Annotated in this window: 88 protein-coding genes, 1 tRNA gene and 1 pseudogene (1 of these 90 running past the window's edge); 40 read left to right on the forward strand and 50 right to left on the reverse strand. The window is 47.9% G+C overall.

What is annotated here, in order from left to right:
- Positions 1-336 precede the first annotated feature (336 nt).
- From NDI33_RS07050 to NDI33_RS07060, 3 genes are all read right to left on the reverse strand, one after another.
- Complete coding sequence (locus tag NDI33_RS07050) at positions 337-690, reverse strand: phenylpyruvate tautomerase MIF-related protein (protein ID WP_190435216.1); 354 nt, start codon at positions 688-690, stop codon at positions 337-339.
- A gap of 116 nt (positions 691-806) precedes the next feature.
- Positions 807-1,289, reverse strand: coding sequence for a flavin reductase family protein (locus NDI33_RS07055; protein WP_190677147.1), 483 nt, complete (start codon positions 1,287-1,289; stop codon positions 807-809).
- A gap of 305 nt (positions 1,290-1,594) precedes the next feature.
- Positions 1,595-2,431: a dienelactone hydrolase family protein gene (locus NDI33_RS07060; protein ID WP_190677362.1), complete on the reverse strand. Its 837-nt coding sequence runs from the start codon at positions 2,429-2,431 to the stop codon at positions 1,595-1,597.
- 453 nt (positions 2,432-2,884) lie between these two features.
- On the opposite strand from NDI33_RS07060, the gene NDI33_RS07065 reads away from it, so the two are divergent.
- Entirely contained in the window at positions 2,885-5,221 is a 2,337-nt protein-coding gene (locus tag NDI33_RS07065; protein WP_190677149.1) for a glycoside hydrolase family 31 protein, read from the forward strand.
- 726 nt (positions 5,222-5,947) lie between these two features.
- Positions 5,948-6,130, forward strand: coding sequence for a replication restart DNA helicase PriA (locus NDI33_RS07070; RefSeq protein ID WP_190677364.1), 183 nt, complete (start codon positions 5,948-5,950; stop codon positions 6,128-6,130).
- Between the two features lie 30 nt (positions 6,131-6,160).
- Here NDI33_RS07070 and rlmN read toward each other — a convergent pair whose 3' ends face one another.
- Both rlmN and NDI33_RS07080 read right to left on the reverse strand, forming a co-directional pair.
- Positions 6,161-7,288 (reverse strand): 23S rRNA (adenine(2503)-C(2))-methyltransferase RlmN, encoded by a 1,128-nt coding sequence (gene rlmN, locus NDI33_RS07075; protein ID WP_190677151.1) that lies wholly within the window; start codon positions 7,286-7,288, stop codon positions 6,161-6,163.
- A 28-nt stretch (positions 7,289-7,316) separates the two neighbouring features.
- A complete protein-coding gene (locus NDI33_RS07080; protein ID WP_190677153.1) occupies positions 7,317-10,226 on the reverse strand; it encodes an ATP-binding protein in 2,910 nt (969 codons plus the stop codon).
- Between the two features lie 402 nt (positions 10,227-10,628).
- On the opposite strand from NDI33_RS07080, the gene lgt reads away from it, so the two are divergent.
- The 3 genes from lgt (at position 10,629) to NDI33_RS07095 (ending at position 13,529) form a co-directional block, all read left to right on the forward strand.
- The gene (lgt, locus tag NDI33_RS07085; RefSeq protein ID WP_190677155.1) at positions 10,629-11,513 is read left to right on the forward strand and encodes a prolipoprotein diacylglyceryl transferase; all 885 of its coding nucleotides are present in this window, start codon (positions 10,629-10,631) and stop codon (positions 11,511-11,513) included.
- A gap of 386 nt (positions 11,514-11,899) precedes the next feature.
- Entirely contained in the window at positions 11,900-12,754 is an 855-nt protein-coding gene (gene cobM / locus NDI33_RS07090) for a precorrin-4 C(11)-methyltransferase (RefSeq protein ID WP_242033210.1), read from the forward strand.
- A 166-nt stretch (positions 12,755-12,920) separates the two neighbouring features.
- On the forward strand, positions 12,921-13,529 hold the full coding sequence (locus tag NDI33_RS07095; RefSeq protein WP_190677157.1) for a hypothetical protein: 609 nt from the start codon (positions 12,921-12,923) through the stop codon (positions 13,527-13,529).
- A 13-nt stretch (positions 13,530-13,542) separates the two neighbouring features.
- Here the strand turns inward: NDI33_RS07095 and NDI33_RS07100 are convergent, their stop codons facing one another.
- Positions 13,543-14,550 carry a zinc-dependent alcohol dehydrogenase family protein gene (locus tag NDI33_RS07100; protein WP_190677159.1) on the reverse strand — a complete coding sequence of 336 codons (1,008 nt, stop codon included), beginning with the start codon at positions 14,548-14,550 and terminating at the stop codon, positions 13,543-13,545.
- Between the two features lie 186 nt (positions 14,551-14,736).
- Between NDI33_RS07100 and NDI33_RS07105 the strand changes: the two genes are divergently transcribed.
- Together NDI33_RS07105 and NDI33_RS07110 are read left to right on the forward strand one after the other, a co-directional pair.
- Positions 14,737-16,095 carry an efflux RND transporter periplasmic adaptor subunit gene (locus NDI33_RS07105; RefSeq protein WP_190677161.1) on the forward strand — a complete coding sequence of 453 codons (1,359 nt, stop codon included), beginning with the start codon at positions 14,737-14,739 and terminating at the stop codon, positions 16,093-16,095.
- A 78-nt stretch (positions 16,096-16,173) separates the two neighbouring features.
- On the forward strand, positions 16,174-19,356 hold the full coding sequence (locus NDI33_RS07110) for an efflux RND transporter permease subunit (RefSeq protein WP_190677163.1): 3,183 nt from the start codon (positions 16,174-16,176) through the stop codon (positions 19,354-19,356).
- Positions 19,357-19,551: 195 nt separating this feature from the next.
- Here NDI33_RS07110 and NDI33_RS07115 read toward each other — a convergent pair whose 3' ends face one another.
- Together NDI33_RS07115 and NDI33_RS07120 are read right to left on the reverse strand one after the other, a co-directional pair.
- Positions 19,552-21,264, reverse strand: coding sequence for a DUF262 domain-containing protein (locus tag NDI33_RS07115; protein WP_190677165.1), 1,713 nt, complete (start codon positions 21,262-21,264; stop codon positions 19,552-19,554).
- A gap of 261 nt (positions 21,265-21,525) precedes the next feature.
- On the reverse strand, positions 21,526-21,765 hold the full coding sequence (locus tag NDI33_RS07120) for a helix-turn-helix transcriptional regulator (RefSeq protein ID WP_190414591.1): 240 nt from the start codon (positions 21,763-21,765) through the stop codon (positions 21,526-21,528).
- A gap of 277 nt (positions 21,766-22,042) precedes the next feature.
- On the opposite strand from NDI33_RS07120, the gene NDI33_RS07125 reads away from it, so the two are divergent.
- Both NDI33_RS07125 and NDI33_RS07130 read left to right on the forward strand, forming a co-directional pair.
- Positions 22,043-22,252 (forward strand): hypothetical protein, encoded by a 210-nt coding sequence (locus NDI33_RS07125; RefSeq protein WP_190527702.1) that lies wholly within the window; start codon positions 22,043-22,045, stop codon positions 22,250-22,252.
- A 2-nt stretch (positions 22,253-22,254) separates the two neighbouring features.
- Positions 22,255-22,632 (forward strand): hypothetical protein, encoded by a 378-nt coding sequence (locus NDI33_RS07130; protein ID WP_190677167.1) that lies wholly within the window; start codon positions 22,255-22,257, stop codon positions 22,630-22,632.
- Between the two features lie 72 nt (positions 22,633-22,704).
- Here NDI33_RS07130 and NDI33_RS07135 read toward each other — a convergent pair whose 3' ends face one another.
- The 3 genes from NDI33_RS07135 to NDI33_RS07145 are packed head-to-tail and all read right to left on the reverse strand — an operon-like array spanning position 22,705 to position 25,506.
- Positions 22,705-24,387, reverse strand: a complete 1,683-nt coding sequence (locus tag NDI33_RS07135; protein ID WP_190677169.1) for a GspE/PulE family protein — start codon at positions 24,385-24,387, stop codon at positions 22,705-22,707.
- A 48-nt stretch (positions 24,388-24,435) separates the two neighbouring features.
- Positions 24,436-24,582, reverse strand: a complete 147-nt coding sequence (locus NDI33_RS07140; RefSeq protein WP_190677171.1) for a hypothetical protein — start codon at positions 24,580-24,582, stop codon at positions 24,436-24,438.
- Complete coding sequence (locus NDI33_RS07145; RefSeq protein WP_190677173.1) at positions 24,583-25,506, reverse strand: M23 family metallopeptidase; 924 nt, start codon at positions 25,504-25,506, stop codon at positions 24,583-24,585. It lies immediately after the preceding gene.
- 132 nt (positions 25,507-25,638) lie between these two features.
- On the opposite strand from NDI33_RS07145, the gene NDI33_RS07150 reads away from it, so the two are divergent.
- Positions 25,639-28,011 carry an NB-ARC domain-containing protein gene (locus tag NDI33_RS07150; RefSeq protein WP_347275927.1) on the forward strand — a complete coding sequence of 791 codons (2,373 nt, stop codon included), beginning with the start codon at positions 25,639-25,641 and terminating at the stop codon, positions 28,009-28,011.
- Positions 28,012-28,055: 44 nt separating this feature from the next.
- The gene (locus NDI33_RS07155; RefSeq protein ID WP_190677175.1) at positions 28,056-28,619 is read left to right on the forward strand and encodes a Uma2 family endonuclease; all 564 of its coding nucleotides are present in this window, start codon (positions 28,056-28,058) and stop codon (positions 28,617-28,619) included.
- Between the two features lie 75 nt (positions 28,620-28,694).
- Here the strand turns inward: NDI33_RS07155 and NDI33_RS07160 are convergent, their stop codons facing one another.
- A complete protein-coding gene (locus NDI33_RS07160) occupies positions 28,695-30,032 on the reverse strand; it encodes a dihydrolipoamide acetyltransferase family protein (protein WP_190536076.1) in 1,338 nt (445 codons plus the stop codon).
- Between the two features lie 198 nt (positions 30,033-30,230).
- Here NDI33_RS07160 and NDI33_RS07165 point away from each other — a divergent pair, with 198 nt between their 5' ends.
- Positions 30,231-30,746, forward strand: coding sequence for a hypothetical protein (locus NDI33_RS07165; protein WP_190424989.1), 516 nt, complete (start codon positions 30,231-30,233; stop codon positions 30,744-30,746).
- Positions 30,747-30,820: 74 nt separating this feature from the next.
- On the opposite strand, the gene NDI33_RS07170 is transcribed toward NDI33_RS07165, so the two are convergent.
- Positions 30,821-31,270 (reverse strand): YlqD family protein, encoded by a 450-nt coding sequence (locus tag NDI33_RS07170; RefSeq protein ID WP_190414598.1) that lies wholly within the window; start codon positions 31,268-31,270, stop codon positions 30,821-30,823.
- A 137-nt stretch (positions 31,271-31,407) separates the two neighbouring features.
- Positions 31,408-33,387, reverse strand: a complete 1,980-nt coding sequence (locus NDI33_RS07175) for a long-chain fatty acid--CoA ligase (RefSeq protein ID WP_190677178.1) — start codon at positions 33,385-33,387, stop codon at positions 31,408-31,410.
- 756 nt (positions 33,388-34,143) lie between these two features.
- Between NDI33_RS07175 and NDI33_RS07180 the strand changes: the two genes are divergently transcribed.
- The gene (locus NDI33_RS07180; RefSeq protein ID WP_190677182.1) at positions 34,144-34,533 is read left to right on the forward strand and encodes a hypothetical protein; all 390 of its coding nucleotides are present in this window, start codon (positions 34,144-34,146) and stop codon (positions 34,531-34,533) included.
- A 336-nt stretch (positions 34,534-34,869) separates the two neighbouring features.
- Here NDI33_RS07180 and NDI33_RS07185 read toward each other — a convergent pair whose 3' ends face one another.
- The 3 genes from NDI33_RS07185 to recQ all read right to left on the reverse strand — a co-directional run bounded on the left by NDI33_RS07185 (position 34,870) and on the right by recQ (position 38,411).
- Complete coding sequence (locus tag NDI33_RS07185; protein ID WP_190677184.1) at positions 34,870-35,682, reverse strand: hypothetical protein; 813 nt, start codon at positions 35,680-35,682, stop codon at positions 34,870-34,872.
- A 190-nt stretch (positions 35,683-35,872) separates the two neighbouring features.
- Positions 35,873-36,013 carry a hypothetical protein gene (locus tag NDI33_RS07190; RefSeq protein ID WP_190536071.1) on the reverse strand — a complete coding sequence of 47 codons (141 nt, stop codon included), beginning with the start codon at positions 36,011-36,013 and terminating at the stop codon, positions 35,873-35,875.
- A 244-nt stretch (positions 36,014-36,257) separates the two neighbouring features.
- Positions 36,258-38,411 carry a DNA helicase RecQ gene (gene recQ, locus NDI33_RS07195; protein ID WP_190677186.1) on the reverse strand — a complete coding sequence of 718 codons (2,154 nt, stop codon included), beginning with the start codon at positions 38,409-38,411 and terminating at the stop codon, positions 36,258-36,260.
- A 200-nt stretch (positions 38,412-38,611) separates the two neighbouring features.
- Here recQ and NDI33_RS07200 point away from each other — a divergent pair, with 200 nt between their 5' ends.
- The 3 genes from NDI33_RS07200 to NDI33_RS07210 all read left to right on the forward strand — a co-directional run bounded on the left by NDI33_RS07200 (position 38,612) and on the right by NDI33_RS07210 (position 40,008).
- Positions 38,612-38,896, forward strand: coding sequence for a DUF427 domain-containing protein (locus NDI33_RS07200; RefSeq protein ID WP_190410277.1), 285 nt, complete (start codon positions 38,612-38,614; stop codon positions 38,894-38,896).
- Positions 38,897-39,050: 154 nt separating this feature from the next.
- Positions 39,051-39,833, forward strand: a complete 783-nt coding sequence (locus NDI33_RS07205) for an SDR family NAD(P)-dependent oxidoreductase (protein WP_190677188.1) — start codon at positions 39,051-39,053, stop codon at positions 39,831-39,833.
- Positions 39,834-39,926: 93 nt separating this feature from the next.
- Positions 39,927-40,008, forward strand: a tRNA-Leu gene (locus NDI33_RS07210).
- Positions 40,009-40,152: 144 nt separating this feature from the next.
- Here the strand turns inward: NDI33_RS07210 and NDI33_RS07215 are convergent.
- From NDI33_RS07215 to hetZ, 3 genes are all read right to left on the reverse strand, one after another.
- Entirely contained in the window at positions 40,153-42,453 is a 2,301-nt protein-coding gene (locus NDI33_RS07215; RefSeq protein ID WP_199302527.1) for a DUF3488 and DUF4129 domain-containing transglutaminase family protein, read from the reverse strand.
- Between the two features lie 73 nt (positions 42,454-42,526).
- Positions 42,527-43,546: a hypothetical protein gene (locus tag NDI33_RS07220; RefSeq protein ID WP_190677190.1), complete on the reverse strand. Its 1,020-nt coding sequence runs from the start codon at positions 43,544-43,546 to the stop codon at positions 42,527-42,529.
- The gene (hetZ, locus tag NDI33_RS07225) at positions 43,539-44,681 is read right to left on the reverse strand and encodes a heterocyst differentiation protein HetZ (RefSeq protein WP_190677192.1); all 1,143 of its coding nucleotides are present in this window, start codon (positions 44,679-44,681) and stop codon (positions 43,539-43,541) included. The genes NDI33_RS07220 and hetZ overlap by 8 nt, the downstream gene beginning before the upstream one ends.
- 98 nt (positions 44,682-44,779) lie before the next feature.
- On the opposite strand from hetZ, the gene NDI33_RS07230 reads away from it, so the two are divergent.
- The gene (locus NDI33_RS07230; protein ID WP_190536067.1) at positions 44,780-45,265 is read left to right on the forward strand and encodes a hypothetical protein; all 486 of its coding nucleotides are present in this window, start codon (positions 44,780-44,782) and stop codon (positions 45,263-45,265) included.
- A gap of 132 nt (positions 45,266-45,397) precedes the next feature.
- Here NDI33_RS07230 and NDI33_RS07235 read toward each other — a convergent pair whose 3' ends face one another.
- The 4 genes from NDI33_RS07235 to NDI33_RS07250 all read right to left on the reverse strand — a co-directional run bounded on the left by NDI33_RS07235 (position 45,398) and on the right by NDI33_RS07250 (position 48,925).
- A complete protein-coding gene (locus NDI33_RS07235) occupies positions 45,398-45,823 on the reverse strand; it encodes a hypothetical protein (protein ID WP_190429611.1) in 426 nt (141 codons plus the stop codon).
- Between the two features lie 26 nt (positions 45,824-45,849).
- Positions 45,850-46,158, reverse strand: a complete 309-nt coding sequence (locus NDI33_RS07240; RefSeq protein WP_190677194.1) for a hypothetical protein — start codon at positions 46,156-46,158, stop codon at positions 45,850-45,852.
- 199 nt (positions 46,159-46,357) lie between these two features.
- The gene (locus tag NDI33_RS07245) at positions 46,358-48,367 is read right to left on the reverse strand and encodes an FHA domain-containing protein (RefSeq protein WP_199302529.1); all 2,010 of its coding nucleotides are present in this window, start codon (positions 48,365-48,367) and stop codon (positions 46,358-46,360) included.
- A 6-nt stretch (positions 48,368-48,373) separates the two neighbouring features.
- Positions 48,374-48,925: an FHA domain-containing protein gene (locus NDI33_RS07250; RefSeq protein WP_190429610.1), complete on the reverse strand. Its 552-nt coding sequence runs from the start codon at positions 48,923-48,925 to the stop codon at positions 48,374-48,376.
- A 588-nt stretch (positions 48,926-49,513) separates the two neighbouring features.
- Between NDI33_RS07250 and NDI33_RS07255 the strand changes: the two genes are divergently transcribed.
- Positions 49,514-50,134 (forward strand): serine acetyltransferase, encoded by a 621-nt coding sequence (locus NDI33_RS07255; RefSeq protein ID WP_190677196.1) that lies wholly within the window; start codon positions 49,514-49,516, stop codon positions 50,132-50,134.
- 98 nt (positions 50,135-50,232) lie between these two features.
- Here the strand turns inward: NDI33_RS07255 and nfi are convergent, their stop codons facing one another.
- Together nfi and NDI33_RS07265 are read right to left on the reverse strand one after the other, a co-directional pair.
- Entirely contained in the window at positions 50,233-50,895 is a 663-nt protein-coding gene (gene nfi, locus NDI33_RS07260; RefSeq protein WP_190677198.1) for a deoxyribonuclease V, read from the reverse strand.
- A complete protein-coding gene (locus NDI33_RS07265) occupies positions 50,892-51,872 on the reverse strand; it encodes a glycosyltransferase (RefSeq protein WP_242033211.1) in 981 nt (326 codons plus the stop codon). The genes nfi and NDI33_RS07265 overlap by 4 nt, the downstream gene beginning before the upstream one ends.
- Positions 51,873-52,362: 490 nt before the next feature.
- Here NDI33_RS07265 and NDI33_RS07270 point away from each other — a divergent pair, with 490 nt between their 5' ends.
- Both NDI33_RS07270 and NDI33_RS07275 read left to right on the forward strand, forming a co-directional pair.
- The gene (locus tag NDI33_RS07270) at positions 52,363-53,157 is read left to right on the forward strand and encodes a glycoside hydrolase family 16 protein (RefSeq protein WP_190410294.1); all 795 of its coding nucleotides are present in this window, start codon (positions 52,363-52,365) and stop codon (positions 53,155-53,157) included.
- A 313-nt stretch (positions 53,158-53,470) separates the two neighbouring features.
- The gene (locus tag NDI33_RS07275) at positions 53,471-53,914 is read left to right on the forward strand and encodes a hypothetical protein (RefSeq protein ID WP_190677202.1); all 444 of its coding nucleotides are present in this window, start codon (positions 53,471-53,473) and stop codon (positions 53,912-53,914) included.
- Here the strand turns inward: NDI33_RS07275 and ispD are convergent.
- Positions 53,911-54,603 carry a 2-C-methyl-D-erythritol 4-phosphate cytidylyltransferase gene (gene ispD / locus NDI33_RS07280; protein ID WP_190677204.1) on the reverse strand — a complete coding sequence of 231 codons (693 nt, stop codon included), beginning with the start codon at positions 54,601-54,603 and terminating at the stop codon, positions 53,911-53,913. The two genes, NDI33_RS07275 and ispD, sit on opposite strands and share 4 nt — an antisense overlap.
- Before the next feature lie 95 nt (positions 54,604-54,698).
- Between ispD and NDI33_RS07285 the strand changes: the two genes are divergently transcribed.
- Positions 54,699-55,658, forward strand: a complete 960-nt coding sequence (locus NDI33_RS07285) for a glycosyltransferase family 9 protein (protein WP_190677206.1) — start codon at positions 54,699-54,701, stop codon at positions 55,656-55,658.
- 94 nt (positions 55,659-55,752) lie between these two features.
- A complete protein-coding gene (locus tag NDI33_RS07290; RefSeq protein ID WP_190677209.1) occupies positions 55,753-56,346 on the forward strand; it encodes an HAD family hydrolase in 594 nt (197 codons plus the stop codon).
- Positions 56,347-56,367: 21 nt separating this feature from the next.
- Here NDI33_RS07290 and NDI33_RS07295 read toward each other — a convergent pair whose 3' ends face one another.
- Positions 56,368-57,273 (reverse strand): ABC transporter permease subunit, encoded by a 906-nt coding sequence (locus NDI33_RS07295; RefSeq protein ID WP_190677210.1) that lies wholly within the window; start codon positions 57,271-57,273, stop codon positions 56,368-56,370.
- 196 nt (positions 57,274-57,469) lie between these two features.
- Between NDI33_RS07295 and NDI33_RS07300 the strand changes: the two genes are divergently transcribed.
- On the forward strand, positions 57,470-60,037 hold the full coding sequence (locus NDI33_RS07300; protein WP_190677219.1) for a PAS domain-containing protein: 2,568 nt from the start codon (positions 57,470-57,472) through the stop codon (positions 60,035-60,037).
- A gap of 386 nt (positions 60,038-60,423) precedes the next feature.
- Entirely contained in the window at positions 60,424-63,093 is a 2,670-nt protein-coding gene (locus NDI33_RS07305; protein ID WP_190677221.1) for an EAL domain-containing protein, read from the forward strand.
- A gap of 102 nt (positions 63,094-63,195) precedes the next feature.
- Here the strand turns inward: NDI33_RS07305 and murQ are convergent, their stop codons facing one another.
- From murQ to yidD, 9 genes are all read right to left on the reverse strand, one after another.
- The gene (gene murQ, locus NDI33_RS07310; protein WP_190410302.1) at positions 63,196-64,125 is read right to left on the reverse strand and encodes an N-acetylmuramic acid 6-phosphate etherase; all 930 of its coding nucleotides are present in this window, start codon (positions 64,123-64,125) and stop codon (positions 63,196-63,198) included.
- An 83-nt stretch (positions 64,126-64,208) separates the two neighbouring features.
- Positions 64,209-64,601, reverse strand: a complete 393-nt coding sequence (locus NDI33_RS07315) for a DUF3110 domain-containing protein (protein ID WP_190410303.1) — start codon at positions 64,599-64,601, stop codon at positions 64,209-64,211.
- A gap of 226 nt (positions 64,602-64,827) precedes the next feature.
- Positions 64,828-65,535 (reverse strand): M15 family metallopeptidase, encoded by a 708-nt coding sequence (locus NDI33_RS07320; RefSeq protein ID WP_190677222.1) that lies wholly within the window; start codon positions 65,533-65,535, stop codon positions 64,828-64,830.
- Positions 65,536-65,882: 347 nt separating this feature from the next.
- Positions 65,883-66,218 (reverse strand): DUF6176 family protein, encoded by a 336-nt coding sequence (locus NDI33_RS07325; protein WP_190410305.1) that lies wholly within the window; start codon positions 66,216-66,218, stop codon positions 65,883-65,885.
- 35 nt (positions 66,219-66,253) lie between these two features.
- Positions 66,254-66,499: a hypothetical protein gene (locus NDI33_RS07330; RefSeq protein WP_190435322.1), complete on the reverse strand. Its 246-nt coding sequence runs from the start codon at positions 66,497-66,499 to the stop codon at positions 66,254-66,256.
- A gap of 356 nt (positions 66,500-66,855) precedes the next feature.
- On the reverse strand, positions 66,856-67,368 hold the full coding sequence (locus NDI33_RS07335) for a GNAT family N-acetyltransferase (protein ID WP_190677224.1): 513 nt from the start codon (positions 67,366-67,368) through the stop codon (positions 66,856-66,858).
- Positions 67,369-67,515: 147 nt separating this feature from the next.
- Complete coding sequence (locus NDI33_RS07340; protein ID WP_190677226.1) at positions 67,516-68,883, reverse strand: serine hydrolase domain-containing protein; 1,368 nt, start codon at positions 68,881-68,883, stop codon at positions 67,516-67,518.
- Positions 68,884-69,061: 178 nt separating this feature from the next.
- The gene (locus tag NDI33_RS07345) at positions 69,062-71,185 is read right to left on the reverse strand and encodes an AAA family ATPase (protein WP_190677228.1); all 2,124 of its coding nucleotides are present in this window, start codon (positions 71,183-71,185) and stop codon (positions 69,062-69,064) included.
- Positions 71,186-71,431 (reverse strand): membrane protein insertion efficiency factor YidD, encoded by a 246-nt coding sequence (yidD, locus tag NDI33_RS07350; protein ID WP_190410310.1) that lies wholly within the window; start codon positions 71,429-71,431, stop codon positions 71,186-71,188.
- A 57-nt stretch (positions 71,432-71,488) separates the two neighbouring features.
- On the opposite strand from yidD, the gene NDI33_RS07355 reads away from it, so the two are divergent.
- Positions 71,489-72,196, forward strand: coding sequence for a diacylglycerol/polyprenol kinase family protein (locus NDI33_RS07355; protein ID WP_190677230.1), 708 nt, complete (start codon positions 71,489-71,491; stop codon positions 72,194-72,196).
- A 149-nt stretch (positions 72,197-72,345) separates the two neighbouring features.
- The gene (locus NDI33_RS07360) at positions 72,346-73,038 is read left to right on the forward strand and encodes a hypothetical protein (RefSeq protein WP_190677232.1); all 693 of its coding nucleotides are present in this window, start codon (positions 72,346-72,348) and stop codon (positions 73,036-73,038) included.
- A gap of 61 nt (positions 73,039-73,099) precedes the next feature.
- On the opposite strand, the gene NDI33_RS07365 is transcribed toward NDI33_RS07360, so the two are convergent.
- A complete protein-coding gene (locus NDI33_RS07365) occupies positions 73,100-73,234 on the reverse strand; it encodes a hypothetical protein (RefSeq protein WP_277878915.1) in 135 nt (44 codons plus the stop codon).
- A 301-nt stretch (positions 73,235-73,535) separates the two neighbouring features.
- A complete protein-coding gene (locus NDI33_RS07370) occupies positions 73,536-73,688 on the reverse strand; it encodes a hypothetical protein (protein WP_190410313.1) in 153 nt (50 codons plus the stop codon).
- 474 nt (positions 73,689-74,162) lie between these two features.
- On the opposite strand from NDI33_RS07370, the gene NDI33_RS07375 reads away from it, so the two are divergent.
- From NDI33_RS07375 to NDI33_RS07395, 5 genes are all read left to right on the forward strand, one after another.
- A complete protein-coding gene (locus NDI33_RS07375) occupies positions 74,163-75,572 on the forward strand; it encodes a nicotinate phosphoribosyltransferase (protein WP_190677234.1) in 1,410 nt (469 codons plus the stop codon).
- 108 nt (positions 75,573-75,680) lie between these two features.
- Positions 75,681-76,268, forward strand: a complete 588-nt coding sequence (locus NDI33_RS07380; RefSeq protein ID WP_190437826.1) for a nicotinate-nucleotide adenylyltransferase — start codon at positions 75,681-75,683, stop codon at positions 76,266-76,268.
- Positions 76,241-76,987 carry an NUDIX domain-containing protein gene (locus tag NDI33_RS07385; protein WP_190677236.1) on the forward strand — a complete coding sequence of 249 codons (747 nt, stop codon included), beginning with the start codon at positions 76,241-76,243 and terminating at the stop codon, positions 76,985-76,987. The genes NDI33_RS07380 and NDI33_RS07385 overlap by 28 nt, the downstream gene beginning before the upstream one ends.
- A gap of 163 nt (positions 76,988-77,150) precedes the next feature.
- On the forward strand, positions 77,151-77,447 hold the full coding sequence (locus NDI33_RS07390; protein ID WP_190536051.1) for an isochorismate lyase: 297 nt from the start codon (positions 77,151-77,153) through the stop codon (positions 77,445-77,447).
- A 57-nt stretch (positions 77,448-77,504) separates the two neighbouring features.
- Positions 77,505-79,196, forward strand: a complete 1,692-nt coding sequence (locus tag NDI33_RS07395) for an NAD+ synthase (RefSeq protein ID WP_190677238.1) — start codon at positions 77,505-77,507, stop codon at positions 79,194-79,196.
- 39 nt (positions 79,197-79,235) lie between these two features.
- Here the strand turns inward: NDI33_RS07395 and NDI33_RS07400 are convergent, their stop codons facing one another.
- On the reverse strand, positions 79,236-80,462 hold the full coding sequence (locus NDI33_RS07400) for a WG repeat-containing protein (protein WP_190437814.1): 1,227 nt from the start codon (positions 80,460-80,462) through the stop codon (positions 79,236-79,238).
- 259 nt (positions 80,463-80,721) lie between these two features.
- Between NDI33_RS07400 and NDI33_RS07405 the strand changes: the two genes are divergently transcribed.
- A complete protein-coding gene (locus tag NDI33_RS07405) occupies positions 80,722-82,248 on the forward strand; it encodes a site-2 protease family protein (protein WP_190677373.1) in 1,527 nt (508 codons plus the stop codon).
- A 226-nt stretch (positions 82,249-82,474) separates the two neighbouring features.
- A complete protein-coding gene (locus NDI33_RS07410) occupies positions 82,475-82,687 on the forward strand; it encodes a hypothetical protein (protein ID WP_190410320.1) in 213 nt (70 codons plus the stop codon).
- A gap of 214 nt (positions 82,688-82,901) precedes the next feature.
- Here NDI33_RS07410 and NDI33_RS07415 read toward each other — a convergent pair whose 3' ends face one another.
- Entirely contained in the window at positions 82,902-84,041 is a 1,140-nt protein-coding gene (locus tag NDI33_RS07415; protein WP_190677240.1) for a GDSL-type esterase/lipase family protein, read from the reverse strand.
- A 1-nt stretch (position 84,042) separates the two neighbouring features.
- Here NDI33_RS07415 and NDI33_RS07420 point away from each other — a divergent pair, with 1 nt between their 5' ends.
- Positions 84,043-84,174, forward strand: a complete 132-nt coding sequence (locus NDI33_RS07420; protein WP_277878916.1) for a hypothetical protein — start codon at positions 84,043-84,045, stop codon at positions 84,172-84,174.
- A 146-nt stretch (positions 84,175-84,320) separates the two neighbouring features.
- Here NDI33_RS07420 and NDI33_RS07425 read toward each other — a convergent pair whose 3' ends face one another.
- Positions 84,321-85,508, reverse strand: coding sequence for an acyl-CoA dehydrogenase family protein (locus NDI33_RS07425; RefSeq protein ID WP_190677242.1), 1,188 nt, complete (start codon positions 85,506-85,508; stop codon positions 84,321-84,323).
- Between the two features lie 316 nt (positions 85,509-85,824).
- Entirely contained in the window at positions 85,825-86,898 is a 1,074-nt protein-coding gene (locus NDI33_RS07430; protein WP_190677244.1) for a class I SAM-dependent methyltransferase, read from the reverse strand.
- A gap of 728 nt (positions 86,899-87,626) precedes the next feature.
- Here NDI33_RS07430 and NDI33_RS07435 point away from each other — a divergent pair.
- The 4 genes from NDI33_RS07435 to NDI33_RS07450 all read left to right on the forward strand — a co-directional run bounded on the left by NDI33_RS07435 (position 87,627) and on the right by NDI33_RS07450 (position 97,362).
- Positions 87,627-88,136, forward strand: coding sequence for a hypothetical protein (locus NDI33_RS07435; RefSeq protein ID WP_348245625.1), 510 nt, complete (start codon positions 87,627-87,629; stop codon positions 88,134-88,136).
- Positions 88,137-88,574: 438 nt separating this feature from the next.
- Complete coding sequence (locus NDI33_RS07440) at positions 88,575-89,027, forward strand: FxLYD domain-containing protein (RefSeq protein WP_190677248.1); 453 nt, start codon at positions 88,575-88,577, stop codon at positions 89,025-89,027.
- 655 nt (positions 89,028-89,682) lie between these two features.
- On the forward strand, positions 89,683-89,817 hold the full coding sequence (locus tag NDI33_RS07445; RefSeq protein ID WP_277878917.1) for a hypothetical protein: 135 nt from the start codon (positions 89,683-89,685) through the stop codon (positions 89,815-89,817).
- A 60-nt stretch (positions 89,818-89,877) separates the two neighbouring features.
- A complete protein-coding gene (locus tag NDI33_RS07450; RefSeq protein ID WP_199302531.1) occupies positions 89,878-97,362 on the forward strand; it encodes an AAA family ATPase in 7,485 nt (2,494 codons plus the stop codon).
- Here NDI33_RS07450 and NDI33_RS07455 read toward each other — a convergent pair whose 3' ends face one another.
- The 4 genes and pseudogenes from NDI33_RS07455 to NDI33_RS07470 all read right to left on the reverse strand — a co-directional run bounded on the left by NDI33_RS07455 (position 97,363) and on the right by NDI33_RS07470 (position 106,753).
- On the reverse strand, positions 97,363-97,653 hold the full coding sequence (locus tag NDI33_RS07455; RefSeq protein ID WP_190410329.1) for a DUF4242 domain-containing protein: 291 nt from the start codon (positions 97,651-97,653) through the stop codon (positions 97,363-97,365).
- Positions 97,654-97,732: 79 nt separating this feature from the next.
- On the reverse strand, positions 97,733-104,197 hold the full coding sequence (locus NDI33_RS07460) for an AAA family ATPase (RefSeq protein WP_190677250.1): 6,465 nt from the start codon (positions 104,195-104,197) through the stop codon (positions 97,733-97,735).
- Between the two features lie 431 nt (positions 104,198-104,628).
- A pseudogene (locus NDI33_RS07465) lies at positions 104,629-105,417 on the reverse strand (2-isopropylmalate synthase).
- A gap of 85 nt (positions 105,418-105,502) precedes the next feature.
- Complete coding sequence (locus tag NDI33_RS07470) at positions 105,503-106,753, reverse strand: GNAT family N-acetyltransferase (RefSeq protein ID WP_199302533.1); 1,251 nt, start codon at positions 106,751-106,753, stop codon at positions 105,503-105,505.
- A 150-nt stretch (positions 106,754-106,903) separates the two neighbouring features.
- Here NDI33_RS07470 and NDI33_RS07475 point away from each other — a divergent pair, with 150 nt between their 5' ends.
- Positions 106,904-108,499 (forward strand): BamA/TamA family outer membrane protein, encoded by a 1,596-nt coding sequence (locus tag NDI33_RS07475; RefSeq protein ID WP_199302534.1) that lies wholly within the window; start codon positions 106,904-106,906, stop codon positions 108,497-108,499.
- An 85-nt stretch (positions 108,500-108,584) separates the two neighbouring features.
- On the opposite strand, the gene NDI33_RS07480 is transcribed toward NDI33_RS07475, so the two are convergent.
- From NDI33_RS07480 to psaA, 3 genes are all read right to left on the reverse strand, one after another.
- Positions 108,585-109,379, reverse strand: a complete 795-nt coding sequence (locus NDI33_RS07480; RefSeq protein ID WP_190410331.1) for a class I SAM-dependent methyltransferase — start codon at positions 109,377-109,379, stop codon at positions 108,585-108,587.
- 144 nt (positions 109,380-109,523) lie between these two features.
- Positions 109,524-111,737, reverse strand: coding sequence for a photosystem I core protein PsaB (gene psaB, locus NDI33_RS07485; RefSeq protein WP_190410332.1), 2,214 nt, complete (start codon positions 111,735-111,737; stop codon positions 109,524-109,526).
- An 81-nt stretch (positions 111,738-111,818) separates the two neighbouring features.
- Entirely contained in the window at positions 111,819-114,077 is a 2,259-nt protein-coding gene (psaA, locus tag NDI33_RS07490) for a photosystem I core protein PsaA (protein ID WP_190410333.1), read from the reverse strand.
- 471 nt (positions 114,078-114,548) lie between these two features.
- On the opposite strand from psaA, the gene NDI33_RS07495 reads away from it, so the two are divergent.
- On the forward strand, positions 114,549-115,343 hold the start of the coding sequence (locus tag NDI33_RS07495) for a hypothetical protein (RefSeq protein ID WP_190410334.1). Its footprint extends 1,008 nt past the window's final position; the window shows 795 of its 1,803 coding nt (coding positions 1-795); its start codon is at positions 114,549-114,551; its stop codon lies beyond the right edge, outside the window.

A 115,343-nucleotide genomic window follows, 5' to 3' on the forward strand; every position in this document is an offset into this window, starting at 1 on the left:
AAATGGTTGATACTTTGCTTGCTACTGCACTTGATTTAGTCAATCCAAAACACCTACGCAACTGGTTCACAAACTGCTGCTACTGTACTTCATGAACTTGCAATCTGCTGTATAATGCTTGTTATTTGAATCAAATATAGAACCTAACCCCCTACCCCCTTCCCTTGAAGGTAAGGGGAAAAGCCCCTCTCCTACGAGGAGAGGGGTTGGGGAGAGGTCACAATGTACTGCACCCAATTGCAAACCCCAATATTTCCACCTTCTTAGCCCACGCAGCCGGACTTTATTTGTGTAGCCCCAGCCTTCTAGGTGTGGGCGTTATCAAGTAGGATTTAATCAACCAAATGTTGACCCATCCCAGCCCCACATTGAACCTTTCGCATCAGCAAACTCAATGTAAATCCGGTTTGTAGATACACCAAGTTTCTCATTAATTTGCTGACAAAAATCTTGGCTCATTGCCTTTGTTTGCGACGGACTCATGCTACCGACACTTTTAATTTCGACGTAGCAGACGGGATCGAGAGTCCCCCCAAATGTCATCGCCACACTCGGCTCAAAAGCTGTCATCACATAAGATTCCGGTTTGCCTGTATGCTTGGCTAATTTAGCAGAAAGACTTTTCAGCAATCCCTCGACAGCACCCCGATCGGGAGAATCAACAGAAGTTTGAACTTTGATTAGCGGCATAATCTTTTACTCTAATTCCTTTTAAAAGGGATTAGGTAATGGGTAATCGTTATTAGTCATTCGTTATTAGTCCTTTGCTACTAACCAATTACCAATTACCGATTACCAATTACCGATTACCCACCATATTGCCAAGGGGTATTTTCGAGTAAAAGCGGTTTACCCTCGCGGTGGACGCCAGCAGCGATCGCTTCCCCGACATAAACCGTATGATCGCCGTGTTCCACAGCACCGACAACCTTACACTCCACATAACCAAGGGAGTCGGCGATGATGGGACAGCCGGTTTCTTGTCCTAGATAAAATTCCACATCTTCAAATTTATTACCGACGCGGCGCTGCGGCTTGAAGAATTTTTCCGCTAAGTCTTGCTGTCCCTCATCCAGGAAACTAAGCGCAAAAACGCCACTGGCTTTGATCATGGCGTGGGATTTAGAATCCTGCTTAACGCAATTCACAACCAGCGGTGGCTTAAACGAGCCTTGCATCACCCAGCTGGATGTGAAGCCGTTAACTTCTTCGCCATCTTTGACACCGCAGATATAGAGTCCGTGAGGAATCTTACGCAGAATAGTTTTTTTGGCTTGTTCGTCTAGCAAAGTTTTACCTGACAGCTACTGATACATCGCTTAGTTTATCAATGTCTTGGGAAGAAACATCAATCTGGAGATAGTTCCATAGGGGCATGACATTGCACAGCGGTTTCAAATTAAGATTTGGTGGTTGAAACCGCAGCTATACAGACAAAACCTGCCTAGCCTTCGGCACGCTTCGCTAACACAGGTTCAAGAATGATTTTTCCTTAGTCCGCGAAGGCGGACTTCGTTTGTATAGCCGCGATTTCCAATCGCCAGGGCTTAAGTAGACTTAAAAGCAACCGAAGCGCAGAATGAGCGATCGCTTCTTAAGCAACCCCGTACTTTTTAAACCAAGCTTGCAGGCGTTTCCAGCCGTCTTCTGCTTCCTCTTTGCGGTAGCTGGGGCGGTAGTCGGCAAAAAAACCGTGGGGCGTGTCTGGATAAAGGATAATTTCCGAAGCATTGTCTGCTGCTTTCAGCGCCGCCTGCATCTTCTCGACTGTTTCGTTCGGAATGCCGGTATCGCTGCCGCCATAGAGTCCCAGTACGGGCGCTTTCAGCTGATCAACTAGATCGAGAGGATATTTGGGAATGAGGGGCAAAGACTCGCCTACTAGGCGTCCGTACCAGGCAACGCCAGCGTTTAGCGTGGGATTATGTGCCGCATACAGCCAAACGATTCGCCCACCCCAGCAAAAGCCTGTAATTCCCAGTTTATCAGTGTTGCCCTTACTGGACTTGGCTGCCCAAGCAACCGTTGCATCCAAATCTGACATAACTTGAGCATCGGGGACTTTAGAAACTACTTTGGTGATAATTTCTTGAATATCGCTCATCCGGGAAACATCGCCTTGACGCGCATAGAGTTCCGGCGCGATCGCTAAATAACCCAGTTTTGCAAAACGGCGACAGATATCTTGCAAATGTTCGTGGACGCCAAAGATTTCCTGCACAACTAGCACGACGGGGAAATTCTTACCCCTGGCAGGCATCGCCCGATAAGCGGGGATGGCCCCATCTTCTACGGGTATCTTCACTTCACCCGCCACCAAGCCTTTCTTATCGGTAGTGATGACTTGGGCAGAAATGGGGCGAACTGCTACGGCAAACCCTGCCGCCAGCGTAGAGACCATGATAAATTCGCGGCGCGTGAATTTCATCAGCAGTTTTCTCCAAAAAACTTCTTCAAGTCTAGATTGTGCATCAGTTGGGCGGGGATAACCGCCGATGTTCTCGGCAGCAGCCTTCAGCGCTAGGCTAACGCCTCGCTTCGCTAACGCGATCGCGCAATCATATCCCATACGCTTTGAATTGATGCTGACACCTATGAGGACTTACGCAATAACTCTCTAAAACTACTTATTCCTTCGCGTCCTTGGCGTCCTTGGCGGTTCGTTTTTCCATAACGAGAGCGTAAGTCCTGATCTATGTTAAACGGACTTCTCAAAGCCCTGCTTCTCCGGAGCAAAACCTTCCCCCTGGAAGAAGCCGCAGCCGATCAACTGTTACAAGCTGGATCGAGGTGAGTAAAAGCATTTTGCTCATTAGCGATCGCTAGCTGTAGGGGCAACTTATCAATCGCTTCTACTCAAATTCACAGTTTACCGGGAGGGGTGATGCCGCAATATTTTGGAAAACTGCCTACGACAGGGACATCTTGGTCAACAATTGGAACCCTAAAAACCATAGAACGCCACGATCGAGGAATCTACGGCGATTGTGAGAATTCGCGCCTTGCCATTAGCATCCTGGCACCAAACTTAGTCCGAGTACGCTGGGCACCCAGCGGCGATTTGATGCCACGTCGTTCTTGGGCAGTCACCTTGGACGATCCAGAATGGTCAGTCGTACCCTTCCAACTTCGGGAAACTGACGCAGCGGTAGAAATCGAAACCGAGCAGATGCGGGTGTACATCCACCGCCAAGGGTGCCGGATCGAGTGTTTTGATAAAACTGGGCGACCCTTCGCGCAAGATACCGGGATGGGAATGGCTGAACGCATAGGCGCGATCGCTGCCTGGAAGCGCATCGAAGCCGATGAACATTTCTACGGTTTTGGCGAACGCACCAAGCTACTCGACAAACTCAGCGAAGTCCAAACAAACTGGACAGTTGACGCCCTCGATTACAGCTCCTTTACCGATGAAATGTACCAGGCGATTCCATTTTTTATGGCGCTGCGTCCAGAACTCGCCTACGGTATCTTCTTCAACACCACTTTTTGGAGCCAGTTCGACATCGGTGCGGAACAACCGGGCGTCTGGCGGATGGAAACACGGGGCGATGAACTGGATTATTACATCATTTATGGCCCGGAACCGGCGCAAATTCTTAGCACCTACACCCAGCTAACAGGTCGAATGCAACTTCCGCCGAAATGGTCGCTTGGTTATCACCAATGCCGTTGGAGTTACGAATCTGAAGAGGTGGTGCGAGAACTTGCTCAGGAATTCCGCAACCGTCGCATCCCTTGCGATGTAATTCATCTCGATATTGACTACATGAAGGGCTACCGGGTGTTTACCTGGAGTCCCAAACGGTTCCCCGATCCTGCCCAATTGGTCAATGACTTGGCGCAGGATGGCTTCAAGACGGTGACAATTATCGATCCGGGCGTCAAGTACGAGCCGGAAGCCGATTACCACGTTTTCGACCAAGGCATCGAAAATGACTATTTTATCCGTAAGGCAGAGGGCGAGCTATTCCACGGCTACGTTTGGCCCGATAAAGCGGTCTTTCCCGATTTCCTGCGTCCGGAAGTGCGCCAGTGGTGGGGCGACTTGCACAAAAGTCTGACTGAAGTCGGCGTTGCAGGTATCTGGAACGATATGAACGAACCGGCGATAGACGATCGCCCGTTTGGAGATCCGGGGAATAAAATATATTTCCCCCTAGATGCGCCCCAGGGTGCCCAGGAAGAACGCACCACCCATGCTGAAACTCACAACCTGTACGGGCAATCAATGGCTCAATCGGCTTGCGAAGGGCTGAAGCGGCTGCGTCCTACAGAGCGATCGTTTGTGCTGACACGCTCCGGTTTTGCCGGAATTCAGCGCTGGTCGTCGGTGTGGATGGGCGATAATCAATCGCTGTGGGAGTATCTGGAGATGTCGCTGCCGATGCTCTGCAATATGGGACTATCGGGTGTGGCGTTTGTCGGTTCGGATATTGGCGGTTTTGCTGGCAATGCCACGGCGGAATTATTTGCCCGGTGGATGCAAGTGGGAATGCTTTACCCGTTGATGCGCGGTCACTCGGCAATGAGTACGGCAAGACACGAACCTTGGGTTTTTGGCGATCGCGTTGAAGCTATCTGCCGCGAATATATTAATCTCCGCTACCAGCTATTGCCCTACATTTATACGCTTTTCTGGGAAGCCGCAACCACTGGCGCACCGATTTTACGTCCCTTACTCTATCATTTCCCCAACGACCCGAAAACCTATAAACTCTACGACCAAGTATTGCTCGGTTCTTCCCTCATGGCAGCACCCATCTATCGACCAGGGGTGGAATATCGGGCCGTGTATCTTCCTGAAGGCACTTGGTACGACTGGTGGACAGGAGAACGTTACGAAGGCGCGACGCATATCTTAGCTCATGCACCGTTAGAGCGAATGCCGCTATATGCGCGTGCGGGAGCGATTATCCCCATGCAGCCGGTGATGCAATACATGGATGAGCGTCCCCTTGACGAACTGACTCTCCGCATCTGGCCTGGAAATGGCGAGTTTAGACTCTACGAAGATGATGGGCATACGTTTGAATATCAAACGGGTGCCTTTGCAACTACAACCTACCGCGTTGATTCCCAAGGGCAACAAACGAGGGTTGCAATTACAGCGCGAGAGGGCAATTGGACGCCACCCAGCCGCGAAACCATTGTGCAGCTAGTGGGCGTTGGCGAACAGCGTTTCGTTGACGATAGTACGGCGCGTCAACTGACTTTTTAAATTGCCCGGTTCTTGGGTTTGAACCTCACCCCCAGCCCCTCCGTGAAAAAAATTTATTCCTTATCTTCCCCCTGCTTGCGGGGGGATAGAGGGGAGCCGGAGTGAGGAGGTGCTTCTAATGGGAGGCGCGATCAACCAGATTTAATTTCAATCCTTTACGGTTAGCGATTTGCTCTTGAGGGCAAATCGCTTCTTTTGGCATTCTTTACTTTCTATCAGAGCGATCGCAGATCCCAGATTCTCGCTCAAGCCATCTTGCGAAAACTAAAATATATCTAAAGACTGATGCAAAAAATTTAATTAAATATTAAAGCAAAATAAAATTTGCTTAGAAAATTTTATTTTAGCTGTAGATTTGATTTGGGCAGGTGTTGATAACTTCTATAAATCTTTGTTAGAGAGCTACCAAACTTTACACAATCAGCATATCAGAAATATCCAAATGATGTTAAGACCCTGTGCGAACATCCCTGATTTGCATAAGTTCACAATGGGGATCAAAGCTAGATAGACCCATATTCCCAAAGAATGATTCATTGTAATCATCCAATTGATTATGGATAATTATCAAAAAGGTTGCCATAATAGTCTAGAAAGGTAAATTGATTTTTTCCGCATTGCGTAAAGCTAAATTGTTAATTTAGCTACACTTTCACCGGATAGTATTGGTGTTAAACCTAGCAATTCTCTGGTTTTAAAAAACTGATTGACATGAAAACTTTAACAATGCAGCTCGTCCAAGCAATTAGGTGTCCTAACTGTGGCAGTCCGGGTGAACGACATTTCATTTCTAGCAGCCAGCTAACGCGGACACAATGCCGCACTTGTGACTACTTGATGGTGACTTGTTCTCGAACCGGGAGAGTAATCGAAGCATACGCACCCGGTCTGGATGCAAGTCGTCTGTAAAAGCAATCCTCAAAGAATTGCTTTTACAGATTATTTAGAAGCTCGAAGTTGTCCGCAGGCAGCATTCGCTTCTAAACCACGAGAGTAGCGAACGCTAACAGCAATATGCTGTTTTTTCAAAGCTGCCACAAAAGCTTGAATTCGACCGGAATCTGGACGCTGATAGTCAGCATCGTGGATAGGATTGTAGGGAATTAAATTGACGTGAGTTTGGAATCCCCGCAGACGAGACGCAAGTTCATTCGCGTGTTGGGGGAGGTCATTCACACCCGCAAGCAGAACGTATTCAAACGTCAATCTGCGACCTGTTAATTGAACATATTCCCGACATTCAGCTAACAAATCTTCCAGGGGATATCGCTGCGCCGTGGGGATAAGTTTTTCCCGAAGTGCCTGATTGGGTGCGTGGAGGCTAACTGCGAGGGTGATTTGCAAGTGATGTTTCGCTAAATCGAGGATGCGATCGCGTACTCCCACAGTGGAGAGCGTCATCGAACGCTGTCCAATTCCCACATCTTTATTTAGTATCTCTAGCGCTCCCAGAACATTTACCGTATTCAGTAAAGGTTCGCCCATTCCCATAAATACAATATGGCTGACTCGTCGCTTAAAGTCTTCCTGAACCGTTAACACCTGATCGACGATTTCATGGCGTGCGAGATTGCGGGTAAAACCACCCTTCCCCGTAGCGCAGAAGTCGCAAGCCATCGGACAACCCACCTGGGAAGATACGCACACCGTGAGGCGCTTTTCTGTGGGAATACCGACTGTTTCGATAATTTGACCATCTGCCAACCGCAGCAGATACTTCACCGTGTCATCTGGAGCAACAGAACGATGATGTATCGTAGAGCGTCCAATCGGGACATCTGCTACTTGGTCGCGCCACTGCTTAGAAAATACAGTAATGTCAGAAAGCGATCGCGCTCCTTTTTCATAAATCCACTGATGCAGTTGCTGTCCTCGGTAAGCCGGTTGTCCTTGAGCAAGCACCCATTGGGTTAATTCAGCTAAATTTGCCCCTAAAAGGGGAGGAATTGTTCTGGCTGGGTTTTTATTCGTTACCCGCTGTTTATCAACGGGAGCAGTTTCATCAAATTGATTTTGATGCTGACTGCCTGTAGAAGACTGAACCTGAGAGCGGGGCGTAGCAGACATAAATAATCAAAAGTTTTGGCTAGGATCTCTATCCTAGAACCTCTCGATCGACGCTGGGGTTTACTTTATAAGTTTGCCCAATGGGAATCTCAATTTGAAACTCTGCGCCTTCCCCAGGTCGAGATAGACATTTCATCTTTCCCCCATGCTTATCGACAACAATTTGATAGCTAATCGATAGCCCTAGTCCGGTGCCTTGACCAACTGGTTTGGTTGTAAAAAACGGGTCAAACAGTTGCCCCCGGACACTTGCACTCATTCCCGGCCCATTATCTTTAATTCCAATTCTCACCCAATTCTTGTCTAAAAGTTGAGTAGAAATTGTTAAAGTGCTGGGTTTCTTTTTAATTTCTTCTGAGCTTCGCGCTTTATCTTGCTCCTGTAAAGCATCAATCGAATTATTCAAGATATTCATAAATACCTGATTCATTTGTCCGGCATAACATTCCACCAGCGGCAAGTTGCCATATTGCTTGATGACCTGAATAGGCGGAAAGTCTGGTTTATGCTTCAGACGATTGTGCAAAATCACGAGGGTACTATCGATTCCCTCATGAATGTTGACAGGTTTCATCTCGGCTTCATCCAGCCGAGAGAAGTTACGCAAAGTCAGCACAATCTCCCGAATCCGGTTTGCTCCTACTTTCATCGAAGACAAAGTTTTCGGCAAATCCTCAATTAGAAAATCAAGATCGATCTCTTCAACCAAGCCTTGAATGTTTGGATCAGTGTAGGAATAACCCTGCTGGTAAAAGTTAACTAAACCGAGAAGATCCTGAGTGTAGTTACCCACATGGGTCAGGTTTCCGTAGATGAAGTTGACAGGGTTATTAATCTCATGGGCAACACCCGCAACGAGTTGACCGAGGCTAGACATTTTCTCAGTTTGAATTAATTGAGCTTGGGTTTGCCGGAGGTCTCGCAGGGTTTGTTCTAGAGCGATCGCTTGCTTTCTAGCAGTCTCTTCCGATTGTTGCAATGTTTCTTCGGAGAGCTTGCGCTCCGTGATGTCCCGTAGGATGACAATATACTCTTGAAGCTGGCGATTCGAGCGGTGGGAGAGTGTCACCTCGATCGTGCGTAAGCTCGTTTCATCCTGCCGGAATGTCTGTTCGCTGCGACTTTGCCAAATCTCAGGCGACCCAGCTAACCCAGAGAGGAAATCGTTGAGGCGACGCCCAATCAGCTGATGAGCGTCCATCTCGAAAAGGGCAACAGCGGCTGGGTTGGCTTGACGAATCGCGCCGCTCTCATCCAAAACGAGAATGGTATCCGGAACCGTGTCTAGGGCAGTGATAAAAAGATTTTCCGCGTGTTCCCGTGCTTCAGCGATCGCAGCCACTTGAGGCAAGCTAGTCCAGCAGGCAACTGCGATCGCTACAAAAGCGAGCGTCATCAGCAAAATGACTAAAAGATTGTTACTGGCATTCCCAGAAATCTGCCCAATCCCGTTCCGAAGCACCCAGGCGATCGCCGTCGCGCTACAAACCAATAGAATCAGGACGATCACCTGAAAGGCAACAAAATCTTTGACCTGAAAGCTTTTCACCCGGTAACGCTCAATCCACCAGGCTGGGTGGAAAGGCTCAAATGCGATCCGACGAATCGCTGCATCACAAGCCAAAACAGCGATCGGAGACAGCAGCCCAACTAGCACATCTTGCCAGCTCCAACTTAAACCCCCCACTACCAGAACAACCGCCTCGAGGGCGAAGAAGCCCAGCGACCACCAAGGCCAGCGCACTTCGGGTTTGCCTCGCTGCAACCACAAGCCCAGCTGGATTGACATAATGGCGACAAGATAGCCAGTACCCGTTACTACCACAATTCGAGAAATATCTCCCCAAAGCAAATAGATCAAGCTGATGCCAAGGGAAAATATTAGGGCAGGTTGCAGAACGCCTTGCCGGGAGACGACCGCGAAGACGGGTGAAAGGTGTCCGTCTAGGGCAAGTTGGTACAAAATGCGGGGAGAATTAGAAACCGCAGTCGCGCAAGCGAGAAGGCAGCTAGAGACGATCAGGAGGGTCACGATTAAGGAAGCTGACTCGCCCCAGAAGGGCTTTGCTGCTGTGAAAAAGTTCAAGAACGTGTCTTCGCCCAAGTCTGGTACAGTTGCCAAGCGCATGAGTACCCAAGAACCGCCCAGAATGACCGGCGGCATTAGCCAAGCTGCCAAGCTGAGAAATCGCAGCGTTTCTCCAGGGCGTCGGCTGTCGGCGACAAATGCGGAGGCTGTCTCGCAGGCGTAGGCAATGTAGATTGCGAAAAAAGACCACTTTGCCCAATCCACAAAGTTTAAGGTTGACCAGGTGCTAGGAAAAAATCCGGGACTCGCGGGCGAGAAGGCTAACCATCCTAGACCTTGAAGACAAAACACCAATAAGAATCCGACTGCTGGAAGAATGAAAAACGTGTGCAAGATTGCTAAAGCTCGCGTGCCGCTGAACGCGACAATATAAGCAATCAGCGTGAATCCTATTTTCAGAGCCGTTTCCGGACAATCAATCCCTAAAGGTTCTAGATTAGTCTTGATGAGATTCGTGAGGATAATTGGGTTGATTGGCAGATATCCTGCCCAGCCGATGAAGTACGCGATCGCCGCATAACGAGCTAGACCGGGATAGTTTTTGAGTAACTTAGTCGTGTAATTTGGAGTTCCTCCCGATATTTCAGGCCAGTGTTCTCCTAAGCGTTTCACTTGCAGATTCAGCAGCATGCCCACAATCGCTGCGGGCAACCACACAAAGATGGCAGATGATCCTAATGCTGCATGAATTAGCGGGGCTGTGCCAATCCAGGCTAGATGACCTGTGAACCCAAAACCCCAAGTTTCTAAGGCACTCAGGCTGCGCGGCAGGTGCATAGATGAACGCTGATTTAGGCGCAGATTACGATTTTCAACGATAGGATTTTGAGTAATTCGGTCTTCAGTCATCTCTGTTCGATCTCAGCGTGATGGTTCCGCGAATGCTGCCATCACGGTCGTATATAAGTACAGTTGCAATATCAATATCTATCTATCGGATCGGTACTCGCTACCGCTATTTGTCTTAATCTTGCTGCTTGCGATCGTGAAACTTGTTTATTTGCACAATTTGACAGTTTTCGCAAGGGTCAGCAGTAATTTGATTGATTGAATGTTGATTGCCCTTTGAAAGGGGTGTCAGCGTGTCCAGATTTCCACGGAACTGAGACCAGGGGACTGAGAATTGGCTAGAGGCGTGTGAGCGATCGCGATCTAGCTGCTGCTATGCAAGACTTGAATCAAGCATTCGATAAACTATGAAGTGCTAGCAGCGAGTCTTGTCCGGGCTACGCTGGAACTCAATCAAAGCCGATGCTTCTTGATATTTCCTCTCTGCCTTTGGCATTTGAATTTACCTCTCCAGGCCCAATCCTCATTGAGCTGGGACCGTTTACCATTCGCTGGTACGGTCTATTAATTGCCTCAGCCGTATTAATTGGCGTCACCCTTTCTCGATATCTGGCGTCCCGCCGTCACATCAACCCAGATATACCGGGCGATTTCGCACTCTGGCTAGTTGTAGCGGCGATTCCCAGTGCCCGACTTTACTATGTTTTATTTGAGTGGGAACAATACGCCCAAAGACCGGGTGACATCATTGCCATCTGGAAAGGAGGCATTGCCATTCATGGGGCGATCATCGGTGGCACTTTGGCAGCTTTGATTTTTGCCCGAATCCAAAAAATCTCTTTTTGGCAACTTGCCGATTTAGTCGCGCCCTCTGTCATTTTGGGTCAAGCCATCGGGCGTTGGGGCAATTTCTTCAATTCTGAAGCCTTCGGGGCACCTACCGATTTGCCTTGGAAACTGTTGATTCCGGTCGAGAACCGTCCGCCCGATTACCAAAATTTTGCCTACTTCCATCCCACCTTTCTCTATGAATCTCTTTGGAATTTAATAGTGTTTGGGTTGCTGATGACCTTGTTTTTTCGGGATTTGAAGAGACCACGTCTCAAGGCAGGTACGCTGTTTTTGGTTTACATGGTGGCTTATAGCGCCGGTCGCGTTTGGATTGAGGGGTTACGCACCGATAGCTTGATGCTGGGGCCGTTGCGAATGGCACAAGCAATCAGTTTACTGGGAATGGCGCTGGGATTGGCGGGTCTGGCTTGGGTTTATTTGTTGCGTCGTTCTCTGCCAGATGTCGTGTCAGCTTCTAGTGATAACAATGCTACCAGCGAGAACACCCAACGATGAATCCTCCCATTTCACGGGGGCGAGATTAAACCTCAGATGCCTCAACCGTCTTTATAATCGGGCTTTGAGAGTTGAAGTGTCGCGTTAATCAAGTGAATTGGTAGAAAAAGCTAGGTTTCAGGAGAAATTATTCCCAAAAAAATCCCAAAAAAAATGCTCTAGAGTCAAACTCTAGAGCAAAACCAGGGTGCATCTACCATTCCTTAATTACCGGGGAAGTGGAACGAATCCGGAAAGTGTCCGTAATCAATTTAATTTTTTTGACTCGGTAGGCGCAGATAGCTACCGCTGTACGGGAATCAGAAGCAATCTGCAATTTTGTCAAAATTGCAGAACGATCAACAGATGACTGATAAGTTACACACTCTAAAAGAGGTTTGTCTGAATTGGCGACTAAATTTATTGGCGAATCATTGTCTCCTCTGGCACCAGCCGTTTACATTGTCGGTGCAGGGCCGGGAGATCCAGATTTATTGACGGTTAAGGCGCAGAAACTACTCGCGGTTGCGGATGTAATCTTATTTGCCGATTCTCTGGTGCCGGTGCAAATTTTGCAGGGGGTGCGTGCGGATGCAGAGATTATTCGCACCGGGAATAAAACCCTCGAAGAAATTCTGCCAGTGATGATTGAACGAGTGCGATCGCATAAATCTGTGATCCGCCTCCACTCTGGCGACCCCAGCCTCTACGGTGCTGTCTTCGAGCAAATGCAAGCCTTAGCAGAGGCTGACATTCCTTTTGAAATTGTCCCCGGCATCAGTGCTTTCCAGGCAGCCGCCGCCAAGCTCAAAGTTGAGCTAACGGTGCCAGGACTGGTGCAGACGATTATCCTCACCCGGATTAGCGGACGCGCCTCAGCGGTGCCGGAACGAGAAGAATTAGCCTCCCTAGCAGCGCATCAGGCAAGTTTATGCCTTTATCTAGCGGCGCGTCACGTCGAAGACGCGCAAGCGAAACTGATGCAGCACTACCCCGCCGATACACCTGTGGCGATTTGCTTTCGAGTCGGTTGGCCTGATGAGAAAATCTTCCTGGTTCCTTTGGATCAAATGGCAACTGTGACGCAGCAGGAAAATTTGATTCGGACGACGCTTTATGTGATTAGTCCCGCCTTGGGGACGGTGGAAAATACACCAGGGTCTTTGGCGACAGCGAAACGTCGTTCGCGTCTGTACGATCCTGAACATACTCATCTGTTTCGCCAGAAATCCGCGAACCTCTCCCCCAACTCCTCCTTATAAGGGTAAGTTTTGAATATTTAACGCTCCCAAATCGTCAAAAACCTACACCTGTAGGGAAGAAGTTTCCCGGTGCAAAATGTAAGGTGAGAAAAGTCTGATTGGTAACAGCACCCAATGCAGATGAAGCGTTAATAAGCAGATAACCATCCAGGCAATTTTGTAAACTATGCTTTCGCAAATCGTGCGCCCAATGGTTCGCACTCAAATCCGGTTACTCGCTAGCTGTCAGGCAACTCGTTCCACACTGATTGGGACGATTGCCCAGTGGCTGGGCTTTCTCGGTGTACGTGCCCAAGTCACGCACCTCAACGCCGGTTCAGACCAAAAAATTAGCATTTCGCTGACGGTAGACCAACCAGAAGGGTGCGACAAACAAGACTGGCAGCAAATTGTCAGCAACCTTAACCAAGAAACCGATGCAAAGCCAGCGGAGGATTCCCAGCCTCAGCTAACGCCCCAGCAACAAAGTAAGCTACAGCGGTTGCTGGCTTATTTGATTCAGGCGGCGGAACCGGAAGTCAGGATCAGCTGGGAGGTTTGGTCTCGTCAGCTTCAGGCACTCGGTTTAGAAGAACCCATGCTGCTGGGTGTCAGATCGGCATTGAAAGTGCCCCAGTCGCTTGAGCAATTGCTGGAAGGACTCGATCCAGATATTGCAGCGATCGCACTTCCCAAAGCGGTCAGCATTGCCTTGCTCGATCGCCGGGTCAATGCCTCGGAAGACAAGGCTTTGACAGCACTTTTGCAGCTAATGAAGCCACGCAATGAGGGTTGATCGCTGGTTAGTTTTATTCACCCTCGATCAGCAAGGCGATTTTACCTGTAATCGATCCGGCTTCTAACAGTTGGTGGGCGGCGGCGGCGGCTTCTAGAGGGAAAGTTTTAGCCAGGTGAATTTTCAGCGAACCTTCATCAATCCAGGTTGCACACTGTTCTAAAATTTCTGCGTGATGCTGTTGAGCTTCCAGAAGTCCTTGCAATGCAGGGGTTAGCATCAATTCAAAGCTAATCCGGAGATTGCGCGATCGCGCAATCTTCCAATTAGAGTAAGCGGGGTCTGGCTCCAGAATCGTCACCAGATCGCTATAAACTCGCACGGCGGGGAACGTTTTATAGAAGGTTTCTCCGCCCACCGTATCAAAGGCTAAGTCTACGCCCTCTCCTCCAGTCCAATCTAGAACCGCCTGTACAAAGTCAGTTTGCTGATAAAAAATTACCTCATCGGCACCTAATTCGCGGACAAAATCAGCCTTGTCCTGAGAACTAACGGTGGTACAAACTTCCGCACCTTTCAGCTTCGCCAGTTGAATGGCGACGTGACCGACACCGCCAGCACCCGCGTGAATCAGCACCCGTTCCTTGGGTTCTAGCCGCCCCCGTTCAAATAAGGCTTCCCAAGCGGTAATCAGAACTAGAGGGGCAGCGGCGGCTTCTGCAAAGCTTATAGAGGCGGGTTTCTTGGCAACAAATCGCTCATCGACAACCGCCATTTGAGCATAATTTCCCAGCTTTGCCCCCAGTCCACCCGCGCAGAAATACACTTCGTCGCCAACCTTAAACCGCTGGACGCCAGAACCGACTGCTTCCACGACTCCCGACCCATCACAGCCTAAAATAGCGGGCATTTGGTCTGGGTAGAAGGTGCCCCGCTGCCGCAATTTAGTGTCAATCGGGTTGATTCCCGCCGCCCGAAGACGGACTAGGATTTCTGTGTCTTGTTCAATCGTCGGGTTTGGGACTTCCTGAAGTTGCAAGACTTCCGGTGCGCCAGATGCTGTCATCAAAACTGCTTTCATCAGGTCGTTCTTGTTGCTAAGCCAAGGGTCTTTTATTGAGAACTCTACCGCAAGTCTGGGTTCCTAGCGTCACATTGCGATCGCATCTTTTTCCGGAAATTTTGCATCATAGTAAAAGTAGCCCTTGCAACATTTCTTTGCACAAGGTTGCCGCCAGTAAGGTGAAAGCGTGGAGGGAGCGCGGTGATGGACGAAGCCCCAAAAAAGATAGAAGTTAATGAATTAGATGAATTAGATGAAACCTGGGACGGTGACGAAGAATCCTCCGACGACGGCTGGAAGCGGAGCCGCAAAAAAAGAGGTCTGTCTGGTTGGAAGGGTGTGGCGCTTGGCTTAGGGCTAGGCATCGCCCTCACCGCAGGCGGAATGAAACTGCTTTCACAGCCTAAGACTGCGAAGAAGCCAGATGCCACGCAACAGGCAGCACCACCCAGCCAAAGTGTCACCGCAACTGTCGCCCAATCCGCCGTGGTTGCCCGCACTCTGACAACCAGCGGCACAGTAGAAGCCCGCGAACTCATCCCCGTTTTGTCCCAGACAACCGGCTTACAAATCCAGAGAGTTTTGGTGGACGAGGGGCAAACCGTAGAAGCCGGACAGGTAATGGCAGTTCTGGATAATTCCGTCCTACAAGCGCAACTCGATCGGGGGAAGGCACAGTTAGAATCAAGCCAAGCCGCTGTCCGGCAAAGACAAGCTGCCTTAGCGCAAAGCCGCGCCACCCTGGCAGAAGCCCAACGGAACCTCCAGCGTTATCAGCAACTGGCTCAGGCAGGGGCGATTAGTCGTCAAGAGCTAGATGCTCGCGCCACCACTGCCGCAACCGCTAGAGAAGAGGTTCGCCTTGCCCAAGCGAATATCAATAGTGCCGAAGCCGAGGTCAGGAGCAGTGCGGCAAATCTGCAACAACTGCAAACTCAGCTAGGGCAAACCCAGGTTCGCGCTCCGGCTAGCGGCATTGTTACCAGACCAAAAGTAGATGATGAAATTCAGCAAATAGCCCGGATTGGGGATGTCACTTCTGGCAGTAAACCGCTCTTTTCGATCATCCGCAACGGACAACTGGAACTGGAGGCACAACTTCCTGCTATCCAACTGCCGCAAGTAAAAATTGGGGCACCCGCCACGATCACCTCGGATAACGATAGCCGCATTCGCTTGCAGGGGCGAGTCAGAGAAATCGCGCCCCTCGTGAACGCACAAAGGCGGGAAGCAACCGTCACGATCGACCTGCCGCAACCTTCAAGTGGGGAAAGCTTGTCTTTACGACCGGGGATGTTTGCCCGTGCCGCAATTACGACTACTACGACAACTGGGGTAACGGTGCCTGCCAAGGCGATACTCCCTCAGCCGGATGGTAGTGCAATTGTATTCCTGCTATCGGGTGAAGACACGGTTCAAGCTCGGAAGGTAGAACTAGGAGAAGTGGCGAGCGGTGACACCAGGGAGATTAAGAGCGGGTTAAAACCAGGCGATCGCGTCGTCGTCGCGGGTGCCGGATATCTCAAAGAAGGCGACAAAGTTCGAGTCGTCGAGAGTCAATAGCCAATGGCTAATCGCGAAGGATAATCAGCGATTAGCCACGAGCAATCAGCAATCTTTTAATCTTTCAATTCGCCTTTTATGAACATTTCCGGCTGGTCAATTCGCAAACCCGTCCCTACCCTGGTCTTATTTTTGATTTTGACCGTGGTAGGTTGGTTTTCTTTTACAGGTTTGGGCATTGATATCAACCCAAATATCGATCTACCAACGGTTTCGATTACCGTCACCCAGGCAGGGGCGGGACCAGCGGAACTGGAATCTCAGGTGACGAAACCGATTGAAGATGCTGTAGCGGGTCTGGGAAATATAGACCAATTAAATTCAACAGTTAACGACGGCGTCTCTACCACCGTCGTTAATTTTGTATTGGGGACAGATAGCGATCGCGCCACGAATGATGTTCGCAATGCGGTCGCCCAAATTCGCCAAAGTTTACCCGCAGACATCAACGAACCGATCGTGCAACGGCTGGAGTTCTCCGGTGGGCCGATTATGAACTACGCCGTCATTTCTAAGCAAAAATCGGTAGAAGAATTAAGTAATCTGGTTGACGAAACGATTAGCCGCGCCCTGCTGTCGGTGGAGGGAGTCGCTCAAATCAAGCGGGTTGGCGGTGTTGACCGCGAAATTCGCGTCAATCTCGATCCAGATCGTCTGAAAGCTCTAGGCATTACAGCGACTCAAGTCAACGACCAAATCCGCGCCCTCAACGTCAATTTACCCGGCGGACGAGCGGAGTTAGGCGGGAGCGAACAAAGCATTCGTACCTTAGGCAGTGCGCCGAATGTCCAGGCGTTGCAAAACTATGAGATTATCCTTCCGGGCGGGGGTTCGGTGCCCTTATCCGCTTTGGGAGAAATCCGCGATGGCTCTTCTGACCCCCGGCAGGCGGCACTGCTGAATAATCAACCCGTGGTGTCTTTTTCCGTCTTGCGTAGCACTGGCAGCACTCTGGTGACGGTGGAAGAAGGGGTACGCCAGAAAGTAGAAGAACTGCAAAAAACCCTGGGGACGGATGTCCAGCTAAAACTCATCTTTACTCGCGCTGACTTTATCCGCGAATCCTACGATGGCACCATTGATGACTTGATCCAAGCGTCTCTGCTTGCAGTGCTGACGATTCTAATCTTTTTGCGGAACTGGCGTGCCACGTTGATTACTGCCGTGGCACTGCCGTTATCCATGCTGCCTACCTTTGCCGTGCAATATTTGCTGGGTTACACCCTCAACAACATGACTTTGCTGGCATTGGCGCTGGCGGTGGGGAACTTGGTGGATGATGCGGTTGTTGAAATTGAGAATATGGATCGCCACATGGATATGGGCAAAACGCCCTTCCAAGCGGCTTTGGATTCTTCAGCGGAAGTGGGTTTGGCAGTGCTGGCTAGCGCCGCGACGATTATCGCGGTGTTTTTGCCAGTGGCGTTTATGGGTGGGATTCCGGGACAGTTTTTCCAGCCGTTTGGGGTGACGGTTGCTGTCTCGACGATCTTCTCTACTCTGGTGGCGCGGACGATTACCCCGATGATGGGCGCTTATTTGCTCAAACCGAAGAAGACTTCACCCGCCAATCATGCACCCGGAAATGGGAACGGGAACGGTGCTAACAGCCGGAAAAAAAATCGATTTCAACCGTATCGCTTTGTGCTGAAGTGGGCTTTGCGGCATCGCCTGACAACGATGGCGATCGCTCTGGCATTTTTCCTGGGCAGTTTGGCGCTAGTCCCGTTTATTCCTAAAGGTTTATTTGATAACGGTGACATTGGTTTCTCGGAAGTTGCGGTGCAACTCCCTCCCGGTTCGACGCTGGAAGATACTAAAAAAGTTGTACAGCAGACAACTCGGTTAATTCAGCAAAGCCCAGCCGTTGACAGTGTCTTGGCAACGACAGAAGTCAATACTGCCAATCTTTTTGTCAACCTGAAGCCGAAGGAACAACGAGAGGATCTTCCTCAGAAGGAGTTTGAGAAACAAATGCGCCAAGCGTTCTCCCAAGTGCCAGGAGCGCGGATTAGTTTCCAAAGCCAGGGAGCCGGAGGAACGAGCAAGGATTTATCAATTGTCCTCAAAAGTGAAAACCCTGAAGCTTTGAACCTGGCAGCGGATGCTCTGGAAAAGGAGATGAGAGGCGTACCGGGTTTAGTAGAAGCAACCTCTACTGCCAGTTTGGTGAAGCCAGAAATTCTGATTATTCCCGATGCGGCACGAGCTGCGGATTTGGGAGTGACAGTGCAAGCGATCGCGCGTACTGCATCCCTTGCCACCATTGGCGACAATGAAGCGAATCTGGCTAAGTTTAACCTCCCCGATCGGCAAATTCCGATTCGAGTACAGATAAATCCCGACGCGCGGCAGGATATTGACACGCTCAAAAATCTTCAGGTGCCTAGCCAAAACGGCAATCTTGTCCCCTTACTGTCGGTGGCAGATATCCGCTTTGGCAGCGGTCCAGCGCAAATCGATCGGTTTAATCGCGCTCGTCAGGTCTCGGTACAAGCGAACTTACAGGGTCTTGCTCTAGGAGATGCGGTGCAAGCGGTGCAACAGCTACCTGCCCTCAAAAATCTGCCTCCCGGAGTCGTGCAGGAATCCGCTGGGGATGCCGAGATTATGCAGGAGATTTTCGGTCGCTTTGGTTCGGCAATCGGACTGGCAATTATGTGTATCTATGCCATCCTAGTGCTGCTATACAACAATTTCCTCCATCCCCTGACAATCATGGTGGCGTTGCCTCTTTCTTTAGGCGGCGCACTGTTGGGTTTAATGATTGCCCAAGAAGCGTTGGGGTTATATGCGCTAATTGGGATTGTCTTGCTGATGGGGATTGTGACGAAAAACTCCATCCTGCTAGTGGACTATACCTTGATTAACCAGGAGGAAGGCAAGTCGCAATATCAGGCGCTAATCGCCGCTGGGATGGATCGTCTGCGACCGATTTTGATGACTTCTCTAGCTACGATTGCGGGTACGATTCCCCTTGCATTGGGAATTGGTGCGGGGGCTGAAGTCCGCGCTCCGATGGGAATCGCGCTGATGGGCGGCTTCACGACTTCCACGCTGCTAACGCTGGTGGTGGTGCCGGTGCTATTCACCTACGTGGACAACTTGCAGCGCTGGCTTGTGCAACTGCCGAAGCGCGGATTTGGCAGAAAACGGGGGCACAAAAATGGGGAGGTTCGTAAAACAAAATCAGAGGGAAAGCGATCGCTTCCCACTACTCCCAACCCAGAACAAGATAAATTCCCAGTTGGTAAAAAGTAGTAAGAGTGCATTTCACAACTAAAACCCCGTAAGTATCAACCTACGGGGTTTTATTTTATAGAAGCGATCGCGCTGTTGTGTAGTAGATGATAAGGGCAAGGGGTGAGTGCCCTGTGATGCTTGAGGCTAGATTGAGCGAGCGCTATTTAAATGGGGTGATTATCTAGAAGATAAGGCTTACGATGAGGATTCTTCCTATCGAGGCCAAACCTTAACTGCAATATTAGCTAAGTATTCAGCGCGGCATCGAATTGCCTCGGCGTTCCATGTTTCTACATTTTTAAAGTATTGATTGTCTAAAGTTAGAGCGCTTTTCTGGAGGTATTCTAATTTTTTACTAAAGGGTGAGTTAGACATTTCTGAGTTATAAGAAGGAGGAGTCAAAGTCAGATTTCCTAATGTGTGAAGCCAGTTTTTAGATATTTCCTCCGCATTGACTCCTAGCAATGCTTTCCATGCAGGGGTCAATTTCTGAGGCATTATGTGTTCAAGAGTAAGATCCTCTGTTTTCACTTGAAACTTAGTCAACGGTTCTTGCAAGCTTGCTAACAAAAACTTCACCCTGCTGTCCTTTACATTCACAGAGTTTTCAATAATGCTCTTGCGAAACGAATTCTCATCAGGCCAAACTTGACCCTTGTTATTAGTATCGAAACTAGCTAATTCCTCGCGTAATGCAATTACAAAATTACTAGATTTTTTCTCTTCTAATCGCTTGTTGACATCTTTATATAAATTTGTAAAAATTTTGTTCATCAATTGAACAGACAAATCCCCAAACAGCCGACGTACAAAGTAGGACTCTACATAACCCAGAGCTTGTTCAAACTGCTGCAAAGAGAGTGTTTTATTTTCATAGTCTCTATAAAGGTTGAGCAGGAGAGGATGACAATTTCTAAAATTTAATTCTTTTAATCTTTCAAATGCCCGCCGTAACCCAGAATTTTTTTCATTATTTTCAGGAAAAGAAATTCGTATATAATACGTAGCAAGTTGAGCAAATTCTTTGATAACCGACAAAACCTCATGTTCGGATTTTTGATCTAGCCGTGACTTTAGTTCCTGGTAAATCTTATTTTCGCTTGTGGCTACTCCTTCTCTACGTAAGTAACACCAAAAGGCTCTAGTGAGTTCTTTTAAGTATTTTTCCTCTCCTGCATTCTTTTTAAACTCATCTTGTAGGGGCAGCCATATTTTTTTGTAAACTATTTCCTTTTGGTTTTTATCAGTAAGCCGCATAAAAAAGTAGTTACGTATTAAATCCGCCTGAGTTAAGGGTTCTCCTCTGTGATTTAAGCTTTCAAATATAATGTATGGATTGTCTCGGTCATCCAACGTAATGCTGACCAGCGTTATATTCTCCAAAACCACATTTTTTAATTTTGTAATGTCAACAGAGACAGTATCTTCTTCTGAATTGCTATTCTTCATTCGCTCCCAGAAGAACTTATAGGCTTCAGATATTATACTTTTATCTCCATTCATTTGCCCCTCAATAACTTGCTTATAAACCTCTTGATCTGCTTGCGTAGGTAAAATTTTATAGCGGGCTTCACCTTTCTTAAATCTATTAATTAAATACAGTTCATGTAGTTCCGCTGCGGAGTCAGAGTCATGTTTTTTCAAGTGATCCCGCAACGCAGCCAATAGTATAGATAGGGTAGTGAGGCGTTGCTGCCCGTCAATAAGATCAAATGGAGAAACCCCATCAGGAGTCCCAGGTACTGACTGAGTAACAATAGGCCCCAAGAAGTGGTAATCTTCCGCCTCGTTATATACTTCCAGCAGGTCTTCCCAAAGAGCATCCCATTGCTTTTTAGACCATGAATAAGGCCTTTGAAACAGCGGAATTTGGAACTGCTTACTCCCTTCAAGCAAGATACGGACACTGGTTTCCGATGCCTTCACTTCTAAAAACCTCGCTAAATCTCCTCTATCAACGTTAGCGTACTCACAAAGAAACTTATAGGAATTTATTCCCAGTTTCCTATAAAACTCTGCCTGTTCATATTTGCTGGAGCGCGTCTATCAAGTAGTACTTATAGTACTTACTAAAATTAACCAAACCAAAAATTGGTATTGAGAGATCGTTTACTACCTGGTGTTGAGCGATGAAATCCACACCTCAAAAATGCGATCGCATCCCCACACCAAAAATGCGCTCGCGCCTCACTGCGATCGCAATGAGCCAAACTCATCTGGCAGTTCTTCTAGCGTCCATTTCAGTAGACGGCAAAGCGCTTTCATTTCACGGGGGGTGAGCTTTGGTTCATACATACCTGTCTCCCAATTGCTAATTGTTTGGTCAGTCTTACCCAGAGCCAGTGCAATGTCTCTTTGAGTTAAGCCTAATTCCTCTCTCCGCTGCCTTAAAGGAGACTCTCGCTCTTGCTGTCGTTCTTCTGTCATGCTTTCCAAACAAGCTTATCCAAGCAGACTTGACAAAGTAATTACAAGCGTGTTTGGATAAGTAAGAGACTATAAATGAGCAGGTAACTTGAAAAGCTACCATCTAGCTGAATTGCCGTCTGACTTTCTTTGATGCCTGCCCTAACTTTAGTTTCTTACATAACTGTCACGCGATCGCATGATCGCTATCTTTGGCTGGGTTTGTTAGCGACAGCCTTGTAAATATCCATTCAAAACCCATAACTAAGTAACTCGCAGCTATGACTGGGAGAGTTTTATGACGTATTACTCCAAGCTACATCCGTGGTGCATCGTGCGATCGCTTCCGAATATGCGCTCTCTGATTATCGCTCGTTTTCGTCGTCGCAGCGATGCCGAAGCGCAGTTGCAAATCCTCAAAGCGAATACTCCAAACGTTCTCTACTCCATCATTTTCAACACAACCCCAGAAACCAGCGACTCAAGAGTTAAACCTGGAGTGAATTGATTATGACAACCTTGTTTTGCCGGATTCAACCGTCAAAAACATTTCGCCTCACTGTTGCACTGTTGGCGAAATACCTGAAAATACCAGAATCCTTCATTGTGCGATTCGCGTGTTGGCAAAATGTCCTTTTTGTACATCGCACAGATCGCGGCGGACAATTTGTGAGTTATCGTCAATTGCGGCTCTGGTGGGATGCGATCGCGCTTTTATTCCAAACGTGCCACACCCCTACCGCACTCCAACAACTCGGACTTCAGATTAAAGAAGAAAGCCACAAATTCTCCGACTACTACCAAGAGATGATTGAAGACCTCCGCCAACTGTGGACAAAACGCCGAGACTATATCATCAGCTTGCCCAAATCGGAAAGCGCCGCATAAAGTGAGGAAGATAGTACCTTCGGGGAAGCGCGAGAGCGAAGCTTATGTAGCCTTACCGCAAAAGCGCGATCGCTATCCCACACCCAACGGTGTAAACTGCTCCGTGCGACTTCCAGCCAGAGACTTGCGGCGGGAGAAGGCACTGCGGGGTAGCACGCGCAACACTTCCTCAACCGTTGTGATCCCATTTGTCACCTTTTCTGCGGCTGCCATCCCGAAAGAGAAAAATTTGATTTCCCGTAGGTAGCGATTCAGCTGGGTCATCGTGCCGTCATAGATAATTTCGCGCACCGTATCATCGATATCCAGCAACTCAACAATTGCCTCTCGCCCCAGATAACCAGAATTGAAACACTTGGCGCAGCCCTTACCCTTTCGCCAAGTGGTTGAATTTGCCTGAGTTGGTTCTAAACTCAGTACCTGCAAATCCTTCTCCGTCGGCTTATAGGGTGCTGCACAATGAGGACAGACTCGGCGCACCAAGCGCTGAGCCACAATTCCCAAGAGGGCATCACTAATTAAGCCAGGATCTGGGCCAATATCTTTGATTCTGGGAATTGCACCAGGCGCATCGTTCGTGTGCAGCGTGGTAAAAACTAAGTGACCCGTTAGCGCCGCCCGAACTGCGGTTTCTGCGGTTTCGTGGTCGCGGATTTCTCCCACCATGATGATATCCGGGTCTTGGCGCAAAATTGATCTCAAGCCTGCCGCAAAGGTCATCCCCGCTGCTTCATTGACCTGGGTTTGGGTGATGCGGGGCAAAATGTACTCCACCGGATCTTCTACCGTCACCACATTGACGTGTTCCCTGGCGACGGATTGCAGACTGGTGTACAGCGTACTGGTTTTACCGCTCCCTGTCGGGCCGGTGAGGATTATCATCCCTTGGGGCTGTTCCAACCAGGTTTTGTAGGTTTCGAGGGTTGTGGGAGTGAAACCTAAGTTTTGGATTTTAGAAAAGGGGTTTTTGCGCGGGAGTAAGCGAATCACCGCTTTTTCCCCACCCACGCAGGGAAGAGTACTGACGCGCATATCCATTCCCAGTTCTAATTCTTCGCCAGAAGCATATTTCTCCCCAATCCGTCCATCTTGAGGGCGGCGGCTTTCGGCGATATCGATTTCAGACATGACTTTGAGGGCGACGATCACCTTGCGGCTGACATCGACTGGCAGAGTGGTAATGTCCCGCAAGACGCCATCAATGCGATAGCGGACTCTCAAGCCTTCTGGCGCGGGTTCCATGTGGATATCGCTGGCGCGGTTCCGCAATGCCCCAGAAATTAGGGTTTTCAGCCGTCCAATCTGGTCAACTGCTTTGGAGAGGTATAGCTCAGTCGTTTCGCTGATGTTTTCTTGCTCTTGCTCGCCCGTGAGGGGATTCACTAAGGGAGTCGAGGAAATACGTTTGGGGTCGAGGTTTTGGGTGTGATACCAGGTGCGATAGCTCTTGTCCGCAATCGGGATAATTTTGATCTCGGTGAAAGTGCGATCGCTCAGTTCTCTAATCGCCTCTAGAGAAAGAGCCATCGGACTTCCCAGGTAGTAACAGTTTCGCCACAGCAGCAGCGGAACCACCGGAGGCAAAAACTTTCTATCTGGAAATTCCCGAAAAAATCGGTAACTGACTTCCCGATCCAGCAGAGCTAAGTGGAGCGTTCCTTGCTCGTCTACCAGGAGTTTTAGCGCTTCTTCACAGTTAATTTCACGATTTTTCAGCCGTTGCCAAGCGGATGAAGCAGGAGGGGAGGTTTGCATTCTTGTTTCCAGCGAAAAATCAACAGCTGGGGTTGAGACTACACCAGCCTAACTTAGGCGATCGCTCTGTGACATCAGAAGCGTAGGACAAAGTCCGAGGCGAAGCGATCGCGCTTTAATGTGGGGAATGCGATCGCACTTGTAACGTGGGGGATGCGATCGCGTCCCCCAGCCTAAAAAACTATCTGTTGTCAATCAACGACGTACAGCATCACAGAGGTACTTGCCACCTGTTGCACTCCAGCATTGGGTTCTCTTTTTAGCTGCCTCACCGTCAGGAATTGGTGTCAGCGATGCCACAGTGTAGTACCAAACGCCGGAAAAGGTCGGTCCTACGTTATCGAGATCGTCAAGATTGGTAAAGTCCACGCACGTATCTGGAGCTACCTTGCTTTGATTGCGCCATTCCTTTGCTCGGAAGCCATTGACTGCATCACGATACATTCGCACGTACACCGTTTTACCCTGAAGGTTGGAAGCACAAACACGAAGGTTAACTGATTGCTGCGTAATCGTAGCTAAGCTAGAAACACCAGGGTTCTTAAAAGTGGTGTCATTGCTAGTGGTTCTGTTTTGAGACACTATTTTGTCTTTTAAAATTATTTCTCCGCCTGGCTTTTCATCAAAAATCATTGCAATTTCACGTGAAGAGTTAGCAGTGCAATTTCCGTTAAGTTTCTGAATCACAGCAAGGTGCAGATGGTAAGCTCTTCCAAGACCAGTGTTTCCAGATTTTGCTATGACTTGACCTTGCTGCACAGTCTGACCGAATGATACATTGAAACTCTCAAGGTGTAAGTAAATTGAGCAGTAGTTATCGCCATGATCGATTAGTAGATACTTACCACCGTATTGATCCTGTGTAGCACTCCGAACTACACCACCTTTGATAGCCAGTACATCTTCCTTGTACATACCGAAATCAATAGCTCGTCTACCTTGTGCGCGGTTGTGGGTACCAGTTACCTCACGGGACTGACCAGCGCGATAGGGTAGTTTTATGCCTCTGTACTGTCCATTAACTGCTGCTGTTGTTGGCAAGTTTGAGCAAATGCTAAATGAACCGAGGAGCGTGATTGAAGCTGACCCAAGCGTTAAAATTGTGCGTTTGGTAATCATGGTAGTCAAAATCCTAGACTGTTGATTTTGACTATGACAGTACACAAGTACACAAGCTGTGGATGTGTAAGAATACTCACAGAGGGCTGAGTACACAAACTTGTGTACGGTGTTTGTTGCATCCCAAAATCAGTGAATCAGGAAAAATTTGAGCGAGTCTTAGATGGTGTAACGCTTCGGCGCAGACTGGTGTTATTGAAGTTTCTAGCTGGGGAGACTGATAAGTCGATCGCCCAATCTCTAGGCATCGAAGCGTCAACAGCCAGAAAACATATTCAAGAAATCTGCAACGCATTTGGGCTGAAAAACCAGCCTGGTGAGCGTTACTCATTGCGTTCTGAGTTGATTAAGCTGTTTCGTAGGCACAAGCCTGAGTTGGTTAGTCAGGCTACTCTGGAGCTTTCTCCGGAAGTTGAATCGCCAGAAATGGTAAGCGGACAGAATAAAACTGCTACCCTGATTTCTCATGATTATTCGTCACACCCAGATCCGAATTTTATGGGGAGGGAAGATGCGATCTCTCACCTGAACATCCGTGTCAACCAAGGGGCGAAAGTCATCGTCATACAGGCACCTGGCGGCGTGGGTAAAACAACTCTGGCGCAGCAATATCTCAAAAAAACTCAAGGGTTTGATTTGGTGCTGGAACTCCTGATGGCAAAGGAGAAGGAGAACATCACCGCTGTCGAGAGTGTGATTGAAGAATGGCTCAAACAGGACTTTCAGGAGGAACCAGGGCGTGAGTTTGGGGTAACGCTTGGGCGGTTAAAACGTCAACTCCAGACGCGCCGAGTTGGGGTGTTGATTGATAACTTGGAACCTGCACTCGATAAACAAGGTAAGTTTATTGAACCCCATCGCCGCTATGTGGAACTGTTGCGAGTTTTAGCTGACTCAACAGTGCAGTCAGTGACGCTAATTACTAGCCGCGAACCGCTGGGTGAATGCGTAGATGTAGCAAGCTATTCCTTGCCTAGATTGAATGAACAGGCATGGCAAGAGTTTTTTAGCAGTCGCAACATTGATACAGATGATACGGCTCTGCGGGAAATGCACAAAGCTTATGACGGCAATGCCCTAGCGATGAAAGTTCTGTGCGATCCAATTCACACAGATGGGGGTATGGCAGCCTATTGGCGAGAACATAAAGTCGAAGCTGATTTATTAGTGGAATTAGCTGTAGAAAACCTAATTAAGGATCAGTTCAACCGTCTTGAAGAAATTTACCCTGAAGCCTATCGACTCCTCTGCCGTTTGGGATGCTATCGCTATCAGGATGTGCCGACTATCCCGACTGAGGGACTGTTGTGTGTACTGTGGGATGTCCCAGAAGTACAGCGTAGACGCATCATTGAATCGTTGCGAAATCGGTGTTTAATAGAGTGCCAAAAGGGAAAATACTTGCTGCATCCAGTAATTCGGGCAGAGGCGATCGCACGATTGAGAAAAAGTGAAGATTGGGAGATAGCGAACTGCAAAGCAGCAGAGTTTTGGACGGAGAGTGTTAAAACAGTTGAAACTATAGAAGATGCACTAAAAGCTTTTGAGGCTTATTATCACTATCTAGAGATTCAAGACTTTGAGCAAGCTGCTACTGTATTTATCAAGAGAATAAATAATAGATGGAATTATAATCAGTTTCTTGGTCGTTCCCTTTATATGCTAGGACTTTCGCAGAAGCTAACTTTAGTAATACCAATACTCAATAATATTAAAAATTCAAAAGTTTTGGGAAAAATCTATGAATTGCTTGGAGATAGATACTGGATAGAAGGTGAAACAAAAAGAGCAATAAATTATTATATTAATTCCCAGGATTTTGCCATAAAAGCTCAAGACAAAAAGCTGGAATTAATAGCTTTGCTAAATTTAGGTTTATGTAAAATAGGCTTGTGGGAAATTGAAGAAGCATCCAGTTATTTTGCAGATGTTGAAATACAATGTAATCAATATAGTATTTATGAAGAATTAGTATGGTCTTGGTTTTGTCTAGCTTTCGTAAAATCATGTCTTGCTTTAAAACAAGAGGCATATGAGTGGGCTGATAAGGTGGACAATGAAATAACAAAGGGTAGTACCTTATGGAATCATTGCGACACATGGGTTACAGGATATAGTCACTTATTTTTAGGCTCAACATATAACAATTTAGGAGATATGAGAAAATCTTTTGAAATGTACACAAAAACCCTCCATTTTGCAGATGAAAGCGATTACCCTCAATTGCGGGCTAAAGCTCTAAATGGTTTAGCAGAAATTTACCGAGAACAGGAAGATTTTGATACAGCACTTTTAAACCATTTGGAATCAATAGAGCTGCTGGAAAAAATAGGCGCTAAATGCGATCTTGCTGAGGCTTACTATCAACTTGCCTTGACTTATCAAAAGATGGGTAAAAACGAGAAGAGTCAGGCAAATTTTGATGAGGCAATTCGACTGTTTGATAAAATGAAAGCACCAAAGCAAGTCGAGAAAGTGCGACGGGCGATAGCAAGTTATGAGTAGGAAAGGGTCAATTTATACTTAAAAATAAAGGAAGATAAACTAATATGATAAGTTCAAGCATTGAATCAACCGAGGCTAAAGTTAGTGAATGTCCCCAGATTTCTCTAGAGGAATGGATGCAAACTCCCCCTAATAATACAGAGTGGGTGAATGGGGAATTGGTGGAGAAAAACGGAGTGACACTCAAGCATAGCCGGATTCAAGGTAATGTGTACTTTTACTGGAGAAGTTACAAAGACTCCAGCGGACAAGGGGGAGAAGTTTATACAGAGGTTCCTTGTCGCACTAATCAGCAGGGACGTTCTTCTGATGTTGCTTATTTAACACCAGAACTAATTAACCAGTTTGGAGAACCTGCTGTATTTCCCAGGAGTTTCCCGCTAATTGCTGAGATTGTTTCGCCTACGGATATTGCTGAAGATGTAATTGCTAAATCTCACGAATATTTACAATCTGGTGCTGAGGAAGTTTGGCTAGTTTTTCCTGATAATCTTTGGATTATTGTAGTTACTCAAAATCAACGACTTGTATTTATTTCTGGAGAGGTTGCTAGCACTCAAGTTGTGCTACAAGGGTTCAGCGTGGCAGTTGATGAATTATTGGGGTGAGGTGTGGATTATTTAATTTTTAAAAGTCAAAAAGTAAAAAGGGTGGGCACTGCCCACCCTTTTTAGAAGGTTGAATTAGAGAGTTAAAGATTGGGCATTAGTTTCAATCAATTTTGCCAAATCTTGCAGGAAAGCAGCGGCATCGGCACCGTAGATAATTCGGTGGTCGGCGGTAAGATTGACCTGCATCTGTCGGCGCACTCCCATCATCCCGTCTTCCGTGGCGACAACTTGAGGACGCGACGCGCCAATTGCCAAGATAGCACCTGTTCCTGGCGGCAAGATAGCATCAAACTTGTCTACCCCATACATCCCCAAATTCGAGAGGGTAAAGGTGCCAGAACTGTATTCTGCGGGTTGCAGTTGCTTGCTTCTGGAGCGTTCGACTAAATCTTTCCAAGTGCGAGATAGAGAGTAAATATCCTGCTGGTCGGCATTTTGCAGAACTGGCGTAATTAAGCCGCCGCCATCCATTGCTACGGCTACGGCAACGTTAATCGCACTGTGATACTGAATTCCCTGGTCTGAGAAGCTGGCATTCACCAAAGGATGTTTTTGCAAGGTTACGGCTACTGCTTTGGCAAGTAGCCCGGTCATGGTGACACCTTTGGATTTAATCTGCTTGTAGAGCTTATCTAGATTATCCGTCGTGATGGTGTAACCGACGCGGAAGGTAGGCACTTGCAGACTGGCTACCATATTCCGCACCACGGCGTTTTGCAGCGTGTTGAGGGGGACGACACTACCGGGAACGGCAACGGCGGGTACGGGAGCTGCGGCGGCGGGTTTAACGGCGGGTGCAGGTGACGCGGGTGCGACGGGTGCTACTGGAGGGGGAGCCACGGGCGTCATTGTCGGTGTAGCAGTTGTACCGACGGGTTGTTTACCCTTATTCGCCAATGCTTCCACATCTTCTGCGACAATCCGACCGTGGGGACCACTGCCTTGCAAGGTACTCAAATCGACGCCCAGCTCTTTGGCTAACTTCCGGGCACGGGGGGAGACAATGCTGCGTCCATTGCGACGGGCGGCGGCTGGTGTCGTTTCTACAGGGACTGGGGCTGCGGTGGCTGGGGCTGCGGTAGGTTGGGCAGGAGCGGGAGCGGATTCGTTTACCGATGGCGTTGCGGGGGCAGAACCAGGAGCCTGTTGCTTGGCTGTTTCGATTTCGGCTTCGGTTTCGGCGACGAGCGCGATCGCAGCCCCGACCGGAGCTGCTTCACCGGCAGGTACGATAATGGTGGCGAGATATCCTTCGTAGAAGGACTCCACGTCCATATCAGCTTTGTCCGACTCGACAACCACCACGGTTTCGCCTTTTTCCACTTTGTCGCCGGGAGATTTGACCCAGGAGACAATTTTGCCTTCGGTCATGGTGGAACTAAGGGCGGGCATGAAAACTTCGTGAATCATGGGGTGTCTTCCGAATCGACAGTCTATATAAACAAGATTAAAGCCAGATTGAATTGTATCTTGACCGATGGTCATTACAACTATCCGACTCTACAACAGTCTATTGAGTTTGTATCCTTCAACGCCGAATTCTCCGGACGTTGGTGCTGCTGAATAGAATTGGATAGAGAAAACTAATTCAAACTCTCTATTATAACGATGTCTGGCAAGTTTAAATCCCTCGTGGTGTTAGTCGGTATGGCACTGGGCTTGAGTGCTTGCAGCATCAGCAACAGCACTCAATCAACTCCCACGCCTGCCAGCAGTCCAAGTGTTGAGCCATCCTCCCAACAGGTAAGCCAAAATGCACCTGTAGCAGAAGCTGAGCGAACAAAGTATAAACCGATACCGCTACAAGAGATTAAGTCTGCTAACTCTTTGAAAGGGACTGACCCGAAAGCGATCGCAATTGCTCACTTCGGCCAAACTGAATCCGAGGGGGGAACGCGGGAAGTTACGCTTGAGTATCCGCAACAAAATCTAGCGGTTGTAACGATTACCCAAACCGGCGTTGCAGATGATTCTGTCGGTGCTATCAGGCATCGCGTTGAATTCGTGCCGACCTCCCCATCAGCTCAAACACCCAAGGAATGGAAATTGGCATGGGCTGGTTCCCAAGTCAAGTGTCATGTGGGGCGAGGTCATCAAGATTGGTCAACTCAAAATTGTCAGTAGATGCCCCAATATCGACGAATGGCGAATGGCAATCTCCGAATTACCCATTCGCCATTCGCCATTAACCATTCGCATTAAATTTCCCCGCGAATTTCTTCTACAATTCCATCGCGCAGGAGAATTTCTACCTGCATTTTTTGAATCAGATTATCTCCCGGCTCTACTTTAAAGAAGCCTTCAATCTGACCGTGATTCACTTCGTCGTTGAGTTCTATCAGCTGCACTTGTTGCAACTGTTGCAGAAGTTGATTTTTCTGCTCAAGCAGTTCGCTTTTCTTTTGATTAACCTGGATTTGGATATTGTCAATTTGTTGCATCACTTGAGGGCCAGGGGGTTGCAGATTCTGCTTTTGAATTTCTGAGATTGCCCGCTGTCCTTGCATTTCAAGCTGTTGCAACTGAGAGTCAAGCTGGTTAATTTGCGCCTGGAGTTGTTGCTGTGCTTCCTCTTTCCAACGAGGAGTAACAACGGCCTTGATTGTAACGGGTCGCTTCAGCAGCAGGTGTGATTGAGAAACATCCATATCCGTTTTGCTTGGAAAAATTAAAGAGTAAAGGTTTGTAGGAAAGGCGCTCAGGGTGAGAGCTAAAGGATGAAGGCGGTGTGTGTAGTTCGCACTACACTTCATCCTTCAGACTTTTTTCCAACTTTCCGACCAAATCAGGCAAACATCCCGTCGATCATATCGCGGTAGCGTTCCATTACGACAGGTCGGCGGATTTTCAACGTCTGGGTCATCATGCCATTTTCAATGGAGAACGGCTCCAGAATTAGCTTAAAGAGACTTATCCGGTCATCTGGGCGATAACCAGGACGATTTTGCACCTCCCGGTTTAATTCTTTCTTGAATAATTCCTGAACAATCTTACTATTCAGGTCAATTTCTTGAGTGGATGCAGTCGGGATATTGCTAGCTGAGGAAGTTTGTTCTGGGAGACGCAAGTGCAGATTGTTGTCTGCTGCCCACTTTTGCAAAGCTTCCAGATTGGGGACAATTAAAGCACCAAGCGATCGCTCATCTTGACCCACCAGCACAATTTGGTCAATATAAGCACTCCGCAGACAGGCATCTTCAATCGGCTGGGGTTCGATGTTTTCGCCGTTGGTTAAAACTATCGTATCCTTCGCCCGACCTGTCAGCACTAAGTCATTCGCCTCTGTGAGCCAACCCAAATCGCCGCTATCAAACCAACCTTCAGCGTCAATTGCCTTGGCAGTCGCTTGGGGATTTTGATAATATCCCTGCATCACTTGCGGCCCTCGTGCTAAAACCAGACCGCGACTCCCAGCCGGAAGGGGTTTGCGGGTTTCGGGGTCAACAATTTTAATTTCCGTCCCTGGCAGAAATCGCCCAGATGAACCCCGCAAATTGCACCAAGACTGACGAGCCGTTAAGACGGGCGATGTTTCTGTAAGACCATAGCCCACCAGCACCTCAAGTCCAATAATTTCAAAGAAGTTTTCCAGGTGCATTGCCAGAGAGCCGCCGCCACTGATGACGTACTTTAATTTGCCGCCAGTGGCTTCTCGGATTTTTCCATACACTAATTTTTCGGCAAGCGCATGGATAGGAGCCAAGGTAAGCATTTGGCTTCCAGCTAATAGCCGTTCTTGCATGGAGGGAGGTTGGGGTTGTAAGCGCAAGTTGTGCCAAGTACGGCGAGCTTCAATGTAGCGCTGACTAATGCTTAGCAGATTTTTAACCAGTTTCTGCTTGTTTGCAGGCTGTTCGCGGAACTGCTTCTGGACGCCTTCGTAGATAGATTCCCACAGTCGGGGAACAGCGATTAAATAGTGGGGTTGGAATTCTTTAAAGTCTTTTTTGATGTGGCGAATGCTCGTGTAAATCTGGGTGCAACCGTGGGAGAGGAAAAAGTATTCGCCAGTGCGCCCGAAGCTGTGCCAAGTGGGGAGAATCGTCAGGACAGGTTCGCCTGGTTGCGGCTGAACGATGGTTCCCAAGTTGGTAATCTGGTGGAGCAGGTTGCCATGCGTCAGCATCACGCCTTTGGGCTTGCCTGTCGTACCAGAAGTATAAATCAGCGTCGCTAGCATTTCTCGGCTTTGCTTCACCGGCTGCAAGGATTGATTTGCCCCTGCTGCCATGACCCCAGAGAAGTTCAGCATTTTCAGGGTGGATTCTTCGGGGGATTCTTCTTCGGAGAGCAAGACGACTAGCTGAATCGGGAGGTCGTTGAGGCGTTCCCTGAGTTTTTTTAGCGTCTTCAGGTCTTCCACCACTAAAGTAGTGCTGCCGCTATCTGCAAGTATAAATAGTAACTCTTCCCGCTCTGCCTGAGAGCTACGCACGATATCAACTGCCCCAGCGGTCATCGCCCCTTGGTCGGCAATAAACCAGCGCGGGCTATTATCCGCAATCAGGGCGAGGCGAGATTCTGGCTGTACTCCTAATGCCTGCAACCCAGCGGCAAATTGTTGAATTTGCTGAGCTAGTTCGGTGTAATTTATGACTACTTCTGGTTGAGCGTGGGGGTCGTGGAGGGCAATGGTATTACCAAAGTGCGATCGCGCCAACTGCCAGATAGCCGGTAGAGATTCCACCGAACTGTAATCTACCATGCGGCTAAGGTTAGCACGGTCTCGCTCGCTGAGTTGGAAGGAACTAGAGGCTTTTGACATATTCTATTAATCGCTGCAATCGTTAATCAGCTCTTTTTCCAAAATACTCCTCTGTTGCTTCAATAACAGGTTTTAGGGACAGAATTGATTGTGTCTATGCTATCTGTGCAGAGCGATCGCATTTAATTATTCGTAATAATTGATACTTGACTATTGCTACTTGACAGTATATTCATTGAGAATGGGAATCCATGCGCCCAAGAAAAACTCAAAGAGGCACACCCATAAATTTTTTAAAACGCAATACCTCAGTATAATGAAGCGCTCGTACTTACTCTCTACTTAGATACGAGAAGCGATCGCATCTAATATACGGCTTAGCGAAAGAATGCGATCGCTCAATCTGTGAGGTGTTTCGCCGCATTCCTGTTTGGTAAAAAATGTTGAGTAGCGTAATCTCAATCAACAATTTCTCGTTGTGCTGATGATAATTGCGATCGCTATCAAAATACACCTCTATTACCTTTGTATCGTCAAAACCTGATAACGTAGCCTTTATGTAGCATAATGCCTTCTCTCTGTTAAAAATTGCTGCTCAAAACACTGTAATAATAACTTTCCAACCTATTGCTTAACACTAACTTTAAATCCAATGGCAACAATATTTTAAAACCTTTATAAAGCTATCAAGAGGTTCAGTGTAAGTACTTAATTCGGAAAAATATACTGACATTTCAGAATAAATATTTTAGGCTGTTATTACAAATTTCGCTTAATTTTTGACCTGGATTATTGTAAGATACGGCAGTGTAACTTATGGCACCTGTCAAAGACGCATTTGATGGATTGACCGATGGTTTAGATGGAAGTGACAGATCGGCAGAAAAGGCGGCTAAGGCTGGTATCCAGACTGCTGCTATTGTCGGAACGTCTGTTGCTTCTGCTGCTGCCGCAGGTGCAGGTTCCCTTGCAGGTTACGCTGGCATGGCTTCCGCAGTTTCATCAATGGGACTAGGTGGAGTCACAACTGCAATTGCTGGCGCTATGGGAACTAATGTGGCTGGAGCAGCAGCAACCGCGGTTGTTACTTCGGCTGTAGGTGGGCCAGTAGTGATGGGTGCAATCCTAGCTGGTGGAGCTGCGGCAACGGCTTATGGCGTATATCAGTCAGGAAACTGGATTGGTAAGCAGTTGAAGTTGTGGTAGGTGTTACCTGTAAGCACCGAAATTATTTTTTAAGTGCGCCTGAATGATTAACAAGGGTGGATATCGTCCACCCTTTTTGATTTCTCTTTAAGAGAGATTTCTGTATTTTGGTATCTGGTTGCCTCAGATGAGGTTGCGCTCAACATGTTTACCTCGTGGTTACAAATATAATGCTATTTGTAACGTAAGTACAACAGACGATTCTGACGAAACTCAAGAGTTAGGAAGCTTATGAATTTCGGCTCCTGGCTCCTCACTCCTATAGCTATTCCAAACTGAATACTTCAGATTTATCGTACAACTGTTGTATCTAAAAATCGCGTTGTTATTACCTTTTTAATTTTGCGCCGCCTGAAACGCTTCTATCTTTTCCTTCCCCCCAGGAATGTCAGCTCCGACGACATAAAAATCTTGTGGATAGATCCAGTGGGTGCCTAGAGGGCCGTGGATTTGAATTCCGGTCATGACGGCGTAGTTAAATACAGAGCAATCCAGAGTATTTAAGAGGGATTCGACATCGTCGGAAATAATTTTAGATGCCAACTTTGTAATCGCTATTAAATCCGGTTTGTCCCCATAGGTAAGGGATGAAAGAATTTTCTGCCGGATAATTGTTTGTTCAATATCCTGCATATCCATTTCTAGTTTCAGATGACCAGATGCCAATTCTTTGACGACTGTTTCTAATGCTCCACAAGCATGGGAAACTTTTTGAACGCCATCTCGATAAACCTTACCAATATCACCATGTCTAGAAATAGCGATATGGGGCATCGCATAGAAAGTAAAACGACGGATACCATCAACGATAGGGGTATGGTCAGTCGCAGCAGCTAACCCAGTTTTCCCCATCATGACAAACCCGGCTAAGCTGCAACAATTAAAAGTTTTCCCCCAGTATCGAATTACTTCAATGAATAGGGGTTCGGCGACTTCATCCCGACAAATTGCTATCATTCCCATCGTGTTTTCGTCACAAAAACCGTAGGCACTCAAGCTTTGAAAAGTCTTTCTCATGTACTTGCTCATGGGGACTGCCCCTGGAAAGTGAGTTTGCAGCGTTTCATGAAATGCTGGAAACACGTTAGGGTCATATCCATTAAGCGTTTGGGGGATAGTTTCGCCAAGCTGATTGACGTGATGGGTCATCTCTTAACTTCTCCTAAAGAGCTTGCAAAATCCGTCATTGCGTAGCTTAAACTTAACTTCACACCCGTCCTTGAGGATTCAGGCAATATTATTGGTTTTAACACTAGATGAGTGAAAAAGCTCCTGCCCTGCCGTTTAAAAGGTTGGCGAAGCCTCCTGACTCCCTTAGCTAAAGCGTTCACCACAAATTTTAGACGCTCAACGGTTGCATCGCCTTTTTAACCGATGCTTGACTATCAGACGAATGCTGCACCCGATTGAGCCAGCGTTCAGCTTGATAGTAGTTGCCTTTTTGTACCTGTTTGATAGCTTGATTGAAGTGCAACTGCACGCCCTAAACATTCTTAGGGAAGCGCTTTTCTTGCTTCATCTTGTCGAAGAACCCAACGGGCTTCAGGGAGGAACAGACTACCTTGTGTTATGGCGACACCAACATCCCTTTATACAGATTATTTACTATTGCACCATACGCCAAAAGTAGTATTTTTTACTTGCTAACCACTTCAGGAAACGAGAGGTAAGCCCTTACCTTGCGTACCTTTGCGCTAACCTTTGCGTACCTTTGCGTTAAAAAATTAACCTTTATTCTCTCGTTTCCACAGTCCCCGCACCAGTCGAATCTCATCAAAAGTATAGATTTCCCCTAGCGAATCTCGAATCTTTGAGAGTGAACTAGCACCCACCTCTTGAATCGCTTTTAAAATGGGTTCTTGACGTTCTAGGGGTACTAACGAGTTTAAATCGACAGGCTGGTTCATCGAAATTAGTTCTGCTAGATGATCTAAGATAGTGCCTATCCGCAAGTTACGTTTTAGAGCAATTTCTTCAATGCTCAAACCTTGCATATACAAATCCAGCGTCGCTAACTGGGTGTAGCTAGGGTGATTTTTTTGAGAAATTGGCGCAACAGAAGTTGATTTAAAAAGCCCTTGTTCTTTACAATAAGTTTGAATTTCAGTAACAAATCGCTCACCATATTGAGCTAATTTATAATCTCCAACACCGGAAATTTTGCCAAATTCCGGTAAGCTTTGAGGTTGCATCTGAGCCATCAGCTTTAGGGTAGAATCCGCAAAGACGACGTACGGAGGCACGGATTGCTCATCAGCGAGTTGTTTGCGAAGCTGGCGCAATTGTTCATACAGCATTTCTACTTCTGCTGCCATTTGCGGCGATTCATCAATTGCAGTAACAATCGGAACGGCAATCTGCACCTCACGCTGACGCCGTAAGATTTCCCAGCTTAAAGCGTTGAGCTTTAAGACAGAATAACCGTCAGTGGTTTGATCGACAAGTCCTTGATGCAAGAGCGATCGCCCTAACATCTTCCAATCTTCTACACTTTTATCAGTGCCGATGCCGTAGGTAGAAAGTTCCTGATGTCCATTCTGATAAATCTTCTGATTTTTTGAGCCGCGCAGCACATCGATAATGTAATTCATCCCGTATCTTTCTTTGCATCTAGCGACACAAGAAAGAAATTTCTGCGCTTCAATTGTCCAATCTTGCACGGGTTTAGGAAAACGGCAGTTGTCGCAGTTGCCGCAATTTCCTGCAAAACGTTCGCCAAAATAACCCAATTGAATTGTGCGGCGACAGTCTGTTCCTTCCGCATAATCAATTACCTGTCGCAATTGTTGACGGGCAATCCTTTGCTCTTGCGGGTCGGTTTTTTGGTCAATAATATACTCAATGGTCTTTAAATCGCCGTAGCCAAAAAAGACAGTACAACGCGCCGGTTCTCCATCTCTTCCTGCCCTTCCTGCTTCTTGATAATAACTTTCTAAATTGCGCGGCAAGTCGTAATGAATAACAAAGCGCACATCGGGTTTATTAATTCCCATGCCAAAGGCAATCGTTGCTACCATTACTCGCACGTCATCTCGAATAAAGCGGGTTTGATTGGAAGTCCGTTCTTCATCATCTAACCCCGCATGATAAGGTAGCGCTGAGATCCCATCTTTTTGTAATCGAAAGGCAATTTCATCCACGCGGCGACGACTGAGGCAATAAATAATCCCGGAACCTTCAGTTGTGCGAATTTGCTTTAAGAGTTGGGAGTAAGCTTGTTTCTCTTTTGGCTGAACTTCGTAGTAAAGATTCGGGCGGTTAAAGCTGGCAATGTGAATACTGGGTTGCCTGAGCGCCAGCTGTTGGATAATATCTTGACGGACGCGATCGGTAGCGGTGGCGGTAAGGGCTAAAAAGGGCACATTCGGATAGCGTTGGCGTAATTGTCGCAATTGCCGATATTCTGGGCGAAAATCATGTCCCCACTCAGAAACGCAGTGCGCTTCATCAATGGCAATCGAGTGAATTCCAATTTGGTGTTGCACCAAATCTAAAAAGGGCAAAAATTTTTCTCCCAAAAGTCTTTCTGGGGCAACGTAGAGTAGTTTGATGCGGCGATTGAGGATATCTTGTTCGCGCGATCGCACTTGTCCCCAACTGAGACTACTATTGAGAAACGTCGCGCCAATGCCGTTATCCCGTAACGCTTCCACTTGATCTTGCATCAAGGCAATCAACGGCGACACTACCACGGTTAAGCCGGATTTCAGTAGTGCAGGTAGCTGAAAGCACAAAGATTTTCCTCCGCCTGTAGGCATCACAACCAGCAAATCCTGGTTTTGTAGCGCTTCTTCAATAATCTGACGTTGCCCTAGGCGAAAGCTGTCGTAACCAAAGAAATGTTTGAGTGCCTGTTCGAGAGAATGAAACTGGGGCATCTTCCGAAGGATGAAGGATGTTAGCAAAGCGGCGCATCCGCGCAGGATCAAAAGGATGAATGAAGAAATTCCGAATTCTCCGCAAGGGAGTTTCAGAGTGCTGTGGGCATCCAAAACTGCTGCCCGAAATTGGTTGCGCTAACGAGAGCCTGCTTTACGAATCATAATGATACTTGGAAAGTCTATTAGTAAATTAACCCATGCCGAAAGCAATCTGGAATGGTACGGTTTTAGCCCAAAGCGATCGCACCGAAGTCGTGGAAGGCAACCACTACTTCCCCGCTGATGCTATCAACCAGCAATATTTCAAAGATAGCGACACTCACACCAGCTGTCCTTGGAAGGGCAAAGCCAGCTATTACTCCATCGAAGTCGATGGGCAAGTCAACAAAGATGCAGCTTGGTACTATCCCCAAGCCAAGGACGCCGCCAAGAACATTGAAGGGTACATTGCCTTCTGGAAAGGCGTCAAAGTCGAAGCATAAGCCAGTGGAGGCACGGCAATGCCGTGCCCCCAAGCCTGGAAGGAATTACCTATCACCTTGCACGATTCCAAACTACGTCTTCCAGAAGACGGATGTAGTGTCCCTTCCTTTGTTCAACCATCAATAGGAAACAGGTCAAAGTAGAGGAAGGGCAATGCAACTTGGTGACAAAGTAGCACTGATTACAGGTGCGGGTTCGGGCATCGGCAAAGCAGCAGCAGTGCTATTGGCGAAAGAAGGTGCAAAAATCGCAGCCCTAGGACGGACTGAAGACGAACTCAACGAAGTCGTTGCCCAAATCCAACAAGCCGGTGGAGAAGCCATCCCGGTACTCGCTGACATCTCCGAAACAGAGGAGATGCAACAAGCGGTGCAACAAATAATAAATCAATGGGGACGCCTCGACATTGTATTTGCGAATGCTGGAATTAATGGCGTCTGGGCACCGATAGAAGAGCTAGAGCCTGAAGAGTGGGACAAAACGATTAAAGTCAATCTAAAAGGCACGTTCCTTACCGTTAAATATGCCGTGCCTCATCTCAAGAAACAAGGTGGATCTGTCATTATCACCTCCTCCGTCAATGGCACGCGGATGTTCAGCAACAGCGGCGCAACCGCCTATTCTTGCACCAAAGCGGCTCAAGTTGCATTCACCAAAATGGTGGCGCTAGAACTAGCCAAACACCGCATCCGCGTCAATGTGATTTGTCCGGGTGCCATAGAAACCAATATTGACCAAAGCACCGAACGACGGAGCTTGGAACAAGCTCGTGAACCCGTGGAGTATCCGGCAGGAAAAATCCCGCTAACGGATGGTAAACCTGGCTCCTCTGAGCAAGTTGCCGAGCTGGTGCTATTTTTAGCCTCAGACGCCTCTAGCCTCATTAGTGGGACGGAAATGTGGATTGATGGTGCCGAATCCTTACTTGCTGGCTAAAACACCCAACCCCTTTTGAGAAGGTGGGCAAGAACAAATTTCTTAAAATGCTGATAATGGCGGGAGTTTCTGCTATGATAGTAAACGCCATGAGCGGATGTGGCGGAATTGGCAGACGCGCTAGATTTAGGTTCTAGTTTCGCAAGAAGTGAAGGTTCAAGTCCTTTCATCCGCATGAGTGACGATCGATAACTCCGTAACTAACCGAGGCTTTTAGCCTCGGTTTTGTTTTGAGTGGGTTGGGTAGGACGGAGTCCGAGGCGAAGCCATCGCGATTTCTCCACCCAACACCCAAAGCGCGATCTCAACCCGAAAAATATTATTGAGTCTTCAGCTTTAAATCTTGGCGCTGCTGCCAACGCTTCTTCAACTGAGATTTTTTCAACTCTCGCAGCCGCAGCCGCAACTGATTCACATTGGGATTCTGTTTACCATAGCGCCAACTGACATAAGCTTGGGTAATCTCGTCAATTGCCTTAGCAGATTCCGGTGGCTGGTGTTGATACGCCAAATAAGCGTACTCCAAGGGCGTCTGGGCTGGATGTTTGGCATATCCCTGAGTGCGTAGATTTGCCAACATTTCCTGATAAAGACTTTCCATCGGAGGCAGCTTCGCTAACCAGCGACGGTACAGCCATACACGCACCCCATTCCAAGCTAGCCAGCCCAAGAAACCCAGGCAAATCGCTAAGATGAGACCGGCGAACAAGCCCACCCACCCCCTGGATAATAGCGCCCACAGCCAGATGATTCCCCCAATTAGCCAGGTAGCGATCGCACCGAACACGTTATTCAGCCAACTGGTTACTGGCGAAGGCAACCAACCAGCAACCCACTTCCAGAATTGGCGCAGCACGCTAAAAGTTTGGTCTTCTTCAATTGAAGGGGGAATGAGTGGATGCGTGGGGATCGGATCGAAAGCAAACCAACCGTTACTCGGAAAATACACCTCCGTCATCATATAAGCATCAGTGTTGCGGACGATGTATAAGCCAGTAAAGGGGTTGAACTCGCCAGGAGAAAAGCCCCCCACCAGTCGCGCTGGGATACCAATCGAACGCAACATGATCGTGAGGACGCTGGAAAAGTGGTCTGGATAGCCGCCTTTGTATTTGAAAAGAAATGCTTCTACTAAGTCTTCGTTTTCATCCAAAAATGGCAAACTATTGGGATCGGGTGGAATTGTGTAGTTTTGTTTGAGATATTGAGCCAAGTAGAGGGCTTTTTCGTAAGGCGAGGTGATGGGTTTTCTGGACTTCGCTAAAATTTCTTCCGTTAGCTGCCGCACTTTGTCAGCAATTTGCGGGGGAACTTGCAGATAGTAATTTCGGATGGGTTTGGAATAGTCCGTGGACGCCTGCCCCAAGCGAGTGCGATCGCGGTAAGGGACTTCTGAAACCACCGTGTAGGTGAGTCCCTCCTGCAACAGTGCAGGCGATCGCACGCTGCCTTCTGTATCCAGTGCCACTCTTTGCGTGGGATAGTAGAGTTCCTTAGGAAACGCCAGGGCTGGCAGCAGATTCGCCATATCAGACACCACCGTGTAGGTCTGAATCACTTCCCTAGTTTTCCCAGTAATAAACTGCCTAGGGATAAAAAATCGGTATGACCAAGGTGGACGCTCTACCGTCTGCGTTTGATTGTCGCGGGAAATCTCCCAACCTTGACCCGTGTAGCGGTCAAACCCCAACACCCGCCAAAATCCCTCTGACTGGGAGCGTACCCGCATCAAAACCTTGGGCTTCATCTCTCCCCGCAGGTTCTGGTTAATCTTGCTGTTAAAGCCGTAGTAAAAGGTATCATCGACATTGCCAGGGCCAGTGTCTTGGTTTGACCCGCTACCAGAACCTCCCTTGCCTTGTTTACCAGGGTTGACAATGCCACGGTTATTGCTGGGAAAATCCTTTTGTGCGAGATTACTAGGGGCACTGACAGGAAAGGTTTGTAGCTGATAGCTAGGAAACCGAGGCATCAGGGCAAAGATGGTCAGCCCCAGTCCCACAATCCCTAAAAAATTTATAGTGAAAAATTTCCAATTAAAAATGGGGGAATTCCCCTTTTTTAATTTTTCATTTTTCATTTTTAAGTGTTCCAAACCGAGCCGCGAACGGTAATCTAGCACCAACACCGGCAGCCCGATGCCTAAGAACAACAGCAATATGGGTGCAAAAGCGAACGTCTGACTCACTGTCCCAGCAACACCCAACAAAATCAGCCCGATCACCATCGAATAGCCCAAGTCCTTGCGACGAGGTAGATCGAAGCTGTGCAGCACTTGCAGATGAATTAACAACTCTGCCAGCACCAGCCGGGTATCGTTCAATTGACCGAACAGATTTCTCAAGAAAACTGCCAGTGCCACCAACATTCCAATCGCCAGTAAGAACTTCACTGGCACATTGCGATCGCGTCGTCGATACCAACTCCACGTCGCCCCGGCAATGCTGAGCGGCACAGCCCACAAGCTAATCTGCGTCTCAGCTGCCACATCCGTCGCAATGATTCCTACCACCACGAGCGCCTGCACCAGCACCCGCAACAGAATGGATTCTTCCGTTTCGGGCATCGGCATCGCTGCTAGCCGCTGCCTAAACTGATTAAAAACTGGTAGACGCCGCATACTGGTGATTGGTCAATCGCTAATTGCTCATTGCTAATTGTTCTATCACAGTTAGCCATTCGCCATTAGCAATTTAATCGCCAACAGCGATCGCAAAAATCAGCGGTTGCCGATCCAGTTCCTGAAACTGAATTTCCAGAGGATAAGTCTGGTTGGCTTCCAAATCAAAGGATTCTACACTCAAATAGCCCGGATAAGTGCGCTGTGCCGTTGCCGAGCCTTGCGGGGTTCGTAAGGTTAACCTACCGCCGCGAGGCAAGCGCGTCTCAATCCGGCATCTGGGAACCCGCCCCTCTAACTGATATTCCGCCCTGAGAGTCATCAGTCCAACTGTCGTCTGCCACTGCCGCTCTATCGGCTGCCGATCCGGCGATACAGGCAGCGTCAGTGCGTTGATGATTTCTCTAGCCGCCAATAAGGACAGCGCCATTTGTTGGCTGTCTGTCGCCTCTTCATAACGATTTGTAAACAGTTGCTGCTCTTGAGGAGAACGGGTCGGATAGAGCAGCACCAATCCTGCTAACTGGTTCAGTGCCTGGGGTTGCCCTGGAAATAAGGCACTGGCGGCACGCACCATTTTTGCTCCCTGTTGCAGCGGCGACTGCATCGCCTCCTGGCAAGAGTTTAGCAGTTGTGTTAAAACCGTTTCGGGTAGGGTGACTGGCAGACTGAAGTTAGAGAGCTGCGGTGCCCATAGGGGAACCCAGCTGTTTACTTCGCTGTCTGAATAGTCAGGTTCATAATTACGAATTTCCGTCTCCCAGGGAAACAGGGGCGGATTCCGTTCAATTTCTGTTTGTAGTTTGCGCTTCAAAAGTGCATGGAAACGATTTTGCACAGTCGGTATTTCTCCTCCCAAGTTGAGTGGTTGACAGCCTTGGGTCGCTTCACCGAAGTGGTCGGTCACTACGCTCAAGTCTTCTGAATCCAGTGGGTCTAACGCATCCAATTCCAGCTCTGCCGCGACCAAGTCGTCTGTAGGAGCAGGCGGCTCTGGGGGTGGTGGCGCTGCTAGAGGATCGCCATCCTCTAACAGACTTGCCAGAAAGCGGTTTTCTATCGCTTCGGAATTGTTGTCTAGGTCACTATTCATCTTGAGATGCACTTGCTCCGGATACTGAACGATTGCGAATTTCCCAGGCAATCTCTAGCAGCTTGAACCACCGCTTCTCAACCTGGGAGACCGTACAACCCATAGTTTGAGCGATCGCTGTGTTTGGGAATCCCTGTTGCTTTAATCGTAGTAATTCCGCCTGCTCTTGGCTCAGCATTCCTTGAAATGTTTGCCACTGTTGCGGCGTCAAACCCAAATTCCGTTCTAAATCCGCTTCCAACCACTGATGCACCAGTTCCCAGCGCTGGGAAAGAGCAAATCGAATCAAATGATATTTGAAGCGTTGCTGCAAATAATCCCTTTGGCGCGGCGTCAAACCTAAAATTGCTTCAATTTCCCCGGCGGATAAATCTTTCAGGCGCAAAGTAAAATAATCGGCGCATTCAGTTTGCTGGCGCTCTTTCAGATAAGCCAGCAACTCCTTAATCACCGTCTGGCGCAAGCTTTTTTCTAGGGGTTCGGATTCGTGAGCGACCATCGCCTCCCGCACCTGCTGCACCGTCGCTTCATTCCAAACCGAGTCGGAATCAGTGGCAGATCCCTCTGCCGCCTGCTCCATATCTACGGAAGTTTCCGGGGGTTGCTGTTGCGAAAAAGTTTGCGCCCGCAGGATGATTAATTGCTGAGTGCGATGACCAGGCAAAGGAATACGCCGCTTGCCGTAGCGCTCGGCAAAAGCCATATACTCTGCCAGTTCTAACAAAGTATGAGGACGATACGCCGGACCCATTCCGCTTTCTCGTCGAAATGCATTTAAGGACTCAGCATAAAATCCCTGTAAGAAATCTTCTATCAAAGTCAGCCGCGCCTGGTAGCTCGTAGGCACCTGCGACGGTGTAATGTAGCGATAGATAATCGCACTCAGGGTGCTGTGTAATTCCACCCGTCCCCGGTGTGCCCCCATTTGGTAATAATGAAGACATTGCTTCAGGCGGAGACGAGCCAGTGTTATTGCCCAGGTTTCGATGTCTCCTGAGTCCTGGATTCGCTTACTCTCAGTGCAAATCCGACCGACTTCGCTAGCTATCCGCGCCGCAACCTCACGACAGTTCTGCTCCGAAGCCTTGGATGACTGTCGGAGTTCGTTAAATAGTAGTTGAAAGATTGCGTCCACCACTCCCTGGTAGATTTCCCCACAATGGCTAATTATTGTCAAGACCCTAGCATACCCAACTACGACACGTTAACGGCAGAAGACCCCATATAGTCCTTATGAACTTAGACCAACAAATTCAAGCTCTGATTGACAAAGCGTCCCTCTATCGCATCCCACCTAAGTGGATTACGGAAATTGCACCCGTTCTCGTAGACTATGCGACTGAGCTGCAACATTCCGAGTATTACATTCTCCAGAGTCAGGAAGATGGTTGGCTGTTGACGACCCTTAGCAATCGCGCTCAAGTCAATCTCGAAAAAAATGTGATACACGCCTTTTCAACTTTAGAAGACGCCAACCTTTTCTCTTCCGTGCCAGATCCGGAAATTATTGCCTTGCCCGAACCTGTAACTCACATTTTGTTTGAAATGGTTGGCAGAGATATTGTTGATAGCACGATTTTCTTTGAAACTCCCGGTAATCGTACCACCGGGGCTGAAATTTTTCGGGAAAATTTGCTGAACCGGATTAAAGAACACCGGCAACAACACTGGCCTTCCTTCAACTCTAATCCCAGAAATTTGCCCCCCGATATCGCTTGAGTCATGGGCTTTTTGTAGGGTGGTGTTGTCCGCCCTACGAATCATTATGATTCTTTGAGCGTGTAACGCCGAATAAACCCTGCTAATTTTTAGATTTTTTAATAAACCGGATTCAATCCGCTGCAACGTTCGTCAGATTAACTGACCCCCGTGGAAACGCCAACGCGGAAATAAAATTCGCATGATGGTATGCGACGCCAGATAGACGCTCAGCCACACGAGACTGTAGTGCAGCACAAACCATTGCAACGGCAGATCCCGTCCTACACCCGGTAAGCTAAATATTTTCACCAGCAACCCGATAAAAACTGCTTCCCAAATACCGGCAAGCAACTGTAAAGCTCCAGGCCAATCTCGATCCCAACGGAATTTCTGGATATAGTCATATAGGAGATCCCAGCCGAGTCCAAAGACCGCAACATACCCTAGTATCCAGAAAAAAAGCGAGTCGGCACCGGGACCAATGACGCCCAAAGCAAAGGGCAACGTTACCAACGTGCCCAGTGTTGCTAGTAGAAATAATCGGGTTTGCCAACGACCGAAGAGTGTCGGAGTCATGGTAAATTTTTAATCCACTTACCGCATCAGTTTTCAAGCTTCAGTTCGGGCAGTCCGGACGTTTCTTTCTTGCGTAAATGACCTTCATAGACTGTTCCGACTTCTAGCTTAAATGGGCATTTCACCCACACAGAATTTCCAACAATTGGCAACCCTGTCGTTTCAGACATGACATTTGCTTCTTCGGGGTCGGAAATACAGCCAAAACCCATGTAGTCAGCGATTTCCTTCATCGTTAAATCTTCTAGAAGGTAGCTGCTGCTCATCTCGGCTTCTTTACACTTGAACAGCCTGACTTCAGGTAAAACTTCGTTAAAAATTTTGAGTTTTCGCACTTTATGGCCTCCATTCCGATAAGTGCAATGGACTCGCATATTTTTGGCTCGCTCAGGGCTATGACGGCAGTTATTGATGGAGTCAACTTTCTTTCAGTATCTATCTATATTTTCTGCTTGCCCCCTTCTAGATGAATCAGCAATATTGCTGAAATCTACTCTGACAATCCGTTGAGTGCCCAGAGCAAATTTAGTAAATTTACGGTGCTTGGTTCGCGACCCATTTTATCCACTGCCCAAAAGAACTCAAAAAGTTCAATCGATGGATTCCGGGGGCACGAGCTGCCGACAGACTATCAACTGCACAAAGTGCTGCATATTGCAACCCCAAGAAGCTATCAACAGCGGCGTAAGGCCCACCGAGGGTCATGGCACCAGCAGCATACATCCGACCCTGCGGCGATCGCATTTCGACAAGTTCAAAATTGTTGGCAACAGCTATCCGCCCATTTTCATGGAGGGGGAGTTTGTAATGGGTGACAAGGTCGTTCAGGAGGGGATTCGCTTTGACTTTGGCATCGAGTCCGGTGGCGTCAATGATAAAGTCAGCTTCGAGGCGAATTTGTCCTTTTAATCCCTTTTCTTGAATATAGGTAACGGTGCGCTCAATTCCTGACGAGTGAGGGTTTCGTTCGACTCGTTCCACTTCCCCAAAGGTAATTTGATACCAGCCTTGACGGATGCCTTCTTCAACCATGCGTCGCCAATCCTGACGGTCAGCTGTGGTGGTGCCGCCCCAATCTGCGAGTAGGCGCTTTCGCTGTTCGGGTGCTGCTTTTTCAAGCATTATCCGCAATTCACCACCCCAAGTAGCTTTAGGCCAGTTAAAGGGTTGAAATTCGTAGTGATTTTCAACAGACCGTTGCGATCGCCCAAATTTGTTACCTTGGGGTTTAGGCGATCGCATCAAGTGTAGCAGGGAGATATTTGGGTTTTTTGCCCTCGCTTCATAAATTCGCTGTACGATCCGCGAAGCGACAATCCCCCGCCCCCGAATCATCACGGTACCGCCAAATTTCTCTAAATGCTCGTAGACGTGGTTATGTTCTTCGTAGGCATTGACGACGGACTTAAAATCATTGGTTTTTTCCCGGTAAGCTTGCAAATCCGGGAGAAACTGAATCGCCGGGTAGCCGGTGGCGAGTTGGACATTGCGGGCAATTAAGAAAGCATGGTCGCGCTGGTTGGCACTGGTACGAGAATAAGCGATCGCATATCGTCCATCCTCAGTTTTCCGAATCGAACGGACGCTGGCGTAACGAAATATCTGTTCCCAACCAATCCGTTTTGCTTCCCTATCAAGGGCGTCAAAGACATTACCGGCGCGAGGGGTATAAGTTTGGGCAAAAGCCGGTTCGGCAAATACCTGCCACAAATACCCGAATGCTGTTCCTATGCTTCCCTTGAGCAAATCGTGCCCAGCTTCTCGCAGGGCATAACTAGGCCAACCCCAAATATTATCGGGGCAAGAATCTGAATTTGACCGCAGGCGTTCGTGCAGAGGTATTTGCGAATTCATGCACAACCGCTTGTAACGGGCATACGGTTGGGGTTCCATTCCCAAAGCTGCAATCTGGCTGCTTTTTACCCCGTAAATTCTTAATAAATCTACCCAGACAAAGCTGCCCAAACCGCCCCCAACGGCGGCATAGTCCACTTCATCGACTCGCAACCCGGTGGCATGGAGGTCTTGTACGACGACTTGCTGCGCCTGAAAAGCCGGTGGAGGAAACGCTGCCGTTCCCCCTGGTTGCGCGGGGGAAGCAAGCGGAGGCAGGGGTGCCGGATGACTAATCCTGGGGTCAGGGAGATCCGTGTCTGGGTGAAAGAAAATCTGAGAATTGCCAGAGGGGGGCGACGCAGGTGGATTGGCAGCGAAGGTAACGCTGATGTAATAAGGGCCAATTTGCAACGAGTCGCCATTTCCTAGAACACTGCGCGTCTGACGTTGCCCATTAATCAAGGTGCCGTTGCTGCTGTTTTGGTCAATAACCACCAACCCGCCAGCGTCCATATCAATCAGGGCGTGGAAGCGGGAAACCTCTAGACTATTGAGGGTTAATCGGGAGACGCGATGCCCATTCATTTCCCCTGGCATCTGATTAAATTCCCGTCCCAGTGCGATTGGAACTGCCAGCGTCGGTTCTTTGCGTTCTCCCGTTCCTGGATCGTCCCAGCTGAGGCGAAGGCGCATGGGTGCTGGATTCATGGTTGATTAGTTGCTGCTAGGAGTGACTAAAACGCTCAATGCTGCTGCTAGGGATGTGCCACACCACGGACACCCCAAATTCATTAAGTTATACGGTGAAACGCGATGGCAACTGGAACATTCCAAACCATAGGTTACAGCCGCTGGGTTAGGTGCGGTGGGGGCGGGTTTGCCTGCTACAGGTGATGGCGGTGACAACAAAACGGTCGGAGGAACGCCCACCACTGCCAAGGAAACCTTTGTCACCTGGATTTCTATCTGTCCTAAACAGATCGTGCTACCCTGACTCAGAGGCACTTCACCTTGGATGAGGGTGTGACCATCCACTAGCGGCGGATTACTTTCTCGCAGGTTCCGCAAGTAAAAGCTTTGCTGCTGTGGGTTAAAAAATATTTCGACGTGCAGCCCAGATACCGTGGGATCTGTCAAAACGATATCGCATCGAGCTGGGTCACGACCGATCCGGATAGTACCGGGATGTTTAGCGATTTGTCGATCGTGAATTGTTTGGGTTTGTCCCCGACCGGCTTCTTGCCACTCTAAAGTTAATTCATTCATATTGCTTAGCCTTTATATATTGTTTCTTTCTATAAACTGCTTCAAGTCTTAATGTCCTGATTTCTAACATGACCTGGAAGAAAAATCTGAAATTGTGTAGGAAGTTTAAAAAAACGAAAATCTACGGGAAATAACGATGAGCCGCTATCTTTGCTCAACTTTACTTCAGGAGAAGGCGTTACTTATGGGCAAACTTTGTCTATGTTCCCGATGTCGTTCTCGTATAATTCGTTTAACTTTGGGCATTCATGGTGGCACCAACCACCTCGCTTGCACAGTTTAATAATTTTGTCAACGGAAGCAAAATATAAAATTATAGCTGGCGTTGATACCAATTAGCGATCGCTTGCTCTTTTAGTTGCAAGATTGGGAAACTGAGAATAGCAACTCCTGTCCTGCTGATGCTTCCTGACGTCTCGCCCTCTATCCGGAAGTTGTTAAAAGTGTTGCAAATTTGTTGATAATATGACTGCAATTTAGTTGAAGTCAGCATTATCCCCGCATTGGAAACACCTCTTAATCAACTATGGTAGGTCGGAAAAACCTTTGCTATGATTTACGATAACTAAGAGTTCCTCTCTAACAACCATGAAAGATTTTTTTAGAAAAACTTTATATAACCTAGGAATAGTTTTGGTTTCTCCTTTGTTAATTCCTTTCTTTTTAACCAGTGAAAAAGAAATTATTGATGCAGATGTCAAGCGTTGGGTGAACGTATTTGGCTGGAAAGGCGAATCAAACTTAGGAAATTTACTTTCTTTGCTGGATCGTCAAAAAGAATTCAGGAACTTGTATTATCACCGATTATTTAAAGGAAACTTATCCGCCAGGATATTCATGTATTTATTAAGTTATTTTTATAAATCTTGTCCTTACCTTTTTATCGATACATCTTCTAATTTTGGTCCTGGACTGTTTATCCAGCATGGCTTCAGCACAATCATTATGGCAGACATGGGCGAAAATTGCTGGATTAATCAACAGGTGACAATTGGTTATAGAGATAAAACCAGTCGTCCGAAAATCGGGGATAATGTCCGCATTACTGCCGGTGCTAAAGTAATTGGCGGAGTAACGATAGGGAACAATGTTACGGTTGGAGCTAACGCAGTTGTCGTTAAAAATGTTCCTGATAATTGTGTGGTTGTTGGCGTTCCCGCTTATATTGTGAAGAAGAATGGCATCAAAGTAAAAGAAGAATTGGTTTAAGTTAGAAATTGAATTCAAGGCTTATATTGAGACGCTCTATGAAGCGATCGCCCTTGGCAACCAATTTGTACGACGATCGCATCCCTCGCAAGCTTGCATTATCGATTTGACGCCAATTTATCAGCAATGCGAGTTGTCTCTGGTAAGCGATATTTCGTAGTGCAACGCATCACATAATCAATCGCCGTTTCTAGACTCACCCGATGTCCGCTAGAAACATAAACGGGTTTTACACCCGTGCGCGTCCGCAATACTGCGCCAATGATTTCGCGGCGATACCGCAACGGTTGCCATGCGCCTTTTTCAACTGGCAACTCGTCATGCTTCCCAACGAACAGAGATTTGGCAACGCCAATCGTGGGAAGGTCGATGAGAACTCCGAGATGGGAGGCGATGCCAAATCGGCGGGGATGGGCGATTCCCTGACCATCACAGAGGATTAAGTCAGGCGTGATACTGAGTTTTTCTAAGGCGTCTAGCACGGCTGGAATTTCTCGGAAGGAGAGGAATCCAGGAATGTAGGGAAAGGTCGTGGGACGGAAGGCGATCGCTTGCTCTTGTAGCTGTAAATCTGGAAAACTTAGAACCGCAACGGCTGCTCTACTGATGGTACCCGACTCTGCAAAACCCATATCGACCCCGGCGACATACTGCACCGATTCCAACTGGTCTGAAGTAATCACTTCTTTGCTCAGTTCTTGCTGGATAGCGATCGCTTCCTCAGCGGTATCAGGCCATGCGTGACGTTGGTGGATTTTCATGGATTTACTTCCACATCCTGGGGTTTTTCCAGCCACTCTATTACCTTGGCTGCTTCCGGAAGCCTAGCTTCATTTTGCCCTGCGGCTCTAGCGCGGACATTGATCAAATTAATCGGAGTCCTTAACAAGTCTACAAGCGCGGCTTTCCCAGCGATCGCTTTCACACCTGTCACCGGTACTTCCTTGACCAACCACCGACTCAATCGGTATAGATATTCCTTTGCACTCAGGTTTGCTGTCAGCTTGACACCATGCAGTTCGTGCAAGTATCGATTTGAGCGACCATAGCGACGCAATTGACTTTGAAGTTCCTGGAACGTGGAGCGGTGACGGTGGCGGACAATAGCAGTTAGGGCAAAATGCAATTGCCAGTCACTTTCGCGTTGGATGCGCCAACAGATGTCAGCATCGCCGCCAGTGGTTAGATAAGGGCGAAACAAACCTACCTGTTCTAAAGCTTTCCGACGAATTGCCAAGTTAGCCGTTTGACCATAAGGACAGAACGGATTTGCTAAAGAATGTTTTTGAGACAAAACATTTTCTCGGTCAGCGTACTGTTCTAACAGGGTGTTCCCTGGCAATGCCATAATTTCACCGACGACGATGCCAATCGTTGGATTGGCAAACGGCTCAATCAAGTCTGCCAACCAGTGCGGTTGAGGACGACAATCGGCGTCGGTAAAGGCAAAAATTTCAGCCGTTGATGCCCGAATTCCGGCGTTTCGAGCCGCGTAAGAGCTTTGGATTTGGTTTTCCGCAATCGGGCGAATGGTTAAGCCGTCAGCGGCGGCTGAGGCGGCGGCTGACTGGAGAAGGGTGGCAGTGCGATCGCTACTATTATTATCGACCAGCAAATATTCGACAGACTCAGCAGAGTAAGTTTGCGATCGCAAGCAGTCGATTAAGTCTGGCAAGTCCCCCTCACCATTGTAGATGGGGACAATTACGGAAACCCTGGGCAGAAAGGGCTGTGTCATAGGGTGGGAGTTCATATTTACCTGAAATCACCATAGCAAGCCTGCGAACGCCAAAGCAGGGTGCTGTATAACCGCTTCTGAGTCGTGTTTAGTTATCAACATGGCTTTGTTGCCATTAAAAAGAACGTCATTTCAACTGAAATTTAGCAGCTATGAAATTTAATTTGGGTCTTTATCTTGCTGATTTTCTTAGCTAGATACTCTAGCTGCTCTCTGGGGCTGCTTCAACCAACAAATTATTGAGCGATTAATCGAAGTATTTCTACTTAATTTGTTTAAATATTACTACATTTCTATCAAGTATTTACGGAAGCTTCCTGAGAGTGAAATCTAGTTACTACTCGTAAACAACAATATATTCCTTGACAGTTAGCATTACCCAGACAAGCAGGCGGTTCCTGATAGTGTCCGGTGCGATCGCAACAAGTCAGAAGAGTAAATAGGCTGATCCCCTGCAAGGAACAGCCATGAACAATTCGTTACGATCGAAATGAAAAGAATTCTTGTGTTTTTGTTCCTGTTTGTGCTACCGCTCGTGCCAATATTGAGCCTGAGCCAAACAGGTTCTGCAATCACTGCCACGACCGGAAGCGCTCCGAATATTCCGGGTTGGACTCTTACCTTCGCAGATGAGTTCAACTCAACTTCTCTCGATAAAGCGAATTACGTTCGATACTGGGGTAAACCGAGTACAGCAGGAGCAGTTTCCTGGTGGAATGGAAACTCAGCATTGATTGTACAAAACGGACTCTTGCGCCTCAAGATTGCCAAGGAAACCATAACTAAGGATGGAGTCACGTTTCCTTATACCGCAGGCGGGTTTACCCAACTTACGGCTCAAACTTACGGGCGTTGGGTAGTTCGGGCGCGTTTTCAAAAGGGAGAAGGTACCCAAGGTTACATTTCGCTGTGGCGACAGGACTTTAAATGGCCTCCAGAAATCGACTTTGCTGAACTTAGGGGAAACATCCCTAACGAAAATATTTTTACGCAGCACTATTTGCTGGATGGTAAAAAGAAGTCAGAAGTTTCCAAACTGTACGAAACAAACTACACCGACGACTTTCACGAATACACTGTAATTTGGGAACCCGGACGCTTGACATGGCTCGTCGATGGCGTGCAAAAGTTTACCACCACGCAAAAGTTTGATGCTTTTCCAATGGTTCTGGCGGTGGGCAATCTCGTGGGTAGCTGCAACAGCTTTGCGGGATGTCCTCTCACCACCACCCCATTTCCGACTTACTTGGATGTTGACTATATCCGCATCTATAAAAAGGCTTAATAGATGTTTTCTCGTCAATCCAATTCAGTTTTTGGGTTCAATAAAAACGCCTGACAACTAAAGTCGCGACTACACAAACGAATACCATTTGGTTGTGAGGCGCTACATTATTGATTCCCCCAACCCCCCAATAAATTGGGGGGTTAAGAAGTCCATCGATTGCAAACAAGAAACAACAACGATCTTAAGCTCTCGTGAAAAACTAATCCAAATCGCGGATGTGTAGGCTGGGGAGCCACCTCTGGGCGCGGGGTGCATGGCGATTGAGTTGCGCGTTACCCAGCACTAGGGCAGTTTACCCTGCTACTCTCCCTTGAAAGCTCAAGCCTTACGGCACGAACACACCTACGTTTACGCTCTACCCGACCTCCGATTGTGCAGGGGTTTCAGCGTTTTAGACGTGGTTGAAACCGCCGACTTAAAAATGGTACAAGATACGGAGATATTTACTTTGGCTTCCTCCGCAAGACGGAGTGGACTGTTCCGTATCACAAGTTACATTAATTTACAAGACAGGTTAAAAAAAATTTGTGAAGGGGGGCGAATGCAAGCTGTGGCTGACAGAGAACAGAAAAAAGTAAAAAATACGATTATTCATTGGCGCAATATTGACTTTCAGACGGTTAAGCAAAGAATTAATCAAATTACTAAGCAGCTGGAAGAAGTTCAAAAGAAATATGAACCCAGCAGTCAATTGAACTCCGATCCGCAAGAGAGCGCTCACAGCGATCGCGCACCAGAGTCACACCGTCATTAAGATCGTTCCGTTCCCAAGCGTTGGCGCAGGATAAACTCTGCAACGCTCAAATCCACTGGGGTTGTCACCTTCAGATTCGTCTCTTCTCCCTGCACGATCCGGACGTTCAAATTGCACTTTTCAAATAAAGCCGCATCGTCGGTCACTTCCCAATTTTGGCGTCGGGCTTCCGTATGACACTGTTGCAACAAATCAACTTGAAAACCTTGGGGCGTTTGAGCCGCCCATAGATGCTGTCGATCGGGTGTACTTTCAATGAACCCAGCCGCATCCACGACTTTAATCGTATCTTTCACCGGCACCGCTGCAATTAAGCCGGGACAATTCATCAGTTCCTCAGCACACCGATCCAGTAATTGGGGCGTCGCAAGACACCGAGCGCCATCATGAATTAAGACGTGGTGGGCGGATGGGAGCGCCTGCAAGCCGTTGTAGACCGACTCTTGACGGGTTGACCCACCAACGATCAATTGCACGGGCTTAGTGAGGGAGAGGTCAGCGAGAATCTCCTTGAAGTCAGAAAAGTCATCTGGATGAGCAATTAAACCGATCCAACTGATGTGACGGGAAGCTTCAACCGCCTGGAGAGTCCAGTGAATCAAGGGTTTACCGAGCAACGTCAAAAGGAGTTTATTTCGCTCGCTCCCCATCCGACGCCCCATCCCTGCTGCTGGAATCAATAAATGCACACGCTTCCTCTTTTGCTGACCGCTTTGTTAATCCTTGTTGCGCTAAGTATATCTTCCCCTAAAATGAAGCTGATAAGTAACCTCAATCAACAGTAATGCGAATACTTGCCCTTGTCCCCGGCGGGATTGGCGACCAAATTCTGTTCTTCCCTACCCTGGATGACCTGAAGCGGTATTACCCGGAAGCTCAGATTGATGTCATTGTAGAACCCAGGGCAAAGGGTGCCTACCGGGTTTGCAAGTCGGTTAATGAAATCCTCACCTATGACTTCAAAGACCGTACCGGACCAGCAGACTGGGGAAATTTACTGGGTATAATCCGCGATCGCGAGTATGATATCGCCCTGTCTCTGGGGCGCAGGTGGAGTGTAGGGCTGCTGCTGTGGCTGACCGGCATTCCCACTCGAATTAGCTATAACGGCCCAGGAAACTGGTTTCTCACGAACCCAGTCCCGCTAAAAACCGAGCAATATGCCGCTGATATGTATCACGATTTGCTGCAAGGTTTAGGAATGAATTCCCCCTGTCCTCCTCTGGCGGTCAATGTACCAAAACCAGATATTGAGTGGGCAGAAAAGGAACAAAAACAACTCGGTGTTCAAGAAACTGGCTACATCTTGATTCATGGGGGTTCTAGCGCCCTGGCTCAGGCGAAAGGGATAGATAAAATCTACCCAGTCAAGAAATGGCAGCAGGTTATTCAAGAAACTCAACAGCGACAGCCCGATTTGCCGATTGTCCTCCTCAAAGGGCCAGAGGATAAAGCATTTGTCAGCGAACTCATGCAGTCCTCTCCTAACCTGAAGGTAACTTCGCCTGGGGATATCGGAAAGTTGGCAGCAATGATTGCTGGTGCTAACTTGATGCTGTGTACGGATAGTGCGCCCATGCACTTAGCCGTCGCCGTTGGGACTTACACGATTGCGCTGTTTGGCCCTACAGAAGCGAAAAAATTGCTGCCGAGTAGCGATCGCGTTCGCGGTTTGCAATCTCCCAGTCGCTCCATAGCCGACATCCCTCCCGCAGACGTTCTCAAGCAAATCTGGGGCGGTTAAATCCTTAAAAATTAAAAATTAAAAATGCAAAATTGCCAAATTTTTAATTTTTAATTTTCCCGCCCCTCCAAACTATTCTCTGTTGATTCAATTCATGTCTACAACTGCCAAACCAGCAGTATTTCTTGACCGGGATGGCGTCCTCAATGTCGAAGCCGGTTATATCCATCAAGTTGAGGATTTACACCTGATACCGGGGGTGGCTCAGGCGGTACGGCTGCTCAACGACCAGCAGATGTTTTGCTGTCTCGTTTCCAATCAATCTGGCCCCGCACGAGGCTACTATCCGGCTAGCCATGTGGATGCTCTGCATCTGCGCCTCTGCCACCTCTTGCAAGCTGAAGCAGGGGCGCGTTTAGATGCTTTGTATTACTGCCCTTATCTCAGTCCCCCGGAAGGAGGGACAAATCCAGAATTCAGCCGCTGGAGTACCTGGCGCAAGCCGAATACGGGAATGCTGGTGGCGGCTGCTTGGGAACACGATCTGGATCTGTCGCGCAGTTTTATGGTGGGGGACAAAGCCACCGATATCGACATGGCGCACAATGCCGGTTGTACCGGGATTTTAGTGCAGACTGGATTTGGCGATCGCGTTTTGGGTGGCGAGTATCAACACCACACTCGCCCGGATTTCATCGCAGCGGATTTAGTCGCGGCGGTTGAGTGGATTTGCCAGCAGAATAATTAAAAATTATTTTTAATTTTATTTCTAATTTTTAATTGAGTTTGATAGCTTTAAATTCAAGATTGATAGCCCCAGAATTGCCAAAAACAACACCAATCCAATTGTGCAAGCATAACTCATCTCTAAATTTTGGAAAGCTTGCTCATAGAGATAATAAACAATCGTTTTAGAACTGTTTCGCGGCCCTCCTTGGGTCATAATATAAACCTCCTCAAATACTTTCGTGGCAGAAATCGCAGAAATCACCGCCACTAGCACTAAATACGGTTTCATCAATGGGATCGTAATGTCCCAATGCTTAGCAATCCCATCCGATCCATCAATTGCCGCCGCTTCATAGACATCAGCTGGAATTGATTGCAAGCCAGCTAAATAAATCACCATGTAGTAGCCTAATCCCTTCCAAACCGTCACCACCATCACGCTAAAAAGTGCAAAGCGCGGGCTAGTCAGCCAGGGGACGCCATTTTGGAGAAATGGGAGAATTTTTGTGTTTACTAACACCTGATTCAACAGACCATTTTCTGCATAAAGCCAGTTCCAAGCAATCCCCGCCACCACCATTGAAATGACTACAGGTGTGTAATAAGCTGCCCGAAGCCAGCTAATTCCACGTAGCTTTTGGTTGACCAGAATCGCCAAACCCAACGATGCTACAACCAAAATCGGCACGACACAAATCAGGTAAAGCAGAGTATTCCACAGCGTCTGCCAAAACACCGTATCGGTCCACAAACGCCGAAAATTCTTAAAACCCACCCATTCTGGCGGTTGCCCGATGAGAGTGTATTCCGTAAAAGAAAGGTAAAACGCTTGCAAGGCAGGCCAAAAAACGGTTAATCCCAAAAGCAACAAAGCAGGCAGCAAAAACAGATAAGGCGTTAATCTTTGTTTAGCGAAAATTCTATTTCTTGGCATCCAATGCTGCATATTAAAAAACTATTAGCAATTAGTAATTAGAAATGTTTCAATTAGCGATTCGAGTGTAGTCTATTTTACTGTTGTTGGAAACTTCAGGGTAGTTTAATATACACTAACCATCCTGAAAGGAGCAGCGAATCGCTGCCTCGCCGCAGCTGACGAGCTTTCTCCCAGCTTTACATTATTTCTGTAGGAGACGCCGAGAGTGGAGCGGTTAGAACCAGTTGATCTCGTTGATCTCAAGGAAAACATCAGGGGACTGGGAACACCGTTTGAAATGACTTATACGTTTCAGACAGAAGATGCATTACAAGAGTGCCCTGTTTCAACGGGACAATCCCTATCCGGAGTTCGTCCCCTTTCAACCCTGATGAGTAACTTACCTGGCATGGCCTACCGTTGCCGCAACGACCAGAGCTGGACAATGGAAGCGGTCAGCGAGGACTGCTATCAGCTCACTGGTTACTCTCCGTTTGAACTCATTGGCAACCGAGAAATCTGCTATGCCCAACTGATTCATCCCGACGACCGAGAGCAGGTGTGGAACGCCATACAAGCCGCCGTGCAAGAATATAGACCCTTCCAGCTTGTCTACCGCATCATCACAGCGGCGGGAGAAGAGAAGTTGGTATGGGAACAGGGTTGTGGAGTTTTCTCCCAATCGGGAGAACTGCTGGCTCTGGAGGGCTTGATCATGATTTCAATCCCTAATCCGGATTTCTTAGACCCCCGCTCCGCTAACACTTTAGACCAATTTATGGATAGGTCTATTGACCTTAGCGATCGCCAGCGGGCTGAAGAAGAAATTCAACTGTTGCAAACCCTAACCCAGGCAATTGGTGCTGCTCCAGATTTTCACACTGCACTTTCAGTCGCGCTACGTCAAGTGTGTGAAACGACCGGCTGGAATTTTGGTGAAGCTTGGATACCCAGCTCAGACGACACAGTTTTAGAATGCAGTCCGGCTTGGTACAGCAGCACTTTAGAATTAGAGGTTGAAACGTTACAACAGTTACAGGTTGAAAGGTTGAAACTGGAAGGTTTAAATCAACCTGCTAACTTTCAATCGGCTAACCTGCAATCCAACACTAAGCTGCAATCAGAACTTCCCCTAACCCTGAGTGAGTTCCGGCGCGAGAGCGAAATGTTGAAGTTTTCACCGGGGATTGGGCTACCGGGACGAGTTTGGTTATCCAAGCAGCCAGAGTGGATTCCTGATGCTTCGATTGAGCCGCCCCCATTTTTTATCCGGACTCAGTTCGCCAGAAATTGCGGACTCAAAGCTGGATTTGCCGTGCCGATTCTCTCTAAAGATCGGGTAGTGGCAGTTCTCACTTTCTTCCTGTTTGAATCTCGCCAGAAGGACAAGCGACTGGTTGAGCTGGTGTCAGCAGTAGCAGCGCATCTGGGAACCGTGATGCAGCAAAAACAAGCGGAAGCTGCCCTGAGGGAAAGCCAGCGCCGTCTTGCAAGTTTGATTGACTCGTTGCCAGGGATTGTGTTTTCTTGTGGAAATGATCCAGCGTGGTCGATGACTTACATTAGTGAAGGTTGCTTTAAGCTGACTGGGTATCACAGTGAAGAATTGATTGGCGATCGGGCAGTCTCTTATGATTCCATTACTCATCCTGAAGATTTACCCAAGGTTTTAGAGGCGATCGCTACGGGCATCACGCTCCTAAAACCCTATGTGGTGGAATATCGCATTCTGACCAAATCAGGTGTAGAAAAATGGGTTTGGGAAAAAGGAGCGGCAGTTTGTGACAGCGCCGGTAAAGTCCTGGGACTCGAAGGCTTCATCACCGATATCACCGAGCGCAAGCGGACAGAAGAGGCTCTACAGCAAGCGGAAGCAAAATATCGCAGTATCTTTGAGAATGCAATTGAGGGGATTTTCCAGACGACGCCCGATGGACAGTATATTAGTGCCAATCCCGCTCTGGCACGCATTTATGGATATGAGTCTCCGACAGAACTGATGGCGCGTCTGACGGATATTAAGCAGCAACTATACGTTGACCCAAACCGGCGTGCTGAGTTTACGCGCCTGTTGCAAGAACACGATGCAGTTTCAGAGTTTGAATCCGCAGTCTCCCGTCAAGATGGCAGCATTATCTGGATTGCAGAAAATGCCCGTGCGGTGCGCGATTGTGAAGGTACGCTGCTTTACTACGAAGGCACGGTGGAAGATATTACCGAGCGCAAACGGGCAAAGGAGCATCTGCGGGAGCGGGCGTTTTATGATATCTTAACCGGCTTGCCCAACCGAGCTTTGTTCATGGAGCGCCTCAGTCAAGCGGTGGAGCGAGCCAAACAGTGTCAAGATTTTCAGTTTGCGCTGCTGTTTGTAGATTTGGACGGGTTCAAAAAAGTAAACGACAGTTTGGGGCATCTGGTTGGGGATAAATTATTGGTGGCGTTAGCGGAGCGGCTGCTTCGCTGCGTCGCTCGCCGTCTCGAAACCTGCGTGCGTGCTGAAGACATCGTCGCTCGTTTGGGGGGAGATGAATTTACCCTGCTTTTGGAAGCTATTGACGACCTGAGTCACGCCACCAGCATCGCCGAACGAATCAACCGAGAACTGATACCGCCTTTCTATCTCGACGGACACGAAGTTTTTACTGCCGCAAGTATTGGCATTGTTCTCAGCAGCGGCTACGATCGACCTGAAGACCTCCTGCGCGATGCCGATACAGCCTTGTATCGTGCCAAAGCGCTAGGAAAGGGACGGTATGAGGTGTTTGACCAAACGATGCACTCAAGTGCCCGGTGAAAGGAAATGATTCCCGGTCTTCCTTTCTCCAGCGGAGGGGGGTGGGGGGATAGAGATGGTTCCCAATCAATTTTTATAATTGAGATGCTGCTGTTGCAGTTGAGCGCAATTACAAATTTGGGTATCCATTTAACAAAACCTTTTAGAAAATTTTGGATGGTAGATTTCGGATTGAGGTTGAATTCGCAAGGGAACTAAAGGCGATCGCGTACAGCCCTTTGGGCATGAAAACAGCGAAGCGAGGCGTTAGCCTAGCGCTGAAAGAGTCAGTTCGCGTCTCTACCAAATTGAGAGTTGGAAAAAATTAAACCTAGCAGCATTAAGCAAAATTGTTATAAACGGTCGCATCAACGCTGTTGCGACTCCTTTGGGAAAACAGCAGATGTATGAACTGGCAATTCCCTGAAAAGCCCAAAATTCAAAGTTTAAAAGTAGAAGAAAAAGAAAAAGAAAAAAAATCCTTTATTGCTAATTTTGCTTTTTTCTTTTTTCCTTCTTTAATCGTTGCAAGTGGTTTGGTGCTAGGGATTTGGCAACCACTGGAACAGCTTGCTTATCGGGGTTTATTCCGCCTCCGGGGAACGATGCCTTGGGATGAACGGGTGGTGTTGATTGACATTGATGAAGCCAGTTTAAAGGAACTGGGTCGCTTTCCTTGGCCTCGCAAGCAATACACCCAGTTGCTCAATCAACTGTCCGCAGCAGAGCCTAGTGTGGTGGTATTGGACGTGCTGATGCCCGAAAGTAGTCCGGAAGATGCACAGATGGCGGCGGCGATGGAAAAAGTGGGTCAGGTGGTGTTGGCGCAGGGGTGGGATCGGACAACTACCCCTTTGCGTCCGACTCCAGAATTGAGTAAAAGCGCGATCGCAATTGGACATATTGCCAACCACAAGGATAGCGATGGTTTAACTCGCCAAGTTGTACCGCAACTTGAAGGCGTGCCTCTTTTAAGCATCGCGGCTTCCCAGGTTTATTCACTGGTGAAAGAGCCGGTAAAACTCCCACCGATGAATCAACCGCTGCTCGTGAACTGGCCCGGTGAGGTGCTTCAGGCACCGCACTATTCCTTTGTTTCAGTCCTTCAGGGGAAAGTGCCTGCCTCGGCATTCAAGGGAAAGATTGTGATGGTGGGCGTCACAGCAGCCGCTCTCGATCCTCTAAACACTCCGTTTGACGGTCATCCACCCGCGAGTGGAATTCACCTGCACGCTACCGTTCTGAATAATCTCTTGCAACAAAACTGTCTGAAAGCCCCAGATCCCAAGTGGATTCTGGTTTTCCTGTTGCTGGGCGGGCCAATTCTTGGCTTCACGCTCAACCGCTATCGGGCCAGACACCAGCTGATTGCAGTCGTTAGTCTTTGTAGCGGCTGGGTCATTGTCAGTGTAGTGCTTTTGCGGGTGGGTTACTTGATGCCGGTCGTGTCACCCGTGGGATTATTTTGTTTAACGGCAGCGAGCTTGAGCATCCAAGAGCGTCTGCGAATGAAAGCGCAGCTTCAACACATTGAGCAGCAGCAGCAGCAACGGCAACTTTATGACTCGCTGACGGGTTTGCCCAATCGAACCTTATTTATGGAGCGGTTGGAGGTTGCCCTAGAACGTACTTATCAGTTTGAAAATTATCTATTTGCGGTGCTGTTTGTGGATCTCGACCGATTTAAGGTGATTAACGACAGCTTGGGGCATACGGTCGGAGATAAACTACTCGTCGCGATCGCTCATCGGCTCTGTACTCTGATGCGCCCCAGAGATACAGTGGCACGTCTCGGCGGAGACGAGTTCACGATCCTGCTGGAGGAGATTCAGCAACTGGGTGACGCGACCCGGGTTGCCGAGTCAATCCACGAAGCCCTCGCATCCCCTTTTTACCTTGATGGACATGAAGTATTCGCCGCCGCGAGTATTGGCATTGCCCTGAGTCGGAGAGTCGGAGAGCCGGAGACTCGGAGAGTGGGACAGGATGGTAAGACAATTCCCTTCCTCACGCCTTCAAGCCTTCCTTCACCCAACACTCAAAAGGGGCAAGAACCCGGACTTAACCCGGAGTGGGACTTGCTGCGCGATGCCGACATTGCCCTATCTCAGGCAAAAATCATGGGGAAAGGGCGTTATGCAGTGTTCCACACGACTTTACATGCACGAGCGATCGCACTTTTACAATTAGAAACCGACCTGCGTCTGGCAATTGGAGCTTTATCTAAGGAAGGTTTTGAGTTCTCCGTTTTGAGTTCTCCTTTACAAGATGAAAATTCAAAACTCCAAACTCCAAACTTAAAACTTTTACCTAAGTCTGAGTTTCGGGTTTACTACCAGCCTATCGTCTCCCTCTCAACCGGCAAAATTACTGCCTTTGAGGCACTCGTGCGCTGGCAGCATCCCAAGAGAGGATTAGTTTCCCCGCTTGAGTTTATTCCCGTTGCAGAAGAAACCGGACTGATGGCGCAACTGGATTGGTGGGTATTGCGCGAAGCCTGCTGCCAGATGCGTGCTTGGCAAGAAAGATTCGTTCAGAATAGTGAACCCTCAACATCCAACTATGAACAATTAACAATTGGCGTAAATCTTTCTGCGATGCAGTTTGCCCAATCTGACATGGTTCAGCAGATCGATCGAATTGTTCGGGAGACTGGTTTGGAAACTCGCAGTTTAAAGCTAGAGATTACTGAAACTTGCTTGCTAGAAGATGCCGATGCCGTAACCGCTATGCTTGAGCAGCTCAGAGCTTTAGGAGTGAAAGTGGGAATTGACGACTTTGGCACCGGCTATTCTTCCTTGGGGCGTCTGCATTGCTTACCAATTGATACTTTGAAAATTGACCGCTCCTTTATTAGCGGCATGGGGGAGGAGGAAAATCGCTGGGAAATTGTCCAGACAATTATGACGCTGGCTCACAATCTGGGGATGGATGTGGTTGCCGAAGGTATCGAAACCGCAGAGCAGATGCTTCAGCTCAAGCGGCTGCAATGTGAATACGGACAGGGATACTTTTTTTCTAAGCCGGTAGATGCACCGGCAGCTGAGGAGTTATTGGCAGCACAGCCCCAGTGGTGATAAAAATCAAAAATTGCCTCAAATCGGCAAGGCAATATCAGCCGTTGAAACTGGGAAAAATTTGAGAGTTGAAATAGAATTCCAACATCTCAAATCTCAAATTTAGGGTGAGTCGCTGGGGTGGTTGTAGCTGGAAACAGCTGCTCTGAGATTACCTTTGTGTTCTGCAAGGAGGCGATCGCCTTCTTGCTTCTCCAAACCCGTCCAATGCATCAACAACGCTAACTTGACAGAACGCCCACTTTGCTCCAGCAAATATCCAGCGTCTTCTCGATTTAAATCCGTGAGGTCTTGCAGCATTCGCAGGGCGCGATCGTGCAATTTTTTATTAGTAACGGCGACATCTACCATGCGATTGCCGTAGACTTTGCCCAGCTTCACCATCACGCCGGTGGAGAGGATATTTAAAGCCATTTTAGTGACGGTTCCGGATTTCAGTCGCGTCGAGCCTGCCACTACTTCTGGCCCTACAATTAGGCGAATATCTAAATCTGCATCGATGGTAACTTGTTCGGCTGGGACACAGGCAATCAAAATCGTGGTTGCACCCCGCTGACGTGCCGCTTGGATTGCACCGTGGACAAAAGGTGTTGTTCCCCCGGCGGTGATGCCGACAACGACATCGAGATGGGTAATCTGCCGAGTCGCGATCGCAGATGCCCCGTCTTCATCTTTGTCTTCTAAATCTTCTGAGCTGCGGATTAACGCCCCCGCACCCCCGGCGATAATCCCTTGTACCAGTTCTGGCGGCGTACAAAAGGTGGGCGGACACTCGGCTGCATCCAAGACGCCCAGACGCCCGCTCGTCCCAGCTCCCACATAAAACAGGCGTCCACCGTGACGTAACGCCTCAGCCGTCTTATCGATTGCTTCAGCGAGCTGAGTTCTGGCGATTGCGATCGCTGCTAGCGTCTGAGCATCTTCCTGATTGAACAAATCTACCAATTCCAGAGAACTCATCTGGTCGAGATTCTGGCTATTGGGATTAACCTGTTCTGTTAAAAGATGTCCCCGCTCCTCCAGATTCTTCATCCTCGATCCTTCATTTTTTTATCGTTCATCCTGCCAAGAAAGCGCCGCTATGGGTTACGCGATCGCTAACATCCTCGATCCTTTCATAACAGTCCTTCTAATTGACGGCGAATTCTGTCTAGATCGGAAACTTCCGCTTGCGGAGCATCTGGTTTCCAGTCTGTTTCCTCCAGATTCGTTTCTGGCGGAACCAGAAAAAGACGTTCCGCATCTCCTTCGGGAACAAATCCCTCCGGAATTAGCTTGCACTCGTAACCTGCACCCTCGCAAAATGCCTCGACTTCCTCTGCATCGATGGCTTCAACACTGGGACTGAGAAAATCTTGTGCTTCTAGCAGCATCGCATAGCGAGTCGCATCGTCTTCTGATTCAAACATGAGTATCCAGTTGCGATCGCCAATCTGAATCGAGTGAATCCCCTCGTTATCAGTCCGAGGATTAAATATTAAAACGAATACGCGCCTAGATGTAGTCATCGTTTTTTATCCATTCTTAACTTAGGATATCTGACTGGCTTCCCTAATATCACGTCTGGTTGCCCCTCCTTTGCTAGCAGAGATGAAAAGGAAAAGAGAGAGTGAGAAAGCGAAATTCTCAGGGAAGATTCAAATGAAATTACGATAAAATCAGCAAAAAAGCTAAATTATCCCTAACCAATAGATGTTAAGACATTTCAGCTCGCCATAGATATCCTTTCCTAGCTCAAGCAACTCTACCGTAACGGGCAGTCACAGGATGATGGGGATTTTCTTGATTGCATAACCACGCCCACATCTGATCGCCCAAGCAGAAATGCCACCACTCGTTGGGATGACGGCGAAACCCAGCTTGGAGCATGACATCATTTAATAGCTGCCGGTGAAAATGATACTGCTGTTCGACTGCCTGGGTGCTATTGGCATAATAATCGGGATGCGATCGCGCTGATATTTCATCAATTTCTCCCCCCATATCTATCGTCTTGCCAGTATTGTCTACTAAGGTGATATCCACCGCAGCCCCCGTACTGTGAGGCGGTGGCATTGCTGGATCGAGGTTGGGGGGTGCCCAAAATTGATAGACTATCTCCCAAATTGCTTGACGCTGAGCTTCTGTTAACTCAATCAAGTTTAAACCTTGAGCCTGAACCACTTCAGCAAAGGTGTAATCTACCATGAATTGCTGGACTTCCACGGGTCGATAGGCATCAAAGACATCGATCCGCCAATCTGGATTCGTGACAGCTAACTGGTGTTGGGCGGCAATTAGGGATTCGAGGACACCCTGACGGAGATAATAAGGTGAGCGATCGCCATAAGTCGCACCCAATTTTTCATAAGGATGGGGAGAGACAACCGCAAATTGTTCCAAAGGAATGGCAGTGAGCGGCTCACCACACTCTACAATTACAATCTGCTGATAAGGTTTCATATTCCGCTCTTTCAAACTGACCTTATTTTGCCGCCTGAAGTGCAATATTCAAAATATGCAGTGTTTTTATCAGTAGTTTTAGACAAGTTTAATCGACGCTTCAAAATAACGAGATAAAAAGATTTAAAAGCTAACGTTTATCTATATCAAACTTAGAAAATAATTATTAATAAAAAATTAACAGTGCTAGAATCCACAATAACAATCTTAATTCATCCCTTAAAATCTTCTTTCTTTTCTTTCTTCGCGTCCTAAGCGCTAACGCGCAGGCTACGCCAACGCGACTTCGCGGTTCATCAAAAAATTGCTGTATCTAGCGTAATCTTGATAGTTGATTTCCGCAATACCTAAACTTCTGTCATCCCCTCTAAGTCGATGACCAATTCTAGGGGCTGGATGTCTCCCCAAGTTTCGCTGATGAATTTCTGAGTAGCCAAGGCGAGTGGAGAGCTTGACTGATGAAATGTTTCGCTAGCTTTGCTTAAATCTTTTGCCTTTTGATACAAAATCAAATAGTCTCCATCTTGGCTGCGTTCGAGAAAGATGGATTCTATAATGACTCCTTCGTTCCTCAGCAATTCCCGCACTTCATCCAATTGATTGTTCAAGTTCTTGAGCCAACCAATTACAGGGAGGGTCAATCCTGGCTTAATCCGAATTTTTAAGCATTGGGTGTCCGCCATTAACTTGCCCTTTATGGATGGATAAAATTGAAAAATTACCGAATTGCGTATTGCGTGTTAGGTTGCTTATTCGTTTTACAGAAAGTTTGCTGTAACCCTCTTAATTCCCGCGATTCTTGCTTCACCTGACCAGACATTGCAGCTGTCTGTAAAGCCATGAAAGCGTTGAAGTCTTCCAGACCATACTTAGTTCTTAAAAGCTGTCGCAGTTGATTTTCTGCTGCAATGGTTAAATAACCTGTTGCCAGAGCCTGTTGTACAAGGTCGCGGATCAGAGACATATTCACCCCTCAAAAATTTTTATATTAACAATATGACCCGGAAAACTAAGTAGCTATCAGTTCGCGCCAGCTAGAAAAATTCAGTGTTTTCAACCGTTCTTTTAATAAACTTGGGCGATCGCAGCTTTATGTATTTCTGGTTTTGCGAATGCTAATAGCAATGAATTATTAGCCGTTAGCGATTCAGAAATGGCTGTTCAACCGGCTTTTAGATGGGTCATCCTGTTAATCTGCCACACTAGGTAGGAAACTTTTACTCCCCGAAGGGCTATAGAAGTTTCCTACCTAGTGTAAAAGAAGCGGTTCTAGTAAACCTCATCCTATGGACTCACCCGATCGGGTGATTTTCTCAATCGCTAGCATGGTTCGTGCGTTTTGGTCAGCGGTAGCACGTAACGCCAATACCGAAGACCAAACATAGGTGGGAGTTCGATGTCCTGCTGAAATCCCATTCGCTCATACATTTTTCTGGCAACCGTCATCAACTCGCTCGTATGCACTCCAATTTCGCAGGCACCGTCTGCTTTTGCACGCTGAATACACTCCTGGGTGAGCAATCGTCCGGCTCCCTTTCCGCGATGGGAAGGGGATACTGCCAGCAAGCGAATGGATGCCCACTGGGGCGGAAACAGCCTGCCGTCTGACTTACCAGGAGCAAAGTACGCCACTGTCCCGACGAGGTGACAATCCTCCTGTGCCACGATTAACTGAGCTACCTCGGCTCTCTTTGCGACTTGGGACAAATTCCCCTGCATCACCTCCCAGCCACCGGGCGCTAGGGCGCGTGCGTACTCCTGGTAAGCTGCAACCGAGATTTGCTCGATTTGGGTGAAATCCTGTGACAGGGCGTTCCGAATCGCGATCGCCATATTTTATGTTTGCCTGTCTGATTTGAACTCTACGAAGTTTTCTTGGTTGCACTGATTCGGCGCTGGCGCGGAGCTAAGAACCCAGCACTGAGTATCATCAATCCTTCTAGGATGCTGGGTTTAGGTACGAAAGTGCGATCGCCTTGCTTACGGTTTCCCCAGCACTAACTCTAAAGTGGCATTGCGGATAGAGGTAAAATACTGTCCGACTTCTTGGTTTGACAAAGACACTACGGTAAGCCCTCGATTAGGCAAGTACCACAGCGCAGCAGCAGTCCCGATGCCACTCCCGCTGATTCGCCATGCTTTTCCCCAAGGGGTATCGTTAGACCAAATCCCCAGCCCATATCCGAAACCGCTTCCCAAGTCGATAAAGGTAAGCATTTCCTTGAGGGTGCGAGGCTTCAACAATTTACCCCGGAAAAGTTTATCGCCAAAGCGAATCAGGTCTTGCGTGTTAGACACCATTGTGCCAGCAGCCCATGCTACTGACATATTTACAGATGTAAGATCCTCATCAATTCCATCCTGAGGGTAGATATCCCAATATGCATGAACGATTCCCCCCGGAACGCTATCGGTTCTAGCAGTAAAAAAGGTATTTTTCAGCCCTAAGGGTTTAATAATTCGATTTTCTATTTGGCTAGCTAGGCTGGAATTTGTCGCCTTTTCAACGATCATCCCTAGCAAGATAAAACCAGTGTTGGGATAGACCCACTTCCCAATCGTTGGTTGTCGTCCGTAAATGTAGGAAACAAGCTCCTCTGGCTTCCAGTCTCTGTATGGATTCTGAAGGATATCCTGCCAAATCACGCTGTCGTCGGCTAAGTAATCGTAGATGCCGCTGGTGCCGTTCAAGAGTTGGCGAATTGTAATTTTGTTACTGTTCGGAATATTTTTGGCAATTGAAGGAAGCCATTTGTCTAAAGTATCGTCTAATTTGAGCTTTCCTTCATCCACCAGTTGCAGCACAACGGTTGCCGTAAATGTCTTCGTGGCGCTCCCGATGCGGAATTGATCCTGTGGACCCACAGAGGTTCCCGTTGCCAGGTCAGCTACACCACTAGACCCAAACCATTGTCCCTCGTCGCGGCTGGCGATCGCTAAAGTTGCACCAGCTACTCCTCCTTTACCTGGAACTCCCGCTGCCAAGCGGGTTTTGTCCAGTGTTGCTTGGAGTTGGCGAGCGAGTTTGTCAGATACAGTGTTTGTCGGTGAGTTGCTGTGTTTTTGAGCCAAAGTTGCACCAGCTACTCCTCCTTTACCTGGAACTCCCGCTGCCAAGCGGGTTTTGTCCAGTGTTACTTGGAGTTGGCGAGCGAGTTTGTCAGATACAGTGTTTGTCGGTGAGTTGCTGTGTTTTTGAGCCGTTAGCAATGAAATAAGATTCGAGCTGCCTGCCTTCGGTGCTGTCGTGCTTGACACTGCTTTACTAGCAATAGCGGTGCTGCCTGAGATACCAAGAACCACGGTTGCGGCAACAGCGACTGATGCAGCTATTTGAGGAAAATACATATTCGCCATTCCTTGTCAAGTACAATTTTTGCTTGGGTTAGTTTTAGTTTGGCGAAAGAAAGCTATACAATTCCAGAGCGAAACTCGATCGAAAAGCGATCAATTTCTAATGGCTAACGGCTAATAGTCACTCTTGCATTAGCCATTGGCTTGTCTTCAAAAAGCGACACGCTTGATATTAGTTTTCCAGTCGGTCGATTTCTTGATGCCACAAAATCTCTGTGACTCGCGCAATTCCTGCTTTCAAATGACGGCGAAAGGTGCCGATAGATATATCTAATATTTCTGCGGCTCGTTCCTGGGATGGAGCGGGGTGCAGGTAGGCGCGATCCAAAGCGCGATAAAATTTGGCTTCGCGGGGCGATCGCTGTAACGATTCAACCGCTTCTTGCAACAGCGCTTGTAAGGCGGCAATTCGTTCTGCTGCACGAGTATTGGTGCCTGCACGTTCGATAACCAGATGCGATCGCGCTAAAGGATTATGTAATAGTGCCTCCGGTCGCACGAAATCCCGCAAAGCTTGATGCACCGCAGAGGCAAATTCAGATTGGCTTAAAGGGGAATGGGGAAGTGGTAATGAGGAATGGGGGATTGGTATTCCCTTCCCTTGCCTGATCTCCCCCTCTCCTGGTGGAGCGATCGCGATCGCCCAAGCTGGCAGTTCCAACAAATCATTGAATACGGGAAAAACTCGATAATTGTGCGCGGATACACCATAACGCCGTCCACCCACTTCAAAAGATGTTTCTGGCAGCAACGGCATATTGGCTGCCGTACAAAACAATTCCCAGAAATCCGGTTGAGCGATCGCTGTAAAAATAAAAGCTAAGCCGGGAGTCGTGACGCAGTGCCGAAAAATTTTGATAAAGATGAGGCTTTGAATTTGGGAAACAGCTTGATAAGTATCAGCAGCCATCCAAAAGCGGCAGAACGTAGCCTTCTCACCAAGTTGTAATGCTCCCTGCTGCTGGATATAATTCCACACCGCCTGAGTAGCGGGGTCAACTTGTAAATCTTCTAAACTAGCTTCATCCAAAGTCAGCATCATCATAAAGCCTAGAGGAGTTCCCTCCTCCGACTGGCGAAACACCAACACTCCTTGAGGCTGTCGCGCCAACCAATGTGCTAAAAGCTGGGCAGAAGCTTCCCCCTCGTGAGTCGTCACCATCTCCATCAGCACCGAGCGATCGCTCTCGCGCAGCGTGTCGGTCAGGAAGTTGTTGTCTTGCCATATAAAAAATTGTCGTACTTGCGGACTTTTGAAAACATAATCAAATAGGGCGCGTTCTAGTTCCGAACCCTGAGTTTGCAGGATACGTTTGCAGTAATAACCACGGGCACGACCGAACAGTTCGGCATAGCGTTCGGGATTTCGCCAGCGCAAGTCAGCGGAAATTGCTTCCCGTGCTAAGTCGTGGGGAAAGATACCTTGTAATTTCGATTCTATAAACGAAAGTCCTCGCAGCCAGTTGAACAACTCGTAAGCATCGGGAATCGCGAGAGTTTCACACAGCAGTGCTTCGGTAGTTAAACGCACTAAAGCACAAACTTCTAATGCTGCCCGATGCAACGGACTGGGGACTTCTTGCACAAATTGTTCTAATAAAGTTTTCACCACATCTGGTGCGGCTTCTGGTCGAAAATCAATATTGCCGTGCTGGGCAAAAACATCCGCAACTAGGGACATTGCCAGAGGATGACCGCGAGTAAAGTTCAAAACAGAGGAATGCTGTTCGACAGGAATCTGACGTTTGGTCAGATACGCCCGACTTTCTTCTGGATTCAGGTTATCTAAGGATATTAAACGCATCAACGCCTGCCATCCTGGATCGGCACGCCAAGCAGATGACGGGGGTTGACGACCCGCGAGAACGACGAGGGCATTTTCCGGCAACTGGGGTAAGAAAAATTCCCGCAGCCAGTCTTCTAGTGGCGTTAAGGTTTCGTAGGTATCGATCAGAATGACACAGTGACCGGGTTGGGAAGCAAACCACTCCCAAAGCTGGTTTTGATGCTCCAGACCGATAACCATCTGGAGGGCGCTGAAAAAAGAGTCGGGTGAAGGTTCGACATTACGGGTATCCAGGTAGACGACTGGTGTTTTCGCTTGTTCGCAGATGTAGGCAAACTCACGCAGCAAAGTCGTCTTGCCAACACCACCCGAACCATAGATATAGAGGAGATGCCAAGGTAATTGCGCCTCGTCCAGCGCCGACTGAAATAGAGTTTGTTCGCGATCGCGTCCTACAAACCGACTACGACGCAACTCCTCTAGACGATCTGATACCCGCGATGACTTCATTTACTCTTTTGTTTGTTTAACCGCCCCAGAAGCGGCGGGTGGCACCGGATCGTAACCGCCAGGATGGAAGGGATGGCAGCGCAAGATGCGCCGAATCGCCATCCAGCCGCCGCGCCAAGGGCCAAATCTCTCTACCGCCTCTAAAGCATATTTAGAACAAGTCGGCTGAAACCGACACGCTGGGGGAAAAAGGGGAGAAATTAGCACTCGGTATCCCCGAATTAGCCAAATTAGTAATATTTTCATTACTGTGCCCTGGATCTAATAGATTGGTAAGGAGAGCTTTTTTTTATAATTCAATCTTTGCGTAAATCCGTGTTGTGGTTAGAATCAATTCCGGATCTATGGCTCCACATTGGGTTAGTTGGGGCTTGCCTGGGCATTCTTGTGTTACTGGCAGAAGGGCTGCATCGCTACACTTCTACCGAACCGGAAAAGGTGCGGAAGGTGGTTCACATTGGCACGGGCAATGTGATTTTGCTTGCCTGGTGGCTGAACCTTCCCGCTTGGGTGGGGATTACGGCTTCGATTTTCGCGAGTGCAGTGGCTCTTTTGTCATACAAATTTCCGATCCTCCCAGGCATTAACAGCGTTGGGCGCAAGAGCTGGGGGACATTTTGCTATGCCCTCAGTATTGGCATTTTAATCGGTTGGTTCTGGCCTCTAAACCAACCCCAATATGCAGCACTGGGAATTTTGGTGATGACTTGGGGGGATGGCTTAGCTGCTCTCATTGGTCAACGATTTGGTAAGCATCGCTATGAATTTTGGGACATCCGTAAAAGTTGGGAAGGCTCGCTGACGATGTTCCTGGTTAGCTATGGGGTTAGTAGCTTAATTTTCCTAGGAGTCCAGGGCAATATCTGGCAAACGTGGGTAGTGCCGATTTTCGTTGCTTTCTTCGCGACTGTCTTAGAAGCGTTCTCCTGGTTCGGCATCGACAATCTGACGGTTCCTGTAGGCAGTGCCGCGATCGCTTTTTTCTTGACTCAGCTGCTTTTACTTAGCTAACACTTTTGATAACTAGCAAACAGTTAGTTTGGTTGCAATATCCGTAGAATCCCAGATTACAAATTTTCTGCTTCCATTAAGATAGTTGAAGAAGCCTACCTAGGGACATACTCCCGCTTTATTCAATTTATCTCCAAAGATGGATGTCAATGACTTTTTTTAATCCTGCCGAACCGCTTGTCCGTAGCAAACAGGAAGCCCTTGATTTTCAGGATCGTCAGGGGCTTTTACGTATTCACTTGCAAGTTGGAAATAAAACGCTGATTTCGAGCTTTTATTCTCGAATCGATCAGGCGTTTATTGTTTGGGGTTGGATTACCGCCGCAATTTTTATCAATGCTCAGTTTCTACCTGTTAGCTGGTACGTGCAAGCGATGTTTTGGTCAGCACTTACCTTAGTCGGTACGGTGGGGATGGTGGTGTTGACTCACTTTTGGGTGAAAGTAGAACGCCTGCGCTGGCTGCTTTATAGCTGGGTTGCACTGATGTTATTCGGGGTGGTGCTAACTGACTTGGGTATTTTTCTGGGTTGGGGGTTGGTGCTGATGAACCTGTGTCAGTTTTGGCTGGGTTTAAGTACCATTGGCTACTTTTTTACGGGGATGGGAATGCGATCGCGTACTTTCCTGATTAACGGGTTCGTTCATCTATTGGGCATTGGGATCTTGCCTTATGTCGGAGGCTGGCAATTTCTCACCACGGGTCTTGTCATGGCGGGGACTTTACTGCTATTGGCAGGAGTGCAGTGGGATATGCGATCGCCCATTGATTATGACGTATTAACCCCCGAACAAAAGCAGTTTAACCAGGAACAACATCAGCTACGTCAAATGAGTATTTAGAACTTTAAATAAGCTCTAACTTTTGTATTAAATTCCATACAATTTTATAGAACGCTTGTCACTATAGAACTATGCAATATTCGGTGCGTGAATTTTCCTCATCCACCGAATATTGCCCGACCATAGCAGGCGTTTTGCTGTTTGTCCTGCGAATTGCCCCACTTAGGAGAACGGCGTCTAGGCGGCGAGTGGTCATTCATTGCCCATTCTCAGGATATGGGCTAAGCAAGCCAGTTGAGCGCCAGTTGAGCGTTAAGTAGTGGTACAGGGTTTTTGTCGTTTCCCCTGCTTTGCAGCCACCAAAGGGATGTTAAACCATCCAACAGAGCAGTCTGAGGTGACTGACACATTAAAAGACGTTCTGGCAGTGCTTTTTAGCCATCTCAGCCGAATAATTTTTAAACTTATTCCATAAAATTTAGTGGAGAAAGAGCCTCTTCCTCCACCAAATTTCTTATTTTTGACTCCAACAATATAGAAAAAAGCATTTAGGCTGACTACCAATCTTCTTTGCGACGTGCGCTAAACGGTTCCCCTGTAAAGGGCTGCACGCCAGTCGCAGGATACGCATCGTCACTTAGTCCAAAGATGCGAGCGATCGCGCCAGAAAAATATTGGATGATATTGTCAAACGTTCGGGTAAGACTCATATCTTTACTCTCCAGATTCCTTTGGGGATTCGATGAAATGTATATTAGCCTTTGATACTTTTATTATGAATACGGCTGGATAGTTTGAGGTAATTTGCAACACTTGTTTGATTAGGTTTGCAATACTTTGCTTAGACTTAAGTCGGCAGTTAGTTTACTTAAGATTTCTAAATACTTTTAAATTCATTTAGATTTTGCACAATTAACGCAAGAAACTGATGGTTGGTGGTTAAGGGCGAATGGGCAACGCCGCCATGCTCTCTCCTGTGTCTTTTTGGCATCAACTGCCCTTTTCTGTAGCTTTTGAGTCAAAATACTATTAAGAATAATGTATATAACCTAAGAATGACCTGAAGATGGCAATAAAGCTCTCTTCAGAAACCATCTTCTTGAAGAACTCATCAAAATGCCTTGACACTATTATGGTGAATATTACTATAATTAGAGAGCCCACACTTGCTAGGAAGCAAGACTATGAGAACTTCCGTGGACGGACTTGTAAAGCATCCTGCTAACCTGCTTCAGGAGCCGGTTAGGGTAGAAGATCGGGAACTCGCGATCGCTTCTGAAGATTACAGCCTCTTAACCGACCTGTATCAGCTGACAATGGCAGCTTGCTACACCGGCGAAGGTTTAGATCAATCACGGGCAAGCTTTGAGCTATTTGCGCGGCGTTTACCCGCTGGCTTTGGCTATTTGATTGCGATGGGGTTGGAACAGGCGCTGGACTATCTGGAGAAATTCCGCTTCAGCCCCAGCCAGATAGCGGCTTTGCAGGCGACCGGAATTTTCGATCGGGCACCAGAGCGTTTTTGGTCGCTCTTAGCAGAGGCTCGGTTCACCGGCGACGTTTGGGCAGTTCCAGAAGGAACCGCCGTGTTCGCCAACGAGCCGCTGCTGCGGGTGGAAGCCCCCCTTTGGCAAGCTCAGCTGGTGGAAACCTACCTGCTGAATACAATTAATTATCAAACTTTAGTTGCCACACGAGCGGCGCGGATACGGGATGTAGCGGGGTCAGAAGCGACGCTGCTGGAATTTGGCACCCGGCGCGCTTTTAGCCCCCAAGCGTCTCTGTGGGCAGCCAGGGCGGCATTGGCGGCTGGATTGGACGCGACTTCTAATGTACTGGCAGCGATCAAGTTGGGTCAAAAGCCCAGCGGGACGATGGCTCATGCTTTGGTGATGGCGCTGACAGCAACTGCTGGGAGTGAGGGAGAGGCTTTTACCTCCTTCCATCGATATTTTCCAGGTGCGCCGTTGTTGATTGATACCTACGATACAGTTGCCGCTGCCCAAATGCTGGCAGAAAAGCTCGATGCAGGAGAAATGCAATTGTCTGGGGTGCGGCTAGATTCTGGCGATTTGGTAGGGTTATCCAAACAAGTGCGATCGCTCTTACCGGATGTTCCCATCTTTGCGAGTGGCGATTTGGATGAGTGGGAAATTGCCCGATTGCAAGCAGAGGGTGCTTGCATTGATGGTTATGGACTGGGAACTCGATTGGTTACAGGAACCCCAGTTAATGGAGTGTATAAACTGGTTGAAATTGATGGCATTCCTGTAATGAAACAGTCGAATGGCAAGTTAACTTATCCCGGTCGCAAGCAGATTTTTCGCTGCTTTGAGGGCAATTTGATGAAAGGAGATCGATTGGGATTGGTGACGGAAAGTCCGCAGTTTGAGCAGCCTTTGTTGCAGCCGATGTTTAAGCAAGGCGAACGGGTGTTTCTACCAGAATCTTTAACCCAAATTCGAGAACGAACTGCTATTTCGGTAGGGAGTTTACCAGCGGAGACTCGTCAGTTGGATTCGCCTGTGTCGCCGTCGGTGGGGGTTTCGGCTGCATTGTTGGAGTTGATGGAAAAAACTCGTCGCGCTGCTTAAGGGATTTGGGAACGAACCGCAAAGACGCCCTAGCGAAGCCATGCGCGTTAGCGCTATAGAGCGCGAAGAAAGAGGAAAGAAGAGGAAGTAAGAGGAAGTAAGAAAATAATGAGAATTGCTTTGTTTGGTACGAGTGCTGACCCGCCAACTTCTGGGCATCAAGCGATTTTGAAATGGCTGTCGCAACACTATGATTGGGTGGCGGTTTGGGCTTCAAATAATCCGTTTAAATCGCATCAAACGCCGCTAGAACATCGCTCAACAATGCTACGGTTGCTGATTGAGGAAATTCATCCGAGTTGCCACAATATTGGGCTGTATCCGGAATTCAGTAGCCCTAGAACTCTGGAGACGGTGCAGAAGGCTAGGCAATGCTGGGGGATGTCGGCAGATTTTACCGTCGTCATTGGTTCGGATTTAGTAAACCAGATGCCGCGTTGGTATAGAGTTGAAGATTTATTGCAGCAAGTGCATCTACTTGTGGTGCCTAGACCAGGATATGCGATAGATGACTCTGATTTGGAAGCGCTGAGGCAACTAGGGGCGCAGATTGCGATCGCTGACATCAAACCACCGGCGGTTTCTTCCACAGCTTATCGTGAGAATGGCAACAGACAAGCCTTGACGACGACCGTTGAGGATTATATTCACAGAGAACGTTTATACGAATGCGAGGACGCAGCTCGAAAAAGATAGGAGATTCGGTAAAAAAACCGGCATTAGCGGATTTTAAAGTCGGAGTCGATAACGTGATTTTCTCAGTCGATACGGCGCAAAACCGACTATTAGTTTTGTTAGTAATGCGGCAGGACGAACCTTTTTCCGATCGGTGGAGTTTGCCCGGTACTTTAGTGCGGCAAGGGGAATCTTTAGAAGATGCCGCCTATCGGATTTTGGCTGAAAAGATTCGCGTGAAAAATCTGTATTTAGAGCAGTTATACACCTTTGGCGGGCCTGGACGAGATCCGAGGGAATGCGAAGAAAGTTACGGGGTTCGTTATCTGTCGGTCAGTTATTTTGCTTTAGTGCGATTTGAAGAAGCTGAATTAATTGCCGATGGAGTGAGTGGAATTGCCTGGTATCCTTTAGAGCAAGTGCCACAATTAGCCTTTGACCATCATAAAATCTTAGAGTATGGTCATCGGCGTCTGCGAAATAAATTGGAATATAGCCCAGTCGCCTTTGAAGTGTTGCCGGAGTTATTTACTTTGAGTGACTTATATCAGCTTTACACGACCGTTTTAGGTGAAAATTTCTCGGATTATTCTAATTTTCGCGCCCGACTCTTGAAGCTGGGTTTTCTTTACGATACCAAAGTCAAAGTCTCGCGAGGGGCGGGGCGTCCGGCGAGTTTGTATCGATTTGATGCTGAAGCGTTTGCTCCGTTTAAGGATAAACCGTTGGTATTTATTTAAACGCAAAGGTAGCGCTGTCGCGCTGCTTCGCTAACGCAAAGGTTCGCGCAAAAGTTCGCTAAGTTAAAAAAACAATTTAATTTTATCTTCCTTTGCGTTACTCTGCGTTACCCTTTGCGAACCTTTGCGTTAATCATAAAAAATCAGATAAGGAAAGCCAATTATGAAACAAACCAAAGATTGTTCAAATATTGAAGAAATTCGTCAGGAGATTGATGAAATTGACCGCCAAATTATCGCAGCTTTTGGTAAACGATTTGAATATGTAAAAGCGGCAGCAAAGTTTAAAACAAACGAAACCAGTGTAAAAGCTCCGGAAAGGGTTCAGTCGATGTTGCAGCAAAGACGTCTTTGGGCTGAAGAACAAGGTTTAAATCCAGATGTAATTGAAAAGCTATATCAAGATTTGATTAATTATTTTATGAATGAAGAATTAAAACATTGGCAATCTAAATCCTAATTGCTGCGATTGAAAAATTAGTTTAAATAATCAGAACGACGCAGGTGATAACTGAATATGAAAATTGCGATCGCTCAACTCAACCCCACAATTGGCAACCTCACCAGCAATGCCCAACACATTCTGGAGGCGGCAAGACAGGCAACTCAGCAAGGTGCCCGTTTGTTGCTGACGCCGGAACTCTCTTTGTGCGGCTATCCGCCACGAGATTTGCTGCTGAATCCCGGCTTCGTCGAGTCTATGGCAACGGTGTTGCAGCAGCTAGCAGAGGATTTGCCACCCAATTTAGCGGTGTTGGTGGGTACGGTAGACCCAAATCCGGAGGCGCACGCCGCTGGAGGTAAACCGTTATTTAATAGTATTGCCTGCTTAGAACAGGGCAAAATACAGCAAATTTTTCACAAGCGACTGTTGCCCAGCTACGATGTTTTTGACGAATATCGATATTTTGAACCGGGACTTCAGCCAAATTCTTTTACGCTCGATAATCTCCGCATTGGCGTCACAATCTGCGAAGATTTGTGGAACGATGAGGAATTTTGGGGAAAGCGTAGCTATGCAGTGAATCCGATTGCTGACTTAGCTCAATTGGGTGTAGATTTGGTGGTGAATTTGTCAGCTTCTCCCTATAGTGTTGGCAAGCATCACTTGCGAGAAGCAATGTTGCGTCATAGTACTGTCCGTTACCGCCAACCAAGCATTTACATCAATCAGGTTGGAGGAAATGATGACTTAATTTTTGATGGTAGCAGTTTCGCTTTGAATCACGCCGGGGAAGTGGTGTGTCGTGCCCTTCGTTTTGAGACGGATTTGGTACTGCTGGAATTTGATGAGGAAAAGCGGGATTTAATCTCCCCCTCAGCAACCGGGGATAACGGGGGAGTCGCACCGCTTGCAGCTAGTGAAGACGAAGAAATTTGGGCGGCGTTGGTGTTGGGAGTGAGAGACTATACCCGCAAGTGTGGCTTTTCCAAAGTTACGCTTGGCTTGAGTGGTGGAGTAGATTCGGCGTTGGTAGCAGCGATCGCATCCGCCGCATTAGGGGCAGAAAATGTATTCGGCGTCCTTATGCCTTCGCCCTACAGTTCCGATCATTCTGTCGAAGATGCGCTGAAATTAGCCCAAAAGCTGGGGATTGCTACTCAAACCCTAGCGATTGGGCAACTGATGCAGGGTTACGACCAAACTTTAGAACATCTGTTTGCTGGAACGTCGTTCGGGCTTGCGGAAGAGAATATTCAATCGCGGATTCGGGGCAATTTATTGATGGCGATCGCGAACAAGTTTGGCTATCTCCTCCTTTCTACCGGCAACAAGTCAGAAATGGCGGTCGGTTACTGTACGCTTTATGGGGATATGAATGGAGGATTAGCGGTAATTGCTGATGTGCCGAAAACTCGCGTCTACTCTCTGTGTAATTGGCTGAATCGCAACGGTGAAATTATTCCGACGAATATCCTCACCAAACCGCCAAGTGCCGAACTAAAACCCGGTCAAGTCGATCAAGATTCTCTGCCCTCTTATGACATTCTGGATGATATTTTGCAGCGGCTAATTCACGAACATCAATCAACCGCTCAAATTATCGAAGCTGGTCACGATCCAGTCGTTGTCAATAAAGTGATGCAATTAGTCGCGCGTGCCGAATTTAAGCGGCAACAAGCACCGCCTGGACTGAAAATTACCGATCGGGCTTTTGGCACCGGCTGGCGAATGCCGATTGCGAGTCGTTGGAGTGCGATCGCATGACGTGGAGTGGATTTTTAGAAACGGCAATGTTGGCTCGTTTTAGCGGCTGATATAGCCCCACTGACTGCCAATTCTTACGGGTGCCAGCCCCTCTTGAAAGGAACCAGCCGCATCAAATTGTGGCTGAATAACTGTTTTGCCAGTCTTGTCCATATATCCATACTTCCCACCAATTTCTACCGCGATTAGCCCTTCGGAAAAACCACCGTGATCGCGTACTTCATTAAACTGCGGCGGAATCACAATTTTTCCGGTTTTGTCCATATAACCATATTTACCCCCCATTGAGATGAGTGCCACTCCATCCTCGAAACTCCCCGTATAATGAGACTGTGGCGGGAGAACTAGCTTGCCAGTTTGATCGATATAGCCAATCTTTTTGTCAACTGTTACTGCTGCTAGGTCTTCGTTTGGGTAAAAGGGAGAAGCATACTCAAATTGCGCCTGGATGACAAACTTCCCAGTTTTGTCAATATAACCCCAACGCTGAGGAATTTTACTGCCCATTGCTACGGGTGCTAGCCCTTGGGAAAAACCATCATTTATCCCATCGAATTGTGGCTTGATGAATAGACTTCCGTTTGTGTCAATAAAGCCTATCTTTAACTTATTATCAAATACTGCTGCCCGCCCTTCTTTAAAGGGATAAGCTTGTTTATACTGCGGTTTAATAACTATCTTGCCCGTCTTATCAATATAGCCTTCTTGATTGCCAATTCTGACGGATGCCAACCCTTCTGAAAAGTTATGAGCAGCGGCAAACTGCGGTTTAATAACCAGATTGCGGTTCGTGTCGATATAGCCCCACTTGCCGCCAATACTGGTTGGCGCAAGTCCTTCTGAAAATTGTAAAACTTGCTCAAATGGTGGATTGATAATGACCATTTTTCCAGTCTTATCAATATAGCCGAACTGATTGCCGATTTTTGCGGCTGCCATCCCTTGTTCAAATTTTTCAGCAAAATCAAACTGCGGCTTAATGACAATATTGCCAGTCTTATCGATATAACCTTTTTTTCCGTTACTCGTGACGACTGCTAGACCTTCTGAGAAGTTTTCAGCAGCCTCAAATTGCGGCTTAATAACGCGATCGCCTGTTTTGTCATTTTGTGGCGCTAAAGACGGTGAAGAAGCTTGAGAAGATTGCTGGGTGGATTTTAGGGAACTGACACAGGCGGTAAGAGGAACGATGCCCAAGGCGATCGCGATTAATCCCAGTCTAATTAACTGACTAAAATTCTTATCTTCTAACTTTTTAAATAGCATAGGGTTTCTAGTAGGTAAATATTGGCGTTAATCTCAACCAAGTTTATTTGGTATTTATTTGGTACTCAAGAAATTTAAGCTGAGTACGGCTCGCTCGAATATGGCGCTGGATTTAGGGGAGTGTGGAGATGGTTGGATGAATCCCTCACAGAGATTGAAATCATTTCCCGACCGAGAGCCAAGAGTAACCTTGAATCCTTATCAGAAATTGAAATACAGTAGACTGGTTGGCTATAGCTGCTACGGCTCCTCATCAAAAATGTTTACTGGATCGGAAACTACGGCGACAGTTTTAATTGTGCTGGTGGCTTTAGGCATCCTGGGTTGGGGCTTCTACCGTGCCAAGTCATTCGGCAAACTCGGCATCTTAGCTTGGTTGCAGTCAGTGGTGTTGATGTCTCCCTGGCTGTTGTTTTTTGGATTGTTCGCAGCGGGGATTTATCTCAACCTGGTGAGCATCTTGTTTATGTTGATAGCCTCCGCTGGGTTGTACATCTTCATCGGAAATAAACTGCGAGCAGCCGGTCAGGATGCCATACTGCGGGAGCGGGTCTTGAAAATGATGCAAGAACCCAAACCGACAGAAGAGACTTCTGAGGGAAATGGCAAAGACACACCGGCGGCGACGCCAAAAGAGGCGACCAATCCCGTCTCCCAAGAAGTGGTTCCCATTCCAGATGAAGACTTGAAAAACATCCAAGGAATTTTTGGCATTGATACCTTCTTTGCTACAGAAAGCATTCCTTATCAGGAAGGAGCCATCTTCAAGGGAAATCTGCGGGGAGAACCTGCGGCGGTTCATTCCCGCTTGTCTGCGAGTTTGCACGAGAGATTGGGCGATCGCTATCGGCTATTTTTAGTAGAAAATCCGGAAGAGAAGCCGGTGGTGATTGTTCTCCCCAGCACCAACGATCCGAAACCAGCAACCTTACCGCAGAACATCTTGGCAGGCGTTCTCGTCGTGGCGACCATTGCCGCTAGCTTAGAGACGGCGGGAATTTTCCTCGGCTTTGATTTCTTCAGCAATCCAAGCCGCATTGGAGAAGTTCTGCCCATCAGTGCCGGAATCTGGGTGATTTTAGTGACTCACGAACTCGGTCACTGGTTCCTAGCTCGTCGTCATAATATTCGCCTAAGTTTTCCTTTTTTCATCCCATCCGCACAGATTGGCTCGTTTGGGGCGATTACTCGGTTTGAATCGCTATTACCCAATCGCACAGTGCTGTTTGATATCGCTTTAGCTGGCCCTGCTGCTGGTGGCATTGTCTCTCTATTGATGCTAATCGTCGGCTTAATTCTTTCCCACGAAGGCAGTCTATTTAAGGTGCCATCGGAGTTCTTCCAAGGGTCAATTTTGGTAGGTACTCTAGCACGGGTTGTCCTTGGTTCTAGTCTTCAGCAAACCCTGGTTGATGTCCACCCGCTGACGATTATCGGTTGGCTGGGTTTGGTGGTAACAGCGTTCAATTTGATGCCAGCGGGAATGCTCGATGGGGGTCGAATTGTCCAGGCAATCTACGGACGCCAAATCGCTCGACGCGCTACCGTTGCCACGTTAGTTTTGCTAGGAATTGTCTCTCTGGTGAATCCGACGAATCCTTTGCTGCTGTACTGGGCGATTGTAATTCTGTTCTTGCAACGAGGTCTAGAACGCCCTAGCTTGAATGAGATTTCCGAACCCGATGATGCGCGAGCGGCTTTGGGACTGTTGGCTCTGTTTTTAACAGTGGCAACTCTCCTCCCTCTCACTCCAGGCTTAGCGGGACGCTTGGGCATTGGGGGATAGAAATTGGGGAGCGAATTGGGAATGGGTGAATGTTCTGTCCTCACCGATTCCCTGTCTCCCACTCAGCTCAATCAGGGGAATGCAAAGAAGTTTAAACAGTCCCGGAGAATATTTAACATTTCTTAAACAATTTCCCTGAAAACGATTAAACTTCATTGCAAAATTAGAAGAGACTATGAACGGTGTGATAACTTCGTTAAGGTTGACAAACGGCTGAGAGATAACGATGGAGAACACAATAAACGTGCCTTTACAGCAATCCTCAACTCCTTCATTTCGTGAAGATTTTAGTGAGTACGTGGCGCATCTACAGCTTCACATGGCGTTACAAGCGCGCAACCTAGTTCCCACTCTCACCAAGGCTGTTGATAGCCGCGAGCAGCTATTGCAGCAAACTCAGGCGGATATTGAAAAGCTAATTTCTCGTCAAGGCATCTAATTCGGCTAATTTTGATTGGCTGATAAACTGATAGCCGCGCAATTATTTCTAACAATTTTTTGAAACTCCACTGAACTTAGTTTGACAATCAGAGCTTTATCGCTCTGATTTTTTTATGGATTGAATTACTAAGTAGAGGCATGGCAGGCATAACAGGTATGCCTTTAGGGGCGTGTTTGTGCCATGCGCCTACAAAACATAAATTTTTTACCAGTTAATTTAATCCAGATACATCAGAGAGGCGCGATCGCTTTAGTGAGTTGTCAGCACGCACATTATTCCGATTCAGCGCAATTACCGATTCTGCCTGTTGGAGTGCCGATTGCCAAACTTCATATCCTCGACCGCTCAAATGCAGCCCATCCGTCGTTAAGTCCACACGCAAATTTCCTTCGACATCGCTAAAGCGAGAGTGAATATCTAGATACCCTGCACCCTGTTGTTGAGCAAGGATAGCAAGTTGTTGGTTAAGGTTACGAATTCGGCGGTTTGGGATGGTGTTGATCCGGGTGGGAAGAATGGATTGCACGATGATTGAGCTGCGAGGATGCTCTTGTCGTAAGCGCCGAACAATCTGGCGAAGATTACCGAGAATTGTTTCATCCGTTGCCCCTTGGCGCAAATCGTTGATGCCAGCTAAAACGTAAATAGCATCGGGACGAGTTTGGGAAAAAGCAGACAATCTTTTCAAGATGCCACGGGAATTATCCCCAGAAATTCCCTGATTCAGCCACAAACTCCCTCCAGGAAGACGTTCTTGGGGAAACCACAATGAGAGAGAATCTCCCACTAACACGGAGAGACGGTTGGCACCTTGACCTTCAGAAACTGCTCTCGCTTCCTTTGCTAGTAGGCGTTTCCACTGTTCATAGCTAGGTTTTTGTAAAGCCAGTGCTTTCGTGCCTGCTTGGTTCGCCCAGTATGACTGAAAGCTATCAGCCGGTAGACGAGTATAAATCTTGCCTGCTTTCAGGGCGGCTAATCTTTGGTAAAAAAGTTGACTGCCAGATGCCGGTTTTGTCGTTGCTGTATCCGGTTTCAGCTTCGCTTGTAGGGAGGGTTTCAGTTCTGTGGCGGCTTGAGCTGCTGTCGGTGCTAAGGCTGTAGTAATTAGGGTGTCAGTCCCCTGGAAAGGATTCGTCTGCGAAATCAACTGCTGGCTGAATTCCGGAGAGGTGCTTTCAATGGTTGGGACGATTTTCTGCGCCACCAGTGACCCAAAGGCACTTGACTCACTGGAATTCCACAATGCTAACAAGGTGTCTGGCTCGTTTGGGGGCAGTACGGGCGGGGGCGGGACTGAGATTTGCCCTCCGGTTAACAAACTGACCGCCAACAGATAAGGATCGCCCATTGTGTCTCTACTCCTTCACTTTTGCCTTCCTTTCCCTTTGACAGGGATTATTGGTTGGAGTCAGGAATTTTTAGGAGAAGCGATCGCTTTCTGTTGGCAAGACGCAGGAGCGATCGCGTTTAAACTCCTCTAAAGTGACGGCATACACGAGTCATTTGTCAAGCGCATTCAAAAATAAGCCAAAAAAATAAGTCAAAAGTCGATTTGTGCGCCCTAGGAATCGACTTTTGACTATCTACTTGCAAGCAAGCCAGACTAGGGAATGCGATCGCATTCCGGTTAGGAATACTGCGATATCATTGGCAGTTCCTGATTGAGAACCCAATTGCCAATATCCCGTAGCTTGTAGTCCACTGGGTCATGCAGGGTAAACGTCCGTAGGTCGCGCCAGTAGCGGTCGAAGCCGTATTTCGCAGCGGTGGAACGAGCGCCCATGACGTCAAAGATGCGAGTGGTGATATCCAAGCCAACTTTAGTGGTAAAAGCTTTAGCAGTATAAACAGCGATCGCAACTTCACCCCGTTCCTCATGAGTGAGCGCCTGTCCCTTTTCCCATGCCGTCTGTACCTGCTGCGCTGCCTGACGGCAGAGCGCGATCGCTGCCTTTAGCTCAGTCCATAGCTCACCATAGTGCTGCAAAATGTAGGGATCTTTCGATGCCCGATCGACGCCTGATGTAATCCAGGGTCGAGTCATCGTCGTCGTGTAATCCTTTGCAGCTTCCAAGGCACCTTCGGCAATTCCCAGATAGACATGGGTTTTCGCCAACTGATTCACCACGAATAGCAAGGTGGAAAAGGCACCCTCTGGAGATGGCGGTGGGCCGAGAATTTCATCCGGGTTCACCAAGACGTTGTGGAAGGTGAAACTACCGCTAGCGGTGCAGCGTTGTCCCATATTGTCCCAGTCGTTGTTGTAGACAATGCCTTCTCGATCCTTGGGAAGGATAAAGGCAATCGGATGATCGACCCCGTCTTGCACGGCGGCGAATACACGAATATCCGCTGCTGCCACTCCGGTGCCAAAGCTCTTAGTTCCATTTACCCGGAAGCGATCGCCTTCTGGCTCAATTTTGAGGCGAGTGTCCCGCGTGTTAAATGCATTGCCCCAAAACAAGTGATTCTGGGCAGTGGCTCGATAGTAGCGTTCTGCTTGAGCAGGGGTGCCGCTTACCTGACCCACCACTGATAAGATTAGCTGATTGCAGTAGAGTTGCCCCGTAGAACCATCTGCTTTAGCAATTTCCTGAAGAACCTTGTAAGCTTCTACCCAGGTTGCGCCAATACCGCCATATTCTCGCGGTACAACCAGAGGTAACAGTCCTGCTTCTCGGAGTCGTCGTACTTCTTCATGGGGGATACCTGCTTGGCGATCGCGCTCAACGGCACTCGCTGCCAATTCTTGGGAGAGAGCAGACGCGATCGCTGCATAATCTTTCAATTCGATGCGGTTTAGTAATGTAGTCATGGTTTTTTCTCCTTTTTACTTGTCTTTTGTAGTAGATAATTTCTGAACTGGTTGCGAGGCTTGATTTAAAACAACCAGTGAAGAGAACTGTTTCGTAGTTAGCAATAGCGAGTCACTGCTACCAGGTTTTTGATAACGCCAAGCAAATGCACAGAGTTTGCACATAGGGTTTTCTAGCTTTCAATGGTTTTCAGAATTGAAGGTTGGTGTTACATATTTTTTTAGCGATTCACTTTCTTGCCGCTACATTTGTGATTTTTTCTGTATCCCCCCAATTGATGGCAGGGATTTAATCCAGACAATTCGTAAAACGGGTTTAATTCTTCCGCACAATGTAGTAATTGTTTTGAAAATCATGAGCGAGTTGCTTGATTTCCACGCTAGTGAAACCGGCATCTTCCAGCATTTCCAATGCTTTCTCCTGACCCCACATGGCACCAAGCCCCATGCCTCCTGCCGCAAGCGATACAGTCATGCAGTGCATACAAGAAATGGTGTAAAGTAACGGCCCTGCCGGATGATCGAGATTGCCATCAACATAACCGGAGGCACGAATATCCTGCATCAAATAAATGCCATCCGGACGCAGTGCTTGGGCAATTCCTCGCAACACTAGATCGGGCTGAGCTTGGTCGTGAATGGCGTCAAAGGTAGCGATGAAATCGTAATTTTCAACTTCATCCAGGCTGGCAGCATCTTTTACTTGAAAGCGGATATTTGCAAGATTGAGGCGTTGGACTTCGGTTTGAGCGATCGCGATCGCTTCTTCTGAGAAGTCGTAGCCTGTAAACCGACTATTCGGAAATTCCTTCGCCATTTTGGTGATGGCACGACCGCTCCCACACCCCACATCCAGCACATTAATTCCTTTCTCAAGTGCCTCAATCAGTCCGGGAATTAAGGGCAGAATGTGGTCATTCAGCGCCGCAACGACCGTTTGACCGCTATCTTCCGCCATCACTTGATGAAAACGCTTGAAAGCAGAATAGGGAACCCCACCACCCTTGTAAAAGCAGTCGATGATTTGCTCCTCAACACTTCCTAACAAAGGGATGTATTGGGAAAATGCCGCAATGTTGTCAGGACTGGAAGCCCGCGTTAAGAATGCGGCGTGTTCTAGAGGCAAATCGTAGGTATTCTTAGCTGGATTGTATTCCACAAAGCCACCCGTAACCATTGCTCCCAACCATTCGCGCACGTACCGCTCATTCAACCCCGCTGCGTCTGCAATCTGTTGGCTTGTAGAAGGCGGTAGTTCAGCCATCCTGTCAAATAGCCCAGTTCTGTGACCGATAGACGTCATCAGAGCGATCGCGCCACTGTTGAGAATGTTAAGCATCCGTTCGGCAAATGCTTCTGCTTTGGTTTGGTCTAGGGTAAGTGTTGTCATAAAATCCTCGTCATGATTTTCAAGTTTGAATGTGTTATTCAGAGTGCGATCGCAAAAACTTAGATTTCTGTTGCACTCTTAAGCGGAGTTAGAGGAGCTGATAGGTAGCATTCCGAAGAGAAATAGATATAAGAAAAACGGAGGGTATTCGCAGGAATTCAACCCAAGCTGTGTGTCTCTTCAGGATTTGTTCGGTATCCTCTATGAATGTTTTTTGGTATATGAACAAGCTATCAAGGCAAGCGTTCCGATAGCGTTCTGGAAGCGTTCGATGTCCCCAAATCCTTACCCTAGGCTATGTATGCATATAACCACTGTGAAATTGATGCGATCGCGTACAGCCCTTTGGGCATGAAAACAGCGTCAGCGTAGCGAAGGCGTAAGCCTATAGCCGACCTGTCGGCTCGTTCGTCGTTCCTGATAACGGATTGCGGCTCGTATACACTGCTTGAGACGGTTAATACATGACCGGAAAAATAGACTTATTCAGTTGCTTGCTGCACAATTCTAGAAAAATTCATACAGAATTTGCGAGTTCCCAAAAAGATTGTTATCGGGTATCTTCGCTTTAACCTGAGCGCAAGTGATTTGAATCACAAAAATGCAAATTTCTGATCGCATTTAATTGAACGCTTCGCGAACGCTGCTTTGAATAACTTGGTATTTAGGTGAAGCAATTCACTAATTAACAACGCAAATACCAAGGAGCAACTTCTATGATGTCCAACATGAAACGTGCAAAAGTAGCGATCGCATTTTCTGCCACTCTATTATCCAGTGCTGCCATTCCCACCGCAGCATTAGCTGGAGATAATAAAGTCTATTCTGGAAGTGCGTGTCAGCCTGAGACTTCCGCTTCTAATCAGCAATTTAGTCGTGCAGCTGGACAGTTTTCAGTTCAAGGTACCACATCCATTAACCTACATTGTCCTGTTGTTCGGGACATTACATCAGGGACTGAAAATGGCAGCGCAGGACCTCTTGCTTTTGTGCATGTATTCAGCAGAAACGCTCAGTCTACAACCCTACAGTGCGAGCTGCGGGCTAACCAGCCGAACTCTCTAAGTTTTCAATTCCAGAAATTAACAATCGCACTTAGCGGTGGTGCTACAGGTACTCCGAAGAAGCATGTGTTCAACTTCACGGGACCTGTAGCTCAAACTGCTAACGGAGCTTATGAGGTTGTTTGCTCACTACCACCAGGTACTGGAGTTGCAAGTTACTCCATTGCTGAGTAACTGGGTACATTTGCGAGTCGATTTCCAATGCTCTAATACCATTCTGTTTTTTGCTTGCAACATATAGACTTCTTAGCCCCCCAATTTATTGAGGGGCTGGGGAGATCCTTAATGTATCGCCACACAATCTAAATGGTATGGCTAGCAAACTGGTTGATTAAGGTATTGGAATTTTCTCAGCTACTCTAGCCTAGAGATTACTTTTTATTCCCTCTTTATGGCTACGGTTTAAACGCCGGACGATCCAATACTTGGTATTTGTAAAAAATGCCCAATACTCAAACTAAAAAGTTAGAACTTTGCCTTAAATACTGCCTTAAATTAAATTCGTGTTCATAGCTTAAATCTCTTGAATTTGAAACGAGTTGAAATTTGGTTGGTTATTTCAGCCTTTTCAGGCTAATAAATTTTCATTACTTATTGCCAGCTATTATCACCATGCAAAAACCAATTTATCTAACAACCTTCCTTTGGATTGCTTCAATTTTGTTCGGCAACTATCACCCCTCAAGCAATTCATGGATTCCAATTTTTCAAGCTGTGAGGGCGTCAGCTTCTGAGATTGATATGCCCTTTTGCTATATGCAGACATCGGATGGCAGAACTTTAGACCTCACCCAACTATGCGGTGAGAAACCTCAAGTCATCATCGCAGACCAAACATCTGATGGGGATATTCTGACGGGTCGCATCATCAACGAAACCCAAAAAACAGTTCATTCGATTGAAGTCACCTATAACGTTGTTGGATTAGATGGCAAGGTGATTAAAAGTAGTTCTGTCAATGCAGAACCCTCCACGCTAAATCCAGGACAAAGCGGCTCTTTCAAAGTTCACACGATTATCGGTGATGACAAATTGAGAGCGACATCTGTTAATTGGAAAGAGTAACAAGAATGGTGGTGGGCAAATGAAACCACGCAGTTATTTAGCCTCAGCGATTGATTGGGTTGAAAACAACAATGCAGGCAAAACTCAGAAATCAGAAAATTTCTGATAGGTTGGCTCTAAAAGTAGTCAATAAGCAAGGGATAGTAAAACTAAATGGTCTGGACGCAGATATCAGCGATCGCTTTTTCGGGTATTCTCTGAATCCAAGACTTTACTTCTACTGATTCCGTTGTTGCTGTGGTGCAACTGTTACTAAGAGGGCAGTCCAGTTGCACTTTCTTCCCGAAGCCATCAAAGAGTTAAGCGATCGCATAAGCACCACCAATATCAGAAGACTCTCTAGGAGGTAGGGTAAACCTACGGAATGGAGGGTCTTATCGTTATCTCCTAGTGGTTGTCTAAATGGGGATGACTGTTATTGTGCATTCTGTAGCTCAGAACTAGGAAAATCTCTCGTAGTCAGTATTAGAGATCCCTTAAGCTTGTCGCAGATAGCGTCAGGAGGCTGGTCTTGTCAAGAGAGCCGAAATGATGACTAAATACTTACAGGAGAATGGTCAGTAGTTTGTCAGCTTTCAAGCATCGAATTTTTCAATTTTTTATGCCATCTTGGGGTAATTACAGATGAGCTAACCGATAGGTCGGCGCTAGGCTAATGCCTCGCTTCGCTGTTTTCATGCCCAAAGGGCTGTACGCGATCGCAGCAGGATTCCATCTGCATATTGCCAAGCCTGGAGAATCGGAAAAACTGGTTGAAGCGATTGCTACTCTAGTTAAATCTAGCAGATGAGTCTGAAGCACCATTGGCCTCTGACTATTCTGACGAAGCACGGCTATAGGATCTGTTGACATGACCTTGAAGTTACCCGGATTTACGATTGTCACTTTACTCAAAGAAGGGATAAAAGCCGTCCTATACCGTGGAATCAGAGTCGAAGATCGGCGTCCGGTGATTATTAAAGGGCTACGTCCAGAGTGCTGTACGCCCAACAATATTGAGCAACTCAGACATGAGTATGCGATCGCCCAACGGTTGAACACCCCCGGAGCAGTTAAAGCCTACGCCTTAGAGGTGCATTGGGGCATTCCTTATCTGATTTTGGAGGATTTTGGCGGGCGATCGCTCGATCGGCTTCTAGAAGACTTTCGGGAGCCGATTCCGTTTTTAAAAATTGCCATTCAAATCAGCAATGCGATCGCCCAAATTCACAGCCGTAGCATTGTCCATAAAAATATTAAGCCGCAGAACATTCTCTTTAATCTGGAAACGCATCAGGTCAAAATCGCTGACTTCGGGATCGCTGCTTTTATCCCCTACGAACAGCAAATGGTCAGCAGTTCCAGCCAGATTGCAGGCAGTTTGGCTTATCTGTCGCCAGAGCAAACTGGGCGAATGAATCGCGGGATTGACCATCGCAGCGATTTATATTCCTTGGGAGTCACCTTCTATGAAATGCTGACCCGTCAGCTACCGTTTCAGGGCAAAGACCCTTTAGAGTGGGTGCATTGTCATATTGCCCAATCGCCGCCACCACTCACAAAGGTAAGACCGGAGATTGGGCGATCGCTATCTGACATCATCATGAAACTGCTCTCAAAGGTTGCAGAAGATCGCTACCAGAGTGCTTTGGGTTTGCAGTTCGATCTGGAACGATGCCTAAAACAGTTGGAGACAATTGGACAAATTCAATCTTTCCCTTTAGGCGAACAAGATATCTCAGAGCGGTTTCAAATTCCCCAAAAATTGTATGGGCGAGAGCGAGAAATTGCACAGCTTTTACAAGCATTTGAGCGAGTTGTTAGACAAGGTACGCCAGAACTTATATTCGTCGCTGGATATGCTGGGATTGGTAAATCTTCTCTCGTGAACGAGATCCAAAAACCCATCGTAAGAGAACGTGGGATTTTTATCTCTGGTAAGTTCGATCAGTACAAACGAGATATTCCTTATTCCACCCTTGTTCAAGCTTTTCAGACGCTCGTTCGGCAAATTTTGACGGAACCTGAAGATAAACTTGCCACTTGGAGAAAGCGAATCCAAGCCGCATTCGGGAATAATGGCAGACTGATTACCGATGTGATTCCAGAAGTTGAACTCATCGTCGGCGAACAACCTCCTATACCAGACTTGGGACCCGCTGAATCCCAAAATCGATTCAATCTGGTGTTTCAAAACTTTATCAGTATCTTTGCTCAAAAAGAGCATCCACTGGCTGTCTTTTTGGATGATATGCAGTGGGCAGATAGCGCCACTTTGAATTTGATTCAAACCATCGTCACGGGATCAAGTCTCCAGCATCTTTGCTTTATTCCGGCTTTTCGAGATAATGAAGTCGATTTGCTCCATCCCTTCAGTCTGATGATGGAGCAGATTCGTCAAGGTGGGGCAAAAATAACCGAAATTGTTCTCACTCCTCTCAACCTTACTTATGTGAATCAGCTCATTGCTGAAACCCTACATTGTGAGCCGGGACGGTCAGAATCTCTTGCCAAATTAATCGTCCAGAAAACCGATGGCAATCCTTTTTTTGTCAACGAGTTTCTCAAAACGCTGTACCAAGAAAATCTGCTGACGTTCGAGCGCAACCATCGCGTCTGGCAATGGGATCAAGCCCAAATTGAAGCCCAAGGCATTACGGATAATATTGTCAATCTGATGATTGGGCGGATGCAAAAACTGCCGCCCGAAACTCGACAGTTGCTCAAGTTAGCTTCCTGTATCGGGAATCGTTTTGATTTAGAAGTTTTAGCAATCGTCGGCGAAACATCTCTTCAGCAAACAGCTAATACACTTTTGGAAGCGGTTCTGAGAGGATTCATCATCCCCACAGAGGCAACTGAAAGCATTGAGAAAAGCTATCGCTTTTACCACGATCGCATTCAACAAGCTGCCTATGCCTTGATCGATGATGAACAAAAGCAAGCGGTTCACCTCACGATTGGGCGACTTTTACTTAAAAGTTTCAATTCTGCTCAACTGGAAGAACAAATTTTTGATTTAGTGAATCAACTTAATCTAGCTGTTGGTTTGATTACTGAGCGGACAGAAAAAGACGAATTAATTCGCCTAAATCTAATTGCTGCTAAGAAGGCAAAAGCCTCCACTGCGTACACACCTGCGAAAAGAATGCTTGCTGTCGCTGCAAATCTTTTAAATGAAGATTCTTGGCTTGACCATTATGAACAAACATTTACTCTAGTTAAAGAACGAGCGGAATGCGAATTTTTAACGGGTAATTTAGAGGAGGCGGAAGAGCTATTTAAGCTTCTATTTATCAAAGCCAAATCTTATATAGACAAAGCGAATATTTATATACTTCAGCTCAGACTTTATCAAGTTGCAGGTAGGTATGAGGAGGCGCTAGCACTCGGATTAGAAGCTTTAAAAATTTTTGGGGTGACTTTCCCCGATTCAGAGGAGCAAGTGCAGGTTGCGATCGCTATCGAAAAAAGCCAGGTATTGGCAAATTTAGGTGACAGACAAGTCTCCGATCTACTCAACGCCCCAACGCTCCAAGATCCAAATCTTAAGACACTCATCGGTCTGCTGACAACTGTAGGGCCGCCTGCTTATCTCGGCAGACCAAGTATTTTTCCGCTAGTTGTACTCAAGGCAGTCAATTATTCCCTGAAGTATGGTAATACGGAAGATTCCTGTTTTGCTTATAGTATGTATGCGATGTTGTTGGTTTCGATCTTTCGGGATATTCCTACGGGGTATGCATTTTCCGAGATGACGATTCAACTAAATGAGAAGTTGAATGATCCGAAACTCAGAGGAACAGTTCTGCACATTCATGGCAGTCATATCAACGTTTGGCGGAACCATATTTCTACCGATATTCCATTTTTAGAGCGAGGATTTATCGGTTGTGTGGAAGCAGGTGATGTGACGATGGCTAACTACAACGGCTATCAAGGCTCTTGGCAGATTATTCAGGTAGGAAGTCCACTTCCCGAAACGTATAATTTAATTCAAAAGTACGTTAACTTTGCCCAGCAATCTAAGCATGAGGCGGCCTATCAGACGATTAGATTGCAGCAGCAGTTTCTCCTAAATTTACGCGGACTCACCTACCACAAGCTGACCCTAAGTGATGATAGTTTCGATGAATCGCACGCCTTTTCCATCCTTACGGATGCAGGCTTCGTAAGTGGAATTATTTTTTATCACATCATCAAATTAATTGTGTTTTTCACCTACGAACAGTATGAGGAGGCGCTAAATTTTGCCTTACAAGTGTCCGTGTTTCCAGTTACAACCCTGGCATTACCAATCGAAACCGATTATGTTCTGTATCACTCGCTGACCTTGGCGGCTCTTTATCCAACTGCATCTTGTGAAGAGCAGGAAGGGTTTTTAGAAACCTTAGAAATGCATCAGCGTCAATTGCAGGATTGGGCGAGCCACTGCCCTGCTAACTTCTTACATAAGTCTCAATTAGTGGGGGCGGAGATAGCTCGAATTGAGGGTCGGGACATGGAAGCAATGCGCCTGTATGAGCAATCAATTCGCTGTGCCCGCGAGCAGAAATTTGTGCATTATGAAGCCTTGGCGTATGAGTTAGCAGCTAAGTTTTACTTAGATCGGGAGTTTGAAGCGATCGCTAAAACCTATCTGCAAGAAGCCAGGAATGCCTATCGGCGCTGGGAGGCGCTCGGCAAGGTCAAGCAGCTTGAGCAGCTCTATCCGACCTTATTGCCGCAACCGTTGCCGCAACAGCCCCCTGCCTCCAACGAAACGTTTTTAAGCACGGGGGAGCAACTTGACTTTCTATCGGTTGTTAAGGCGTCTCAAACTATTTCTAGCGAAATTGTCTTCTCTCGACTTTTGAAGACATTGATGCAGATTGCGCTTGAGCAAGCAGGAGCCGAACTGGGTTATTTGCTGCTTTTTCACGAGCAGAATCTAGTGATAGAAGTCGAAGCGAAAATAAATTCCCAAGCTGAAAAACTTAATGTTTTTCGACCTGAATTGGCGGGTGAAATTGCATTGCCTCAGTCAGTGCTGAATTATGTGCAGCGAACTCAATCAACTGTGATTTTGCCCGATGCCACAGAGCAGAATCTATTTTCGGAAGACGAGTATGTGATTCAAAAGCAACCGAAGTCTGTACTTTGCTTACCAATCGCCCGTCAGTCAAACTTGCTGGGAATTTTATATTTAGAAAACAACTTTATCCCAGGCGCTTTTACACACGACAAGCTTTCCGTGCTGGAAATTTTAGCAGCTCAAATTGCCATTTCCCTGGAGAATGCTCGTCTCTATCAAGGGTTAGCACAAAGTCAAGAACAACTTAACCTAGCGTTGAAATCTGCTCAAATCGGTATTTGGAGTTGGGATATTCTCAACGATCGGTTTGACTGGGATGAGCAGATTTATCAACTATTTGGAGTCACCCCCGAAACGTTTGTTGCCACCTCAGAAGCAGTGTTGGCTCGCCTGCATCCAGACGATCGGGAATCGCTCGCTCAATCTTTGAACCGAGCGGTTAACGAAGGAGTGGAACACGATCTCGAATATCGCATTATTCAGGATGACGGCAGCATTCGCTACGCTGCTTGCCGGGGAAGAGCCTTTTTCAACGAAGCAGGCACAGCGACTCGCATGAGTGGTGTTGTAATTGACATCACAGAGCGCAAACAAACTGAAGAATCTCTGCTGATTTCTAAGGCTGCTTTGGAGCAAATGCCCGATGCTGTTGTGTTAACCGATCTGGAGGGAAATATTCAACGCTGGCTGGGCAACGCGGAGCAGATTTTCGGCTATACGGCGTCCGAAGCGATCGCTAAACCCCTGAATTTCTTACATCACCCTGACATTGCAGCAACGATGACCGCCCAAATGATCCAGTCTATTCAGGAAACCGGAGGATTTTGTGGTGAAGTTCCCTGTGTGAGAAAAGATGGGTTGAAAGTGTTGATTGAAACAACATCAAAGCTTGTTTACGACAAGGCTGGCAAGCCGCTCTTTTTTGTGGGCATCAACAAAGATATTAGCGATCGCAAACAGGCTGAAGCGAAACTTGCCCAACTGTACGCAGAGCAAACCGCCCGCCAGGAAGCAGAAGCCGACCGACAGCGAGCCGCGTTTTTGGCTCAAGTCAGTGCCACCCTCGCCTCTTCCCTCGATTACGAAAGCACGCTCTCCAGCGTGGCAAACCTAGTTGTGCCCTACTTCGCCGACTGGTGCGGCGTTGACCTCCTGCAAGACAACCAATCGATTCATCGGGTCGCCGTTGCCCACCGAGATCCGGAGAAAGTGAAACTCGCCTGGGAACTCCATCAGCGTTATCCTAGACCGTTGAATGCACCGGAAGGTGTACCAAAGGTGCTGCGTACTGGGCAAACAGAAATGGTGACGGAAATTTCAGATGCAGTCCTGGCAGAAGCAGTTAAAGATCCAGAACATCTGCGAATTCTGCGGGAACTGGGTTTAAAGTCCTATATTATCTCACCGTTGATGGCACGGGGGCGGATTCTCGGTGCCATTTCGTTTGTCACGGCTGAATCTGCTCATCGTTTCAACACCGGCGACCTCTCGCTGGCGGAAGATATTGCTCATCGGGCAGCGATCGCTATCGATAATGCCCGCCTCTATCGGGAAGCGCAGCAGGCGCAACAGACGGCGGAGCGGGCAGCAGAGCGAATTGCCCGTCTCCAGTCCATTACCGCTGCCCTTTCAGAATCGCTCACACCCACCCAAGTGTCTGAAGTCATCGTCGAACAGGGCATGGCTGCCTTGGGTGCCAACTATGCTCTAGTGGCATTGCTCAATGAAAGCAGTACTGAACTGGAAATTGTGCGGGCGGTTGGCTATGAAGTGAATCAAATCGATGGCTGGCAACGTTTTTCCATCGACACAGCAGTCCCTCTAGCAGAGGCGGTACGGACTGGACAACCTGTTTGGGGTGAAACGTCACAAAAACGAGCTGCTCGTTACCCTCACCTGGCTGAAGCCTATAGTCAATTTAACTTTGGGACGTGGGTTTCGATTCCGCTGATGGTAGAGGGTCGGGCAGTTGGAGGCTTGTCTCTGGGCTTTACTGAGCCACAAGAACTTAACGAGGATGACCAAGCTTTTATCTTGGCACTTGCCCAACAATGCGCCCAAGCGATCGCTCGTTCCCATCTCTACGAAGCAGAACGAACCGCGCGAAGTGCGGCGGAAGCGGCAAACCGCGTCAAAGATGAATTCTTAGCCGTTCTCTCTCACGAACTGAGAACGCCGCTTAATCCGATTCTGGGTTGGGCAAAACTCCTGCGTAGCCGCAAGTTCGATCCGGCAACCAGCGATCGCGCCTTAGAAACTATTGAGCGCAACGCCAAGTTACAAACCCAATTAATTGAAGATTTGCTTGATGTCTCCCGCATCCTGCAAGGGAAGCTGAGCCTCAACGTCTACCCGGTTGACTTGGTATCGACGATTGAAGCCGCAATCGAGACGGTGCGTTTAGCAGCCGAAGCCAAATCTATCCAGATTCAGACCATCCTCGAACCGGACGTAGGACAGGTTTCCGGTGATGCCAATCGATTGCAGCAAGTCGTTTGGAATCTCCTTGCCAATGCGGTTAAGTTTACTCCGGCTGGGGGACAGGTCGCGATCGCCTTAGAGCAGGTCGAAGCGCAGGCGCAAATCCGCGTAACTGACACAGGCAAGGGGATTGCACCTGAGTTCTTACCCTATGTCTTTGATTATTTCCGTCAGGAAGATGGTACCACCACCCGAACCTTTGGGGGATTGGGTCTAGGGCTGGCAATCGTCCGCCATCTCGTAGAACTTCACGGCGGCACCGTAAGTGTATCAAGTCTGGGGGAAGGACAAGGTGCAACTTTCCTAATTAAGCTTCCCTGTTTGCAGAATGATAGAGAAAGGCAGTCGGATGAAAAAGACAACCTCTCAGTTCTGACTTTTGACTCCTTACCTTTGTCTGGCTTACAAATTCTCGTGGTGGATGATGATGCAGATATGCGAGAGTTTTTGTGCTTCCTGTTGGAGCAATATGGTGCAACTGTGACCTCCGTAGCCTCAGCCGTTGCAGCGCTGACAACACTAAGCCAATCCCAGCCAAATGTCATCATCAGCGATATTGGAATGCCAGAAATCAATGGCTATATGTTGATGCGACAGGTGAGGAGTCTGAAACCAGACCAAGGAGGAAACATTCCAGCGATCGCGCTGACTGCCTATGCTGCCGAGATGGATTACCAACAAGCGATCGCCGCAGGATTTCAACAGCACATTTCTAAGCCTGTGGAACCAGAGGCATTGGTGAAGGCGATCGCATCATTACTGTTTCTTCAACCTGAAAGTGAGACTACAAAGGTTTTTTGATTAAGAGCAATTAGACAGAGTTGATACATTTGATCCAACAGATGGTTCTAAAATATCAACTGTCCAGATCCGGGCGAAGGGTAAGCCAGCTTTCCGAAAGGACTTCCGCACAGTCTCAGCATCAGGTGCCTCAAATTCGCAAATTACTTTAGCGCGATCGCGTGCCATCATTGAGCGAATCCAATGAACATTGTGTGCCCGGTGACAAGGTATTCCGATCTCAAGATCGTGGTTCCACTTCTGTTCGGTGATCGGTGGCTCAAATATCTTTTCTACAAGGACACGAACCATATTTTCCTCCTGATTGATTGAGCAATTTAGGTTTTTAAATACAGGACTTACGCACTGAAAACTTGAAGCCTAGATTCCCCTAACCCCCCGATAAATTGGGAGGAACTGGAAAAATCTCCTTTTTTAAGGGGGACGCAAGGGGGATCTCTGCGTTAGTCCTCAGCTCCTGCGGTAAGCGATTGATGGCAGTTTGGGCACGAACGCTCAAGACGCGAGGGTCAATTTGGTGCTGTAAGCTTTGAAATAGCTCTGCTGCACGCTTATGTTCGCCTAAAGCTAACTTTCCCCGAATGAGTGCAGCCCAAGCGAGGGCAATTTCACTGGGATGATCTACAATTTGCGCGGCATGAAGTGCTTCTTGAGCGCGGGAGATCGCTAATTCAACGCGACCCCTTTCCAGATCCCTTGCCGCTGCAAAGCTCAGGGTATAAGCTAGCATTCGGTTCGCATCGATCCGACGCAGGGTGGATAATGCTGGCTCAAGTGCTTCTTCAGCGCCTATTTCTCCGATAACATAACGAGCGAGCGAACTCAGGGCAACGGCGAATGGGCCTTCGCTGCCTTCACCACTAATTTTTGTGGCAACTGCTGCCAGTTCCTCGGAGTAAGCGATCGCATCTCTCGGATTGCCCGCTTCCAACTCGGTCATTGCCAAATAAGTCAAACAAGCAGACTCTCGCCAGCGATCCTGTTCCGCTTGCGCCATTCGCCATGCTTGTTCCAAAAGAGAACGCGCCGCCGGGAAATCCGCTGCATGACGGCGCACGCATCCCAGACCACAGGGAATATCGATAATTTCAAGTCCCACTCTCGCGGCAAGCGGCTGTGCTTCTAGCAACAGCGCCTCAGCACGGGGCATCTCGCGTTCGGTTTCGGCGAGGCACCAACCGCTGTGAGCTAGCATTCGGGCGGTAGTTGCCGGACTTGCCAATCGTCCTCGTTTCACTGCTTGGAGGGAGTGTTCGCGAACACCCATGAGATTACCTCGCTCGTAGTTCAGCACGATCAAAGCTTCTAGCGCGATCGCTTCTTCATCCTTCAAACCAAGGGCGCTGGCTTCGGCAATCAATTGATGCAGGTTATTTTCGAGTTGGGGGATTTGATTTCTGGTAACTCCTGCCAGAACGTAGACCTTTAGCAGTCCGATGTGAAGCCGCACCCGTAAAGTCTTCTCAAGGTTCCGGCAATGCTGAATTCCCCGTTGAGCCAGTTCCGATGCTTCTGAGTAGGCGAACTGGCGCAAGCAACGTTCGGCAGCTGCCTGGAAAGCTGAGGCGGCTAAGGAATCATGACCGCCCAATGATGCATGATGCGCGACATCGCTGGCTAGGGCGTTGTCAGGAACCGAGAGACGATTCAAAGCCTGGGCAATCTGCAAATGCACTAATTTACGGCGGGGTTCTGACAACTGGTGATAAGCGACTTTCCGCACAACATCATGAGCAAAGTCATAGCCAGTTTCGTTATTTAATAAAGCTCCTGGACGGATAATCCCCTGCCGCTCCAGTTCTTCCACGGCTAAAAGTAATTTAGAGAGCGGATAGTCGGCAACCCGTGCCACGATTGTCGGACTGAAACTTCGCCCCAATGCAGCTGCCCAAGGTAAAAGTTCTCGCGCCGGTTCGTCGAGTTGCCGCAATCGGTCTTGAATCAAGGCTTCCAGATTGTCGGAGTAAGCCGTGTCATGCTGGGCTAGGGCACGAGCCACTTCTAGAGCGAATAGGGGATTCCCGCCACTATCCACAAAGACGCGGTTGCCATCAACATCGATATTCACCGAGCGAGTCAGCTGAACCACTTGCGCTTGATTTAATAGTGGCAGTGAGATGGTTTGCACCCGCTCCTCCCGCCGCAGCGCTTGCACCAGCTTACACACAGGCACATTATCTGATAACTCGCGTTGACGAGCAGAGAGGGCAAACCGAACGGAGGAATGACCCAGCAGGCGGATTGCATAATGCAGGAGTGCCGTAGATGCCTCGTCCAGCCACTGAATATCATCTAGGATAATGACGATTCGTTTGCCATTGCTCGAAAGTTGGGACAGCAGGTTGACTACCGCATCAAATAGCTGAGAGCGATCGCCCGGATCTCTTCTTCCCTCCACTTCTGGAAACAGGGAACTCAGTTCTGCTGGCAATTGCGATCCTGAATCACGAGCGATCGCCCGCAGTGCATCAATCCAAACTCCATAAGGTCGCAGCATTTCCGCCTCAAACCCGCGTCCCCAGAGTACGCGACCGTTGCTCGTGACAACGGAAGCAAGTTCTTCCAGCAGGCGCGTCTTCCCAATTCCCGATTCGCCAACCAGTAAAAGGATTTCTGAAACGACCATCCGGGTATCGGATGCCATCCAATTACAGATTGTCGCCCATTCCCGCTCTCGCCCGATTAGGGGAGCCAAGAATCGGGGCTGATTCTCTCCTTGGCTCCCAGTTTCTACTGCCCCCAGCGCCTTCAAAGCAGCCTTTTGGGCTTCTGTTAATCCGGTCACTCCGGTGATGTTCATTCCCTCATAAGGTCGATCCGCCCTTAAGGTTTTTACACACTCACCCGTCTGCACATCCCAAAGCTTAATCGTTTCATCCTGGCTGCCACTCGCGACCCTGCGGCTATCAAGGCTGAAGATAACTGACCAGACTAAATTGGTGTGTCCCTGCAAGGTATGAAGACAAGAACCGTTTTGGACATCCCAAAGCTTTACTGTCTGGTCGCTACTCGCACTGGCAAGGATTTGACCATCTGGACTAAAGGCAACTGACCAAACTCGGCTGGTATGTCCTGCCAAGGTGCGTCGGCACTCTCCTGTCCGCACGTCCCATAACTTAATACTGTGGTCGCCACTTCCACTCGCCAAGGTTTGACCATCTGGGCTAAAGACAACTGACCAAACCCAATTGGTATGTCCCTGGAATGTCTGAGAGCATTGTCCTGTTTGGACATCCCAAAGTTTCACCGTTTGGTCGTAACTGCCACTCGCCAGAGTCTGACCATCCGGACTGAAAGCGATCGCGCAAACCCAACTGGCGTGTCCCTGCAAGGTACGTTGGCATTGTCCCGTCTGCACGTCCCAAAGCTTCACCGTCTGGTCATCGCTGCCACTGGCAAGGGTTCGACCATCGGGGCTGAAGGCAACTGACCAAATCCCGCAAGTATGCTCTTGCAAGGTTTGGCGACAACGTCCGGTGTCAAGATCCCAAAGCTTCACCATTTGGTCGCCGCTCCCACTAGCGAGAGTCTGACCATCTGGGCTAAAAGCAACAGCCGAAACTGAGCTAGTGTGACCTTGCAAGGTTTGAACGCATTTCCCGGTGCCCAGATCCCACAATTTAACGGTGCGATCGTCGTTCCCACTTGCCAAAATGCGACCATCCGGACTTAATGCCAGCGATCGCACTCGGTTCGCATAACCCTGTAGCGTTCTGCGACATTTACCTGTAGGGGCGTGCCACAACTTAACGGTATGATCGCCGCTACCGCTTGCCAGGATTTCTCCATCCGGGCTGAATGCCACCGACCGCACCCAATTTTGGTGCCCCCATAATGTTTGGTAGCATTCCCCAGTCCGAACTCGCCACAGCTTCACGCTGCGGTCTTCGCTGCCACTGGCTACCGTTTGACCATCCGGGCTGAAAGAAAGCGATCTCACCCAGTTTCCATGCCCTTTGAGGGTTCGGCGGCATTCCCCCGTCTTAAAATTCCAAAGTTTAATCGTGCGATCGCTACTACTGCTGGCTAAGGTTTGACCATCCGGGCTAAAGACGACCGACCAAACTCGCTCGGCGTGTCCTTGCAGGGTTTGGCAGCATTGACTGGTTTTGAGATCCCACAGTTTAATCGTGCGATCGTCGCTGCCAGTTGCCAGGGTTTTTCCGTCAGGGCTGAATGCTACCGATCGCACCCAATTTTCGTGACCCTGAAGCGTTTTACAGCACTTTCCTGACTTGACATCCCACAACTTGACCGTTCGATCCTCACTCCCACTGGCTAAGGTTTGACCATCCGGGCTAAAGGCGACCGACCAGACCTGATGGGCGTGTTCTTGCAAAGTCTGGAGGCATTGCCCTGTCTTGAGATCCCACAGTTTAATCGTTTTATCATCGCTACCACTCGCCAGGATATTCCCTTGAGGACTAAAAGCGACCGACCAAACCCAATTGGTATGTCCTTGGCAGGTCAGTAAATTTTTCCCATCTGCTACTCTCCACACCCGCACCTCGCGGTTAGTATCCCCAGTCGCTAGAAGTTGTCCGTCGGGGCTAAAAGCAACGGCGAGGGCGAAGCTCAAGGGTTCTGTAAACACAGCTTTGGACAGGTCGGCATCAGCAAGATTGACCTGATGTAAATTCACTTCTCGTAAATCAGCCTGCCAGAGGGTGAGATGGGAGAAGTCATAACTTGTTAAGTCTTTTTGCAATTGAACGAGCAGATTGAGGATATTGCCACCTGCATATCCGGGTTGTCTCGACCATTCATTTCGTAGTTTTGAAAGCAGTTGAGTCAAATGACGCTCAACGTTGTATTGCCCGTGCAGTCGGGTCATTAAAGTGTTTAAAACGGTTTTAACAATTTGTTGAATCTGAATCTCTCGGATATAGTCTTTGCCCTGAGGCTTGAGCAAGGCGTGGCTGTGCAGGATGGAAATCAGGGGTCTCTGGTTTTCTGCTAACAATTCCCCATTTCCGACTTCTAAGTGTTGAATTTCTTCACAGACTTGGGCAATCAATCGCTCAGTGATGTACTCCATCACCACAGGTTGCTGGGTATAGCTGCCTGACTGCTTTTCGAGCAGCGATCGCCAACTGAGAGAACCCAATGCTTCCAGTAGGTCTGCACGAGAAACGGTGGGAACGATATCCTCTGCCAATTCCGAGAAGGTTGTCCATTCTCGATTAATAGCAAGCCAAAACATAATTGTTTTTTCTAAGGCAGAGCAACGCTGACACTGCTGGTCTAGCAGTCTGTGAATCCCATTAAAAATCGTGGTATTTTGAGCGAGAAAATCTTGGATCTTGCCATCAAAAACATCTTGAATGGAAGTGGCAACAATCTTCAATGCCAAAGGATTACAGCCGTAGAACTGACACAAATGCTGTTGCTGTGCCTCAGAACCGATTAATCCTTTTGCTTGAATGAGTGCTTGCGCTGCCTCTGGCGAGCCGCTCAGTTGCAAGGTTCGCACAGGTAAAGCTGAATTCCCATCAACTACACCTTCTAAGATGCCCACCTCAGCAGGCTTCTCCCGACTGGTCAGCACTAGGCAACTTTGATGGGCGGTTTCTGCGATCGCTCGCAGCAGTTCCCCGTAGCCTTCATATCCCGGACGATACTGCCCCGGACAACTGACCTGAAAAAGGGTTTCTGCATTGTCTAGAACGATTAGGCAGCGAGAATTTCGCAGCCAATATATTAGTCGTTCAAGCTCACCGCCCGTCTCTTGTTGTTCCGACAGAAAAGAGATCGAGTCGTGCAAAAGAGTTTGGAGGGTGGGAGCATTTCGTAGCGATCGCCAAATTACAAAATCAAATTCTCCCTGGATTTCCTGCGCTAGTTTGGCGGACAAGGCAGTTTTCCCAATTCCACCCATGCCTAATAAGACAACTAGGCGACAGCGATACTGTACAATCCACTGCTTGAGCGAGTTTAGCTCCTCTGTCCTTCCGTAAAATAGGCTTACATCGATGATTTCGCCCCAATCGCAACGAGGTTGCCTGTCGTTTTGAGGGGGTGTATTTAATTCAGAATTTGTATTGAGTAATTCAAAGCTTTTTTCTCGACTGCTTATCCCTTCAGAATCTTCATTCAGCAGGCGATCGTAGAGGTCGCGGGTAATCGGACTAGGATCGATTCCTAACTCTTCTCGTAAAAGCGTCATGCAGCGGTGGTAGATTCGCAAGGCACTCGCGCGATCGCCATTAAGCGCGTGCAGTTGCATCAAGTCACCATAAGTTGCTTCGTTGAGCGAGTCAACTTCTAACAACTGCTGGGCATAGCGCATCGCCGTCCGGATATCCCGTTGCTCCTTTAACAGGCGAACCAACCATTCCAATCCTTGGATAAAAATTTGTCGCAGTCGTTCCTGTTCCGGAAAAATCCATTCGTCGTAACAGTTGGGCAGTAAATCCCCCTGATAGAGGGCTACCGCCTGTTCTAACAAGGTTCGGACGGTTTTCCGGTCAGCCGCTCGTTCTGCCTCCTCCGCTTGAGCTACTGTCCGCTCAAACTCTGCAACATCTAACGTAAAAGGTGCATCTGAGCGCCACTGTAGCGTTTTTGTATCTACTTCAATGAATCGATCCGCGTCCGGCAAAACCCGCCGTAAGTGGTGCAGTTCTCTTCTTAGGTTCGTTCGGGCTTGCTCGTCTGTTGAGTCAGCCCAAAACAGGGAAGCCAGCCGCTGACGAGGCTGAGGCGTGCCCCTGTGCAGCACCAGATATGCCAGCAACGATTGCGATCGCTCCCCGCTCACGTCTGTCACCGGCTTTTCGTCATAAGTTAGGCGAAAGCCACCTAGCAATACGATCTCTAAAGTAGGCAGCATCATATTTTTACTCTGCCCGTCCATTTGGTACTCAGTCTATAACTTTTCGCAGTTTACTGACAGCCGCTTGCGATCGCAGTTAATACTCATCAACTTATAACTGCTCTTTGTCAGTATTGTTAGAAATAAATTATTAAATTCCGATAAAAAGCCGTTTGGGGCATTCTTGCCTTAAACCTCAACTTTCCAGTAAGTAAAAGTTGCTATTTTTATAAAAATAGTTCCCCGCCCCCTTCATTCATTGTTGTTGCAATATCATCTTCTGATAGTTTTTTGTTTATACGTAATACAATACTTAAAAAAATAACTTATATTTTAACTAGGTTTATTTTTCCTGCATTAAAGTAGTTAGCTTACGCTGATTATCCATAGAATGTTTATCGGTAAATATTTTTAGATATTGAAATTAAAATAATTAACGAATAACTTTATTTTCACTTTACAGATTCGGAGATTTTAGTAACTAACTCCGAGGCTTGACCTATTAAAGATTTCTCAATATCAACGTTATAATTTGGATGATTAATAATTGCATTTACGACTTCTCCCAAATCAGCATTCCCTTTCCTTGTTCCCAGTCCATTAATCGAGCATTCAATTTGCCTGACACCCCAACTGAGAGCTGCGATTGAGTTCTCTACTGCTAATCCCATATCATCATGACAGTGGACAGAAATCGTAGCCCGATCGATATTTGACACCCGATTAAAGAGCATATTCAGCAACCCTGAGAATTCTATTGGCGACGATAAACCAAGGCTGTCAGGGATACTGATTGTTCTGGCACCGTTTTTGATGGCTGTTTCAATTGCTTTGCAAAGAAAATCCGGTTGGCTTCGAGGAGCATCAAAAGCACTCCACTCCACATCCGCGCAGTAGTTTCTGGCAAGTCCAATAGAATCGTGTATCGCTTCTAACGTTTGTTCTTCAGCCTAGGTTGATTGATGTTTCAAATTAACTTGGGTGTAAATATGAATTCTGCCTCGTGCTGCTGGTTTAATTGCTAAAGCAACGTCCATCACTTCATTCGGTTTAGAATTTGCTAATCCACAAAGGGTTGATTGTTTGATTTGTTTGGAAACAAGAAAAATTTCATCAAAATCTTTCTGGATAGCTCCTGGATATCCCACTTCAATGGCATCAACCCGCATCTCCTCTAGAAGCTTGGCAAGCTGGACTTTTTGATGAATATCCATTTTGATTACCGGGCGCAAGTTCTCCATCCCGCATTGTAGTGTCGAAGATGATAATTTTTGGTAAAGATGGTTGTGCCATAGCCGGTTTTTTTCTGCATTTTTAGGTAAGCAGTTAGTAATTTTGACCAATCATTTGCTGCCAATCACTTTTCAAGATGCCGTATTGTTCGATATCTTCAAAGGTTTCTCCTTTCCGTAAATGTTGACGACGACATCCCTCATACTGCATCCCAAGTTTTTGCATGACTCGTCCCGAACCTGGATTGCGCGAAAAGTGCGCCCCATGAATGCGGTGCAATTTAAGTACCTCGAAACCATATTGCAGTAGAGCTTTTGCTGCTTCAGTACAGTAGCCTTGTCCCCAGTAGGGCTTGCCAATCCAGTAACCGATCTCCGCATTGTTCTGTTTGGCATCAATCATCAGATTAACCGTCCCACAGAGTTCTCCAGTTTCCCGCAACGCGATCGCAAAGTAGACTGCTTTGTTTTCCTTAAATGCTGCCGAATGAGCCTTAATCCACGCTTGAGCCATCCCATCTTCGTAAGGATGAGGAATTAGTGTTGTATCAGCAATTTCGCGAGCGCTGGCGAAGCGTTGCACATCAGGAGCATCTGCCAAGGTGAAAGGACGGAGCGTTAACCGTTGTGTTTGAATTGTGGGTGGTTGTATCTCTGGCTCCGACTCAGCAGAACGAGATCCACCAAACACGGCAAAGCTGTAATGCTTATACCAGCAGTCTACGTTCTGAAAACCGGCTGCTTCCAACCATTGCATCTGAGCGTCGAGAGGTGCTAGACGATCGTAGGTCATCCGATGTTGAGCGGCGTGGAGATGCTCCTCGGAGATCCCGCGATCGCGCACGGTATTCAGCCATTGTTGTTGATAAAATTGCTCCAGTTGGGGTGTTCTGCCTAAAACTTGATCGGCGTTGATAAACATCCCTCCAGGTTTGAGGGCATCATAAATCCGCTGATAAAGATGCTGCTTCTTGGAATCAGACAGATGATGAATCGATAAGCCGGAGATAATCAGGTCATAGGAATCGCTCAAATCTGTCTTAACGTAGTCTCCAATCCAGATTTTGGGAGATTTTCCCATCTGCTGGAATCGAGCCTTTGCCTGCTCTAACATCTCAGTCGCGAGATCCAGCAGTGTAAATTCAGCATTCGGAAACACTGCCTGAACCATGCCTGAGTAAAGTCCCGTCCCTGCACCTAAATCGAGAACGTTTAGGGCTGCTGTGCGGTCAAATGGGATCACCTGAATGGCTGTTTGGTAAAAGTCATCAAAACAGGGAATCAGGGTGCGTCGGAGCTTGTCGTACTCAGTTGCTGCTGTGTTAAATGCCTGTTGAATACTCATATCCTTGACGTTTACTTGGTTGTTACTGATACCATTTCACTTGATATCTGCAATAGATTCCGTCTGTTGCCCGCCTCAAAAGCCAGTCCTCGCTAAGGATACAAGCCAATGAGCCAAGCACAATGGTAGCCAGCCGATTAAGCTAATTTTATGGGTCTTAAAACATTTGCAATTTTGATGGTGGCAACGCTGGGAATCTGGGAAACAAAAGGAGCGATCGCATCCTCCCCACCCCCTGCCCAGACGACTTCGGGCGATATGGCGACATCGGCACCCATTGAGGATGCTGCGACTCCAGCCGTAACCCAGGTAACGCCAGGATTGGCTCAGACAGCAAATCCCATTCCTGTTGTTGAATATGATGCCAAATATGGTGATTATCTGCCACAAACGATACCGCCAGCGTCCAGCCGGGAGGGCGTTCAAACTGCTGCTGAGGTTGCCTCCAGAATTGTCAAAGATGTGCAGATCCGCTTTGTTAATAACAAAGGTGAGTCAGTCGATGACCAGAATCGACCGATACCCAGTCGCACGAAAAAAGATTTTATTATTGGCGAACTGAAACTCAAGCCGGGTGAGGTATTTCGTGAAGATTTGCTTCAGGAAGACTTGCAGCGATTGAGGCGATTAGAGTCTTTTAAAGATGTCAATGTTGTTGTGGAGGAAGCCACCGACGGGGTTAACATTATCTACGACATCCAGGAGAATCGCTTTCCTTCTATCACATTGGGGGGTGGCAATAGCGGCGACATCGGGCTTTACGGTTCGGTAAGCTATCGAGACGCCAATATCAATGGTGTCAACGATCGCTTAGCTGCCAAACTTCAGGTGAGTGGTAAGGATGTCCAGTTTAATACCCAGTTTACTAGCCCTTATCGGGCTGGGGAGCCAAACCGCTTGGGGTATAGCGTTAGAGCGTTTCGCAATCGGGATTATTCCCGCACCTTCACCGATGAAATCGAGTTGCCCAATGGCGATAGTACACGGGAAGGACGATTTGGCGGCGGTGTGGCGGTGTTGCGTTCTTTTAATGGCTGGGATGGATCGTTGGGTTTGAACTACACCCGGATTAGTACCCGCGATGCTGATTTCAATATTGCACGGGTGGATGAATTGGGAAATCCGCTATCTGTCAGCAAAACTGGCATTGATGACTTGGTAACGGTGTCGTTCGGTGTAGCGAGAGATCGGCGCGATCGCCGTTCCAATCCGACTCAGGGTTCGCTGCTAACCCTGACCACGGAACAGTCGATTCCGATTGGATTGGGCAGTATTTTGAGTAACCGAGTGCGAGCGAATTATATTCAATATGTCCCAGTCAGCTGGATTGGCAAGGGTAGGGAAACCGAAAATCCAGAAATGGTGGCTTTAAATTTGCAAACTGGGACGATACTTGGCGAATTTCCTCCGACTGAGGCGTTTAATCTTGGCGGATTCAATTCTGTGCGCGGCTATGGTTCTGGTAAAGTTGCTAGCGGTCGCAGTTATGCCTTGGCTTCAATAGAATATCGCTTCCCGATTTTGCAGTGGCTGGGAGGGGTTGTCTTTGCTGACTACGGCTCAGATTTGGGGTCTGGTGACACGGTGCTTGGGCAACCGGGTTTGCTGCGCGGCAAACCGGGGAGTGGTTTTGGTTACGGGTTAGGATTGCGGATCAAGTCCCCGTTTGGTTTAATTCGCAGCGATTTAGGCATTAGCGACCAGGGAGAAGTCCGACTTGAAGTAACCACGGGTCAGCGCTTTTGATGGAAAGGGGATATTTGGGCGATCGCGTTTAAGTCACCCTAAAAGAGCGATCGCTTTGTACGCTGCTACCAAAGGCTTGCGATCATCATTCAGAGGATTTTGCCAAGGGTTTTCTAGCGACAAACAAGTAGTTTTGACAGACTACAGAGAAAGGATATGCCAAAATGTCATCTAAAAAATCCCAGCTCCATGCCAGCAGTGGGAAATTTCCGATTGCTTTGGGAAATACGCCCCACATATTTCTGGGTAGAAAACCATAACGCTGGACTTCTAGAACCTCAAATCCGGTTTCTTGGCAGAGAGTTGTGATTGACTGGCGAGTATAACGATATTGATGATGATATTTGTTAGGCAACCGGGAAGCGATCGCTTCAATCAGACTAAACTGATTCGGAAAATGGTAACAGATAAAAACGCCACCTGGTTGGAGCAAACGGAAGATTTCCCGTAAGCTGGTAATTTCATTTCCTCCAGTCTCTCTGACATGCTCTAAAACCCCTACAGATACGATTGCATTGAATTTATTATCTGGATAGGGAATGGCTGTTGGATCTTCAGCACTCCCTTTTCTAAATTCATAAGTTGAGCTGTTTAGAGTTTCCCGAACACAAAAGTCCTCAAAAGCAAATCCAGAGGTTTTATAGCCAGCCTTTACTAAGAAATAAGAAAAATGACCGTTCCCACAACCCCAATCTAATACTTCACTCCCTTTAGGAACATATTTTAAAAAAATTTTATATAGCCGAAGATATTGATTAGCACTGATTAAGCTTCTAAATTGCCACAAACTACAATTACTATTTTGCTCTTGAATCTTTATTAGCTCATGGGTGATGCCATTAATGTTTAAGTTACTCACAGTTGCTATTTTATTAGACATTTTATATAAAATACTTCGCCGTTTTAAGCTACATTTTCCTTGAGAATTTTAGCCAAGACAATCTTATAAAAAAATCCCCTACCAGAAGGCAGGGGATTTTGTTTTAATTACCTAAAATGCATTGATTCAGCGAACTACAGGAGATCAACCAAATTTACCAGCAGTAGAGGCAATCAGGAAGGCGGCGTAGGTCAAGACATAGCCAACTGCAAAGTGAGCTAGACCAACCACGCGACCTTGGACGATGGACATAGCAACCGGCTTGTCCTTCCAACGAACTAAGTTCGCCAGAGGAGTGCGCTCGTGTGCCCAGACAAGGGTTTCGATCAACTCTTGCCAGTAACCACGCCAAGAGATCAGGAACATGAAACCAGTAGCCCAAACTAGGTGTCCGAACAGGAACATCCAGTCCCAAACCGCCAGGTTATTCATGCCGTAGGGGTTATACCCGTTGATCAACTGAGCGGAGTACAGCCAGAGGTAGTCGCGCAGCCAGCCCATGAGGTAAGTAGAAGACTCATTGAACTGAGCCACGTTGCCTTGCCAAATGCCCAGATGCTTCCAGTGCCAGTAGAAGGTTACCCAACCAATGGTGTTCAGCATCCAGAACGCAGCGAGGTAGAAGGAATCCCACGCGGAGAGTTCGCAAGTACCGCCACGACCGGGGCCGTCGCAAGGGAAGGCGTAGCCGAAGTCCTTTTTATCGGGCATCAGCTTGGAGCCACGAGCATCCAACGCACCCTTGACCAAAACCAGGGTGGTGGTGTGGATGGCGAGGGCGAATGCGTGGTGAACCAAGAAATCGCCAGGGCCAATTGTCAAGAACAGAGAGTTCGTACCGTTGTTGATAGCATCAAGCCAACCGGGAAGCCAAGGGCCACCAGCCATTGAGGCAACGCTATCAGGATTAGACAGGAGAGTATCCAAGCCGTAGAGGACTTTTCCGTGAGAAGCCTGAATGAACTGGGCAAATACCGGCTCAATCAGAATCTGCTTTTCGGGAGTCCCGAAGGCAACCACAACATCGTTGTGGACGTACAGACCTAGGGTGTGGAAGCCTAGGAATAGGGAGACCCAGCTCAGGTGCGAGATGATCGCTTCTTTGTGCTGGAGTACTCGATCGAGAACGTTACCTCTATTTTGTTCTGGGTCGTAGTCACGTACCCAGAAGATACCTGCGTGGGCAAATGCTCCCAGCATCAGGAAACCAGCAATGTACTGGTGGTGTGTGTAGAGCGCTGCTTGAGTTGTGAAGTCTTTCCCGATGAATGCATAGGGAGGCATCGCATACATGTGCTGCGCTACCAGGGAAGTAGCAGTTCCCAGCGCTGCCAGGTGTATAGACAACTGGAAGTGCAAAGAGTTGTTGTAGGTGTCGTACAACCCTTGGTGAGGTAGGTTGAATTGACCTTCAGTCTTGGTGCCAAAGAAGTTTTTGGCGTTCAGCATATCTCTGATGCTGTGACCAATCCCAAAGTTAGTCCGGTACATATGACCGGCGATGATGAAGATGACTGCGATCGCCAAGTGGTGATGAGCCATATCCGTCAGCCACAGCGATTGTGTCTGGGGATGGAAGCCACCCAAGAACGTCAGAATCGCTGTTCCTGCACCTTGAGAGGTACCGAACACATGACCAGCAGCCTCTGGGTTCTCAGCGTAGACGCCCCAGTTGCCGGTGAAGAACGGTCCCAAGCCTGCGGGGTGAGGCAGCGTTGTCAGGAAGTTATCCCAACCTACGTGCTGACCGCGAGATTCGGGAATCGCAACGTGAATCAAGTGACCTGCCCAAGCCAAGGAGCTAACGCCAAACAGACCTGCCAGGTGGTGGTTCAGCCGAGGCTCGGCACTCTTGAACCAAGAAAGGCTAGGACTGAACTTGGGCTGTAGGTGCAGCCAGCCTGCAAACAAGAAGACTGCAGACAGGACAATTAGGAACACTGCACCTTGGTACAGATCATTATTTGACCGCATACCGATGGTGTACCACCAGTGGTAAACACCTGAGTAGGCAATATTCACTGGAAAAGTCGCACCACCTTGAGTAAAGGCATCTACTGCCGGTTGACCAAAGTGGGGGTCCCAAATCGCGTGAGCGATAGGACGCACATTCAACGGATCTTTAATCCACTGTTCAAAATTACCTTGCCAGGCGACGTGGAACAGGAGGCTAGAGGCCCACAGGAAGATAATTGCCACATGACCGAAGTGAGTAGCGAAAATCTTTTGATAAAGATTTTCTTCCGTCATGCCATCATGGCTTTCAAAGTCGTGAGCCGTTGCAATCCCGTACCAGATCCGACGTGTAGTCGGGTCCTGAGCGAGGTCTTGGCTAAATTTGGGGAATTTTGTCGCCATAGTCTCCTCAATTATCAGTGCTGAGTGCTGAGGACTCAGAGCATCATACTCTTTACTCAGCACTCGTTACTCAGGCTTAAATCATCCTATTGAAAGGATTCGCGCCTCGAAGAACGCCCATATCGTGACGATCGCGCCCAGGAGGAAGTGAGCTACCCCAACGGCCCGACCCTGAATGATGCTCAGAGCGCGAGGCTGAATAGAAGGGGCAACCTTCAACTTATTGTGAGCCCAAACAATCGACTCAATCAACTCCTGCCAGTAGCCACGACCGCTGAATAGGAACATCAAGCTGAATGCCCACACAAAGTGAGCGCCCAGGAACAGCAGACCGTAGGCTGAGAGGGCTGTACCGTAAGACTGAATTACTTGAGCAGCTTGTGCCCATTGAAAATCACGCAACCAGCCATTGATAGTGATGGCACTCATCGCAAAGTTGCCTGCGGTGATATGATCCACCGTTCCATCAGCATTGACTGTGCCCCACACATCGGATTGCATTTTCCAGCTGAAGTGGTAAACCGCGATCGCAATGGTGTTGAACATCCAGAACAGACCCAGGAATACATGGTCCCAACCAGAGACCTGGCAGGTACCACCACGACCGGGACCGTCGCAAGGGAAGCGGAAGCCCAAATTCATCTTGTCTGGAATCAGACGAGAGCTACGGGCAAACAAGAAGCCTTTCAGCAGAATTAGAACAGTGACGTGAATTTGGAAAGCGTGAATATGGTGGATCATGAAGTCCGCCGTACCCAGCGCGATTGGCATCATCGCCACCTTACCGCCTACAGCAACGATCCCGCCGCCGAAGGCATAACTTACTGGTTCTAGCTGGTTAGGAGCTGTGCCACCAGGAGCCAGAGTGTGCAGGTTTTGCACCCACTGAGCAAACACCGGCTGCAACTGAATCGCCGTATCCGAGAACATATCTTGGGGGCGACCCAAAGCACTCATCGTGTCGTTGTGGATGTACAAGCCAAAGCTGTGGAAGCCTAGGAAGATACAAACCCAGTTGAGGTGGGAAATAATTGCATCCCGGTGACGAATCACCCGATCCAGCACGTTGTTCTGGTTCACTACCGGATCGTAATCCCGCACCATAAAGATGGTAGCGTGAGCCGCTCCGCCAACGATCAAGAATGCCCCAATCCACATGTGGTGAGTGAATATGGACAACTGAGTAGCGTAGTCAGTGGCAAGGTACGGATACGGAGGCATCGCGTACATATGGTGAGCCACGATGATGGTCACAGAACCCAGCATGGCAAGGTTGGTTCCCAACTGCGCGTGCCAGGATGTGGTCATGTTTTCATAGAGACCCTTATGACCGTCGCCTGTGAAGGGACCTTTGTGGTTCTCTAGAATTTCCTTAATGCTGTGACCAATCCCCCAGTTCGTCCGATACATATGACCGGCGATCAGGAAGAGTACTGCCAAGGCTAGGTGATGGTGTGCCGTATCTGACAGCCACAATCCACCTGTCTGGGGATTTAAACCGCCTTTGAACGTCAGGAAGTCAGCATACTGGCCCCAATTCAAAGTCCAGAATGGCGTCAACCCTTGGTTAAAGCTGGGATACAGTTGGGCCATCAAGTCACGGTTCAAGATGAACTCATGAGGCAGCGGAATATCTTTGATGGCAACTCCTGCATCCAGGAGCTTGTTGGTGGGCAGCGCCACGTGAATTTGGTGAGCGGCCCAAGACAAGCACCCCAGACCCAGCAACCCAGCTAGGTGGTGGTTTAGCATTGACTCTACATTCTGGAACCATTCCAGTTTGGGAGCCCGCTTGTGATAGTGGAACCAGCCAGCAAACAGCATCAGAGCTGCTGCTACCAAGCCACCGATGGCAGTGCAGTACAGCTGGAATGTGTTTGTGAAGCCAGCTGCCCGCCAAACCTGGAACAAGCCGGAGGTGATTTGAATCCCGTGGAAGCCACCGCCCACATCGGCATTCAAAATATCTTGACCAACGATAGGCCAAACGACTTGAGCGCTAGGCTTGACGCCTAAAGGATTAGCTAGCCAAGCTTCGTAGTTTGAAAACTTAGCGCCATGAAAATACATACCGCTTAGCCAGATGAAGATCACGGCTAAGTGACCAAAGTGCGCGGCAAAAATTTTCCGAGATACGTCTTCTAAGTCACTGGTATGACTATCGAAATCATGCGAGAGGGCGTGAAGGTTCCAAATCCACGTGGTGGTTTTTGGACCTCTAGCAAGGGTGCGGTCAAAATGACCCGGCTGCGACCACTTCTCAAAGGAAGTAGGCACTGGATCTTTATCGACAACAACCCTTACTTTTTTCTCCTCTCGCTCCGGAGGACTGATTGTCATGAGGACTCTCCTCTCTCTAGACAAGGAACGAGTTCTGTCCCATTAGAAAATTAGATTTTAATGGGTAGGAAAGCAGGCTCTTTGAAGAACTACTTTCCCCAATTTATGGAATACCCGTTTTAAAGGGTTCGCTGAGAGGGAAGGGTTGTAAAACCACACCCTCTATCTTTGTAGATGATAGGACTAGGTTTACTGGGTATTTCGAGCCACTTAACAATAATTCAAATTTGGTCAAGTATTGATGCAACTTAGCTTGCACCTCCATATTTAGTGTTAAAAAGTCAAGAGGGATTAAATTTAGTTAACAAAACGCAACGATTAGCTCATTTAAAATCCGTGTCTTCTGGGTTGCCAGAGCCTGAAATTCACGGCATTGCGAGGGTGTAGTTGATGCTTTTGGGCTATAGTTCCCTATGGACAGGTCTTGATTTTTGATGTTGGTCGCGGAAGGAGTAGGAGTGCGTGTTGGGCATGAATCGCCGGTGGAACCCTCTAAGAACGATAGTTTCGTTACTGATGGCAACTGTTTTGGTAGGAAGTTTAGTCAGTTGTGGCGATCGCGCCCTGACGACCCCATCAGGTACCTCCAAACCCTCATCTTCTCTAACCTCTGGGCAAATCTCAGAGGTATCTCCCCCCGAGGTCATTCAACAGCTGCGCCCAGCGTTGGAGAGTTATCAGCCTCAAGTCACCATCCTCAGTCCCCAAGCTGATGAAGTTCTTCAAGACACAACAGTGGCAGTGCGGCTCCAAGTTCGGGATCTACCCATCTTCAAAGACCCCCAACTCGGTCTCGGCCCCCATTTACATGTCATCCTGGACAACCAGCCCTACAAAGCCGTTTATGACTTAGAACAGCCTCTAGTCTTTGAAGATTTAGCTCCCGGAACTCACACCCTGCGAGTTTTTGCCTCCCGCCCCTGGCATGAGAGCTTCAAAAACGAAGGTGCTTACGCCCAAACAACCTTTCACCTTTTCACCAAGACAACGGACAACAACCCCGATCCAGGGCAGCCTCTGTTGACCTATAGCCGCCCCACGGGCAGTTATGGAGCCGAGCCAATTATGCTTGACTTCTACCTGACTAACGCCCCCCTGCACTTGGTCGCCCAGTCCAATCCCGACGACGAAATTGCCGACTGGCGAGTTCGCGTTACCGTAAACGGTCAAAGCTTTGTCATGGACAGATGGCAACCCCTTTATCTCAAAGGCTTTAACTCAGGGAAGAACTGGGTACAACTGGAATTTTTAGATGAACAGGGAAAT

This window comes from Trichocoleus sp. DQ-A1 (assembly GCF_039961955.1).
Classification (GTDB): domain Bacteria; phylum Cyanobacteriota; class Cyanobacteriia; order Cyanobacteriales; family FACHB-T130; genus FACHB-T130.

What these genes read in the sequence shown, in the direction of transcription:
- NDI33_RS07050 (WP_190435216.1), bottom strand. Translation starts at nt 690, where the DNA reads ATGCCGCTAATCAAAGTTCAAACTTCTGTTGATTCTCCCGATCGGGGT.
- NDI33_RS07065 (WP_190677149.1), top strand. Translation starts at nt 2,885, where the DNA reads ATGCCGCAATATTTTGGAAAACTGCCTACGACAGGGACATCTTGGTCA.
- NDI33_RS07070 (WP_190677364.1), top strand. Translation starts at nt 5,948, where the DNA reads ATGCAGCTCGTCCAAGCAATTAGGTGTCCTAACTGTGGCAGTCCGGGT.
- rlmN (WP_190677151.1), bottom strand. Translation starts at nt 7,288, where the DNA reads ATGTCTGCTACGCCCCGCTCTCAGGTTCAGTCTTCTACAGGCAGTCAG.
- NDI33_RS07080 (WP_190677153.1), bottom strand. Translation starts at nt 10,226, where the DNA reads ATGACTGAAGACCGAATTACTCAAAATCCTATCGTTGAAAATCGTAAT.
- lgt (WP_190677155.1), top strand. Translation starts at nt 10,629, where the DNA reads ATGCTTCTTGATATTTCCTCTCTGCCTTTGGCATTTGAATTTACCTCT.
- NDI33_RS07095 (WP_190677157.1), top strand. Translation starts at nt 12,921, where the DNA reads ATGCTTTCGCAAATCGTGCGCCCAATGGTTCGCACTCAAATCCGGTTA.
- NDI33_RS07100 (WP_190677159.1), bottom strand. Translation starts at nt 14,550, where the DNA reads ATGAAAGCAGTTTTGATGACAGCATCTGGCGCACCGGAAGTCTTGCAA.
- NDI33_RS07105 (WP_190677161.1), top strand. Translation starts at nt 14,737, where the DNA reads ATGGACGAAGCCCCAAAAAAGATAGAAGTTAATGAATTAGATGAATTA.
- NDI33_RS07110 (WP_190677163.1), top strand. Translation starts at nt 16,174, where the DNA reads ATGAACATTTCCGGCTGGTCAATTCGCAAACCCGTCCCTACCCTGGTC.
- NDI33_RS07120 (WP_190414591.1), bottom strand. Translation starts at nt 21,765, where the DNA reads ATGACAGAAGAACGACAGCAAGAGCGAGAGTCTCCTTTAAGGCAGCGG.
- NDI33_RS07125 (WP_190527702.1), top strand. Translation starts at nt 22,043, where the DNA reads ATGACGTATTACTCCAAGCTACATCCGTGGTGCATCGTGCGATCGCTT.
- NDI33_RS07130 (WP_190677167.1), top strand. Translation starts at nt 22,255, where the DNA reads ATGACAACCTTGTTTTGCCGGATTCAACCGTCAAAAACATTTCGCCTC.
- NDI33_RS07135 (WP_190677169.1), bottom strand. Translation starts at nt 24,387, where the DNA reads ATGCAAACCTCCCCTCCTGCTTCATCCGCTTGGCAACGGCTGAAAAAT.
- NDI33_RS07145 (WP_190677173.1), bottom strand. Translation starts at nt 25,506, where the DNA reads ATGATTACCAAACGCACAATTTTAACGCTTGGGTCAGCTTCAATCACG.
- NDI33_RS07155 (WP_190677175.1), top strand. Translation starts at nt 28,056, where the DNA reads ATGATAAGTTCAAGCATTGAATCAACCGAGGCTAAAGTTAGTGAATGT.
- NDI33_RS07160 (WP_190536076.1), bottom strand. Translation starts at nt 30,032, where the DNA reads ATGATTCACGAAGTTTTCATGCCCGCCCTTAGTTCCACCATGACCGAA.
- NDI33_RS07165 (WP_190424989.1), top strand. Translation starts at nt 30,231, where the DNA reads ATGTCTGGCAAGTTTAAATCCCTCGTGGTGTTAGTCGGTATGGCACTG.
- NDI33_RS07170 (WP_190414598.1), bottom strand. Translation starts at nt 31,270, where the DNA reads ATGGATGTTTCTCAATCACACCTGCTGCTGAAGCGACCCGTTACAATC.
- NDI33_RS07175 (WP_190677178.1), bottom strand. Translation starts at nt 33,387, where the DNA reads ATGTCAAAAGCCTCTAGTTCCTTCCAACTCAGCGAGCGAGACCGTGCT.
- NDI33_RS07180 (WP_190677182.1), top strand. Translation starts at nt 34,144, where the DNA reads ATGGCACCTGTCAAAGACGCATTTGATGGATTGACCGATGGTTTAGAT.
- NDI33_RS07185 (WP_190677184.1), bottom strand. Translation starts at nt 35,682, where the DNA reads ATGACCCATCACGTCAATCAGCTTGGCGAAACTATCCCCCAAACGCTT.
- recQ (WP_190677186.1), bottom strand. Translation starts at nt 38,411, where the DNA reads ATGCCCCAGTTTCATTCTCTCGAACAGGCACTCAAACATTTCTTTGGT.
- NDI33_RS07200 (WP_190410277.1), top strand. Translation starts at nt 38,612, where the DNA reads ATGCCGAAAGCAATCTGGAATGGTACGGTTTTAGCCCAAAGCGATCGC.
- NDI33_RS07205 (WP_190677188.1), top strand. Translation starts at nt 39,051, where the DNA reads ATGCAACTTGGTGACAAAGTAGCACTGATTACAGGTGCGGGTTCGGGC.
- NDI33_RS07215 (WP_199302527.1), bottom strand. Translation starts at nt 42,453, where the DNA reads ATGCGGCGTCTACCAGTTTTTAATCAGTTTAGGCAGCGGCTAGCAGCG.
- NDI33_RS07220 (WP_190677190.1), bottom strand. Translation starts at nt 43,546, where the DNA reads ATGAATAGTGACCTAGACAACAATTCCGAAGCGATAGAAAACCGCTTT.
- NDI33_RS07230 (WP_190536067.1), top strand. Translation starts at nt 44,780, where the DNA reads ATGAACTTAGACCAACAAATTCAAGCTCTGATTGACAAAGCGTCCCTC.
- NDI33_RS07235 (WP_190429611.1), bottom strand. Translation starts at nt 45,823, where the DNA reads ATGACTCCGACACTCTTCGGTCGTTGGCAAACCCGATTATTTCTACTA.
- NDI33_RS07245 (WP_199302529.1), bottom strand. Translation starts at nt 48,367, where the DNA reads ATGAATCCAGCACCCATGCGCCTTCGCCTCAGCTGGGACGATCCAGGA.
- NDI33_RS07250 (WP_190429610.1), bottom strand. Translation starts at nt 48,925, where the DNA reads ATGAATGAATTAACTTTAGAGTGGCAAGAAGCCGGTCGGGGACAAACC.
- NDI33_RS07255 (WP_190677196.1), top strand. Translation starts at nt 49,514, where the DNA reads ATGAAAGATTTTTTTAGAAAAACTTTATATAACCTAGGAATAGTTTTG.
- nfi (WP_190677198.1), bottom strand. Translation starts at nt 50,895, where the DNA reads ATGAAAATCCACCAACGTCACGCATGGCCTGATACCGCTGAGGAAGCG.
- NDI33_RS07265 (WP_242033211.1), bottom strand. Translation starts at nt 51,872, where the DNA reads ATGACACAGCCCTTTCTGCCCAGGGTTTCCGTAATTGTCCCCATCTAC.
- NDI33_RS07270 (WP_190410294.1), top strand. Translation starts at nt 52,363, where the DNA reads ATGAAAAGAATTCTTGTGTTTTTGTTCCTGTTTGTGCTACCGCTCGTG.
- NDI33_RS07285 (WP_190677206.1), top strand. Translation starts at nt 54,699, where the DNA reads ATGCGAATACTTGCCCTTGTCCCCGGCGGGATTGGCGACCAAATTCTG.
- NDI33_RS07290 (WP_190677209.1), top strand. Translation starts at nt 55,753, where the DNA reads ATGTCTACAACTGCCAAACCAGCAGTATTTCTTGACCGGGATGGCGTC.
- NDI33_RS07295 (WP_190677210.1), bottom strand. Translation starts at nt 57,273, where the DNA reads ATGCAGCATTGGATGCCAAGAAATAGAATTTTCGCTAAACAAAGATTA.
- NDI33_RS07305 (WP_190677221.1), top strand. Translation starts at nt 60,424, where the DNA reads ATGAACTGGCAATTCCCTGAAAAGCCCAAAATTCAAAGTTTAAAAGTA.
- murQ (WP_190410302.1), bottom strand. Translation starts at nt 64,125, where the DNA reads ATGAAGAATCTGGAGGAGCGGGGACATCTTTTAACAGAACAGGTTAAT.
- NDI33_RS07315 (WP_190410303.1), bottom strand. Translation starts at nt 64,601, where the DNA reads ATGACTACATCTAGGCGCGTATTCGTTTTAATATTTAATCCTCGGACT.
- NDI33_RS07320 (WP_190677222.1), bottom strand. Translation starts at nt 65,535, where the DNA reads ATGAAACCTTATCAGCAGATTGTAATTGTAGAGTGTGGTGAGCCGCTC.
- NDI33_RS07325 (WP_190410305.1), bottom strand. Translation starts at nt 66,218, where the DNA reads ATGGCGGACACCCAATGCTTAAAAATTCGGATTAAGCCAGGATTGACC.
- NDI33_RS07330 (WP_190435322.1), bottom strand. Translation starts at nt 66,499, where the DNA reads ATGTCTCTGATCCGCGACCTTGTACAACAGGCTCTGGCAACAGGTTAT.
- NDI33_RS07335 (WP_190677224.1), bottom strand. Translation starts at nt 67,368, where the DNA reads ATGGCGATCGCGATTCGGAACGCCCTGTCACAGGATTTCACCCAAATC.
- NDI33_RS07340 (WP_190677226.1), bottom strand. Translation starts at nt 68,883, where the DNA reads ATGTATTTTCCTCAAATAGCTGCATCAGTCGCTGTTGCCGCAACCGTG.
- NDI33_RS07345 (WP_190677228.1), bottom strand. Translation starts at nt 71,185, where the DNA reads ATGAAGTCATCGCGGGTATCAGATCGTCTAGAGGAGTTGCGTCGTAGT.
- yidD (WP_190410310.1), bottom strand. Translation starts at nt 71,431, where the DNA reads ATGAAAATATTACTAATTTGGCTAATTCGGGGATACCGAGTGCTAATT.
- NDI33_RS07360 (WP_190677232.1), top strand. Translation starts at nt 72,346, where the DNA reads ATGACTTTTTTTAATCCTGCCGAACCGCTTGTCCGTAGCAAACAGGAA.
- NDI33_RS07365 (WP_277878915.1), bottom strand. Translation starts at nt 73,234, where the DNA reads ATGACCACTCGCCGCCTAGACGCCGTTCTCCTAAGTGGGGCAATTCGC.
- NDI33_RS07370 (WP_190410313.1), bottom strand. Translation starts at nt 73,688, where the DNA reads ATGAGTCTTACCCGAACGTTTGACAATATCATCCAATATTTTTCTGGC.
- NDI33_RS07375 (WP_190677234.1), top strand. Translation starts at nt 74,163, where the DNA reads ATGAGAACTTCCGTGGACGGACTTGTAAAGCATCCTGCTAACCTGCTT.
- NDI33_RS07380 (WP_190437826.1), top strand. Translation starts at nt 75,681, where the DNA reads ATGAGAATTGCTTTGTTTGGTACGAGTGCTGACCCGCCAACTTCTGGG.
- NDI33_RS07385 (WP_190677236.1), top strand. Translation starts at nt 76,241, where the DNA reads ATGCGAGGACGCAGCTCGAAAAAGATAGGAGATTCGGTAAAAAAACCG.
- NDI33_RS07390 (WP_190536051.1), top strand. Translation starts at nt 77,151, where the DNA reads ATGAAACAAACCAAAGATTGTTCAAATATTGAAGAAATTCGTCAGGAG.
- NDI33_RS07395 (WP_190677238.1), top strand. Translation starts at nt 77,505, where the DNA reads ATGAAAATTGCGATCGCTCAACTCAACCCCACAATTGGCAACCTCACC.
- NDI33_RS07400 (WP_190437814.1), bottom strand. Translation starts at nt 80,462, where the DNA reads ATGCTATTTAAAAAGTTAGAAGATAAGAATTTTAGTCAGTTAATTAGA.
- NDI33_RS07405 (WP_190677373.1), top strand. Translation starts at nt 80,722, where the DNA reads ATGTTTACTGGATCGGAAACTACGGCGACAGTTTTAATTGTGCTGGTG.
- NDI33_RS07410 (WP_190410320.1), top strand. Translation starts at nt 82,475, where the DNA reads ATGGAGAACACAATAAACGTGCCTTTACAGCAATCCTCAACTCCTTCA.
- NDI33_RS07415 (WP_190677240.1), bottom strand. Translation starts at nt 84,041, where the DNA reads ATGGGCGATCCTTATCTGTTGGCGGTCAGTTTGTTAACCGGAGGGCAA.
- NDI33_RS07425 (WP_190677242.1), bottom strand. Translation starts at nt 85,508, where the DNA reads ATGACTACATTACTAAACCGCATCGAATTGAAAGATTATGCAGCGATC.
- NDI33_RS07430 (WP_190677244.1), bottom strand. Translation starts at nt 86,898, where the DNA reads ATGACAACACTTACCCTAGACCAAACCAAAGCAGAAGCATTTGCCGAA.
- NDI33_RS07435 (WP_348245625.1), top strand. Translation starts at nt 87,627, where the DNA reads ATGAAACGTGCAAAAGTAGCGATCGCATTTTCTGCCACTCTATTATCC.
- NDI33_RS07440 (WP_190677248.1), top strand. Translation starts at nt 88,575, where the DNA reads ATGCAAAAACCAATTTATCTAACAACCTTCCTTTGGATTGCTTCAATT.
- NDI33_RS07445 (WP_277878917.1), top strand. Translation starts at nt 89,683, where the DNA reads ATGCCTCGCTTCGCTGTTTTCATGCCCAAAGGGCTGTACGCGATCGCA.
- NDI33_RS07450 (WP_199302531.1), top strand. Translation starts at nt 89,878, where the DNA reads ATGACCTTGAAGTTACCCGGATTTACGATTGTCACTTTACTCAAAGAA.
- NDI33_RS07455 (WP_190410329.1), bottom strand. Translation starts at nt 97,653, where the DNA reads ATGGTTCGTGTCCTTGTAGAAAAGATATTTGAGCCACCGATCACCGAA.
- NDI33_RS07460 (WP_190677250.1), bottom strand. Translation starts at nt 104,197, where the DNA reads ATGATGCTGCCTACTTTAGAGATCGTATTGCTAGGTGGCTTTCGCCTA.
- NDI33_RS07470 (WP_199302533.1), bottom strand. Translation starts at nt 106,753, where the DNA reads ATGAGTATTCAACAGGCATTTAACACAGCAGCAACTGAGTACGACAAG.
- NDI33_RS07475 (WP_199302534.1), top strand. Translation starts at nt 106,904, where the DNA reads ATGGGTCTTAAAACATTTGCAATTTTGATGGTGGCAACGCTGGGAATC.
- NDI33_RS07480 (WP_190410331.1), bottom strand. Translation starts at nt 109,379, where the DNA reads ATGTCTAATAAAATAGCAACTGTGAGTAACTTAAACATTAATGGCATC.
- psaB (WP_190410332.1), bottom strand. Translation starts at nt 111,737, where the DNA reads ATGGCGACAAAATTCCCCAAATTTAGCCAAGACCTCGCTCAGGACCCG.
- psaA (WP_190410333.1), bottom strand. Translation starts at nt 114,077, where the DNA reads ATGACAATCAGTCCTCCGGAGCGAGAGGAGAAAAAAGTAAGGGTTGTT.